Source organism: Streptomyces sp. NPDC025638, from assembly GCF_055558775.1.
Genome location: NZ_JBVHLX010000001.1, coordinates 348,520 through 462,093, shown reverse-complemented (window position 1 = coordinate 462,093; position 113,574 = coordinate 348,520). Strand labels below are relative to the sequence as shown.

The following is a 113,574-nucleotide window of genomic DNA, read 5'->3' as shown; positions in this document are numbered from 1 at the left end:
CGACTGCACGTGCGGGGACGTGTAGCGGCCGGTGCGCAGCTCGAAGGCGCCGAGAAGGGCCTCGATCATGCGGGCCGTGGACGTCTTGCCGTTCGTCCCGGTGATGTGGATCGAGGGGTACGACCGCTGCGGATCCCCCAGCACGTCCATGAGCGCGGCGATGCGACTGACGGACGGCTCCAGCTTGGTCTCGCCCCAGCGGGTGGCGAGCTCGGCCTCGACCTCGCGCAGGGCCTTGTCGACCTCCGGGTCCTCGGGCCTCGCGGGTACGTCCGCCTGCGCCGGCCCGCCCTGCGTGCGCAGGGTGCGGCTGCCGGCCTCGATCACCGCGAGGTCGGGGTCGCGGTCGGTCTCCGCCGCGATCATCTCGTCGAAGGAGTCGAGGGGGTCGGGCTGGTCGTTGGTGCCGGGCGCTTCGCTCACGACACCAGTCTACGGAGCGGCATGGACAGACATGGGCGAAGGCCCCCGGTGCCGTGTGGCTCCGGGGGCCTTCAGTGCCGTACGGGCGGTTACGCCGGGGGCAGCTTGTCCAGCTGGGCCTGGATCCGCGTGATGTCCTCGTCGGCCTTGGCGAGCCGCGTGCGGATCTTGTCCACGACCTGGTCCGGGGCCTTCGCGAGGAACGCCTCGTTGCCGAGCTTGGCCGTGGCCTGGGCCTTCTCCTTCTCGGCGGCGGCCAGATCCTTGGCGAGGCGCTTGCGCTCCGCGGCCACGTCGATCGTGCCGGAGAGGTCGAGGGCGACCTCCGCGCCGGCGACCGGCAGGGTGGCCGTGGCCGTGAAGGACTCGCCCTCCGGCTGGAGCCGCAGCAGCTGGCGGATGGCCGCCTCGTGCGGGGCGAGGGCCGTGCCGTCCAGGGTGAGGCGGGCCGGGACGCGCTGGCCGGGCTGCAGGCCCTGGTCGGCGCGGAAGCGGCGGACCTCGGTGATGACGGACTGGAGGGTCTCGATCTCGCGCTCGGCGTCCGCGTCACGGAAGCCGCTGTCGGCCGGCCATTCGGCGATGACGACCGACTCGCCACCGGTGAGGGTGGTCCACAGCGTCTCCGTGACGAACGGGACGACCGGGTGGAGGAGCCGGAGGGTGACGTCGAGGACCTCGCCCAGGACGCGCTTGGAGACCTCGGCGGCCTCGCCGCCCGCCTGGAACGTCGTCTTGGACAGCTCGACGTACCAGTCGAAGACCTCGTCCCACGCGAAGTGGAAGAGGGCGTCGGAGAGCTTCGCGAACTGGAAGTCCTCGTAGAACGCGTCGACTTCGGCGACGACGGAGTTGAGGCGGGAGAGGATCCAGCGGTCGGTGGCGGACATCTTCGCCGGGTCCGGCAGCGGCCCGTCCACCGTCGCGCCGTTCATCAGCGCGAAGCGGGTGGCGTTCCAGATCTTGTTGGCGAAGTTGCGGGAGCCCTGGACCCAGTCCTCGCCGATCGGGACGTCGACGCCCGGGTTGGCGCCGCGCGCGAGGGTGAAGCGGAGCGCGTCGGAGCCGTACTTGTCCATCCAGTCCAGCGGGTTGACCGCGTTGCCGAAGGACTTCGACATCTTCTTGCCGAACTGGTCGCGGACCATGCCGTGCAGGGCGATGGTGTGGAACGGCGGGGTGCCGTCCATCGCGTACAGGCCGAACATCATCATCCGGGCGACCCAGAAGAAGAGGATGTCGTAGCCGGTGACCAGGACGGAGTTCGGGTAGAACTTCGCGAGCGACTCGGTCTGCTCGGGCCAGCCGAGGGTGGAGAAGGGCCACAGGCCGGAGGAGAACCAGGTGTCGAGGACGTCGGTGTCCTGACGCCAGCCCTCGCCGCTCGGCGGCTCCTCGTCGGGGCCGACGCAGACGACTTCCCCGTCCGGGCCGTACCAGACGGGAATCCGATGCCCCCACCACAACTGCCGTGAGATGCACCAGTCGTGGAGGTTGTCGACCCAGTCGAAGTAGCGCTTCTCCATCTCCTGCGGATGGATCTTGACCTTGCCGTCGCGGACCGCGTCGCCGGCGGCCTTGGCGAGCGGGCCGACCTTGACCCACCACTGCATGGAGAGCCTGGGCTCGATGGTGGTCTTGCAGCGCGAGCAGTGGCCGACGGAGTGGACGTACGGCCGCTTCTCGGCGACGATCCGGCCCTCGGCGCGCAGCGCAGCGACGATCGCCGAGCGGGCCTCCAGGCGGTCCAGGCCCTGGAAGGGGCCGTGGGCGGTGATGACGGCGTGCTCGTCCATGATCGTGATGGACGGCAGACCGTGCCGCTGGCCGATCTCGAAGTCGTTCGGGTCGTGGGCCGGAGTGACCTTGACGGCGCCGGTGCCGAACTCGGGGTCGACGTGCGTGTCGGCGACGACCGGGATGGAGCGGTCGGTCAGCGGGAGCTTGATGAGCGTGCCGACGAGATGCCTGTAGCGCTCGTCGTCGGGGTGAACGGCGACTGCGGTGTCACCGAGCATGGTCTCGGCGCGGGTGGTGGCGACGACGATGGTGTCGTCCCCGTCGCCGTACTTCATGGAGACGAGTTCGCCGTCGTCGTCCTGGTACTCGACCTCGATGTCCGAGATGGCCGTCAGACAGCGGGGGCACCAGTTGATGATGCGCTCGGCGCGGTAGATCAGCTCGTCGTCGTAGAGCCGCTTGAAGATGGTCTGGACGGCCTGGGACAGCCCCTCGTCCATGGTGAAGCGCTCGCGGGACCAGGCGACGCCGTCGCCGAGGCGCCGCATCTGTCCGCTGATCTGCCCGCCGGACTCGGCCTTCCACTGCCAGACGCGCTCGACGAAGGCGTCCCGCCCGAGGTCGTGCCGGGACTTTCCTTCCTTGCCGAGTTCACGCTCGACGACGTTCTGCGTGGCGATGCCGGCGTGGTCCATGCCGGGCTGCCACAGCGTCTCGTAACCCTGCATGCGCTTGCGTCGCGTCAGGGCATCGATGAGCGTGTGCTCGAAGGCGTGCCCGAGGTGCAGGCTGCCGGTGACGTTCGGCGGGGGGATGACGATGGTGTACGCGGGCTTGTCGCTCTTCGCGTCCGCCTCGAAGTAACCCCGCTCTACCCAGCGCTCGTACAGCGGCCCCTCTACATCGGCCGGCGCGTACTGGGTCGGCAGTTCGGTGTCGGGCGCTGGTGGCTGCTGCTGAGCGTTCTCGGTCACGGGGGTCAGTTTAGAGGTGTCACGACCCAGTCCCGAAACGCGTTTGTTCTGTAACGGTGCGCCCCCCGGTGCGGTGGGCTTCCTGTGCCTGCGCCAGGATGTCAGGAACACATAAGCATCTGGAGGGGAACCCAGAAATGAGTCACAACCAGCCGGGCCCGTACGGCGGGCAGCCCCAGCAGCCCGGACCGTACGGCCAGCCGGGCCCCTACGGCCAGCAGCCGCAGGCTCCCCAGCCCGGCTACGGCTACCCTCAGCAGGCCCCTCCGCCCCAGCCCGGCTACGGCTACCCCCAGCAGGGCGCACCCCAGCAGCCGAACCCGTACGGCCAGCCCGGCTACGCCGTCCCCCAGCCCCCGGCCCCGGGCGGCGGCAAGAAGAAGACGGGCCTGATCATCGGTGCGGTGGCCGTGGTGGCGGCCGTTGCGGTGGGTGTGTTCTTCGTGGTCGGCAAGGGAAGCTCGAGCAGTGGCTCCGACATTGCCGACGACGGCCCGCACAAGCTGACGACGCCGGCCGAGGTCATCAACGGGACGTACAAGAAGTCGGACAGCGCCGGCTCGGGCGACATGACCGACTCCGACGTCAAGGACTTCGAGAAGTGGGGCGTGAAGAACGCCAAGGACGTCAAGGCCGGCTACCAGAGCGGCACGGGTCTGTCCGCGAAGTCGCTCTCCTTCGGCGGGGTGTACGGGACCATCGACAACCCCGAGGCCGTCGTGGACGCCATGTTCGCCAAGGTCAAGTCGGAGTCCGAGAAGGACAAGAGCGCCGGGGACAGCAAGCTGATCGGCAGCCCCGAGGAGCAGCACCCGGCGGGCTTCTCGAACGGCATCATGAAGTGCCAGGTGGCCGAGATCGACAACTCCGACTCGACCTCCGCCAGCGCACCGAAGACCGTGAAGCTGCCCATGTGCATCTGGGCCGACCACAGCACCGTCGGCTACGTCTCGGCGTTCAGCTTCGCGGCCCTGGCCTCGGGCGACGGCGGTTCGGTCGCCGACACGGCGGACCTCGCGGCGAAGCTGCGCAACGACGTGCGCGTCAAGATCTGACCACTCGGACACCGTCCGAACGAAGGGGCACGACCGCTTGCCGCGGTCGTGCCCCTTCGGCATCAGTTGCCGGCGCGCATGCAGGCCTCGATCGCATGCTCCGGCCTGACGTGGATGACCACGAGGTTGTTGGTACACAAAGGCCGCCCCGAAAGGTGCTCGCCCAGCTTGCATGCCGACTTCACCTTGGGACCTATCCGGTAGATCCCGAGATTGCCCAGATAGTTGACGCAACTGCTCTGATTGGCGCTCGCCGGTGTCGCCGCCACCACCGGTACGACTCCCGCCGCGACGACCACGCTTGCCGCAGCCAGGAGCCGCTTCGACTTCAGCCGTTTCATGTGGATCCCTCCCGTTTTCCAGCGTCGATCACACGAACTGGCGATCGATTTGGTCGAGTCCACTCGATCACAGAACAGGTCACGCGCCACAGGCGTGAGGTGAACCTGGCGTGATGACACCGATGCGTGGCGTGAACATGAGTGACGCCCGGCACCTTGCAAGTGCCGGGCATCCGTTGGAGCTTGGGGCTGTCGCTACGCCGTCTTCTGTTCGCCCTGGCCGCGGCCGCGGGCGTCGCGTGGGATCAGGGTCGGGTTCACGTTCGAGTGGACGACGTCTGCCGTGATGACGACTCGGGCCACGTCCTTTCGGGACGGGACCTCGTACATCACCGACATCAGGACCTCCTCCATGATGGCGCGCAGACCGCGCGCGCCGGTCTGGCGGAGGATGGCCTGGTCGGCGATGGCCTCCAGGGCCTCGCGCTCGAAGTCCAGTTCCACGCCGTCGAGTTCGAAGAGGCGCTGGTACTGCTTCACCAGGGCGTTGCGGGGCTCCACCAGGATCTTGAGCAGGGCCTCGCGGTCGAGGTTGTGGACCGAGGTGATCACCGGCAGACGGCCGATGAACTCGGGGATCATGCCGAACTTGACCAGGTCCTCCGGCATGACGTCCTCGAAGACGTCCTTGGACGCCAGCTCACGCTTCGAGCGGATCGTCGCGCCGAAGCCGATGCCCTTCGCGCCGGCCCGTGCCTCGATGATCTTTTCCAGTCCGGCGAACGCGCCGCCCACGATGAACAGCACGTTCGTCGTGTCGATCTGGATGAACTCCTGGTGCGGGTGCTTACGGCCGCCCTGCGGCGGGACCGAGGCCGTGGTGCCTTCGAGGATCTTGAGGAGGGCCTGCTGCACACCCTCGCCCGACACGTCGCGAGTGATGGAAGGGTTTTCACTCTTCCTCGCGACCTTGTCGATCTCGTCGATGTAGATGATCCCCGTCTCGGCCTTCTTGACGTCGTAGTCCGCGGCCTGGATCAACTTCAGGAGGATGTTCTCGACGTCCTCGCCGACATAACCCGCCTCCGTCAGCGCCGTCGCGTCCGCGATCGCGAACGGGACGTTCAGCATGCGCGCCAGGGTCTGTGCGAGGAGCGTCTTGCCGGAGCCCGTGGGGCCCAGCAGGAGAATGTTCGACTTCGCCAACTCGATGGCGTCGTCGCGGCCTTGGGCGCCGCCGTTCTCCCCCGCCTGAACCCGCTTGTAGTGGTTGTACACCGCGACTGAGAGAGCCTTCTTGGCGGCCTCTTGGCCGACTACATAGCCCTCCAGGAACTCGTAGATCTCGCGGGGCTTGGGGAGTTCCTCCCACCGCACCTCGCTCGTCTCGGCGAGCTCCTCCTCGATGATCTCGTTGCAGAGATCGATGCACTCGTCGCAGATGTACACACCGGGCCCTGCGATGAGCTTCTTGACCTGCTTCTGGCTCTTGCCGCAGAACGAGCACTTGAGCAGATCGCCGCCGTCACCGATGCGTGCCACGGTGTGCTTCCCCTTCGCCTGGGAGACGCCTGGACGCTTTCGAATCCAGCGGCTCCTGGTGCTGCCTTATGTCCGACGGTACCTTGCCGGGCCCCCCGTTCGGGCCCCCCTTGGCACGGTTCACTTTGACGTGCACCGCGCCAAGGGCGACAGAGTGCGGGTCCTCCGCGTCAGCGGACGTTCTCGTTGTTCATCTTCCGGGTGGAGATGATCTGGTCGACGATGCCGTACTCGAGCGCTTCCTCGGCGGTGAGGATCTTGTCGCGCTCGATGTCCTCGCGGACCTTCTCGATCGGCCGGTTGGTGTGCTTGGCGAGCATCTCCTCCAGCTGCGACCGCATCCGGGTGAACTCGTTGGCGATGATCTCCAGGTCGGAGAGCTGCCCGCGGCCGGTGCTGCCGGCCGGCTGGTGGATGAGGACGCGGGAGTTCGGCAGCGCCATGCGCTTGCCGGGCGTACCGGCGGCGAGCAGGATGGCCGCGGCGGACGCCGCCTGGCCCATGCACACCGTCTGGATGTCGGGCTTCACGAACTGCATCGTGTCGTAGATCGCCGTGAGGGCGGTCATGTCGCCACCCGGGCTGTTGATGTAGATCGAGATGTCCCGGTCGGGGTCCATCGACTCCAGGCACAGCAGCTGCGCCATGACGTCGTTGGCGGAGGCGTCGTCGATCTGGACGCCGAGGAAGATGACGCGCTCCTCGAAGAGCTTCGCGTACGGGTCGTACTCGCGGATGCCCTGGGAGGTGCGCTCGACGAAGCGCGGAATGACATAGCGGCTCTCGGGCCGCGGCCCGTCGTAGCGGCCGCTGGCGGCGCCGGGGAAGTTGCTCATGTGCGTGTTCACCGTCCTGGTGGCGTTCTGGGGGCTGGAGTACTCGGCGGAGCGTGCGGGGCCGGGCCGGTCAGGCACCGGTGCCGCCGCCTCCCGGAACACCGGAGGCATGCGTGATGATCTCGTCAATGAGACCGTACTCCTTGGCCTCTTCCGGGGTGAACCAGCGGTCGCGGTCGCCGTCGCGGACGATCGTCTCGACGGTCTGGCCGGAGTGCCGCGCGGTCAGCTCGGACATGCGCTTCTTGGTGCGCATCAGGTACTCGGCCTGGATCTTGATGTCCGAGACCGTGCCGCCGAGGCCCGCGGAGCCCTGGTGCATCATGATGTCCGCGTGCGGCAGCGCGAAGCGCTTGCCCGCGGCACCGCCGGTGAGCAGGAACTGGCCCATCGAGGCCGCCATGCCCATGGCGATCGTGACCACGTCGTTCGGGATGTACTGCATGGTGTCGTAGATCGCCATGCCGGCCGTCACCGAGCCACCGGGGCTGTTGATGTAGAGGTAGACGTCCTTGCTCGGGTCCGCGGCGAGGAGCAGCAGCTGCGCGGTGATCTTGTTGGCGATGTCATCGTCGACCTGCTGGCCGAGGAAGATGATCCGCTCGCCGAGCAGCCGGTTGTAGACCTGGTCGCCGAGGCCACCACCGATGGAAGGTTCGCCGGCGGCGGAGGGCATCAGATTCGTCACGTATCCACCTGCTCGTCTTACGACGGCGCCGGGCCGTCTCACGTAGTCCTGCCGGGGCTTGGCGGGGACTCCAGTCCCCTTGCCCTCGTACTTATGGACCCTAACGCTCAGGCCCCTCCGGGGAATCCCGGAGATGAGGGTGTTCGCCGGGGGCGTAGCGCCGTCGGGGAAGCGGCGCCCTTCCGGGTGCGGGTACGTTGTGGCTGGTGGCGCAGTTCTGCGCGCCCCTGACGTCCGTACGCGCGCCCGGTACGGCAACGGGCCCCAGGGATGGTCCCCAGGGCCCGTCGTACGTCGTCAGAAGCTCCGCGGGGCTCAGCCCTCGGCCTTCTCCTCGTCCGCGGTCTCGGCGGCGCCCTCGACGGCCTCGACCGTCTCCGTGGCCGCCTCGACCTCGTCCTCGTCGTCCAGGTCGACGATCTCGCCGTTGGTGTCCTTCACCGTGGCGGCCTCGACCACGACGGCCAGGGCCTTGCCGCGGGCGACCTCGCCGACGAGGAGCGGCACCTGGCCGCCCTCGACGACGGCCTGGGCGAACTGGTCGGGGGACATGCCGGAGGAGGCCGCACGCCGCATGAGGTGCTCGGTGAGCTCCTCCTGGTTGACGTTGAGCTTCTCCGACTTGACCAGCTCGTCGAGGACGAACTGGGTCTTGATGCCCTTGACCGCGGCCTCACGGGTCTCGGTCTCGAACTCCTCGGCGGTCTTGCCCTGGATCTCCAGGTACTTGTCGAGGGTGAGGCCCATCTGCCCGAGCTGGTGGTGCTCCAGGTTGTGCTTTCGGGTGTTGATCTCGTCCTCGAGCAGCTTCTCGGGGACCGGGACCTCGACCAGTTCGAGCAGCTTCTCCAGGACGCGCTCCTGGGCCTGCGTGGCCTGGTCGTACTGCTTCATGTTCTCGAGGCGCTTGCGGCTGTCGGCCTTCAGCTCGTCGAGGGTGTCGAACTCGGAGGCGAGCTGCGCGAACTCGTCGTCCAGCTCGGGCAGTTCGCGGGCGGCGACCTGGGTGACCTTGACGGTGACCTCGGCCTCCTTGCCGGCCGCCGAGCCGCCCTTGAGCTCGGAGGTGAAGGTGGCCTCGCCACCGGCCTCCAGGCCCTTCACGGCGTCGTCGATGCCGTCGAGCAGCTCGCCGGAGCCGATGGTGTACGAGACACCCTCGGCCACACCGTCCTCGAGGACCTCGCCCTCGACCTTGGCCTGCAGGTCGATCGTGACGACGTCGCCGTCCTCGGCGGCACGCTCGACCGGGGAGGTGGAGGCGAAGCGCTCACGGAGCTGCTCGACCGACTTCTCGATGTCCTCGTCCGTCACCTCGACGGCGTCGACCTCGACCTCGATGCCGGAGTAGTCCGGGATCTCCAGGGCCGGGCGGATGTCGACCTCGGCGGTGAAGTTCAGCGTCTCGCCGTCCTTCAGCTCGGTGATGTCGACCTCGGGCTGGCCCAGCGGGCTGAGCTCGGCCTCGTTGACCGCCTCGGTGTAGAACTTCGGCAGCGCGTCGTTGACGGCCTCCTCCAGCACGGCGCCACGGCCGAACCGCTGGTCGATGACGCGGGCCGGGATCTTGCCCTTGCGGAAGCCCTTCACCGTGACCTGCTGGTTGATCTTCTTGTACGCCGCGTCGAGGCTGTCCTTGAGCTCCTCGAAGGGCACCTCGACAGTGAGCCGAACCCGGGTCGGGTTCAGGGTCTCCACGGCGCTCTTCACGGTTCGGTCTCCTTGTGGCTGACTTCTTGGGGTTCGCCGGAGCCAGACAGGTCCGGCGGATTTAGCCGCCCGGAGGAGTTCGTAGGCCGAGTGGGCCGGGACACACGGGCGCGCAGCTTGCATAGTAACCGCAGCGGCCGAACGCCCCAAAAGGCGATCATCGGGCGTGGCCGACGAATGATCTCGGCCGGTGGTCGGGGTGGCGGGATTTGAACCCACGGCCTTCCGCTCCCAAAGCGGACGCGCTACCAAGCTGCGCCACACCCCGTCTGGTGCGACACGTAGGGTACATGCCCGCAGACAGTCCGGCCGCCGCTTTTGCGGAGCGCGCGGGCGCACGGTGGCGCGGCGCGCAATGGGTGTGCGGCGAGCGCATGCAACCCGCTACGATGCCTCCTGTGCCGCGGTCGACGACCTGCGGCGCGTCCCGTGCGGGCGTAGCTCAATGGTAGAGCCCTAGTCTTCCAAACTAGCTACGCGGGTTCGATTCCCGTCGCCCGCTCTGTACGACTCGGGGCCAGGCCGGAGGACGATTCCTCCGCCTGGCCCTGATCATTTCCGGGGGCTGCGTACATACCGCGACGTCTGTACGTAACGTACAGATCCGCGCTCGCCCGGAAGCCTCATCAGAAGCTGATCGAGTTGATCGTCTCGGCTATCGAGTTGAGGAACCGCTGGATCGACGGAGCCATGCCGGTCGAGGCGAGGAAGAAGCCGAACAGGATCGCGACGATGGCGGGGCCGGCCTTGATGCTCCCCCCTCGGATCAGCACCACAAGGATGATCGCCAACAGCAGCACCACGGACAGTGAAATGGCCACACTGATCACACCCTCGGTCGGTCCGCTCTCCCGGCCCGGAGGTACATCCCCGCACCCCCGCCAGAACCATCGTGCCACCAACCCGGCCACCGTATGCGGCGCGTGACGCATCGTCGGACGGCCGCCCGCAACGGGGCGACTCGGCGCACGACAATTCGGGAACCGGCCCACGCCCGGAACACAGGGAATTGAGGGCTTCGTTTCACTGTCCACACATCTCGTTCGCAGCTAATTCGAATTGTTGGCCGAAGGACCGTGTTATGCCCCAATTAGTCAGCATGAATCGGGACATCAAGGGTGAACGGCAGCCTGCGGTGTGCTGACCATCACGTGGACAGACGCGTCGACTTCTGTGAATCCGGGGCACCCGAAGCCCCATATCAAGGAAACACACTGGGGGTTTTACGAAATCCCACAGACGACGCTAGGGTGCCTCAGATGTTTGACGCCGCCTCGTCCCCCGGCCACCACCGAAGGCCGCTCCCACCGGCACAGTCGCCGGTGAACGGAGTGCCGAGTCCGCGCACCCCGATGAGTACGCAGAAGCGGGACGAACCGGGCAAACAGCGCGATGCGTTCTTCGACAACGCCAAATACCTGGCGATCGTGCTCGTCGCGATCGGTCACTCCTGGGAACCGCTGAAGGGCGACAGCCGCATCCTGGAGGGCGTGTACACCGTCGTGTACGCGTTCCACATGCCGGCGTTCATCATCATCTCCGGCTTCTTCTCGCGCAGTTTCGACATGCGCCCGGACCGGCTGAAACGGCTCATCACCGGCGTCGCCGTGCCGTACATCGTCTTCGAGACCGCCTATCCGCTCTTCAAGCGGTTCGTCGACCACGCCCCCGACCAGGAGATCAGCCTTCTCGATCCCTGGTATCTGACCTGGTTCCTGTGCGCGCTGTTCATCTGGCGGCTGACCACGCCCATCTGGAAGCTGGTCCGATGGCCGCTCCCGCTGGCGATCGGCCTCGCCATGCTGGCCTCGGTCACCCCGAGCATCGGTGACGATCTGGACCTCCAGCGCGTCCTGCAGTTCCTGCCGTACTTCGTGCTGGGCCTGTGCATGAAGCCGCACCACTTCCAGCTGGTGCGCCGCCGCTGGGTGCGCATCGCGTCGGTGCCGGTCTTCGCGGCCGCGCTGGCGGTCGGCTGGTGGAGCGTGCCGCGGATGAACACCGCGTGGCTCTACCACCGCCAGTCCGCCCAGGAGTTCGGCGCGCCCTGGTGGTGCGGCCCGCTCATGGTCCTGGCGCTGTTCGGCTGCTCGCTGGTGCTCACCGCCTGCTTCTTCGCCTGGGTGCCGCGCCGGAAGATGTGGTTCACCGCGCTGGGCGCCGGCACCCTGTACGGCTATCTGCTGCACGGCTTCGTGATCAAGTTCGCCGACTACCGGGGCTGGTTCGACCACCCCTCGCTGCACCACCCGCTCGGCGAGATCCTGGTCAGCGTCCTGGCGGCGGCCGTCGTCACCGTGCTGTGCACCAGGCCCGTGCAGCGCGTCTTCCGGTTCGCCATGGAGCCGAAGATGGAGTGGGCGTTCAAGCGGGACGCGGCCGAACTGGCCCGTGAACGGCAGAAGGCGGAAGGCGCCCGCGAGAAGGTCAGCGCGTAGCCGACCCGTCCGGCCCGTCGTCCGTCAGACCGAGAAGTGCCCGCATCCGCGCGTACTTCTCGGTCAGTCGTTTCCGGACGGGTTCGGCGAGGACCGCGAGCCGCTCCGGGTCCGCGTTGTGGGCCAGATCGGCCTCCTTCACCAGCAGCGCGCCGGGCGTCCGAAGAATGCGCTCGGCGTACGCCTCCGGCTCCTCCCCCGCCCGCTTGGTGACGGCGAGCACGATGTCCTTGGTGCGCCGGCTCAGCGCGGCCCCGCTCAGCCACTCGCGCGACAGCGCGTCGTCCTCGACGGAGTCGTGCAGCCAGCCCGCCGCGATCTGCTCGTCGTCCCCGCCCCGGGCGCGCACGCCCTCCGCGACGGCCTTCAGGTGTTCCGCGTACGGCCGCCCCGCCTTGTCCGTCTGCCCCTCGTGGGCGGCGCGGGCGACGGCCTCGACCTCGGTCAGGGTGAGCATGCGATGCGTTTCGGTCACTTCCCCAGTGTCCCCCGTGCCGACGGCCGTTGTACGGCCCTCGTCCGACCGCGCGCGGGTCAGCGGACCGCCGCGGCCGCGGCGTCCCGGCAGATCAGCAGCAGCGCCCGGTCGTCGTTGACGTCCTTGGCCACCGCCTCGATGAGGTGCCAGGCGGCGCCGTGGAAGCCTCCGGCGACATACCGGTCGGCCTCCCCCGTCAGCCGGTCTATGCCCTCGACGATGTCCCGGTCGGAGGTTTCCACCAGACCGTCCGTGAACAGCATCAACACGTCCCCGGGACGGAGCGACCCCTTCACGGGGTCGAATTGGGCGCCGTCGTACACACCGAGCAGCGGCCCTTCGGCGCCCTTCTCCTCCCAGCGACCGCTGCCGGCGCTCAGCTGCAGCCCCGGCGGATGTCCCGCCGAGAACAGCTCGTAGTCCCCGGAGTCGAGGTCCAGGACCAGATGGATCGAGGTGGCGAACCCCTCGTCCCAGTCCTGGCGCAGGAGATAGCCGTTGGCCGCGGGAAGGAACGCGTGCGGCGGCAGCGAACCCAGCAGACCCCCGAACGCCCCCGACAGCAGCAGCGCCCGCGACGCCGCGTCCATGCCCTTGCCGGACACGTCCGTGAGGACGACCTCCATCGTGCGGCCGTTGTTCGTACGGGCCGCGACCACGAAGTCGCCCGAGAAGGACTGGCCGCCCGCCGGCCGCAGCGCCATCTCCCGGTGCCAGCCGTGCGGCAGCTTCGGCAGCTTGCTCTGCACCCGGATCCGCTCGCGCAGGTCGAACAGCATCGTGCCGCCGCGCCGCCAGGGCACCCCCACCCGGCTGCGGAACTGGGCCGTGAGCAGCCCGAAGAAGCCACAGGCGGCGACCACCAGGACCACGCCGGGGGTGACCCGGGACGGCCCCTCCGTGTACGGCCCCAGCTGCACCGACTCCACGATCAGCGCCGTCGCCGCCGCCGCGTACAGCCCGAGCAGACTCGCCGGACGCAGCAGCAGCCCGCCCGCGACGATCGGCAGCACCAGCGTGGCCGGTGAACACCACACCGAGTTGGCGAGCGTCATGGACGCGAGGACCGGGATCGTCAGCAGCAGTCCGAAGAGCGCGATCCAGTCCGAGCCGTCACCGCGGAAGTAGTCCACGGCACTTCTGCGCACACCGACCCGGGCCCGGTGCCACTGCATCCTCCACCGGGCCGTCAGCGTCTCGGCCTTCGCGCGCCGCTCTCCTCCTGCTGCCATTAGTCCGGGACCCTATCCAGCGGACCAGCCGCTTGGCACGCGAGGTCCGACTTATCCCTCGTCCGAGGCTCAACTTCACAGAAGCCCGTCACACGGCCGCCCGGGAGAAATTCACTCGCTCGTCCCGCAATGCCCTGGTACGCATGGTTCATGGGCACTGACCTCGCGAGCGACCGCACGACCGAACTGCGCGTACTGCGCCGGGAAGACCTCGGCCTCTGGTACGACCACTTGATCCGCGCCTTCGGTGCGGTCCCCGAGTCGGCCGAGGAGCGGGAGCTGTGGATCTCACTCATCGAGCCGGACCGGTACATCGGCGCCTGGGACGGGGACGAGCTGGTCGGCACGGCGGGGGCCTTCGCCTTCCGGCTCACCGTGCCGGGCGGCGCCCCGGTGCCGGCCGCGGGCGTCACGATGGTGAGTGTGGCCGCCACGCACCGGCGGCGCGGTGTGCTGACCTCGATGATGCGACGGCAGCTGGACGATGTGCGGGCATGGGGCTGGCCGCTCGCGGTCCTGACGGCGTCCGAGCCGGTCATCTATGGACGATTCGGGTACGGCGCCGCGACGTATCACGTGAACGCCGAGATCGACACGGACCGGGTACGGCTGTCGGTGCCGCCCGGTACCGACGCCGTACGACTGCGGTACGCCGCACCGGCCGATGTGCTCGACGTGTGCGAGGCGCTCTACGCCCGGCGCGTGCCGCTGCGGCCGGCCATGGTGGAGCGGCTGCCCGGCTGGGACCGGGTCGGACTGCTCGACCCGGAGAGCGAGCGGCACGGGGCGTCGCCGCTGCTGTGCGTACTGGCGGAGCGGGACGGGGAGACCGTGGGCTTCGCGCGCTTCCGGATCAAGCCCGACTGGGAACCGGCCGGCCCCAAGGGCACGGTGGTACTGGAGGACCTGGAGGCGCTGGACGCGGCCGCGCACGCCGCGCTGTGGCGGTTCCTGTTCGGCATCGACCTGACCTCGACGATCGACGCGCGGCGGCGGCCGGTGGACGAGCCGTGGCAGTACCTGGTGTCCGACATCCGGCGGTGCCGGGTGCTGGTGCGCGACTCGCTGTACGTGCGGCTCGTGGACGTCGGCGCGGCGCTGGAGGCGCGGACCTACCAGGCTCCGGTCGATGTGGTGTTCGAGGTCGAGGACGCCTTCTGCCCCTGGAACAGCGGGCGTTGGCGGCTCTGTGGGGACATGAAGGGGGCGTCCTGCGAACGCACCGAGGAGGCGGCCGACCTCGCCCTGTCCGTACGGGAGTTGGGGGCCGCGTACCTCGGCGGTGTCTCGCTGCTGTCGCTGGCCGGGGCCGGACGGGTGCGGGAGCTGCGGCAGGGTGCGCTGGCGGAGGCGTCGACGGCCTTCGGCTCGGCGGTGGCGCCCTGGCTGCCGCACGGGTTCTGACGACCGGTCGCCGTCTCCCGGCGGCCGGTCCGGGTCTTCCGGCGGCCGGTCAGCGCTTCTGGCAGGCCGGGCACCAGAAGAGGTTGCGGGCGGCGAGGCCCGCGGTGCGGATCTCGCCGCCGCAGATGTGGCAGGGCAGGTTCGCCCGGCGGTAGACGTACACCTCGCCGCCGTGGTCGTCGACGCGCGGCGGGCGGCCCATGGCCTCCGGGGTGTGTTCGGTGCGGACGGTGTCGATGCGGTTGTTGCGGACGCCCTCGCGCATGAGGTCCACGAGGTCGCCCCACATCGTGTCCCACTCGGCGGGGGTGATGTCCCGGCCCTCGCGGTACGGGTCGATGCCGTGCCGGAAGAGGACCTCGGCGCGGTAGACGTTGCCGACGCCCGCGATGACCTTCTGGTCCATGAGGAGGGCGGCGATCGTCGTACGGCTGCGACGCACCCGGGCGTAGGCGGCCGTCGGGTCGGCGTCGGTGCGCAGGGGGTCGGGGCCGAGGCGGTCGTGTATCGCCCGCTTCTCGGGGTCCGTGATCAGGGCGCAGGTGGTGGGGCCGCGGAGGTCGACGTACGCGGTCTCGTTCGCGAGGCGCAGGCGGACCGTGTCGGTGGGCGGGGGCGCCGGGGCGTCACCGAAGCTGACCTTGCCGAAGAGGCCGAGGTGGATATGGACCCAGTCGGTGTCACGGAAGCCGAGGAAGAGGTGCTTGCCGTGAGCCTCCGTCCGGGTGAGCTCCGCTCCGGTCAGCAGCTCGGCGGCGTCGGAGAACTTGCCCTGGGGGCTGGTGACTCGCGGGGCGGTGCCGAAGAAGCGCTCGGCGTAGTCCTGCGCCAGCCGGTGGATCGTGTGCCCTTCTGGCACGGGTGCCGTGTCCTTTCCTGCCGCCCGGGACTCCGCCCCGGACCCCGTCTCGGTCGCGAGAGAAGTCACCCGTGGACGGGGGGCCGAGCCCCCCGTCCGGCGTCAGTCCTGCTGCGGGTGGTGCGCCGGGACCGGCGGCAGGTCGCCCGTCGTCTCGTACTCCGAGAGCATGTCGATGCGGCGGATGTGGCGCTCGTCACCGGAGAACGGCGTGTTGAGGAAGGTCTCGACGAACTTCGTCGCCTCCTCCTGCGTGTGCATGCGCGCACCCACGGCCACGACGTTGGCGTTGTTGTGCTGACGGCCGAGGGAGGCCGTCTCCTCGCTCCAAGCGAGCGCGGCCCGCACGCCCTTGACCTTGTTCGCGGCGATCTGCTCGCCGTTGCCCGAACCGCCGATCACGATGCCGAGGGCGTCGGCGTCCGCGGCCGTCTTCTCCGCGGCACGCAGACAGAAGGGCGGGTAGTCGTCCTGGGCGTCGTAGATGTGGGGGCCGCAGTCGACGGGGTCGTGACCCGCCGCCTTGAGCCACTCGACGAGGTGGTTCTTGAGTTCGAAGCCCGCATGGTCCGAGCCGAGATACACGCGCATGGGACGAGTGTGACACGGCGGTTGCGGGCCGGCAGCTCCGGGTGCCGACCAGGAGAAATGTGAGTCTCACCATAGAACCTCAAGGAAACCTCAAGTAACAATCTGGATTCGAAGGTTCCCGAATTCGTTCGCCTCGGATTCACTGGACCGGCTCGTACACCGCTCGTACGGGTAAGCCCAACAGGCGCAAAGGAATTCCGCCCATGACCCCTGGTTCCGGACTTCAGGCAGGACTCAAGAACCGGCATCTGTCGATGATCGCCATCGGCGGTGTGATCGGCGCCGGTCTCTTCGTCGGCTCCAGCTCGGGAATTGCCACCGCAGGCCCCGGCATCCTCCTGTCGTACGCCCTCGTCGGCACGCTCGTCGTCCTCGTGATGCGCATGCTCGGCGAGATGTCCGCCGCAAATCCGACCTCCGGCTCGTTCTCCGCGCACGCCGACCGTGCCCTCGGCCGCTGGGCCGGGTTCTCCATCGGCTGGCTCTACTGGTTCTTCTGGGTGGTGGTGCTGGCCGTGGAGGCCACCGCCGGCGCCAAGATCCTCGAAGGGTGGGTCCCCGCCGTCCCGCAGTGGGGCTGGGCCCTGATCGTGATGGTCGTGCTCACCGCGACCAACCTCGTCTCCGTCGGTTCCTACGGTGAGTTCGAGTTCTGGTTCGCCGGGATCAAGGTCGTGGCGATCGGCGCCTTCATCGTGATCGGCGGGCTGGCCGTCTTCGGCGTGCTGCCCGGCGTGCACAGCGACAAGGCCGGCCTCGGCAACCTCACCGACCACGGCGGCTTCCTGCCGAACGGTCCCGGCACGATCCTCACCGGCGTCCTGCTCGTCGTCTTCTCCTTCATGGGCAGCGAGATCGCCACCCTGGCCGCCGGCGAGTCGGAGAACCCGCAGCGCGCCGTCACCAAGTCGACGAACAGCATCATCTGGCGTATCGGCGTCTTCTACCTCGGCTCGATCCTCGTGGTCGTCTCCCTGCTGCCGTGGAACGACCCGGCCATCAAGGAGAAGGGCTCGTACGTCGCCGCCCTCGACTCCCTCGGCATCGCGCACGCCGGCGAGATCATGAACTTCATCGTGCTGACCTCGGTGCTGTCCTGCCTCAACTCCGGCCTGTACACGGCCTCCCGCATGGCGTTCTCGCTGGGCCGGCGCGGTGACGCGCCGAAGGCGTTCGCGAAGACCACCTCCCGTGGTGTGCCGATGGCGGCGATCATCGCCTCCGTGGTCTTCGGCTTCGTGGCCGTGTTCTTCAACTACAAGTTCCCGGACTCGGTCTTCCTCTTCCTGGTCAACTCCAGTGGCGCGGTGGCCCTGTTCGTGTGGCTGGTCATCTGCTTCTCGCAGCTGCGGATGCGGAAGATCATCCAGCGCGAGGCGCCGGAGAAGCTCGTCGTGAAGATGTGGCTGTACCCGTACCTGACCTGGGCGACGGCCGCGCTGATCGTGTTCGTCCTCGCCTACATGCTGACCGACACCGAGGGTGAGAGCAGCGGACGTACGACCGTGCTGCTGTCGCTGATGGTCGCGGCGGTCGTGATCGTCATCGCCGTGGTGAAGCAGAAGGTCGTCGGGGACCGGTCGACGGTGGCCCTGGAGTCCGACGACAAGACCGACAAGGTGCCCGTCGGCTGACGCGGGCGACCCCGTCGCCGTTGCCGAGGGGAGGGAGCCCGCCGGGTTCCCTCCCCTCGGGCGTTCCCGCCCGCGTTCACAGCACCGTGAAGCTCTCCTTGACCTTGTCGTACGTCTTCAGGGCCTGGGGCTCGTTGTCCGGCTGGTACCAGGTGTTGATCTGGTACGACTTCCCCTCCACGTCGAAGCCGAGCAGTTGGGCGTGCCAGTGGTCGCCCTTGAGCGTGAAGGTGTACTCCCAGACGACCGCCGGGTGACCCTGGAAGGTGGTCTCCTCCAGCCGGATCTTGACGTAGTCCTGGCCCTGGCGGGCGTTCTGCTCCGAGGTGCGCCAGGTGTCCATCAGATTGCCGCGGGCGAGCGACGACTTGCCGACGAGCTCCTGGCGGCCGTCCGGGGAGGTGTAGTGGACCTCGGAACCGGTCTTCACATCCCGCCGCCAGCCCTCGGGCGTCGCCCAGGCGAACCCCCCGGCCTCCCGGTGCGCGCCCGGCGGCAGGCTCTGCGGCCGGGCGGTGCCCTCGACGGTGGGCGACGGGGTACTCGTACTCGTGGTGCCGCTGCTGTCGCTGCTGACGGAAGAGGCCGGAGAGGAGCCGGCGTGCGTGTCGTCCCGCCGTCCGCCGGACGACGTGGCGAGCAGGACCGCGACCACGGCGGCGACGGCGACCAGGCCGACGGCGGCGAGGGTGCCGGTGCGGTGCCGGGGTGACGGGGTGACGGGGTCCGGGGGTTCGCCGCGCGGCATGCCGACGGTGCGGGGGCCGCGCGGGCCCGGCGGCCCGTGGCCGGTGCTGCGCTGGGTCTCCGCCTGGGCGCGGGTGAGGGAGACGCCCTGCCAGGAGTGAGCGCCGGGTGCCGGTCCCGTGGAGTTGCTGGAGGGCGTCTCGGAACGGGCTTCGGAGCGCAGTTCGGAGGCGGCTTCGGGGGGTGTGGACGGGGTTTCGCGGGGTGCGGGTGGGGTTTCAGGGGGTGCGGGAGGTGTTTCGGGCGGTGCGGCGGGGGGCGAGGCGGCGGCCTGCGGCACCGCGTCGCGCACCGGCTCGGGCTCTGCGCGGGGGTCGGGGAGCGGCGGGTACTCCGGCCCGCGTACGTGCTCGGCCTCCTCGGCATCACGCCCGGCACGCCCACGAGGCAGCTCCACGAACGCCGGTGTGGGCCGCTCCCCGGGTGCCCGGGGGAACTCCGGAGTGTCCCCGGCCCGGCTCACCGGTCCTGGCAGCCCTGTCCGTTCTGCTTCGCTCACAGAACCCGTCGGAACCGCCGCACGCGCGCCGGCGCCCCCGCCCGACGCGTCGATGCCGTCCCCGGCCCCCTCCGGCTCTTCTTCCCCTTGAGTCGGCGTCGGGGGTGGATACGCGACCGGCCACAGGGCGTCCTCCACCTCGGGAAGGCCCGCCCTGACCGTCGGTTCCTTCTCCAGGAGTGCCGCCAGGACGTCCCGCAACGGGCCCGCCACGGTGGGGAGTACGGGCTCCTCGTACAGCACCGCGTGCAGCGTCGCGAGGGTCGTGTCGCGGGAGAACGGGGAGCGGCCGCCCAGCGCCGCGCACAGGGTGGCGCCCAGGGACCAGATGTCGGACGGCGGTCCCTGCGGCTGTCCCGACACCCGCTCGGGGGCCATGTAGTCGGGGGAGCCGACGAGCATGCCGACCATGGTGAGTGCCTTGGCGTCCTGGATGGCCGCGATGCCGAAGTCCGTGAGCACCACACGCCCGCCGCTCCGCTCGACGAGGACGTTCCCGGGCTTGATGTCCCGGTGCAGCACTCCCCCGGCATGCACCTGCCGCAGCGCCGCCACCAGCCCCAGCCCGATCCGCGCCGTCTCGGGCGGAGCCAGCGGGCCCTCCTGCGCCAGGATCTGTTCCAGCGAGCGTCCGGCGACCAGTTCCATGACGATCCACAGGCGTTCGCCCTCGTCGACGACGTCGTACACGCGCACGACATTGGGGTGGTCGATCCGGGCCGTCGCCCTGGCCTCGCGCAGCGTGCGCTCACGGCGGGTGCGTGTGTCCTCCGCGTCCAGCCCGTCTATGCGCATTTCCTTGACCGCGACCTGCCGGTCGAGCATTTCGTCGGCGGCCCGCCACACACGCCCCATTCCCCCCTGGCCGATGCTTTCGACCAGCCGGTACCGCCCCGTCACCAGTAACCCTGGAACACCAACACTTCGCGCATTCCCCGGCAATACACCCACCCCCCGGCCGACCGTACCAACCGAAACACAATGGTCACACTTCGTTCCGTACCAGCATAGTGCGGAGAAATCTTGTGGTACCTCTTCAAGTACTGCGAATTCAGGCGCAGTCCAGGGGGTTGCAAGGGGGACGAACATGAGTTCTCGTCGTTTGACGGTCGTCGCGGGATCGCTGGTCACGGCATCTTTCTCGGCCGTGATGATCCTTCCGTTCACGGCCGCCGCCGATGACCAGGGATCGGGAAGCAGCAAGGGGGGAAAGGCGGTTGACGAGGCACCGGCGGGCGTGAAGCTGAGCACGCTGCTGCCCGAGAAGATCTCGGTCGACAACAGTTCGCAAAAGACGGCGATTGCCGCCACCGTCAAGAATGACGGAAGCAAGGACAGCGGTGACATCAGGCTTTTGGTGGTCGGTTTCGACGGCCTGAAGGTGACAGATGTTCAGGGCTGTGACGCCATCGCCAAAAAGGATCTGCCCGCGGGTTCGAACAGCGGTTTCAGTTGTCCGGTCGGCAATCTCGCGGCGGGCAAGTCCAAGTCGTATGACGTGGAGGCGACTTACGATCTGGGCAAGACGGGCAAGATCTGTCTGCCCGTCCAGACCACCGACGGGAAGAAGACCTTCTGGCAGCAGGGTCCGGTGCCCTTCGGTACGACGAACCCGTCGCCGAACGCCCCGGCCACCCCGCTGCTGCTCGGCACCGACAACAAGCCGGTGGCACCGGGCGGCGACCAGTTGCCCAAGACCGGCGTGGGCCGTGACGTCCTGCCGCTCGGCGCGGCGGGCGCGGCGCTGATCGCGGCGGGCGCGGCAGGGCTGTGGTGGTCGCAGCGGCTGCCGCGGGCCGCTCGGCAGCGGGGCTGACGCGAACGGCCGCATTGCCCGACGGAGTCTGTCGGGCAATGCGGCCGTGCCACGCAAGTAAGAGGAACTTCGCCCTACTGACTCACCGCTTGTCGGCGAACTTCCAGGCCGTGGGCAGCAGGCCCATCGCCAGGGCGGCCTTCAGGGCGTCGCCGATGAGGAACGGGGTCAGGCCGTTCGCGATCGCAGTGGAGGCGGGCATGTCGGCGGCGTAGGCCAGGTAGGGGACGCCTACGGCGTAGATGATGGCCTCGCCGAGCAGCATCGTGCCCGCCATGCGCGGTACGGAGCGGTCGGCGCCGCGGCGGGCCAGGGCTCCGACGACGGTGGAGGCGAGGATCATGCCGAGGATGTAGCCGAAGGAGACGGCGCCCGCACCGGAGGTGCCGCTGGCGAACCACGGCACGCCTACGACACCCGCGAGCGCGTACAGCGCGAGGGAGAGGAAGCCGCGTCCGGCGCCGAGGGACGTACCGACGAGCAGGGCGGCGAAGGTCTGGCCGGTCACCGGCACCGGGGAGCCTGGCACCGGGACGGAGATCTGGGCCGCGAGGCCGGTGAGCGCGGCGCCGCCGACCACGAGGGCGACATCGCGCACGCGGGACGCGGGCAGAAGGTCGGCGAGGACTGCGCCGGGTCGGGCAGCGGCGGCGGTGGCGGTGCTCATGGGGACTCCGCGGGTGTGGGCACGTTGGGACACCGTGACGCTATCCCGCCGCAACGGAGTCGATCACCGTCAGCGCTCGACAAAGGGGGGAACGAAGGCTTGGTGGGCTCCCCACAAATGGTGCCGGACACACCTGGTTCGACGTGATACCGATCACTGAGGTGGGGACGGCCGGCTCACATCGCAAGCCGTGGGCCGGATTGTGGGCTCCCACCAAAAGAATCCTACTGCTCTGGTCGGATTCACCTTTCCTGCCCTACTCTTCCAGCCATGGTTGCCCAGGCCCGGAACTTCACGTCGCGTCGCTATGTCGACCTGCGACGCCAGGGCACGGCCACCTGTCGCCGTCCGGTCTGAGGCGCGGTTGCGACGCGCCTCGACTTCCGAGACGTGTCGGCCCCGTTCCCGAGGACGGTCAACCATGCCCCGTGCCACGGCACTCCTTCTCCCCTCCCCCGTACCCCGAGCCGCCGACAGCGACCGGCGGCGCACCAGCGCCAGCGTCGTGCTGCGGTCCGTGCTGGAGCACGGACCGGTGGCCCGCAGCACCATCGCCCGGCTGACCGGGCTGTCCCCCGCGTCCGTGACGGACTACTGCGCCCGGTTCGCCGAGCTCGGCTTCATCCGTGAGGCGGCCGCGCCCCGGCGGTCGGGTGGGGTGGGCCGACCACATGTTCCCGTCGACCTGGACGACTCGCGGTTCGTGGTCGGCGCGGTGCATGTGGCCGTGCCGTACACCACGGTCGCGCTGCTCGATCTGCGCGGACGGGTGCTCGCGCAACGGGAGTTGACGCACGAGCGCACCGATCCCGGGTGGGTGCTGGCCAGGGCCGCGGACGGTCTCGCGGCGCTGCTCGCCGGGGCGCCGGACAGCCGGCCGCTCGGGGTCGGGGTGGCCGCCGGGGGCTGGGTGGACCGCGACGGCGGGACGATCGTCGAGCACGCGCTGCTGGGCTGGCGTGACGTGCCGGTGCGGGAGGTGCTCGGCGCGCGCACCGGGCTGCCCGTCCATGTCGACGGACACGCGCGGGCGCTGGTCAACGGCGAGCGGCTGTTCGGGCGGGCGAGGGGCAGCGGGAGCGTGCTGCACCTGTTCGTCGGCAACGTGGTCGACGCGGCGTTCGCCACCAACGACGAGGTGCACCACGGGCCCCGTTCCCAGGCGGGCGCGATCGCCCATCTCCCCGTGCCGGGCGGCACCGAGCCGTGCGACTGCGGGCGGACCGGCTGCCTCCAGGCGGAGCTCGGCGAGCGGACGTTGTGCCGGCGGGCCCGGGAGGCCGGGGTCGTCGACTCGGCCGACGCGATGCGGGTGATCGCCGCGGCGGCGGCCGGTGACGAGACGGCCGTACGGCTGCTGGTGGAGCGGGCACGGAGGACCGGGCGGGCGGTGGGACTGCTGCTGGACGTGCTGAATCCGGAGACGGTCGTGGTGACCGAGGCCGGCGTCATGCACCGTGAGGACTGCCTGACGGCATTGCGGGAAGCGGTGGGCGGCGAACGCGCCGGCACCGTCGTACCGACCGGTTTTCCGGATTCCGTGCTTGCCGTGGCGGGTGGTTCGGTGGTTCTGGACGTGCTGTACCGGGATCCGCTGAACGCTTCACCTCAGGCTATTTAATTCAGAAACTCGGAATGTTGACAGGGATCGCCGATAACCGGGAACATCCTGCTCATGAGCTGTCGCACCCTTTGTTGCTGACGCGTTGACGCGCCCGGAGCGCGTATCTCTCACCAGACGCGTCGTGAATGCGTCTTCCCCGTTCCTTCCTCACGTCTCCCCTGCGTGAATTCCCCTTCCCCGGCCTTCCGCTGTCCGGAATTCCGCATGCCTTCCTGCCCTATGAACTCAAGGGGTTCTCCCATGTCTTCCGTGCCCGCCTCCGGCTTCGACCGCCGTCTCTTTCTCACCTCTTTGCTCGGCGTCACCGCCGCTGCCGCCGGCCTGAGCGGTTGCGCGGGCAGCAGTGCCGCGGCCGACTCCGAGGGCGCCTCCTCCGCCCCGCTCGCCGGCCGGGTCCCGGCGGGCACCAGCCTGAAGATCGCCTCGTATCTGGGCACCCAGCAGCTGCAGTTCAAGCTGGCGAGGCTGCCCGCGCTGCCGTTCACGGTGTCGAGCTGGGTGAACATCGGGGCCGGTCCGGATGTCATCAACGCCTTCCGCGCCAAGTCTCTGGACCTCGCCAACAACGCGGGCATCCCGCCGATCCAGGCGCATTTCCAGGGCTACGACGCGAAGATCGTCGCGATCGGCATCACCCGCAAGCCCAACTACCTCTTCGCCACCAGGCCCGGCAGCGACATCCGCACGGTGACGGACTTCAGGGGCAAGAAGCTGGCCTTCTCGCAGGGGCAGGCCCAGGGGGTGGTGCTGCTGCGGGCGCTGAAGCAGGCGGGACTGAAGGACGACGACGTGCGGCTGGTCCCGCTGACCAGCAACCAGTTCCTCACCGCCCTGCAGTCCGGGCAGGTCGACATCGCCCCGCTCGCCAACAGCCAGGCCCCGGCGTATCTGAAGCAGTACGGGCCGAAGGGCGCCCGGACCATCACCACCGACGTGGTCGACCTGCTCAATCTGCTGTGGGCGCCGCAGTCGGTGCTGAACGACCCCGCGAAGGCGGCCGCGATCGCCGCGTACATCCCGCAGTGGGCCAAGGGCCAGGTGTGGCAGTACGAGAACCCGGACGTGTGGAACGAGGAGTTCTACGTCAAGACGCAGAACCTGACCCTCGACCAGGCAAAGTCGATCAGCGCGCTCGCCAACAAGCCGCTTTTCCCGCCGAGTTGGGACGAAGCGATCAAGTGGGAGCAGGAGACCGCGGATCTGCTCGCGGAGGGCGGCTTCGTGAAGAAGTTCGATGTCTCCTCGCTCTTCGACCACCGTTTCGAGCGCATCGCGGCCAAGGCCGTACCGGCGGAGTACCGGAGGTGACGGCCATGACCACCACCGTGAGCACCCCGGCCGCCGTCGCCGACGAGGACGAGACCCACCGGGTCCGCAGGCGCCGTCGGCTCTCCCCCGGCAGGCGTCTGCCGACGGCCCGACTCGCCGGTCCCGTCCTGGTCGTCGTCCTGTGGGCCGTCGCCTCCGCCGCCGGACAGCTCGACCCCGGAGCGATCCCGGCGCCCTGGACGGTCGTGCGGACCGCCGGTCGGCTGTGGGCCGACGGCACCCTGCCCACCGATGTCCTCACCTCGCTGGAACGCGCCGCGTACGGCTTCCTGATCGGCCTCACCGCCGGGGTCGTCCTCGCGCTGGCCTCGGGGCTCAGCCGGGTCGGGGAGGCGCTGATCGACGGGACCGTGCAGCTCAACCGGGCGATCCCGACCCTGGGTCTGATCCCGCTGTTCATCCTGTGGCTGGGCATCGGCGAGACCTTCAAGATCGCCATTATCGCGATCGTCGTCTACATCCCCATCTATCTGAACACGCATGCCGCGCTGTCCGGCATCGACAGCCGGTACGTGGAACTGGCGGAGGTGCAGGGGCTGTCGAAGTTCCGGTTCGTCCGGCAGATCGTCGTCCCCGGCGCGCTGCCCGGGTTCTTCGTGGGACTCCGGCTCGGCGTGACCGGCTCCTGGCTGGGTCTGGTGGTCCTGGAGCAGATCAACGCCACCAGCGGCCTCGGCTATCTGATGTTCCAGGCCCAGAACTACGGCCAGAGCGATGTCATCCTCGTCGGCCTGCTGATCTACGGCGTCTTCGGCCTGGTCTCCGACAGCGTGGTCCGGCTGATCGAACGGAGGGTGCTGGCATGGCGCCGCACACTGAGCAGCTGACCCGGCCGGCGGTACGACTGCGCGGTCTGACCCGCTCGTTCGAGGGGCGTACGGTCCTCGACGGCATCGATCTCGACCTGCCCGCCGGGCAGTTCACGGCCCTGCTCGGGCACAGCGGCTCGGGCAAGTCCACCCTGCTGCGGGCCGTCGCCGGCCTCGATCACGGGGTGGCGGGCGGCGGGCGGCTCAGCGCCCCGGAGCGGGTGTCGGTGGTCTTCCAGGACTCCCGGCTGCTGCCCTGGCGCCGGGTCCTGGACAACGTCCTGCTCGGTCTGGACGGCAAGGACGCCGAGGAGCGCGGCCGGGCCGCCCTGGCGGAGGTCGGCCTGAAGGGCCGCGAACGGGCCTGGCCGGGCGAGCTGTCCGGCGGCGAGGCACAGCGCGCCGCACTGGCCCGCTCGCTGGTCCGGGAGCCCGAACTCCTGCTCGCCGACGAGCCGTTCGGTGCCCTGGACGCGCTCACCCGCATCAAGATGCACAACCTGCTGCGCGCGCTGTGGGTGCGCCACCGTCCCTCGGTGCTGCTCGTCACCCACGACGTGGACGAGGCGATCGTGCTCGCCGACCGGGTCCTCGTCCTCGACCGGGGCCGCATCGGCCTCGACCTGACCATCGACCGACCCCACCCCCGCTCCTACCGCGAACCGGTACTGGGCGAATACCGCGAGCGGCTCCTGGCCGCGCTCGGTGTCACGGAGGACCACGCATGACCCGCACGCTCCACCTCAACGCGTTCCTGATGAACACCGGGCACCACGAAGCCTCCTGGCGGCTCCCGGAGAGCGACCCGTACGCCCACGTCGACCTCGCCCACTACGTCGGCCTGGCCCGGACCGCGGAACGCGGCACCTTCGACTCGCTGTTCCTGGCCGACGGACCGCACCTGTGGGGCAGGGTGGCCCATCGCCCGGCCGGCGCCCTGGAACCGCTCACCCTGCTCACCGCGCTGGCGACGGCCACCGAGCACATCGGTCTGATCGCCACCGCCTCCACCTCCTACAACTCCCCCTACAACCTGGCCCGCAGGTTCGCCTCGCTGGACATCGTCAGCGGTGGCCGGGCGGGCTGGAACATCGTCACCACCGCCGGTGCCGAGGCCGCCCGCAACTTCGGTCTGGACGCCGAGCCCACGCACGCCGAGCGGTACGCCCGCGCCGCCGAGTTCCTCGACGTGGCCCTGAAGCTGTGGGACAGCTGGGAGGACGACGCGATCGTCGCCGACAAGGCGTCCGGTGTCTGGGGCGACGACTCGAAGATCCATCCGCCCCGGCACCGGGGGACGTACTTCAGCGTCGAGGGCGCCCTCAACGTGCCGCGCAGTCCGCAGGGTTATCCGCTTCTCGTGCAGGCGGGGTCGAGCGAGGACGGCAGGGCGTTCGCGGCGCGGTACGCGGAGGCGGTGTTCACCGCCCAGCAGACCATCGAGGACGCGCGGGCCTTCTACGCCGACCTCAAGTCCCGTACGGCGGCGGCAGGCCGGGACCCCGAGCACATCAAGGTGCTGCCCGGCATCGTCCCGGTGGTCGGCTCGACGGAGGCCGAGGCACGGGCGGGCGAACAGCTCCTGGAGGACCACATCGTGCACGGGCACGGCGTGGCCAATCTGGAGCGGCTGCTGCAACTGAGCCCCGGAACACTGGAGCTGGACGCGCAGCTGCCCGCCGATCTGCCCTCCGAGGACGCCGTCGAGGGCGCCAAGAGCCGCTACACGCTCGTGGTCGAGCTGGCCCGGCGCGAGCGGCTCACGGTCCGCCGGCTGATCGGGCGGCTGGGCGGCGGGCGCGGGCATCTGACCTTCGCCGGGACGCCCGAGCAGGTCGCCGACGCCATCGAGACCTGGTTCACCCAGGGCGCCGCCGACGGCTTCAACATCATGCCCGCGGTCCTGCCCTCCGGCCTGGAGACCTTCGTCGACCACGTCGTCCCGATCCTGCGCACCCGCGGGCTGCTGCGCACGGACTACGGCCCCCGCCACACCCTCCGGGAGAGATACGGCCTCCCCCGCCCCGCCAACCAGCACACCTCCACCGCCCTCCTCGTCTGAAAGGACCCCCAGCCATGTCCATCGAGATCCGCAAGATCACCGCGAAGATCGGCGCCCAGGTCTCGGGCGTCGACCTCTCCGCGCCGCTCGGCCAGGAGACCGTCGCCGCCCTGCGCGAAGCGCTCAACGTCCACAAGGCCCTGGTCTTCGACGACGTGCACCTCGACGACGAGGGCCAGCAGGCCTTCGCCCGCCACTTCGGCGACCTGACCACCGCACACCCGACGGTGGGGGCCGTGGACGGCGCCCCGAACGTGCTGCCGGTGGACAGCGAGCGGGGCCGGGCCAACCACTGGCACACCGACGTCACCTTCGTCCTCAACCCGCCGCAGGCCAGCACCCTGCGCAGCATCACCGTCCCGCCGTACGGCGGCGAGACCCTGATCGCCAGCTCGGCCGCCGCCTACCGCGACCTGCCCGAGCCGCTGCGCCGGCTGGCCGACACCCTGTGGGCGGAGCACACCAACGACTACGACTACGCCGTGCCGGACGAAGAGGTCGACGAGGAGAAGGCCGCCCAGCGCGCCCAGTTCACGTCGATCACGTACCGCACCGCCCACCCGGTGGTCCGCGTCCACCCTCTGACCGGCGAGCGCGGGCTGTTCATCGGCGGGTTCGCGCAGCGCATCGTCGGCCTGTCGACGGGCGAGTCCCGCAAGATCCTCGATCTGCTCCAGCCGTACGTCACCCGCCCGGAGAACGTCCTGCGCTGGCGCTGGTCGGAGCACCAGCTGGTGCTGTTCGACAACCGCATCACCCAGCACTACGCCATCGACAACTACGACGGACAACCGCGCCGACTGCACCGGGTGACCGTCGCCGGTGACGTCCCGGTCGGCATCGAGGGCAAGGAGAGCTACTCGATCGAGGGCGACGCCTCGCACTACACACCCGTAGCCGCGTAACCACGGTCTCACCCTGCGTAAGGTGGGTGTCCGCATACTGGGCGGCCTGTCCGTGTGAGCGGACGGGCCGCCCAGACTGTGGGCGTTTTTGCCCACCCTCAGGACTGGACGAGCCGCGCACATGCCCAGCAGCACCACCACCGAGACGCCACCGCAGCAGCAGGACGGCGTCTCCCTCTCCCACGGTCTCAAGCAGCGCCACCTGTCGATGATCGCCCTCGGCGGTGTGATCGGCGCGGGCCTGTTCGTCGGCTCCGGCGCGGGCATCGCCGCGGCCGGACCGTCCATCGTGATCGCCTTCGCTCTCTCCGGCCTCCTGGTGATGCTGGTGATGCGGATGCTCGGCGAGATGTCCGCCGCCTACCCGTCCTCGGGTTCCTTCTCCGCGCACGCCGAGCGGGCGATGGGCCCCTGGGCCGGCTTCACGGCGGGCTGGTCCTTCTGGGTCCTGCTGTGCACGGCCGTCGGCCTGGAGGGCATCGCCGCCGCGAAGATCGTCACCGGCTGGCTGCCGGGCACCCCGCAGTGGGCCTGGGTCGCCCTGTTCATGCTGGTGTTCTGCGGGGCGAACCTGGCCGCGGTGAAGAACTTCGGCGAGTTCGAGTTCTGGTTCGCAGCGCTGAAGGTCGGCGCGATCAGCCTGTTCCTGGTCCTGGGCGGGCTGGCCATCGCCGGCGTGCTCCCCGGCACGGACGCCCCGGGCACCTCCCACCTGACCGACTTCTTCCCGCACGGCGGCGAGGGTCTGGTCATCGGTCTGCTCGCCTCCGTCTTCGCCTACGGCGGACTGGAGACGGTCACGATCGCGGCCGCCGAGTCCGAGAACCCGGTCAAGGGCGTGGCGGGCGCGGTCCGTACGGCGATGTGGCGCATCGCGCTGTTCTACGTCGGCTCCATGGCGGTCGTGGTCACGCTGCTCCCGTGGGACTCGAAGGACATCGCGAACCCGGACAAGGGCCCGTACGTCGCCGCCCTGGACCATCTCGGCATTCCCGGCGCCGGCCAGGTGATGAAGGTCGTCGTGCTGGTCGCTCTGCTCTCCGCGATGAACGCCAACATCTACGGCTCCTCGCGCATCGCCTACTCGCTGGTGGAGCGCGGTCAGGGTCCCAAGGTCCTGGCGAAGGCCTCCGGCGGGGTGCCGCGCGTCGCCGTCCTCACCTCCTGCGTCTTCGGCTTCGTGTGCGTGCTGCTCAGCTACTGGCGGCCGGACGACGTCTTCCCCTGGCTGCTGAACATGATCGGCGCGGTCATCCTGGTCGTCTGGATCTTCATCGCGGTCTCCCAGCTGCTGCTGCGCCGCCGCGTGGAGCGCGAGGCCCCGGAGAAGCTGGTCGTGCGGATGTGGGCGTTCCCGGTGCTGACCTGGGTGGCGCTGGCGGGCATGGTGGCGATCTTCGTCCTGATGGCCCGTGAGCCCGGCACGCGCGTGCAGCTGTACTCGACCGGCGGAATGACGCTGGTCCTGGCGGTCGTGGGCTACGTGTGGCAGAAGGTACGCGCCAGGGCCTGACGTTCGCGTCCGTTCGCCACTCACCCGAAAGACCCCCGCGGCGCACCCGCGGGGGTCTTTTTGTTGCTAGCGTGCAGTTGCAAGCTCTTTGCAATAAGAGGTTCGGAGGGGACCACCGCCCATGCCCGTCTACACGCTTCCTGAACTCCCGTACGACTACTCCGCGCTCGCCCCCGTGATCAGCCCCGAGATCATCGAGCTGCACCACGACAAGCACCACGCGGCCTATGTGAAGGGCGCCAACGACACGTTGGAGCAGCTCGCCGAGGCACGGGACAAGGAGCGGTGGGGCTCGGTCAACGGCCTGGAGAAGAACCTGGCCTTCCATCTCTCCGGCCACATCCTGCACTCGATCTACTGGCACAACATGACCGGCGAAGGCGGCGGCGAGCCCCTCGCGCGGGACGGCGTGGGCGAGCTGGCGGACGCGATCACGGAGTCGTTCGGCTCCTTCGCCGGCTTCAAGGCCCAGCTGTCCAGGGCGGCGGCCACCACGCAGGGCTCGGGCTGGGGTGTCCTCGCGTACGAGCCGCTCAGCGGGCGGCTGATCGTCGAGCAGGTCTACGACCACCAGGGCAACGTCGGCCAGGGCTCGACCCCGATCCTGGTTTTCGACGCCTGGGAGCACGCGTTCTACCTCCAGTACCGCAGCCAGAAGGCGGACTTCGTCGAGGCGATGTGGCAGGTGGTGAACTGGCAGGACGTGGCCCGGCGGTACGCGGCCGCGCGGTCCCGCGCCGACGTCCTGCTCCTGGCACCCTGAGACGCCCTGCCTCGTGATCGTCTTCTCACCCTTCACGTAAGGCAGGCGGGTGAAGGGACCGGCCCCGCGAGGACGTGACTCGCGGGGCCGGTCCTGTTCAGCGGGCCGGTCCTGTGCAGGTGGCCGGTCCCGGTCAGGGGCAGGGGACGTTGAGCGACAGCAGGGCCGTGGACTGCCCGTCGACGCGGATCTCGCTGACCGCCGCGTTGCGCAGCTGCGGGAAGACCCGGCGGTATCCGGCCAGGGGAATGCCCAGCAGCGAGCACAGCACCAGCCGCAGCAGGGTGTTGTGGGCGACGACCAGGACACGCCCGCCGGGGTGGGCGGCGGCGATACGGCGCAGGGCCGCGGTGCCCCGGGCCGCGGCGGAGCTGGGGTCCTCGGCGCCGGGGAAGGGGTGGGCCACCGGATCGGTGCGGAAGGCCTCCGCGGCGTCCGGGTCCTCGGCGGCGAACTCGGCGAGGGTACGACCCTCCAGCACCCCGAAGTCGCACTCCCGCAGGTCGGGTTCGCGCCGCGCGGTGAGTCCCAGGGCACGGCAGGCGGGCTCGGCGGTGACGATCGCCCGGGAGACGGTCGAGGTCCAGATCGCGTCGACCGGGTGCGCGGCGGCCCACCGGCCCAGCCGCTCGGCCTGTTCCCGCCCGGTGTCGGTGAGGGCTACGTCGCTCACCCCCGCGTAGCGGTTCTCGGCGTGCCAGACGGTCTGGCCATGACGGGCGAGGAGGAGGGTGGCGCTCATGACTGTGCAGTATCCGCATCGATGCGGCCCCGCGCATGCGCCGCGACCGGTGCGGGCAGCCAGCCCCTCGACTCCAGTGCGTCCAGAAGGCGGGCGTAGGGCTCGGTGAAGCGGACCGTGCGGTCGGGGCGGGGTTCGACGACGGTACGGATGCGGACCATGCGGTCCGTGGCGTCCGCGAGGGTGCGGGCCGCGCCGGTGCCATGGGCGGCCAACGCGGCCATCCCCAGGGCCGGTTCGGTCTGTTCGGGCACGCGGGCCGGGCGGCCCAGGACGTCGGCGCGCAACTGGTTCCAGTAGGCGCTGCGGGCGGCTCCGCCGGTGAAGGCGAGGGGGCCGTCGAGCGGGGCGCCGAGGCGGTGCAGACAGTCCAGGCAGAGGCGTTCGGTCAGGGCCACGCCCTGGAGGAGGGCGGCCCAGTGGTCGGCGTCCGACACGGGTTCGCCCAGCAGGAGCGCGGTGGCGTCGGGGGCCCGGAAGGGAAAGCGTTCGCCCCGTGACACCAGGGGGTACGCGAGCGCGCCCGACGGCTCGAAGGCGGCGGCCGCGGCATCCAGCGCAGCCGGGTCGGCGTCCGGGAAGCGGGCGGTCAGGGCTCCGGCGCCGACGCTGGACGCGCCCCCGGGCAGCCAGCTCCCGTCCGGTGCACGGTGGTTGTAGACCACGCCCGCCTCGTCGCGGACGGGCACCGAGGAGGCGCCCTTCAGGACGAGCGTCGTGCCGAGCACCGAGTTCCAGGCACCCTCGCTCAGCGCGCCCGACGCGATCTGTGCGGCGCAGCCGTCGGTCATGCCGGCGATGACGGGGGTGCCGGCCGGGATGCCGGTGGCCTCGGCGGCGGACGGACAGACCTCGCCGAGCCGGGTGCCGGGCCGGACGACCTCGGGGAGCGCGTCCGCCGGCACACCGGTGCCGTCCGGCCAGACGTCGCGCTCGACGTCGTACGCCGTCTTGAGCGCATGGCTGGAATCGGTGGGGACCGTATGCCCGACCAGTCGTGCGTTGATCACGTCCGGCTGATGGGTGATCCGCCCGAAGCCCTGGGCGGCGAGCAGCCACAGCGCCTTCGGCAGCGCCCAGGTGTCCTGCACCGCGAGCCCCGCCGCCCTCAGCCGCGCCGCCTCCGCCCCGGCCCGCCCGTCGTCGTACATCAGCCCGGCGCCGAGCGGCCGTCCCGCCGCATCCGTCAGCAGCACGGTCCCCGAGGTCCCGCACACCGCGACCCCGCCCACCCGGTGCCCGCTCCGCAACGCGCCCCGGGAGGCGACGCACACCCCGGCCCACCACTCCCCGGGATCCTGCTCGTGCCGCACCCCCTCGCGCCGCCCGTGCAGCACGGCCGAGCCGCTGCCCAGGACCCTGCCGTCGGCGGTGACGAGCAGTGCGCGGACGCCCTGTGTCCCCAGGTCGATCCCCAGCCATGCCGCGCCCTCGGACCCCATCCGGACCTCCCACATATCGCGATGCGAGCTGTGAACTTCCCACTCTGCACCGATATTTCGTCCTGAACGAGGGATTGACACCCATCCGCGGCCGTTACACGCTCTGTCAGCGAGTCGACTCGATGTGTTAACCCGGCGGGCCCACGGCCCTGGACGACGGATCGGGAAGAGCGCGCGATGAGCAGCAGCAGTGCACAGCGTCAGGGGCGCGCGGCCCGGCAGGCCGCCATGGCCGAACTCGTACTGGCCGACGGCTCGGCGACCGCGGCCGAACTCGCCGGGCGTTTCGGGGTGAGCCTGATGACCGTCCACCGCGATCTCGACGAACTCGAACGGCAGGGCATCGTACGGAAGTTCCGGGGCGGGGTGACCGCCCAGCCGTCCGGGGTGTTCGAGTCGAACGTGCAGTACCGGCTGAAGACGATGCGGGCGCAGAAGGCCGCCGTCGCCGAGCACGCGCTGCGGTCGATAGAGCCCGGCATGGCGATCCTCCTCGACGACTCCACCTCCACCCTGGAGCTCGCGCGCAGGCTCCGGCTCGGCGAGATCACCCCGCTCACGGTCGTCACCAACTTCCTGGAGGCGATCAATCTGCTCCGCGATCGGCGGGGCATCCATCTGATGGCCCTGGGCGGCGACTACGACCCGCTGCACTGCTCCTTCCTCGGGGTGTCCTGCGTGGAGGCGCTGCAGCAGCTGCGGGTGGACGTGTGCTTCGCGTCGACGTCGGCCGTGCACGGCGGCTACGCCTACCACCAGGAGCAGCACACCGTCTCGGTGAAGCGGGCGATGCTCGACTCGGCCGCCCGCAATGTCCTGCTGGTCGACCACACCAAGCTGGGCCGGGTCGCCCTGCACCGGGTGGCTCCCCTCTCCCGCTTCGATCTGCTCCTGGTCGACGACGAGGCATCACCGGAGGCGCTGCGTGACCTGGACGAGCACAAGGTCCGTTACGAGGTGTGCGAGACGAACCCGAAGGAGGGCGATGACGGCACCGGAGTTGCGTGAGCTGTGCAAGACCTACCGGGCGGAGAACCTGGCGGCCGGGTCCACCCATGTCTTCGACGCCGAGACGGGAGACTTTCTGCGATGACCTTCGGAACCAGCGTGCGTGTCGTGGCCGCCGGCGACCACTTCGTCCTCCCCTCGCTGATCAGGGAGGCGGTTCTTCGCGAACACCCTTGTGAGGTACGGGAACTGACCCTCGGCTGGCCGCTGGAACCCTTCGGCCCGGTGGCCGAGGTGACGGAGGCGAGCGACGCCGAGGACGAGCTGATCGACGTGCTCGCGGGCGCTCGGGTGCTGGTCACCCAGATGGGCCCGGTGACGCAGCGCGTCCTGGGCGCCTGCCCGGAGCTGCGGCTGGTCGTCGTGTGCCGGGGCGGCCCGGTCAACGTCAACCTGGACGCGGCGAAGCGGCACGACGTACGGGTGTGCTTCGCGCCCGGCCGCAATGCCGCCGCCACCGCCGAGTTCACCGTCGGCCTGCTGCTGGCGGCCCTGCGCCGCATCCCGCAGGCGCACGGGCTCCTCGCCGGGAAGGGCAGCTGGGGCGGGGCCGCCTACTACACCTATGAGCACAGCGGCCTGGAGCTGGAGGACCTGCCGGTCGGCCTGATCGGGTACGGCGCGGTGGGCAGTCGCGTCGCCCGGGCGCTGTGCGCGTTCGGGGCGCGGGTGATGGTGTACGACCCGTATGTGCGCGGTGAGATCCACGGCCTGCGCGTCGCCTCCCTCGACGAACTCCTGCGCCGCTCCCGGGTGCTCACCCTGCACGCCCGGCTCACGCCGGAGACACGCGGTCTGATCGGCGCCCGTGAGCTGGCGCTGCTGCCGCCGGGCGCGGTGCTGGTGAACGCGGCCCGCGGTCCGCTGCTGGACGAGGACGCGCTGTGCGACGCGCTGGAGGCGGGCCGGCTGTCGGCGGCGGCCCTGGACACCTACGCCCATGAGCCGCTGCCGTCCGGCTCACGGCTGGTCGCCCTCGCCGAACGGGTGGTCCTCACCCCGCACCTGGGCGGGGCCAGCCGCGCGGTGGCGGAGAAAGCCGCGCGGATCGCGGCCGCGGAGGTGGGGCGCTGGGTGCGCGGCGAGCCGTTGGCGCACTGTCTGACCTGAGCACCTCACAGCTGAGGAGAGTGGCATGTTCGTCGGAATCGATGTGGGCACGTCCTTGGTGAAGGCGGCCGCGTTCGACGGCTCCGGACGTGAACTGGCCGTCGAGGCACGGCCGGTGGGGCTCGATCTGCACGAGGGCTCGGTCGAGCAGGACATGGAGGAGGTGTACGCGGCGGTCGTCGCGGTGCTGGACGGTCTGACGGCGCGGGTGCCGGAGCCGGTGGAGCTGGCGGGGCTCACCGGGCAGGGCGACGGGGTGTGGCTGGTCGACGGCGAGGGGCGCCCGGTGCGGGCCGCGGCGTCCTGGATGGACGGCCGGGCGCACGAACTGCTGGACCAGTGGCTGGCGGACGGCACCTTCGAGACGGTGTTCCGGCGGACCGGCAGCGCCATGTTCCCGGGCTGCCCCGGCCCGCTGCTGGCCTGGTTCGACCGCTACGAGCCGAAGTCCCTGGACGCGGCGGCCGCGGCCGTCTACTGCAAGGACATGGTCTTCCAGCGGCTGACGGGCGGGGCACGGGCCACGACGGATGTGTCGGACGCCTCGATGCCGTTCCTGGACCCGCGCACCCGGTCGTACGACAACCGGGTCGTCGAGCTCCTGGGCCTGCCCCACCGCCGGGGCCTGCTGCCCGCGATCAGCGATCCGGTGGCGACGGCACGGGCGCGCGGCACGGGCCTGCCCGCCGGCACCCGGCTGGCGAACGGCCCGTACGATCTGCCCGCCTGCGCGCTGGGCGCCGGAGTCACCGCCCCCGGCGACGGCCTGCTGATCGTCGGCACCTGCCTGGCCGCCCTGGTGGCCACCACCGAGCTGGATCTGTCCGGCGAGCCGGCCGGTCTGTACATCTCCACCGACCGCCCCGGGCACTGGCTGCGCGCCATGCCCGCGATGGTCGGCACGGCGGCCCTGGACTGGGTGCTGTCCACGACGCGCGTCCGGCACGACGAGGTGGACGCCCTGCTGGCCGACACCCCGCCCGGCGCCCACGGCGTCCGCGTGCTCCCGTACTTCGCGCCGTCCGGCGAGCGTGCCCCCTTCGTCGACCCCGCTCTGCGCGCCGAACTCACCGGGGTCTCCCTGGAGTCGACGCCCGCCGATCTGATCCGCGCGACCTGCGAGGGCATCGGCTACGCGGCCCGGCACTGTCTGGAGGCGGCGGGTCTGACGGGCACGCTCGCGGTGTGCGGCGGGGGCACCCGCAGTCCCGCCTGGATGCGGCTGCTCGCGGATGTGCTGGGCCGTCCGCTGCGGGTGGTGGAGGGCGAGGTGGGCGCCCGGGGCGCGGTCCTCGCGGCGGCTCAGCGGTACGGGATCACCCTCGACACCGCCGTCTGGACCGGCCCGACGGCGGTCGTCGCACCGGACCCGGGGCGGACCGCGTACTACGCGAAGGGGTACGAGGAGCACCTGGCACGGCTGGCCCGGTCGCGCGCCCCACGGGCGTAGGGCGCGCACCCGGCCGGGCCGGCGTGCGGATCAGAGGTTGCTGAAGTCGGGGCCCTTGGTGCGGGTCCGCTTGATCTCGTAGAAGCCGGGGACGGAGGCGACCGCGAGGGTGCCGTCCCAGAGGCGGGCCGCCTCCTCGCCCTTGGGGGCGGGCGTGACGACCGGGCCGAAGAAGGCGATCTCCTCGCCGGCGGGGCCGGGGACGGAGATGACCGGGGTGCCGACCTCCTGGCCGACCTTGTCGATGCCCTCCTTGTGGGAGGCGCGCAGCTCGGCGTCGAACTCGAAGTCCTCCTGCTCGGCGTAGTCGATCAGGTCGGCGGGCAGGCCCACGTCCGCGAGCGCGCCGGCGATGGCCTCGATCGTCGCGCCCTCGCCCTTGTTGTGGATGCGGGTGCCGAGCGCGGTGTAGAGGGGTCCGAGGACGTCGGCGCCGTGCTTCTGCCAGGCCGCGGTCACCACGCGCACCGGCTTCCAGGCCTGTACGGCGAGCATCTCGCGGTACGACTCGGGCAGCTCGTCCAGCCTGTTCTCGTTGAGTACGCCCAGGCTCATGATGTGCCAACGGACCTCGATGTCCCGGACCTTCTCCACCTCCAGCACCCAGCGGGAGGTCATCCACGCCCACGGGCAGAGCGGGTCGAACCAGAAGTCGACGGGGGTCTTACCGGCGGTCGTCACGGTTGCGGACATGCTTCTCCTCGGAATGCGGACTCTTGAACAGGCAACATTCGCCTTCCGCGCCCCATTCCCTGGTGCCCCGGGTCAGGGGCGCATGGCAGGATCGGTCCTGTCCCGCCTGCCCGAGACCCGCCCGATACTTGTCCGAAAAGTCCAAATTCCCAGAGGGAGTGCCGCCTGTGCCCGGTGAGAACCTGTCCCGCGACGAGGCCCGGGAGCGGGCCGCCCTGCTGTCGGTCGAGGGGTACGAGGTGTCCCTCGACCTGCGCTCCGCCGTCGGCGAAGGGGACGGCGACCCGCGCACGTTCCGCTCGGTCACCACGATCCGCTTCCGCTGCAACGAGCCGGGCGCGTCGAGCTTCGCGGACCTGATCGCGCCGAGCGTGACCGCCGTCTCGCTGAACGGCAAGGACCTCGACCCGAGCGAGGTCTTCGACGGCTCCCGGGTCGCCCTGGAGGACCTGGCCGCCGAGAACGAACTGATCGTCGACGCCCGCTGCGCGTACTCGCGCACCGGCGAGGGCATGCACCGCTTCGTCGACCCCGAGGACGGCGAGGTCTACCTCTACACCCAGTACGAGCCGGCCGACGCCCGCCGTGTCTTCGCGAACTTCGAGCAGCCGGACCTCAAGGCCCCGTTCCGCTTCGAGGTGCGGGCGCCGCAGGGCTGGACGGTGTGGTCCAACGGCGCGGGCGAACTCGCCGACGGGGTCTGGCGGTTCGCGGAGACGAAGCCGATCTCGACCTACATCACCTGCGTGGTGGCGGGCCCGTACCACTATGTGACCGACTCCTACGAGCGGGTCTTCGAGGACGGCACGCGTCTGGAGATCCCGCTCGGCGCCATGTGCCGCAAGGGCCTCGCGCCCTACTTCGAGGCCGACGACGTCTTCCTGATCACCAAGCAGGGCCTGGACTTCTTCCACGACCACTTCGACTACCCATACCCGTTCGGGAAGTACGACCAGGCCTTCGTGCCCGAGTACAACCTGGGCGCGATGGAGAACCCGGGTCTGGTGACCTTCCGCGAGGAGTACATCTTCCGCGGGAAGGTGACCCAGGCCTCGTACGAGGCACGGGCCAACGTCATCCTGCACGAGATGGCGCACATGTGGTTCGGCGACCTGGTCACCATGGAGTGGTGGGACGACCTGTGGCTCAAGGAGTCCTTCGCGGACTTCATGGGCACCTTCGCGAACGTAGGCGCGACCCGGTTCACCAACGCCTGGGTCACCTTCGCGAACCGCCGCAAGGCCTGGGCGTACCGCGCGGACCAGCTGCCCTCCACGCACCCGATCACCGCGGACATCCGCGACCTGCAGGACGCCAAGCTGAACTTCGACGGCATCACCTACGCCAAGGGCGCGAGTGTGCTGAAGCAGCTGGTGGCGTACGTCGGCCAGGACGCGTTCCTGGAGGGCGCACGGCGCTACTTCAAGCGGAACGCGTACGGCAACACGCGTCTGGGCGACCTGCTGTCGGCGCTGGAGGAGACGAGCGGCCGGGACATGGCGGCCTGGGCCCGCTCCTGGCTCCAGACGGCCGGGGTCAACTCGCTGACCCCGCAGGTGCTGCTGGACGCCGAGGGCCGGGTGACCGAGCTCGCGGTGCTCCAGGAGGCTCCGGAATCACACCCCGAGCTGCGTCCGCACCGGGTCGCGGTGGGGCTGTACCGCCGCACGCCCGAGGGCGCGCTGGAGCGGTATGCGCGCGTCGAGGCGGACGTCGAGGGTGCGCGCACGGTCGTGCCGGGACTGGCGGGCGCCGAGGCCCCGGAACTGGTCCTGGTCAACGACGACGACCTCACGTACTGCAAGATCCGGCTGGACGAGACCTCGCTCTCGGCCCTGCGCGACCACCTGGGAGCGGTGACCGATCCGCTGGCCCGGGCGCTGTGCTGGTCGGCGCTGTGGAACATGACGCGGGACGCGCTGCTGCCGGCCCGGGACTTCGTGGACCTGGTGCTCCGGCACGCGGCCAGCGAGTCGGACATCGGCGTGCTGCAGATGCTGCACGCGTGGGCGAACTCGGCGCTGGTGCACTACGCGGCGCCCGAGTGGCGGGCCACGGGCGAGCGCCTGCTGGCCGACGGGGCGCTCGCGGAGCTGCGGGACGCCGGGCCGGGCAGTGAGCATCAGCTGGCCTGGGCGCGGTTCTTCGCGACGGTGGCGTCGGGCGAGGCCGATCTCCAGCTGCTCCGGGGCCTGCTGGAGGGCAAGGACAAGATCGACGGGCTGGAGGTGGACCAGGAGCTGCGCTGGTCGTTCCTGGAGCCGCTCGCGGCCCATGGCGTCGCGGACGAGTCGGTCCTGGCCGCCGAGTTGGCCCGGGACGACACCGCCTCCGGCAAGCGTCACCAGGTCCGCTGCCTCGCCGCCCGTCCCTCGGCCGCGGTGAAGGCGCAGGCGTGGGCGCAGGTGGTGGAGTCGGACGCGCTGTCCAACGCGCTGGTCGAGGCGACGATCGCGGGCTTCGTGCAGCCGTCGCAACGGGAGCTGACGGCGCCGTACACGCAGAAGTACTTCGCCGCGATCGAGCGGGTGTGGACGGAGCGGTCGATCCAGATCGGCATGGACGTGGTCCGTGGCCTGTTCCCGTCCTTCCAGGACTCGCCGGAGACGCTGGACGCGACGGACGCATGGCTGGAGTCCCACCAGGACGCGGCTCCGGCGCTGCGCCGGCTGGTGGTCGAGGCGAGGGACGACCTCGCTCGGGCGCTGCGTGGACAGGCGTGCGACGCGGCGACCTCTGGCCAAAGCCCGGCCCGTCCGTGACCGTTACGGAATTCAGGCAATAGCAACCGTAACCCCTGGTCCACACCCGAACGGACCAGGGGTTTTCCGGGCCTATTCGGCACCCGAACACGCGTCCTTTAGTGCCGCCTTGTCCGTATTCATCGACGGGCGTGTAACAGCGGTTAAGGGGCGGACGGGGCGCGGGAATCTCGACGGCATGACGCACAACACCCCGCTCTCCCCCCGCCCCGTACGCCGCCTCTCCGAGGTGAGCCGCCGGGTGATGTCCACGGCCCGTCTGCGCGCCCACGGCATCTCGACGGCCGAACTCAACGAGCAGTGCCGCCCCGGCGGCCCCTGGCGGCAGATCCTCCCCGGCATCGTCCTGCTCCACCCCGGTCCGCCCACGAGCGAGGAGCGCCTGCACGCGGCACTGCTGTACGCGGCGCGCGAGTCGGCGGCGGGGATGCCGGGTGTGCCGTCCCAGCCGAGCGCGGACGAACCGCACCGCCCGGTGTACAAGGAGGCGGTGATCACGGGCCTGGCGGCCCTGGCCCTCTACGGCTTCGCCTCCGCTCCCCCGCTCACCTCGCTGGACCGCATCGACGTGCTGGTCCCGCGGCTGCGCCGGCTGCGCACGACGGGCTGCGTCCGCATCCTGCGCACCCCGGCCCTGCCCACCCCCCGCCAGGTCACCGGGCTCCCGGTCGCTCCGGTGGCGCGCGCCCTGGCCGACGCGGTGGCGGAACTGACCGAGGGGGGTGCCGTACGCCGGCTGCTGACCGAGGCGGTACGCGCCGGGCACTGCGAACCGGCCGCGGTGGTACGGGAGTTGACCCAGGCGAAGCTGCTGAGCCGGCCGCACGTGGTGGACGCGGTGGACTCGCTCGTGGCCGAGGGCAGGGCGATGGCGGAGGAGCGCCTGTACCGGATGGTGCGCGAGCACGGCCTGCCCGACCCGGTCTGGAACGTGGACCTGAGGCTCCCGGGCGGCCCCCACCTCGGCGGCCTGGACGCGTACTGGCCGGAACAGGCGGTCGCGGTGGAACTGGACACCCGGGCCCCGCGCCAGGACGACGACGCCCTGTGGTCGGAGTACGCCCGCAAGCGCGAGCACCTGGAGCGCCTGGGCATCACGGTCGTCCACCTCACCCCCAGGAAGCTCAGGCACTCCCTGGAACAGCAGGCGGCGGTGGTGCGCACGGCCCTGATGGCCTCGAACGACCGCGAGCCGGCCGCGTATGTCCTGGTACTGCCCCGATAGGGACGGACCGGGGCAACAGGAGGGGAGAGGAGGGGCCGCCGGCCGACCGCCGGGGCCCCTCCTCGTCGTACGCGGACCTGTGGCGGTCCCGGCCCGTAGTGTGACTGTGGTGACCGACGAACCCGTGATACTGCGCCCCGTCCGCGAGGACGACCTGCCGATGCTGGAGCGGTTCCTGACGGACCCCGAGGCCACCGGCCCCTTCCAGTGGTACGGCTGGTCGGACCCGGGGCGCTTCAGACGCCGCTGGGACGAGAACGGCCTGTTGGGGGACGACGGCGGCCAGTTGATGGTGGCGACCGACACCGACCGGCTCGGATTCGTGGCCTGGCGGAAGGTCGTCACCGGGCCCGCCTCGTACTGCTGGAACATGGGGATCCAGCTGGCGCCGCACGCCTGCGGCCGCGGAGTCGGCACCCGGGCGCAACGGCTCCTGGCCCGCTATCTGTTCGCGCACACTCCCGTGGTCAGGATCGAGGCGGACACCGAGGCGGAGAACATCGCCGAGCAGCGCGCGCTGGAGAAGGCCGGCTTCACCCGGGAGGGCGTGCTCCGCAGCATCGTCTTCCGCGACGGGCAGTGGCGCGACGGCGTCTCCTACAGCGTGCTGCGCGACGACGTCAGCCTCGCCTGAACCGTCCCCTCTAAACCCCGACATCGCCATCCGCAACGCCAAGAAGCCCAACGGCCCCGCCCTCCTGCTCCCCGCCGAGGCGTGGCAGGCATTCATCGCGCACGTCACCGACATATGAGGCGTGAACGCGGTCGATCAGCGCAGCGTACGCCGCGATCATCCGCGTACGGCTGAACCGCTCACGGCTGCGGGCCAGGATCGGCGCGAAGGCGGCACGCCCGGCGATCGCGCCGGTCCAGGCCAGAGCGATGGCGCCCGGGTCCGGAGGCGTGACGAAGCCGTGCCCGGCGACGATGGACGCGCTGTCGCCGACATCCGTCGTGACCGGCACCGCGCCGCACATCATGCCCTCGATGAGGCAGAGCGGGGCCGCCTCCCCGGAGATGGAGGTGAGGGCGACGACATCGGCGCCGGCGTAGACGGCTTCCATGTCGCGCCGTACCCCGAGCAGGTGCACGCGCTCGCGGAGCGCCTGCTCGTCGGGCCCGAAGGCGACGGCGATGTCCGCCCACAGGGCCGGGTTGTCCTCGGTCATCCCGGCGCCGCACATCACCACGTGTCCGCCGCCCTCGCGGGCCAGCCACTCGCGCGCGGCGCGCAGGAAGAGGGGAACGTTCTTCATGGTGGCGTACCGGGCGGCGAAGACGACCACGGGCGCGGAGGCCGGGATCCCGAGTGAGGCGCGGAACGCGACCCGCACCGCGGGATCGGGCCGGAACCGCAGCAGATCGACCCCATTCGGAATCACGTGCAGCAGGTCGGCCGGAATCCCGGCGGCCTGGTACGCGTCGCGGGTGGACTCGGCGCAGCACACGCACGCGACGACCGTGCCGTCGGCGATGGCGGCCCTGAGCTCGTCCAGGGCCGGGCCCTGGTTCTCGGGGTCGGACCGGTGCAGAGAGACGACCACTGGCCGTCGCGGCAGCCCGGCCTGGTTCAGCAGGGCGAGCGGCTGCTCCTTGAGGGAGAGGATCACATCGGCCCCGGCCATGGCGCGGGCTGTTTCGGCCAGCTCGGGTCCGCTGAAAACAGACGCCGCGACGGAGCCGTCGACCAGCCCCGCGCTGCGCCCCAGGGACGTGACGTCGATGCCACCCGCCGTGAGCGAGCGGTAACAGGTGTCGTCCTCCATCCGCTGCCGGGTGGCCTCGCGGTGCACCTCGCCATGGATGCTCAGCACCCGATGACGCTGCTGGCCGCCCTCGGCCAGCCCCAGCACCACATCACTGTGAACGATCCGGGCTCCGCCGGAGAAGAATCCCTCGTAGACCGAGAGCACACGCAGTCCGTGCCTCGCGCGCACACGACCACCCGCCTTGCACAAAATCGAGCCATCCCCGTCAACAGCGGGTTAGCCGATATAAGGCGGTACGGACATTTCACACAGATGAACACAAGGTCTCACGTCGAAGTCCGATCGGATGACCTTGAGTGACTGATTCCAGGGGAATCACCTGCCGCAGAACTCGCCCTCCACCACCGCGTCACTGTCCCCCGCCCAGTCGCCGTTGAAGTTGAACGCCAGCGCGTGGCGGCCGTCGGCCGTGGTTGTCGCGGAGGATGTGGAGCCGTGGATTCCGCCGTCGTGGCCCCAGACGTGGACTCCGCAGGAGAGGGTGCGGTCCATGAGGCCGAGGCCGTAGCCGGTGTTCGGGGCGCCCTCGATCTTCACCGTGGTCTTCATCTCCTTCAGCTGCTCCGGCGGGAGGAGGTCGCCGCGCAGGAGGGCACGGTAGAAGCGGTCGAGATCGGCGGAGTCAGAGATCATCTCGCCCGCGGACGACGCCAGGGAGGGGTTCAGCTTCGTGACGTCGTACGTCGGGCCCGTGGCCGTCTGCGCGAGCTTGGAGTAGGCGCGGCTGCTGGGGTGCGGGACCGTGGCCCGGGTGCCGGGCAGGGAGGTCGCCCTCAGGTGCAGCTGGCCGATGATGCGGTGGGTGATCTCGTGGGCGTACGAGTGGCCCGTGACGCTCTTGATCACCATTCCGGCGAGTATGTAGTTGGTGTTGGAGTAGTTCCAGGAGGTGCCCGGCGCGAAGTCCGGCTTGTGCTTCATCGCGACCGCGACGAGCTGGGCCGGGGTGAGTGTGTCGTAGCGGTGCCGGAGGAAGCCTTCCGCCAGGAAGTAGGTGCGGCCGAAGTCTTCGTCCGCCGTGTAGTTGTAGATGCCGCTGGTGTGATTGAGGAGTTGGCGGATCGTGATCCGGCTGCCGTCGTGGCCGTGGCCGTGCACCACGCCCGGCAGCCACTTCTCCACCGTGTCGTCCAGGGACAGCCGTCCCTCCGCCTCCAGTTGGAGGAGGACCGTCGCCACGAACGTCTTGGTGATGCTGCCGACGCGGTAGCGGTCGTCCGCCGAACGCGCGGCGCCCGTGCGGAGGTCGCCGACGCCGGCCGTGGCGGACCAGATGCCGTGGGCGTCCTTGGCGGTCGCGGTGACGCCGGGCACCCCCGCCTGGACCGCCGCCTCGACGGCCCGGCGGGTGGCGGAGTGCCCGGCGCCGGCTCCGGCGGGGCCGGCGGCCAGGGCCGGTCCCGCCAGCGCGGCCGACAGGACCAGGGTCGTGGCGCCCACCAGTGTCGTACGTACGGACATGTCTTCCCCCAACTTCGCCGTCGAGCTCGGTCGGGGGGAGGGACCCGCGGAGATCGGCGCGGGTTGCCTGCCGGAGAGCCGGTTGAGTGACTTTCAGCCCTTCTTCAGCACCAGTTCCGTGTTCCGGTCGTTCGCGTCGCCCGCGAGGGTCTTGCTGGCGCCGGGGGCGTTGAAGGACAGCTCGCGGTAGAGGGCGGCCAGGCCCGTCTGGCTGAGGTCGGCGAAGTTCGTCCGGTGGGGGGCGGCCGACTCGATGAGCGTGGTGAAGATCGACAGCGTGCCGTCCTTGTTGTCGACCAGCTCGATCACCCGGGCGAGCTGCGGATAGTCGACGTGCGAGGCGGTGGAGATCTCCCAGAAGGAACGGCCGCCGGACGCGGCGTGCGGGGTGACCACGTTCTTGTGGATGTGACCGTTCACCCAGGCCAGCACGTTGGCGTGGCTGCTGAGGAGGGACACGACCTCGGCTCCGTTGTGCCGGCGCTCACCGGGGTGGGCCGGGTCCGGGCGGGTGTTGGTCATCGTCTTGCTGGTGTGGTGGCTGAAGACGACGGCGTACGAGTCCTTGTTGTCCCGCAGCGTCCTGTCCAGCCACTTCAGCTGGGCCGTGCCGATGGAGCCCTCGTAGTGGCCGCCGGCGTCGGTGGTGTCGAGGCTGATGCCGATCACGTCGTCGGCGATGCGGAAGGTGTAGTACTGCGTGCCCGCGTCCAGGTTGGCGGAGGAATAGCCGTGGCCGACCGGTCCGATGCCCTGGTGGGACGGGTCCAGATGGGCCTTCAGATAGTCGGCGGAGGTGTACGGGGCGCGCTTCTCGTCCGCGGTGACCGAGCGCATGGACCGCGCGTGGGCCTTGAGGAAGTCCCGGTAGCCGACGCCCTTGGGGTCCTTGGCGTTCTTGATGGCGTTCTTGATGGCGTCCTGGAGCTTCTTGGCGTCGGCAGCGGACACGTTCATCAGCTTCTTGCCGCCGATGGCCGCCTCGGCGAGGTAGGGGTCGCCGTGGGAGCCGTAGCAGCCGAGGGGCAGCGCGTCGTGGTTGCCGACGGTGGAGTACCAGGGCAGGTTGAGGCCGGGGCTGCGGACCTCCCGGACGGCGGCCGCCAAGAAGCCCTTGAGGTGCGGGAATCCAAGCGCCTTGTCGCCGTCGCGGAGTGTGGAGTCCGGCTGCCAGTACAGCTTGAGACCGCTGTTCTGGACGCCCTCGTAGTGCCGCGCGTCACCGGAGTCGGGGGTGATGCGGCCGCCGCTCATGACCTTCATGAACCACTCCAGTTCGGAGTGGGCGTTGTTGTCGGTGTTGTCGCCGGTGGTCATGACGAAGTGCAGCGGGGAGCCGGTGACCGGGGCGCCCCGCAGCGCGTTGACCCGCTCGACGAGCGAGACGGCGCCCTGCACGGTCAGCACCTCCTGCGGGCGCCAGGCGTGCGGGTCCGTGGAGCGCAGGAACTCCAGGCGCAGCGGGTGCTGGACGTCCATCAGGTGCAGATCGGTGAACTGCACGAAGGCGGCGAGGGGCGTACGGCGGCCCGCGCGGCCGGACTTGGGGGCGGCGAGCTCACCGCGCACGACGCGCTTCCAGCCGGCGCCGTCACCCAGGCGGCGGTATCCGGAGCCGGTGCGGGGTGCGGCGACCGTGGCGAGGGTGGTGCCCTTGGTGTAGGGGGCGAGGGGGGCCGCCGCGGCCATGGGGGTCCCCCCGGTCGAGCGAAGCCGAGACTGGGGGAGGGAGGAGGCGACCGGTGCCTCGGACGTGGTGGCGGCCTGGCTGTCGGTGGGGCGCAGGGCGTAGCCGATGCCCGCGGAGACGGACACCGCTCCGGCGGCGGCGAGGACGGTACGGCGGTTGACCCCCAGCGCGGAGGTGGCGACAGAGCGTATGCGCGACATGGCGCGATCTCCCCGAGTACGAACGCGTCGGCTGTGGTCGCGGGCGATCGCTGTCGCGAACATCCCGCTCACTTTGGATCGTTGGCAGCGGGGATGACCTGCGCGTGAACGCGACGGCAACGGGCAGCGCCGATCTCCGTACGTGGATCACGCCGTACGGGGGCGGTCATGGAGTGGATTTCGGGTGGCCCGGGGGCGGTCACTCAGTGTTCATCTCACGGGGTAGGGGACGGACCCCGGACCCACGGCGGGCGAAGCCTCTTCCCACCCCCCGTCAGACGGATTCCACCCGCCCCTGCGCCGGTCGCTCGCGCCACAGCCGCAGGGCGATGTCGACCAGGCGCACCCGGGTGAGTCCGGGCACCGCGGACAGGTCCTGCCAGGCGGCCAGGTCGGTGGAGCCGTCGATCTCGTTGCGGAGTTCACCGCCGACGACCTCGCCCTCGTAGATGATCCGTACGCCGTGGTGGTCCGTGGCGGAGCGCAGCCCCTGGCGCCCGCGCAGGTGGCGGAGCGAATCCACGCCGAGAAGACCGGTCACCTCGATGCGGTAGCCGGTCTCCTCGGTCACCTCCCGGCGGACGGTGTCGTAGGGATCCTCACCGTGCTCCATGCCACCACCGGGCAGCACCCACTCGGGGGTGCCGTCGGGGGCCGGGGAGCGGGCAAGCAGGATCTGTCCGTCGCGGACGCACACGGCGTAGGCCGCCACCCTCAACTTCTCGCGCACGGAGGGACGTTAACGCGCCCGCCCGGAATCGGCAGGCGAGTATCCGGGGCGGGGGCGGGCCGGAGCCGACGGACGCCAACCGGTCACGTAACCTTGAGTGGTTAGCGGAGAAGGAGTGAGTGCCCGATGTCCGTCAGCCCCGACCCCCGTCCGCTCACCGGTGAGCCGCTCTCGCTCGATCTGCTCAACACGCGGTGGAACCGGGACGGCGTCACCCAGGATCTGCTCACCGGCACCGAGGGGCTGGCGGTGTGGCTGGCGAGCAATGGGCTGGCGGGCGAGTACGCCGCCGACGCGGAGGTGCTGCGTCACCTTCTTCAGGCGCGGGACGCGCTGCAGGCCGTGGTGGACGGGTCGCCCGAGGAAGGCGCGCCGCTCGTCGACGCGGTCCTCGCGCACGGCCGGATCCGGCCCACGCTCACCGCCGACGGGCCGGGCGAGCGGGCCGAGTTCAGTGATCCCGCCTGGGGACCGGCCTGGCTCGCCGCCCGCGACTATCTGGAGCTGCTCGCCACCGCCCCCGACCGGATCCGCGGCTGCGCCCATGAGTCGTGCGTCCTGCACTTCTTCGACACGTCGAGGAACGGCACTCGCCGCTGGTGCTCCATGGCCGCGTGCGGCAACCGCGCGAAGGCGTCCCGGCATTACGCCCGTTCCAAGGAAGAAAACTGATCGATTCGGGATTTAACCCCCCACATCCAATAGCGGGTTTTCCCCATACATCGATTTCGATTCGGTCAACACTCCCCAAAGTTCCGTCTCTTGGGTAAAGCTGTGCGCTCGTCCGGCACGGAAGTCTCCACCTACAAGGGATGCCGATGACCCACACCCCCGAGCGCGAACCCATACCCGGCCCGAGACGCCTGGCCCGCATTGCCGTGGCCGTCGGCGTGGTGGCCGCTCTCTCCGCGGCAGGGCCGATACCCATGGCCTTCTCCGCCGACGCACCGCCCTCGGCCGCCGACCCGGGCGTCAAGTCCGCCCACGACAAGCTCGGTTCGGACGACGCCGACCTGCTCGCCGAGGCCAAGGCCGCCGGGGACAAGAACGTCACGATGATGATCGCGACCGCCCCGGGCAAGACCGAGCAGGTCGCTCAGGAGCTGGACGCGGTCAAGGGCGGCTCGGTGGGCCGTACGTACGACAAGCTCGGCTATGTCCGCGCCACCGTCCCGACCGGCAGGGCCGACGCGGCGATCGCCGCCGCCGCGAAGCTGTCCTCGGTGCACGCCATCGACCTGCGCCAGGAGATCCAGCTCGACGACCCGGCACCGAGCGCGGACACCGCCAAGGGGGCCAAGAGCTCGGGGACCGCGGCCACTTACCCGGCGCCGGGCAAGAACACCCCGGCCGCGAACCCGTACAACCCGTCCTTCGAGACCGGCGCCGTCGACTTCGTCAAGGAGCACCCGAAGGCGGACGGCCGCGGCATCACCATCGGCATCCTGGACTCCGGCGTCGACCTCGGCCACCCGGCGCTGCAGAAGACCACCACCGGCGAGCGGAAGATCGTCGACTGGGTGACGGCGACCGACCCGATCGTCGACAGCGACCAGACCTGGCGTCCGATGGTGACGGCCGTGTCCGGACCGAGCTTCAGCTACGGCGGCAGGACCTGGACGGCGCCCGCGGGGTCGTACCAGATCAGCACGTTCAAGGAGTCGTACACCACCGGCGGTGACGCGGCGGGCGACGCCAACCGGGACGGCGACACCACCGACTCCTGGGGCGTCCTGTACGACGCGGCGGCCGGCACAGTCACCGTCGACCTGAACAACAACTACGACTTCTCCGACGACACGCCGATGAAGCCGTACAAGGACGGCTACCAGATCGGCTACTTCGGCACCGACAACCCGGCCACCGACGTGGTCGAGCGGCAGCCGTTCGTCGTGCAGATCCGCAAGGACGTCCCGATGGACCCGTACGGCGGGTCCTGGGTCGGCAAGAAGGCCGACTTCGTCAACATCGGCGTCATCGAGTCCGAGCACGGCACCCACGTCGCCGGCATCACCTCCGCCAACGGCCTGTTCGGCGGGAAGATGAACGGCGCCGCCCCCGGCGCGAAGATCGTCTCCTCCCGCGCCTGCACCTGGACCGGCGGCTGCACCAACGTCGCGCTCACCGAGGGCATGATCGACCTCGTCGCGGGCCGCGGCGTCGACATCGTCAACATGTCCATCGGCGGTCTCCCGGCGCTCAACGACGGCAACAACGCGCGCGCCGAGCTGTACACGCGCCTCATCGACACCTACGGCGTCCAACTGGTCATCTCCGCGGGCAACTCCGGCCCCGGCGCCAACACCATCGGCGACCCCGGCCTGGCCGACAAGGTCATCTCGGTCGGCGCGGGCATCTCCAAGGAGACCTGGGCCGCCAACTACGGCTCCGCCGTGGAGAAGAAGTACGCGCTGCTGCCCTTCTCCTCCCGCGGCCCGCGCGAGGACGGCGGCTTCACGCCGACGCTCGTCGCGCCCGGCGCCTCGATCAACTCCACCCAGACCTGGCTGCCCGGTGGCCCGGTCGCCGAGGCGGGCTACTCCCTGCCGGCCGGCTACTCGATGCTCCAGGGCACCTCGATGGCCTCCCCGCAGGCGACCGGCGCGAGCGCGCTGCTGCTGAGCGCCGCCAAGCAGAAGGGCATCGCCCTCAGCCCGGCCGACCTGCGCACGGCTCTCACCTCGACCGCCCACCACATCAAGGGTGCGCAGGCGTACGAGGAGGGTGCGGGCCGTATCGACATCGTCGACGCCTGGGACGCGATCCGCGACGAGGCGACCGCGCACGACTACACGGTCAAGGCGCCCGTCGACACCGCGATCGACTTCGCCCTGAAGACGCCGGGCTTCGGCACGGGCCTGTACGACCGCGAGGGCGGTCTGAAGGCGGGGCAGAAGAAGTCGTACGACGTCACCATCACCCGTACCTCCGGCCCGGACCGGGCGCTGTGGCACGAGCTGAACTTCGTGAACAACGCCGGTGACACCTTCCGGATCGTCGGCGACGACATGGTGAAGCTGCCGCTGAACCAGCCGGTGACCGTCAAGGTCCAGGCGGCTCCGCGGTCCGCGGGCATCAAGAGCGCGATCCTGGAGGTCGACGACCCGAGGACCGAGGGCGTCGACAAGCAGATCCTCACCACGGTCGTCGTGTCGACCCCGGTCGCCTACACCGTCTCCGCGTCGGGTTCGGTGCAGCGCAACAGCACCCGTTCGTACTTCCTGAACGTCCCGGCGGGCGCCAAGTCCCTGGAGGTCGCGATGAGCGGCCTGAAGGACAAGAGCCAGACGCGGTTCATCGCGATCCACCCGTACGGCGTTCCGGTCGACAACACCTCGACGCCGTTCTGCTACAACAACTACCTGGACGGCAACGGCTGCAAGCCCGACGTGCGCTCGTACGCGGACCCGCAGGCCGGCGTCTGGGAGATCGAGGTCGAGTCGCGCCGTACGTCGCCGCTGCTCGACAACCCGTACAAGCTGGACGTCACCGTCCTCGGCGCGGCCTTCGACCCGGAGACCGTGACCGTGCCCGAGGCCAAGGTCGGCAGCCCGGCCGCCGTCTCCTGGAAGGTGACCAACAAGTACGCGGCCCTGGACGGCAAGCTCGTCGGCGGCCCGCTCGGCTCCTCGAAGACGGCCCGGCCGTCGATCAAGGAGGGCGAGACCCAGACCACCACGGTGACCGTGCCCGAGGGCGCCAAGTCGCTGGACGTGGCCATCGGCGGGGTCTCCGACACGGCGGCCGACCTCGACCTGACGGTGTACGACGCGAGCGGCAAGCAGGTCGCGCAGTCCGCGGACGGCGACTCCGAGGAGGCGGTCTCCATCGCCTCGCCGGCCGCCGGCACCTACACCGTCGAGGTCGTGGGCTACTCGGTTCCGGCCGGCTCGACCGACTACGACTACCGGGACGTGTTCTTCTCCTCCACGCTCGGCTCCGTCACCGTCGACGGCTCGGCGCCGGTGAAGCTCGGCACGGGTGACTCGGCCACGGTGACCGGTCAGGTCACGGCGGCCGCGCCGGCCCCCGAGGGACGCGAGTTCTTCGGCCGGGTCCAACTGGTCGACGCGCGCGGGACGGTCGCGGGCGTGGGCAGCGTGCAGATCGAGAAGGTCACTCCGTAACACCGGTTCGGACAGAGGGGGCGGGCGTCCTGGTGGGCGCCCGCCCCTTCGTGTGCGCGGGTCATCCGCAGGCGGGAGTGCCGGTCGCGGACGGCGACGCGTCGGGGACGAGGGCGGCCCGCTCGTCGGCGATCTCCTGCTTGCCGGTCACCCACAGGTCCGGGACGGCGGCCCGGTCCGCGAAGCCGACCAGCACGTGTTCGCCCTCGCGGGGGGCCGGGTCGATCGACTCGTCCGTGAGGAAGGTGAGTTCGTCCTTGCCCTCGGCCGGCTTGTAGTAGTGGGTCACGCGCAGGGTGACCCGCCGCTGTTCGGTGCCCGGGACCCGCTCGACGGCGGTCACACGGCCCTCGACCACGAGCAGGGCGCAGGCCGTGTACATCGGCCCACGGCCCGACTTTCCGTCGGCGGCCTTGGCCGCGCTGTCGCTCGCCCCGCCCGCCATGGTGCTCCCCGTCTGGGTCAGCAGCCAGGCCATCCCGGACAGCACGGCCGCCACGGCAACCACGGCAAGGGCCCCGAAGGCGAGGTTCAGCGCCCGGGGCCGACGGGTGCGCACGGGTCGTACCGCGCTCACCGGTGCCGGCTTCGGTGCCGCCGCGGGCTCGGCCAACGCCTCGGCGAGGAGGCCCAGTTGTTCCCGGAGCAGCGCCACATCGGCCGCCGCGGCGCCGTGTTCGGCCATGAACGCGGCATCGGCGCGGGCCTCGTCCGGCAGCGGCCGGTCCATGAGGACGGCCATCAGCGCGTCCAGGCCGGAGTCGCCGCCGTCGTGTGCGCCGTATCCATCGTGTCCGCCGTATCCATCGTGTCCGTCGTATCCATCGTGTTCGGCGGTCACGTCACACCACCTCGTCCTCGTGCAGGCGGGCGCGCAGGGCCCGTACCGCCGTGTGCAGCCTGCTCTTGACCGTGCCCTCGGGAATGCCGAGCTCCTCGGCTATCCCGCGCACCGGCAGGTCGGCGTAGAAGCGCAGGACGACGACCTGGCGCTGGCTGTCGGGCAGGTCGTCCAGGCCCTGGGCCACAGCGAGGGAGAGCACGCTGGTGTCCTCGCCGGAGGGGTGGTCGCCCTGCCGGAGCGAGGCCAGCCGCTCGCCGAGCCGTTCCTGGCGGCGCTTGGCGCGGTGCCAGTCCATGGCGAGGTTGGAGGCGACGACCGCCGCCCAGGCCGAGACGTCCCGCGGCGCCTCCTCGCCCTTCGCGGCCCGCTCCAGCAGCCGAAGGCGGACCTGCTGCACCCCGTCCAGCAGGTCCGCCTGAGGCACCCCGCCCAGCGCGAGCACCGCCCGCACCCGGCGTTCCTGGGCCGCGTCCAGCGGATCGTCCCCTCCGTGATCCGCACCCTGGCCGCGGCGGGCCTTTCTGCGCAGCACAGCCACCCCTCCCCTCGCCGCGTTTCCCCTATGACGCGGGCGCGGGCCGAAACGTTCGCGGTGATTTTCCGCGATCTTCCGGACCCCGCTCCTCCACTTGATCCACTCGGCTCCGACGCATCGACTTCACGCCGCCTCCGCTGTCACCATGAACCCCATGTCGCACATCACCAAAGGCGCGAACACCCCTGTCCCCGCCCGCCCGTTGCGGGTCGCGGTCTGCCGACGGAACGTTCCCGGGACGCCGGTCGTGGACGCGTCGGCCCTGCTGCTCGACGCGGCGGGCAAGGTCCGCGGCGACGCCGACCTCGTGTTCTACAACCAGCCCGCGCACCCCTCCGGGGCGGTACGGCACACGGGGGCGGGCGAGGGCGACGGGATGCTCGCCGAGTGGCTGGAGGTGGACCTGCCGCGCGTCGAGCCGGAGATACAGCGGGTGCTGATCGCGGGCTCCTGCGACGGCGGGGTGTTCGGGCAGGTGCCCGGGCTGTATGTGCAGGCGGTGACGGCGGACGGCGCGCTGGTGGTGCACTACGCGGTGACCGACGCGTCGAGCGAGACCGCGTTCGTGCTCGGGGAGTTCTACCGGCGCAACGGGGAGTGGAAGTTCCGGGCGGTCGGACAGGGGTACGCCTCCGGGCTCGCGGGACTGGCGACGGACTTCGGCATCGCGGTGGAGGAGCCGACCCCGGCACCGGCGCCGGCACCGGCACCGGTGCCCCCGCCGCCCACTGTCCCTACGGCGCCGCCCGTCGCGGCCCGCCCCTCCCCCGCCGCCCCGCAGGACGCCGCGCCGCACTCCTTCGGCCCCGAGTTCCCGCCGTACGTCCAGCGCGGCCGCGGCAACGGCGTCGTCTCCGTGGACGCGCCCCTGCCACCGGGCCCGGTGATCGTGGAGGCCTGGCACGAGGGCGACGGCTACTTCGGGATGCACACCCTGACCCGCCGCAACAAGGACGACGAGCTCCTCTACAACAGCACCCTGCGCGACTTCCGCGGCCGCGCCTTCGTGCTGCCCCCGGCGGACCGCCCGCTGCGGTTGCGGGTGGAGGCCGACCACGACTGGACGGTGTCCGTACAGCCGCTGTCGGTGGCCCGCCGGATCGGCCATGGCCCGCTGAGCGGCTACGGGCCGGAGGTCATCGCCTACACCGGCACGGCGGCCGATCTCGACGTCGACTTCGCGGGCGACGAGGACGGCGGAGGCTACTTCGGGCTGAAGTGCCTGGAGGCCCGGTATCTCGGCAGGCCCGACGAGTACGACCTGCTGGTCAACGACACCGACCCGTTCCGCCAGACCGTGCCCCTGCCCGACGGCCCCCTGCTGCTGCTCCTGGAGGCCGACGGCCCCTGGCAGCTCACCGCCCGGACCCTGCCCGTGTTCGACGGGGCCGCCGCGCAGGCCGCCGGTGCCTGGACGGGCCGCGGCGACCGCACGGTCACCCTCGCCAACCCGGCCCCCGGACGCCCCGCGCTGCTGGAGTACTCCTTCACCGACGCCGGCACCTTCGCGTCGTACCGGGTCAAGCTGCTCGACGAGTACGACGACGAGGAGACGTTCCTGGAGGGCTCCCGGCACGGCAGGCACGGCCGCACCGTGCTCTTCCGCAAGGGCGAGCCGGAGGTGCGGCTGAAGGTGGAGGACGGCGGCGACTGGAGCCTGCGTCTGCTGCCGATCGAGCAGGTGCCGCCGCTCACCGGCGCCGCGGAGGGCCGCGGCAGCACGGTGTTCCGCTACGACGGCCCGCCCGCGCTGCTCGGTCTGCGCCGCACCACCTCCGACACGGAGCCGCTGGAGACCCGCACCCTGCAGGCCGACGGGCAGCTGCGGATCTCCGCCGACAGCGTGGGGCGGCGCCGCCCGACCGTCGGACCGGTGTGGGTCTCGGCCGCCGGGTACTGCTATGTGCACGTCTTCGCCGCGAGCGTCGACACCGCTTGGCGGATCGAGACCGCGGACACGGCCTCCGTACCGGTGCTCGGCAAGCTCGTGGAGGGCCAGGGCTATGGAGTCGTACGTCACACCGGGCCCGAGGCCGAGGTGATGGTCAAGCACGAGCCGCGCGGGATGCTGGACCTGGTGGTGCTCTGGGAACTGGACGAACGCCTGGAACCGGTGCGCCGGATCAGCACGGCTTCCGGTCTGCAGCGCGTTCCGGGAGGATTCCTCCAGATCAGGACGTCCGGCAAGTGGAGCATCGAGCTGCGCGGCTGACGTGAGACCCGTCCCATTCCTCGGGCAAAGGATTGGACACGTGGGCCGGGGTGAGACGCATCATGGAAAGGCCCCGGCCACGCAGGGGGCACCAGCAAGCCATGTGAAGGAGTCGCAGTGAGGGTCGGAATCGTCGGAGCCACCGGTCAGGTCGGCACGGTCATGCGCAGGATCCTCACGGAGCGCGACTTCCCGATGGACGAGCTGCGGCTGTTCGCCTCGGCCCGCTCGGCCGGCACGGTCCTCGACGGTGTGACGGTGGAGGACGCGGCGACCGCCGACTACACCGGCCTGGACATCGTCCTCTTCTCGGCGGGCGGCGCGACCTCCAAGGCGCTGGCCGAGAAGGTCGCCGCCCAGGGTGCCGTGGTGATCGACAACTCCTCCGCATGGCGCAAGGACCCTCAGGTGCCGCTGGTGGTCTCCGAGGTGAACCCGCACGCGATCGCCGACCGGCCCAAGGGCATCATCGCCAACCCGAACTGCACCACGATGGCCGCGATGCCGGTGCTGAAGCCGCTGCACGCCGAGGCGGGCCTGGAGGCGCTGGTCGTCGCCACCTACCAGGCGGTGTCCGGGTCCGGGCTCGCGGGTGTGGCGGAGCTGCACGGGCAGGCGCAGAAGGTGATCGCCGACGCGGACAGGCTGACCCACGACGGCGAGGCGGTCGACTTCCCGGAGCCGGGCGTCTACAAGCGTCCCATCGCCTTCAACGTGCTCCCCTTCGCAGGCAACCTCGTCGACGACGGCCTGAACGAGACCGACGAGGAGCAGAAGCTCCGCAACGAGTCCCGCAAGATCCTGGAGATCCCGGCCCTCAAGGTCTCCGGCACCTGTGTACGCGTCCCGGTCTTCTCCGGCCACTCGCTGCAGGTCAACGCCCGTTTCGCACGCCCGATCGCCCCGGAGCGGGCGGCCGAGCTGCTCGCCGACGCGCCGGGTGTCGTCCTCACCGACATCCCCACCCCCCTCCAGGCGGCCGGCAAGGACCCCTCGTACGTCGGCCGCATCCGCCGCGACGAGACCGTCGAGCACGGCCTGGCCCTGTTCATCTCCAACGACAACCTCCGCAAGGGCGCGGCCCTGAACGCCGTCCAGATCGCGGAACTGGTGGCGGCGGAGCTCACCGCGAAGTAACGCGCGGCAACCAGCACGGAAGGGGCGGCCACGATCGCGTGGCCGCCCCTTCCGCATGCCCGGGGCCCGCCCTACGGCCGCCGCACCTCGTACAGGAAGCACCCGTACTCCACGGCCCGTACGTGCACGAGCGCCACCTCGGGGTCGGCGAAGGCCTCCGTGAAGGCCCGCTCGAAGTCGCCGGGGTGCTCGACCAGCCGGCCGCCCAGGATGTGCCCGTCGTAGGAGTAGCGGCGGACGGTGCGATGGGCCTCGGCGAAGGGCGGGCCGCCGCCGTCCGGCCCCGGGCACTCCTGCGCATGGATGAAGACGGGGCCCTGCTCGTCGTAGGCGCCCGGCTCGGCGCCGGTCCGGGCCGCCCAGCGGCGCAGGGGTGCGTAGGAGACGAGGGCGATCCGCTCGCCGGGGACGCTCCGGCGCAGACAGCAGCGCAGCGGCGCACCACCCTCCTCGTCCGTCACGGGAACCGTCTCGCGTCCCGCGTCGTCAGTGGAACGCAGCTCCTTCAGGACCGGCGGGTCGATGGGTCGTGCGGTGTACGTCGTCATGTGCCCAGGCTGGCGCGATCGGGCCCCGCCGACCGGCGGGATCCGGACATCGCGTTCCGCGCGGGTCCCATGGAAGGATGGCGCAACCCACACATAACGAGGAGATGACCGCGTGCCTGGCACAAACCTGACTCGCGATGAGGCGCAGCAGCGGGCGAAGCTGCTGACCGTTGACTCGTACGAGATCGATCTCGACCTCTCCGGCGCGCAGGAGGGCGGCACCTACAGGTCCGTGACCACGGTGCGCTTCGACGTCACCGACAACGGTGCCGAATCCTTCATCGACCTGGTGGCCCCGACGGTCCACGAGGTGACCCTCAACGGCGACCCGCTCGACCCCGACCAGGTCTTCAAGGACTCGCGGATCGCCCTGCCGGGCCTCCTGGAGGGCCGCAACATCCTCCGTGTCGTCGCCGACTGCGCGTACACCAACACCGGCGAGGGCCTGCACCGCTTCGTCGACCCGGTCGACGAGCAGGCCTACCTCTACACCCAGTTCGAGGTGCCCGACGCCCGCCGGGTCTTCGCCTCCTTCGAGCAGCCGGACCTCAAGGCCACCTTCCAGTTCACGGTGAAGGCACCGACCGGCTGGACGGTCATTTCCAACTCGCCGACGCCCGAGCCCAAGGACTCGCTGCCCAACGTATGGGTCTTCGAGCCGACGCCGCGCATCTCGTCGTACATCACCGCGCTGATCGTCGGCCCGTACCACTCGGTGCACAGCGTGTACGAGAAGGACGGCAAGTCGGTCCCGCTCGGCATCTACTGCCGTCCCTCGCTCGCCGAGTTCCTCGACTCGGACGCGATCTTCGAGGTGACCCGGCAGGGCTTCGACTGGTTCCAGGAGAAGTTCGACTACGCGTACCCGTTCAAGAAGTACGACCAGCTCTTCGTGCCGGAGTTCAACGCGGGCGCGATGGAGAACGCGGGCGCGGTGACCATCCGCGACCAGTACGTCTTCCGGTCCAAGGTGACCGACGCGGCGTACGAGGTCCGCGCGGAGACGATCCTGCACGAGCTGGCCCACATGTGGTTCGGCGACCTGGTCACCATGGAGTGGTGGAACGACCTGTGGCTGAACGAGTCGTTCGCCACCTACACCTCCATCGCCTGCCAGGCCTACGCCCCCGGGTCGCGCTGGCCGCACGCGTGGACCACGTTCGCGAACTCCATGAAGACGTGGGCCTACCGGCAGGACCAGCTGCCGTCCACCCACCCGATCATGGCCGAGATCAACGACCTGGACGACGTGCTCGTCAACTTCGACGGCATCACTTACGCCAAGGGCGCGTCCGTCCTCAAACAGCTCGTCGCGTACGTCGGCATGGACGAGTTCTTCAAGGGCGTGCAGGCCTACTTCAAGGCCCACGCCTACGGCAACACCCGCCTGTCCGACCTGCTGGGCGCGCTGGAGGAGACCTCCGGGCGCGATCTGAAGACCTGGTCGAAGAAATGGCTGGAGACGGCCGGCATCAACGTCCTGCGCCCGGAGATCGAGGCGGACGCCGAGGGTGTCATCACCTCCTTCGCCATCCGCCAGGAGGCCCCGGCCCTGCCCGCCGGCGCCAAGGGCGAGCCCACGCTGCGCCCGCACCGGATCGCGGTCGGTCTGTACGAGCTCGACGGCGAGAGCGGCAAGCTGGTCCGCGCGGACCGCATCGAGCTGGACGTGGACGGCGAGCTGACCGCCGTACCGCAGCTGGCCGGCCGGCGCCGCCCGGACGTCGTCCTGCTCAACGACGACGACCTGTCGTACGCCAAGGTCCGCCTGGACGAGAAGTCCCTGGCCTTCGTGACCGAGCACCTCGGCGACTTCGAGTCCTCCCTGCCCCGCGCCCTGTGCTGGGCGTCGGCCTGGGACATGACCCGGGACGCCGAGCTCGCCACCCGCGACTACCTCAGCCTGGTCCTGTCGGGGATCGGCAAGGAGTCCGACATCGGCGTCGTGCAGTCGCTGCAGCGCCAGGTGAAGCTGGCCATCGAGCTGTACGCCGACCCGGCCGCCCGCGAGGCCCTGCTCACCCGCTGGACGGACGCCACGCTGGCCCATCTGCGCTCCGCCGCGCCGGGCAGCGACCACCAGCTGGCCTGGGCCCGGGCGTTCGCCGCGACCGCCCGTACGCCGGAGCAGCTGGACCTTCTCGAAGGTCTGCTGGACGGCACCCAGACGATCGAGGGCCTGGTCGTCGACACGGAGCTGCGCTGGGCGTTCGTGGAGCGCCTCGCGGCGGTGGGCCGCTTCGACGAGACGGAGATCGCGGGCGAGTACGAGCGCGACAGGACCGCGGCCGGTGAGCGGCACGCGGCCACCTCGCGCGCGGCCCGCCCGACGCCCGAGGCCAAGGCGGAGGCGTGGGCGTCGGTCATCGAGTCCGACAAGCTCCCGAACGCCGTGCAGGAGGCCGTGATCGGCGGCTTCGTCCAGACCGACCAGCGCGAGCTGCTGGCGCCGTACACGGAGAAGTTCTTCGAGGTCCTGAAGGACATCTGGGACTCCCGTTCGCACGAGATCGCCCAGCAGATCGTGATCGGCCTCTACCCGTCGATCCAGGTGTCCGAGGAGACCCTCGCCAAGACGGACGCCTGGCTCGCCTCGGCCGAGCCCAACGCGGCCCTGCGCCGCCTCGTCTCGGAGTCCCGCTCGGGCGTGGAGCGGGCCCTGAAGGCACAGGCGGCGGACGCGGCGGCCGCCTAGTCCGTACGGTGACGAGGGGCGCCCGGTGATCCACCGGGCGCCCCTCACTCGTGCTCAGCGCGGGACCATCCCGCCGGTGACGTTGACGAACGTGCCGGTGAGGCCTGCCGCGTGGTCGGAGGCGAGGAAGACGGCGGTGGCGGTGATCTCGGCGAGCGTCGGGTTGCGGCGGGTCATGCGCAGGCCGGCCAGATGGTCGAGGAGCCCGTCGAGGCTCACGTCGGGGTTCACGGCCTTCAGCTTCTCCTCCGAGAAGGTCTCGGGCACCCCGGCCGCCCACATCCCCACGGCGCGCACCCCGCGCGGCCCGAGTTCCAGCGCCAGGTTCCGGACGAGGGTGTCGGCCGCCGCATCCGCCGGTCCGGTGCCGCCCATCATCGGACTGCCGTGCGCGGAGCCGCTGTTGAGGGTGAGGATCACACCGGAGCCGCGCTCGGCCATCCGGCGGGCCGCGGCGCGGGCGGTGAGGAAGGCGGAGCGGGTGCCGTCGAGGACGGGGCGCAGGAAGTCGTCCACGGGCATGTCGGTGAGCGGCAGGCCCTGCACGTCGCCGCGGCTGACCAGGTTGAACGAGATGTCGACGACGCCGACGCGCTCGACGTGCGCCTCCACGGCGTCCTCGTCCAGGGCGTCGACGACGGCGGTCTCGGCGTGACCGCCCGCGGCCTCGATGTCCTTCGCCACGGCGTCCAGCGTCCCCGCGGTGCGCCCCACGAGGTGGACGCGGGCGCCCTCGGCGGCGAAGGCGCGGGCGACGGAGCCGCCGATCGATCCGCCGGCGCCGTCGGCCCGATCCCCGGCGGCGGCCTCGCCTTCGACGGCTGCCTCGACTTCGGCTTCGGCTTCGGCTTCGGCGGCGCTCTCCTGGGCCAGCCGGGCCACACGGCGCAGCCGGGCCACGGAGGCGGAGAGTTCGCTCACGCCCGCGTACAGGACGGCCGGCGGCTGCGGCACCAGCTCCCGCACACGCCGCCCGACATCGTCGATCAGCTCGCTCACCCCGGCCCGCCGCCCTGGTCCTGCCGGTCGCGGTAGGCCTTCTGCCGGCAGGCGGCCGAGCAGTACACGGAGCTACGGCCCCGGCGCTCCCCCCGCGCGGCCAGCGGCCCGCCGCAGCTCGCACAGACGTCCGTGGACACGGGCACCTCCGGGAATTTCGTCACGCCGGGACGGAGTGACGCTACCGCCGGGCGGAGGTGGCGCGCAGGCCCCGTTCCGCGATGCCGTTCCCCGCCGCCGCGCCGAGGCGCCGTATGCGTCGGCCACCGCCGTCCGCGCCGAGCTGTCCCGCGATCGTCGCCCCGAACGCCAGGACCATGCCCGCCAGTTGGACAGGTGTAAGGGCCTGGCCCAGCGCCGCCCAGCCGATGACGGCGGCGGTCAGCGGGGAGAGGGGGCCGAGGAACGTGACCTGGGCGGCGGTCAGGCGGCCCATGCCGCGGAACCAGAGCCAGTACGCCACCGCCGTGTTGGCCAGCGCGAGGTAGAGGTAGCCGCCGACGGCCCGGCCGTCCACGGCGGGCGGGGCGCCCTCGACGAGGAGGGCGAGCGGGGCGATGAGCAGACCGCCCGCGGTGAGCTGCCAGCCGGTCAGGGCGAGGGGGCCGACACCGTCGGGGCGGCCCCAGCGCTTGGTCAGGACGGTGCCGGTGGACATGGAGGCGGTGGAGGCGAGGGCCGCGAGCACGCCCACGGGGTCGAGCGCGCCGGCCGCTTTGAGCACCACCAGGCTGACGCCGAACGCAGCCGCGACGCCGGTGAGCAGGGTGCGTACGGTCGGCCGCTGCCCGAGCAGCGGCGCCGAGAGGCCGACGACGAACAGCGGCCCGACCGAACCGACGACGGCCGCCATACCGCCGGGCAGCCGGTACGCCGACAGGAAGAGAAGGGGGAAGAAGGCGCCGATGTTGAGCGCGCCGAGGACCGCGGCCTTCCACCACCAGGCACCGCGCGGCAGCACGCGGGCGAGCGCGAGGAGGAGCAGTCCCGCGGGGAGCGCCCGCATGAGGCCGGTGAACAGGGGGCGGTCGGGCGGCAGGAACTCGGTGGTGACCGCATAGGTGGTGCCCCAGGAGACGGGGGCGAGGGCGGTGAGGGCTATGAGGGCGGAGCGGTTCACGGCCATGGCGGACCCCTTCGGAGTAGGTCGACAGCAAGTAGCTTAGCTCTAAGCTACTTAGCGTCAAGCCAGTTTCTTGCATGCGACCGTAACCCGGCGGATACTCTGCGCATGCCACAGCACAGGGACCCCGTCGACGCGATCATCGACCAGTGGGCGGTCGTACGCCCCGACCTCGACACCGCCGCGATGGAGGTCTTCGGTCGGATCTTCCGGCTCTCGCGCGCGATGAGCGACCGGATGGAGAAGGCGTACTCGCGGTTCGGGATCTCACGCGGCGAGTTCGACGTCCTGGCCACCCTGCGCCGCTCCGGCGAGCCCTACACCCTCCCCCCGCGCCGGCTCTCGGCCACGCTGATGCTCACCACGGGCGGCATGACCGGACGCCTCGACAAGCTGGAGCGGGCCGGGCTGCTGCGCCGCTCCCCCGACCCGCACGACCGGCGCGGTCTCCAGGTGACGCTGACCGAGGAGGGTCTGCGGCTCATCGACGAGGCGGTCGGCGCGGGCCTCGCGGAACAGTCGGACGCGCTGTCCGCCCTGAACGACGAACAGGCCGGCCAACTGGCCGACCTGCTGCGGGAGTTGCTCGCGGGGACCGAGAAGACGCAGCCCTAGGTCCGACAGGGCCCGGGTCACCCCACGTGGGCGGCCAACGCGGCCTCCACGGCCGCCGGGTCGGGTGCGTCGGCCGCCCAGGCCACGTATCCGTCGGGGCGCACCAGCAGGGCCGTACGACGGTCGCTCGCCCAGCGCGCCACGGTCAGCCGCTCCGCGCGGTCCGGACCACCCTGTCCGCCCTCGTACACCTCCGGAGCGATCAGTACGAACCGCCCGCCACGCAGTGCCTCGTAGAGGCGGCCGCCGTCGGCGAGGGTGACGTCGGGGACGCGCGTGCCGGTGAGGCGGTGGGAGCCGCGGGGGGCCGGGTAGCGGTAGCCGATGCCGGTGATCTGGCCGACCGCCTTGTGACGGGCGGGTCCGACCGTGCCGAGGAACGCGGTGAGGGCGGCACGCAGGGCCAGGGTCCAGGGGCGCTTGGCCATGGCGAGGCGGACGATGCCGCCGCTGCTGCGGAGCACGGACCTGCCGACGGGGTGGCGCTCGGCCTGGTAGGTGTCGAGCAGCGCCGGGTCCGCGTGGTGGTTGGCGACCGCGGCCAACTTCCAGCCCAGGTTGGCCGCGTCCTGCAGACCGGTGTTCATGCCCTGGCCGCCGGCCGGGGTGTGCACATGCGCGGCGTCGCCGGCCAGGAAGACACGGCCGACCCGGTAGGCGGGCGCCTGGCGCTCGTCGCTGTGGAAGCGGGACATCCAGCGGGCGTCGTGCATCCCGAAGTCACGGCCGAGGGCGAGCCGGGTGATCTCCTTGACCTCGTCGAGGTCGAGGGGCGCGCTGTCGGCGACGTTGCGTCGGCGGTGCCAGCCGATGACACGGTAGTAGCCGTCGCCGAAGGGGGCGATGAAGGCGAAGGCGTCACCGACGGCGTTCACGGTGAGCAGGGTGTCCGGCTTCTCGGCGAGCAGGACGTCGGCGAGGACGACGGAACGGATCACCGACCTGCCGGGGAAGGGCAGTCCGATCGCGTCGCGCACGGCACTGCGCATGCCGTCGGCGCCGACGACATAGGCGGCCCGCAGGCTCTCGGCCTCACCACCGGGACCGCGGACCTCGACGGTGACGCCGTCCGCGTCCTGGACCAGCCCGGTCAGCTCGGTCTCGTAACGGAAGTCCACCCCCGCCTCCACCGCTCGCCGCTCCAGCGCCTTCTCCACCTCGTACTGCGGGAGGACCAGGAGGTGGTTGAAGCGGGAGGGGAGCGAGTCGAGGCCGATGGTGAGGCGGCCGAAGAGGCGGAGGCGGTCGAGGGGCTGCCCGACGGCCTCCAGATCGTCGGCGAGACCGCGGGCGTCGAGCTGTTCCAGGGTGCGGGCGTGCAGGACGAAGGCCCGGGAGAGGTTGCTGATCTTGTGCGGGCGCCTTTCGAGGAGCGTGACGGGAACGCCCGCGGTGGCGAGGTCGCCGGCCAGGAGGAGGCCGGTGGGGCCGGAGCCCACGATGATGACGGGGCGCGGCCGCGGGAGCGGGAGCGGGTTGCGCGTGGTGCCAGTCGTGCCGTTCATGAGGGCCTCCTGGGGTGCCAACACCTGTTGGTCAACGTCCGCTGGCCAACGCTTGTTGGTCAACGCTTGTTGGCAACACTACGACTGGAGCATGGGTGCGTCAACACTTGTTGGCCTACGCGTGTTGGCCTACGATCGTTGACATGACTGCGAGCAACACCGGCCCCGCCGGCTCCGGCCCCACTGGCTCTGGCTCTGGCTCCGGCTCCCCCGGCGGAGCGCGCCGCTCCGAGGCCACCCGCAACGCGATCCTCGCCGCCGCACGCGAGCGCTTCGCCGCCGACGGCTATGAGCGCGCCACCATCCGCGCGATCGCCAAGGACGCGCACATCGACCCGTCGATGGTGATGCGGTACTTCGGCAACAAGGACGGCCTCTTCGCGGCGGCCGTCGCGCTCGATCTGCGGCTCCCGGACCTGGCGGCGGTGCCGCGCAACGAGGTCGGCCGGGCGCTCGTGGGCCACTTCCTCGCGCTGTGGGAGGAGAACGAGGAGCTCACGGCGGTGCTGCGGGTCGGCGCCACCAATCAGGCAGGGGCCGAGCGTATGCAGGGCATCTTCCGCGACCAGTTGCTGCCGGTGGCCCGGCAGGTGTGTCCCGACCCCGAGCAGGTCCCGGCGCGGGCCGCGCTGTGCGCCTCCCAGCTGCTCGGGCTGGCGCTCACCCGCTATGTGCTGCGTCTCCCGCCGGCCGTGGCGCTGGTCCGGGAGGAGATCGTGGCGTGGCTCGCGCCCACGGTGCAGCGGTATCTCACTGCGCCCAGCCCCTGAGCGACGGGCCCGGACACGGACACGAGCACGGACGCGCCGAGGGCGCCGGCCTCACCGCGAACGTGGCGGGAGGACGGCGCCCTCGGCGTGCAGGTCGGCTTTGGCTCAGGCCTTCGCCTTGGGCTTGCTCACGCGGTACTTGGACTTGTCCAGGATCATCACCAGACCGGTGATGACGACGAACAGGACGAGCGGGGTCACGACATAGAGGCCCAGCGTCTCGATGACGCTCAGGCCCTGACCGGGGTCGTCACCGTCGTCGCGCGTGAGCGCGAGCGCGGGGGACGACATGAGCAGCATCATCAGCGTCGTACCGGCAGCCAGGGCGCCGGCGCGCAGGGCGTTCTTCTTGTCCACAGTGCCAAAGTAGCGAACGCCCGAACAGGGCGCGCGCCCGGGGTGCCCTACGCGAGCGCGCGGACCCTTCACCGCCCGTCCCGCAGCACCTCAAGGAGCGCGTGCAGCCGTGGCGAGGCGGTCAGCTCCTCCAGGGTCACCGGGCGGCCCTCGGCGTCGGCGACGGGCAGGCGCCAGTTCGGGTACTGGTTCCAGGTGCCGGGGAGGTTCTGCGGGCGGCGGTCGCCGACACCGTCCGGGAGCCAGACGCCGATCATGCGGGCGGGGGTACGCAGCAGAAAGCGGTGGACGGCCTGGATCTCCGCCTCCTCGGTGGCGGGCGAGTGGCCTCCGGCCGTGCCCTGGAGCAGGCCGAGCCGGGTGAGCAGGGCCAGCCACTCCGCGGTGTCGGCCGCGGCCGCCGCGCGTTCCTCCTCCAGCGGCCGGGTCAACAGGCCGAGGCGGTCGCGCAGTTCGACGTGTTCGCCGGTGAGGCGGGCGGCGGTGGACGGCAGGTCGTGGGTGGTGGCGGTGGCCAGGCAGTCGGCACGCCAGCGGGCGGGCGGCAGGGGCTGCCCGTCGCCCTCCCAGTCCCGTTCGAACCAGAGCACGGACGTGCCGAGCACCCCGCGCCGCTGGAGCGTCTCGCGCACTCCGGGCTCCACGGTGCCCAGGTCCTCACCGATCACCACGACCCCGGCCCGGGAGGCCTCCAGGGCGAGGAGGGCGAGCATGGCCTCGGCGTCGTAACGGACGTAGGTGCCCTCGGTCGGTGGCTGACCCTGGGGCACCCACCACAGTCGGAACAGTCCCATGACGTGGTCGATGCGCAGGGCGCCGGCGTAGCGGAACAGGGCGCGAAGGAGGCGGCGGTAGGGGGCGTGGCCGGAGGCGGCCAGGCGGTCCGGCCGCCAGGGCGGCAGGCCCCAGTCCTGGCCGCGGGCGTTGAAGGCGTCGGGCGGGGCGCCCGCCGACATCCCGGCGGCGAAGTACTCCTGCTGGGCCCAGGCGTCGGCGCCCGTGGGGTGCACGCCGACCGCGAGATCGTGCACGATCCCGACGGGCATGCCCGCTTCGCGCGCGGTGCGCTGGGCGGCGGTGAGCTGGGCGTCGGTGAGCCAGGCGAGCCAGGAGTGGAAGTCGACGCGGTCCATCAGCTCGGTGCGGGCGCGGGCGACCGCGGACGAGCGGGGGTCGCGGAGCTCGGCCGGCCAGCGGTGCCAGTCGGAGCCGTGCGCCTCGGCGAGCGCGCACCAGGTGGCGTGGTCCTCCAGCGCCTGTCCCTCCCCGGCGAGGAAGTCGGCGTAGGCGGCCTGCCGTCCGGGCCCCAGGGGCACGTCCCGCACCAGCTCCAGCGCCTCCCGCTTGAGCTCCCACACCGCGTCCCGGTCGATCAGCGCGCCCTTGTCCAGCACCGCGGCGCGCAGCCGTTCCGCCCGCTCCAGGAGCGCGTGGACCCGCTCGTGGTCGGCGACGTGCGCGAATTCGGGGACGTTCTCCACGCGAAGGTGCACCGGGTCGGGGAAGCGGCGCGAGGAGGGCCGGTAGGGCGAGGGATCTGTGGGGGGGCCGAGTACGGCCGCGTGCAACGGGTTGACCTGCACGAATCCGGCGCCGGCGGTGCGTCCGGCCCAGGCGGCCAGCTCGGCCAGGTCGCCGAGGTCGCCCATGCCCCAGGAGCGCCGGGACAGGAGGGAGTAGAGCTGGACGAGGAGTCCGTACGAGCGTCCGGGGGGCGTGGGCAGCCGGGCGGGGGCGACGATCAGATGGGTCTCGGCACTGCGTCCGTCGGGGGCGGTGGCCGTCACGCGGTGGACGCCGGCCGGGAGCGGCCCGGCGGAGGTGAGGGTCTCGCCCTGTTCGGTCTCGATGCGCAGCCGGGTGCCGGCCGGGAGCGCGGCGAGGGCGGCGGGGGCTTCGCCGGGGGCGCCTGGGTCTTCGCCCGGGGTGCCGAGGCCTTCGCCCGGGGTGCCGGTCCAGTGGACCACCGTGGGCGGCAGCAGTCGCTCGCGCAGTTCGCTCTCGCGGGCGGCGAGTGCGGAGCGGGCGGCCTCCGGGGTGCTCGCGTCCACGCCGAGCGCGGCCAGGGCGGCGACGACGGCGGTAGCGGAGGCGGCGACCCTACGGTCCGGGGACGGGCTGTAGGAGGTGGCGACGCCGTGCAGGCCGGCGAGCCGGGACAGCTCCTCGTCGAGGGACCCGGGCGCGGCCATCTACAGCCCCGGGGCGTAGCAGTCCGCGGTCGCGTCGGACTCGCTGGTCAGCGGGGCGGCGTCGGCGAGGGGCGGCTCGCTGGTGAGGGGCTCGGCGTCGGGCAGCGGAGGCTCGCTGGTCAGCGGGACCTCGGCGAAGGCGCCCTCCGCGCTGAAGACACAGAAGTGGGGGTCCTCGGGTTCGGCGGACGGCTCCGCCACGGGTTTGAACTGGGCCGGGAGCGGGATCTGAGCCGGTGCGGCCACGGGGGCCTCCTTGTCGGTACGTCGGGCACTGCGGCGTCTGCCGGATATGGGCAGGCCTACCCAGCGGGCGGGAACGCACTCTCGACAGCCGGTGGAGTCGGCCGTGGACTCGGCCATGGAGTGCGGATGAGCGCAGGACGAGCGGGGCCACTATTCACTCAGTACATGTATCCAGTGCATACTGATCTCCATGAGCACCCGGCACATCCTTCTGGGGCTGCTGGAGGCGGGGCCGAGCCATGGCTACGACCTCAAGCGACGCCACGACGAACGCTTCCCGCAGGCCCGTCCGCTGGCCTACGGGCAGGTCTACACGACCCTGCAACGCCTGGTACGCGACGGTCTCGCGGAGGTCGACGGCACCGACGCCGACGGCGGACCGGAGCGGACGCTGTACCGCTCGACGGACTCCGGTTCGCACGAACTGGCCCAGTGGGCGCGGGAGATCGCCCCGCCGGCGCCCTTCGTGGCGAACGAGATCTTCGCCAAGGTCGTCGTGTCGATCCTCGCGGGCGGCGACCCGGCCGCCTACCTCCGCTCCCAGCGCGCCGCGCACATGGAGCGGATGCGGGAACTGACGACCCTCAAGACCGCCGGCACCGCCGATCTGGCGACCGTTCTCTCGGCGGACTACGCCCTCAACCACCTCGACGCCGACCTCCGCTGGATGAACACCACGGCGGCCCGGCTGACCACTCTGACCGCGGAGGTCGACGCAGCATGAGCAACAAGGGGGAGGCCTCGGCGCCGCTTCTGGCGGCCCGGGACCTCGTCAAGGCGCACGGCAGGACGCGGGCACTGCGCGGCGCCTCGGTCGAACTGCGCTCCGGCGAGATACTGGCCGTGACCGGAGCGAGCGGCAGCGGCAAGTCCACGCTGCTGCACTGCCTGGCGGGCATCGTCCGCCCGGACCAGGGGTCGGTGGCCTACGCGGGGCTGCGCCTCGACCAGCTGCCGGAGAAGCGGCTGAGCGAGCTGCGGCGCTCCGACTTCGGCGTGGTCTTCCAGTTCGGGCAGCTGATCCCGGAGCTGACCGCCGCCGACAACGTGGCGCTGCCGCTGATGCTGGCCGGAGCAGCGCGCACTGAAGCGCGGGCGCGGGCGGGCGAGTGGCTGGAGCGGTTCGGGGTGCGCGGGCAGGAGGAGCTGCGGCCGGGTGAGATGAGCGGTGGCCAGGCGCAGCGGGTCGCGCTGGCCCGGGCGCTGGTGACGGACCCGAAGGTGGTCTTCGCGGACGAGCCGACGGGGGCGCTGGACTCGCTGGCGAGCGAGCAGGTGATGACGGCCCTGGTGCACACGGCCCGCGAGTCGGGCACTGCGGTGCTGCTGATCACGCACGACGCGCAGGTCGCGGCGTACGCGGACCGCGAGGTGCGGCTGAGCGACGGCACCGTGGCGCCGCTGGAGGTGGCCGCGTGATCGCCGCGGACGTCCGTCTCGCCTGGCAGCTGACCCGGGGGTCCGACCGGCGCGAGTGGTGGCGGCTCGCGCTCACCGCGGTGGGGGCGGCGCTCGCCACGGGGTTCGCCCTCGCGGCGGTGGCGCTGGCCTCGGTGCGCGGGTACCACCATTTCTCCTTCGCCGACGGTCTGCTGGACAACCCCGGTGAGCGCTCGGGTGTGATCGTCAGTCTGCTGCTCCTGCTGGTGCCGGTGCTGGGCTTCCTCGGTCAGTGCGCGCGGATCGGCGCCGTGCACCGGGACCGGCGGCTGGCCGGTCTGCGGCTGGCCGGGGCCACTCCTGCCCAGGTGCGCCGGATCGCCGCGCTGGAGACGGGCCCGGCCTGTCTGCTGGGCTCGGCCCTGTCCACCGCTGTCGCCGTCCCGGTGCTGCTGGGTCTGTGGGCCGGCCCGAGCGCCTTCACCTGGGCCGGGATGGCGCTGGTCGCCCTCGGTGTGCCGGTGCTGGGCGCGGCGGCCGGCGCGCTGGCGCTGCGCCGGGTGGTGGCCTCGCCCCTCGGGTGGGTGCGCAGGGTGCGGCCGAGCAGCGGGCGGGGGCCGGGGCTCCTGTTCGTGGGCGGGGTACTGGTCGTGCTGGTGTTGGCGCTGTGGGCCGTCATGAACACATCCAACAGTGATCGCGGGCAGATCCCGCTGACGGTGTTCGGGCTGGTCCTTGTGGTCGGCGCGGGCACGGTGTGGCTGGCCGGGGGCACGGCCGGACTGGTCGGACGGCTGCTGGCGGGCCGGGCCCGTTCCGCGGCCACGCTGATCGCGGCGGAACGGCTGCGCGACGACCCGTGGGCGGCGGCCCGTACGCATGCGGCGGTGCTGCTGGTCACGATCGTCGGCACGGGCTTCGTCGGCTTCCGCCGGGCGTTCCTCGCCGATCTGCACGGCATGGCGCGCGAGGGCCACCTCGGTATGCGCATGTCCTTCTACACGACGGGCGTCGACCTGGCGGGCGCGGCGATCCTCGTCGCCCTCGCGATCACCCTGTCCGGCCTCGCCGTCGGTACCGCCGAGTCCCTGGCCGACCGCCGCCGCGGCCTGGCCGCACAGGTCGCCGCCGGGGTGCCGCGGGCGGTGCTCGGCCGGGCGGTGCTCCTGGAGACCGCGCTGCCGCTGGCCCCCGCGGTCGCGCTGGCCGGCGCGGGCGGCATGGCCATCGGCATCTGGTACGGCTCACTGGCCGACGAGTACGTCACCCAGATCGTGCCGTACACCGCGCTGCTGGTCCCGGTGGGCGTGTACGCGTGCTGTCTGCTGGCGGCGGCCACCTCGCTCCCGCTGCTGCGCCGCTCGGCGCACCCCGCGCAGCTGCGCTACGCATGATCGCCGGATAGGTGTCCGGCCCCGGGGGCACAGGGGACCCCCGGGACCGGAGCACACGCGTGCCCCGGGTACGCGAAGGCCCGGGTCGTCAGGCGGAAATGCCGTCGATCCGGGCCATGGCGTCGTCCGCGCCGTACGGCTGCAAGTACGGCAGCCAGCGCGGGTCCCTATGGCCGGTGCCGATGATGCGCCAGGCCAGGCCGGTGGGTGGAGCCGGCTTGTGGCGCAGCCGCCAGCCGATCTCGAAGAGATGTCGGTCGGCCTTCACGTGGTTGCAGCGGCGGCAGGACGCAACCACGTTGTCCCAGACGTGCTTGCCCCCGCGACTGCGCGGGATGACGTGGTCGACGCTGGTTGCGACGCCACCGCAGTACATGCACCGGCCCCCGTCCCGGGCGAACAGCGCCCGACGGGTGAGAGGAACGGGCCCCCGGTAGGGAACCCGTACGAATCGCTTGAGCCGGACCACGCTGGGTGCGGGGACAGTGACGGTTGCGCTGTGCATGAAGGCGCCGGACTCCTCGAGACAGACTGCCTTGTTCTCGAGGACGAGGACGAGCGCGCGGCGGAGCGGTACGACGCCAAGGGGCTCGTACGACGCGTTGAGAACCAGGACATGCGGCACGGGTGCCTCCTTGGGCGTCGGCGGCGCGTGGCTCGCGCCGGGACGATCTGCAGCCAGTCTCCCCTCATGCCTGGTGGAAGCGCCACCATGTCCCGGTAACGGGCTGGGAGTGTTTTCGACCACACCTGCTTCATCCCCAGGATCAAGACCTGTTCAAGCGCAGGTGAGCACGGTCTCTCCTTTTCGTAAGCGGCGCTCGCGCACACAATGCCCCGTTAGTGTGGTGACTCTGCCCGTCCGGTGACCTTTCCGTGACCTTGACGACCTTGACCGCCGCGTCGGACGGGGCAGTGCAGCACCTGGAGGTACCTGCCGTGTCCTTGCCCGCCGTCCTACTGGCCGCCGGTTCGTCGCCGTCGCCGACTCCCGGAGAGTCGACGACCCCGGCGGTCCCCACGCTCCAGGACGCCCAGGAGAGCGCGACCAACGCCGCCGGCTGGGTCGAGCAGAACTGGTCGACGTGGCTCGCCATCGGACTCAGGGTCCTGCTGATCCTGGTGATCGCGGCGATCCTGAGAAAGGTCGTGCTGCGGGCCATCACCAAGCTGATCGACCGGATGAACCGGACCGTCCAGACGATGGACGGCACGGCCCTCGGCGGTCTGCTGGTCAATGTGGAGCGGCGTCGCCAGCGCTCACAGGCGATCGGCTCGGTGCTCAGGTCGGTCGCCTCGTTCGTGATCCTCGGCACGGCCGCGCTGATGATCCTGTCCACGTTCCAGATCAACCTGGCCCCGCTGCTGGCGTCCGCCGGTGTGGCGGGTGTGGCGATCGGTTTCGGTGCCCGCAACCTGGTCACCGACTTCCTCTCCGGCGTGTTCATGATCCTTGAGGACCAGTACGGCGTCGGCGACCAGATCGACGCGGGCGTCGCCTCGGGCGAGGTCGTCGAGGTAGGCCTGCGGGTGACCAAGCTGCGCGGCGCCAACGGCGAGATCTGGTACGTCCGCAACGGCGAGGTCAAGCGCATCGGCAACCTGTCCCAGGGCTGGGCGACGGCCGGCGTGGACGTGACGGTGAGGTCCTCCGAGGACCTGGACCGGGTGAAGGCCACCCTCGACGAGGTCGCCGAGAAGATGAGCAAGGAGGAGCCCTGGAACGAGCTCCTGTGGGGCCCGATCGAGGTCCTGGGTCTGGACTCCGTCCTGATCGACTCGATGGTGGTCCGTGTCTCGGCCAAGACCATGCCCGGCAAGTCGGTGACCGTCGAGCGTGAGCTCCGCTGGCGCATCAAGCGTGCCTTCGACGCGGCGCAGATCCGCATCGTGGGCGGCGCGACGGCCGTGGCGGAGGAGGAGGCCCCCGACCCGACGGCGGTGGTCGCGGCCCCGTCGGTGTTCTCCAACGCGGACTCCCCGCAGTCGATGGCGGCGACTCCGATCGCTCCGCAGCGGGCGGTACCGCCGACGAAGTAAAGGGACCGACGCGACCACCGCCAGGGTGCAGCGCGCGGCAAAGCCGACCGTCAACGGTCACCCCCACCGCCCCCGAGGTAACGAGTCTGTTGCCTCGGGGGCGGTGTCTATTGACGCCCCCTTCGTCCTGGGCTTACGTTCCTCCCACCCAATAGGAAACTTTCCTAACAGTGATCACCGGTGATCGACGGCGTACCCCGCCCGACGATCACCCGGGTGGACTTCCCGCCCAGGTCACTGGGAAGCTGGGCAGTCGGAAAGGCAGGTGTCGACCCCCATGGCAGGAACCGCCGGTACGCCGGGCACCCCGCGCGTCCTGCGCGCCATGAACGACCGCGCCGCACTGGACCTGCTGCTGGAGCACGGCCCGTTGTCGCGCACCCGGATCGGAAAGCTCACCGGCCTCTCCAAGCCGACCGCCTCCCAACTGCTGGCCCGTCTGGAGTCGGCGGGACTGGTCCGGGCCACCGGCACCAGCGAGGGCCGGCCGGGCCCCAGCGCGCAGCTGTACTCGGTCGACCCGGCCGCCGCATACGCCGCGGGGCTCGACGTCACCCCCGGCCGCATCCGCGCCGCCGTCGCCGACATCACCGGCCGCACGGTCGGCGAGTACGAACTCCCCACTCCGGGACGGCGCCCCGCCCATCCGGTCGTCCAGCAGGTCACCGACGCCCTGGACGGTGCGGTGAAGGCGGCGGGGCTGGCCCGGGGCGATGTCCACCGGCTGGTCATCGGCACACCCGGCGCCTTCGACCCCAACACCGGCCGGCTGCGCTACGCCTCCCATCTGCCCGGCTGGCACTCCCCCACGCTGCTCGACGAACTCGCCGCCGCGCTGCCGATGCCGGTGGAGTACGAGAACGACGTGAACCTCGTCGCGATAGCCGAGCAGCGGCTGGGCGCGGCCCGGGGCCACGCGGACTTCGTGCTCCTGTGGAACCAGGAGGGCCTCGGCGCCGCCCTGGTCCTCGGCGGACGGCTGCACCGCGGCTGGACCGGCGGCGCGGGCGAGGTCGGCTTCCTGCCGGTGCCGGGCACGCCCCTGGTGCGCCAGGTGACCAAGGCCAACAGCGGCGGTTACCAGGAGCTGGCCGGTTCGCAGGCCGTACCCCGGCTGGCCCGGGAACTCGGCATCGAGGACCTGCCGACGGGCCCGTACGCGGAGACCGCCGCCGAACTCGTGGCCCGGGCCGCCGATCACACCACCGGACCCCACCGCGAGCTGCTGCGGACGTACGCGACCCGGCTCGCCACCGGTCTCGCCTCGCTCGTCTCCGTCCTCGACCCCGAACTCGTCGTCCTCAGCGGCGCCGCCCTCACCGCCGGCGGCGAGGTGCTGCGCGCTCTCGTCCAGGCCGAACTGGAGGAGCTGGCGGCACCGCGTCCACGGCTCGTCGTCGGCGACGTCCGTGAACACCCCGTGCTGCGCGGCGCTCTGGAGACCGCGCTGGCGACCACCCGCGACGAGGTCTTCGACACCTCGCGCTGAGCCCCCATACCTCCCCCTCTCCTCCTCTTCTTCCCCTCTCCTTCCACCTCCTCTCTCGCCCACGCCCCGTCCCTGGGAGACCTCGCCATGCCCACAGCCATACCCAAAGTCGCCCGAAAGGCGGCTTTTGCCCTCACCGCCTCCGCCGTCCTGCTCACCACCGCCTGTACCGGCCAGTCGAGTTCGGGCGCCGACGACGACGCATCCAAGGACACCACCATCAACTTCTGGCACGCCTGGAGCGCGCCGAACGAGGTGGCCGGGATCAAGGCGCTGATCGCCGGCTTCGAGAAGGCCCACCCCAACATCCATGTGAACGTCGTCGGCAATATGACCGACGACAAGATCAACCAGGCACTGCGCACCGGCGGCGACCGGGCCCCCGACGTCATCTCCTCCTTCACCACCAACAACGTCGGCAAGTTCTGCTCGTCGGGCGCCCTGGTCGATCTGAACCCCTTCTTCAAGAAGTCGGGAATCGACCCGGAGACGACCTTCCCGAAGGCGATGAACGAGTACACCCGGTTCGACGGCAATCGCTGCTCGGTGCCGCTGCTGGGTGACGCGTACGGGCTCTACTACAACAAGACGGCGTTCGAGAAGGCGGGCATCGCCGGCCCGCCGAAGACCTGGTCCGAATTCGAGGCCGACGCCAAGAAGCTGACGATCCCCCAGGGCGACAGCTACAAGCAGCTCGGATTCATGCCGAACTACCACGGCTGGGAATCCACCACGGAGCACTACTTCGCCCAGTTCTCCCCGACGTACTTCGACAGCAGCGGAAAGTCGGACCTCGCCAAGGACCCGGCGTTCGAGGCCGGTTTCAAGCTCCAGAAGAAGCTCGTCGACGAACTCGGCGGCTTCCAGAAGCTGGAGAAGTTCCGCTCCACCCTCGGCGACGAATGGGGCGCCAAGCACCCCTTCCACACCGGCCAGGTCGCCATGCAGCTCGACGGCGAGTGGCGTCTGGGCATGGCCGAGGATGCCAAGCCGAAGTTCGAGATCGGCGTCGCGCCGCTGCCCGTACCCGACGACCAGGCGGACCAGTACGGCAAGGGCTACATCACCGGCACCATCGCGGGCATCGCCGCCACCAGCAAGAAGCAGAACGCGGCCTGGGAGCTGGTGAAGTACATGACCACCGACACGGACGCGGTGGTGGGCTTCTCCAACGCCATCCACAACGTGCCGTCCACGCTGGCCGCGCTGAAGTCGCCGAAGCTGAAGTACGACCCGCGGTTCAAGACGTTCCTGGACATCGCCGCGAACCCGAATTCGACGACGACTCCCGCCTCGATCAACGGCGGTGTGTACCTGGTGACGATCCAGCAGTTCGGATACGACTACGAGAGCGGAAAGGTCACCGATCTGAAGGCGGGGCTGAAGAAGACGGCCACGCAGATCGACACGGACATCGCCCAGGCGAAGTAATGAGCGCCATCACTCTCGCGTCGAAGCGCCGCCGGGCGGCGCTTCGCACGGCCGCCTTCATGTCGCCCTGGCTGATCGGCTTCGCGGTGTTCTTCGCGTATCCGCTGATCTCGACGGTGTATTTCTCGTTCATGCACTACGACGGTTTCAAACCGCCGACGTGGAGCGGAACGAAGAACTGGACGTATGTCTTCGAGCACTATCCCCTCTTCTGGCCCGCCCTGCGCAACACACTGTGGCTGGTCCTCGTGATGGTCACCCTCCGGGTCGTCTTCGGACTCGGCGTCGGCATGCTCATCACGAAGATCAAGACGGGTACGGGTGTCTTCCGCACGCTCTTCTACCTGCCCTACCTCGCCCCGCCGGTCGCGGCCACGATGGCCTTCGCCTTCCTGCTCAACCCCGGTACGGGACCGGTCAACTCCATCCTGGAGAAGATCGGCATCCCGGCGCCGGGCTGGTTCAACGACCCGGCCTGGTCCAAGCCGGCCCTCACGCTGCTGGCCCTGTGGGGCGTCGGCGACCTCATGGTCATCTTCATGGCCGCGCTGCTGGATGTGCCGACGGAGCAGTACGAGGCGGCGGAGCTGGACGGCGCGTCGGCCTGGCAGCGCTTCCGGTACGTCACGCTGCCGAACATCTCCCCCATCGTGATGTTCGCGGTCGTCACCGGAGTGATCCAGACGATGCAGTACTACACACAGCCACTGATCGCGGGGAAGGTCGCCTCCGGTGTGATCCAGGGCGCGGGCACGCAGTTCGAGCCCGGCTACCCGGAGAAGTCCACGCTCACCCTCCCGCAGCTCGTCTACAACCTCGGCTTCCAGCGCTTCGACTACGGCTCCGCGTGTGTCGTCGCCCTCGTCCTCTTCGCCCTGTCGATGGTGTTCACCGCGTTCCTGATGCGGCGCCGGGGCGGTCTCATCCAGGCAGGTGACTGACCATGGCCCAGGTACTGGACAAGCCGGTGGAGCTGCGGCCGGCCGTGTCGCCCGCCGAGCGCACCGCCCGCCGCAAGGCGCTCCTGGAGTGGATCGCGGTCCACTCCCTCGGGCTCGCCGCCGCCCTCTTCTTCACCCTGCCCTTCGTCTTCGTGCTCCTGACCTCGCTGATGAGCGACAGCCAGGCGCTGAGCCGGGATCTGATCCCACACACCTGGGAGTGGGGCAACTACAAAAAGGTGTTCGACACCCCGGGCTTTCTGACCTGGTGGAAGAACACCCTGATCTACGCCGGCCTGGGCACCGCCCTGACGGTCCTGTCGTCGGTCCCGGTGGCGTACGCGCTCGCCAAGTTCCGCTTCCGGGGCCGGAACCTGTCACTCATGCTGGTGATCTCGATGATGATGCTGCCACCGCAGGTGATCATCATCCCGATGTATCTGTTCTGGGCGAAGCAGCTCGATCTGTCCGGCACGCTGTGGCCGCTGATGATCCCGATGGCGTTCGGCGACGCGTTCTCCATCTTCCTGCTGCGCCAGTTCCTGATGACCATCCCCAACGAGTATCTGGACGCGGCCAGGGTGGACGGCTGCGGCGAGCTGCGGACTTTGCTGAAGGTCGTCCTGCCCATGGCGAAGCCCGGCATCGCGGCCGTCGCGCTCTTCCAGTTCTTCTACGCCTGGAACGACTACTTCGGCCCGCAGATCTACGCGTCCGAGAACCCGGGCGCCTGGACGCTGAGCTACGGCCTGGAGTCCTTCAAGGGCGCGCACCACACCGACTGGAACCTCACCATGGCCGCGACGGTGCTGGTCATGGCCCCCGTGATCCTCGTGTTCTTCTTCGCCCAGAAGGCGTTTGTCGAGGGCGTCACGCTCACCGGAGTGAAGGGCTGACCCCGTATGCCGCGCCTGCCCGGGGGGCAACCCCCGGACCCCCGGCCGATGACCGTCGTCCCCCACCTCAAGAAGCGAGGGAACCCTCAGTGAAACTCACCGTGGTCGGCGGAGGCTCGACCTACACCCCCGAACTCATCGACGGCTTCGCCCGGCTCAGGGACACCCTGCCCATCGAGGAACTGGTCCTCGTCGACCCCGCCGCCGAGCGCCTGGAGCTGGTCGGCGGGCTCGCCCGGCGCATCTTCGCCAAGCAGGGCCACAGCGGACGTATCGTCACCACCGCAGACCTGGACGCGGGCGTCGACGGCGCCGACGCCGTGCTGCTTCAGCTCCGCGTCGGCGGGCAGGCGGCCCGGCAGCAGGACGAGACCTGGCCCCTGGAGTGCGGCTGCATCGGCCAGGAGACCACCGGCGCGGGCGGCCTGGCCAAGGCGCTGCGGACGGTGCCCGTCGTCCTCGACATCGCCGAGCGGGTCCGGCGCGCCAACCCGCGCGCCTGGATCATCGACTTCACCAACCCGGTGGGCATCGTGACCCGTGCGCTGCTCCAGGCCGGGCACCGGGCGGTGGGGCTGTGCAACGTGGCGATCGGCTTCCAGCGGAAGTTCGCGGCGCTGCTCGGCGTGGCAGCGGCCGACGTCCATCTGGACCACGTCGGCCTCAACCACCTCACCTGGGAGACAGGTGTACGGCTCGGCGGTCCCGAGGGCGAGAACGTCCTGCCGAAGCTGCTGGCCGAGCACGGCGACGCCGTCGCCGACGACCTGCGGCTGCCCCGCCCGCTCCTGGACCGGCTCGGCGTGGTCCCCTCGTACTACCTGCGCTACTACTACGCGCACGACGCGGTGGTGCGGGAGCTGCGCACCAAGCCCTCCCGGGCGGCGGAAGTGGCCGCCATGGAACGCGAACTGCTGCGGATGTACGGCGATCCGGCCCTGGACGAGAAGCCGGAACTGCTCGCCAAGCGGGGCGGCGCCTACTACTCGGAGGCCGCCGTGGACCTGGCCGCGTCGCTGCTGGGCGGCGCCGGCAGCACGTACCAGGTGGTGAACGCGTACAACGGGGGCACGCTGCCCTTCCTGCCGGACGACGCGGTGATCGAGGTGCAGGCGGCGGTCGGCCCGAAGGGGCCCGTCCCGCTGCCGGTGCCCGCGGTGGATCCGCTGTTCGCCGGCCTGGTGGCGAACGTGACGGCGTACGAGGAGCTGGCCCTGGAGGCGGCGCTGCGCGGCGGCCGGGACCGGGTCTTCAAGGCGCTGCTGTCCCATCCGCTGATCGGCCAGTACGAGTACGCCGAAGCCCTGACCGACCGACTCGTCGCGCACAACCGGGAGCACCTCGCGTGGGCCTGACCGCAAGTGTCCTCGCCATCGACGCGGGCAACAGCAAGACCGACGTCGCAGTGCTGGCGAGGGACGGGGAAGTCCTGGCCACGGCACGCGGCGGCGGGTTCCGGCCGCCCGCGGTGGGGGTGGAGACGGCGGTGGACGAACTGGCCGCGGCCATCGCGCGGGCCTACGCCGACGCCGGGGTCACCGCCGTCTCCCATGTCTCCGCCTGTCTGGCGAACGCCGATCTGCCCGTGGAGGAGGAACAGCTGGCGACCGCGCTGCACGCGCGCGGGTGGGGCGCGTCGGTGGAGGTCCGCAACGACACGTTCGCGATCCTGCGGGCGGGCGTGACCGAGCCGCGCGGTGTGGCGGTGGTCTGCGGCGCGGGCATCAACTGCGTCGGCATGCGCCCCGACGGACGCACCGCCCGTTTCCCGGCCCTCGGCCGTATCTCCGGTGACTGGGGCGGCGGCTGGGGGCTGGCCGAGGAGGCGCTGTGGCACGCGGCCCGCGCGGAGGACGGGCGCGGGGGCCCGACGGAACTGACCCGGACCCTTCCGGCCCACTTCGGGCTCGACTCGATGTACGCGCTCATCGAGGCCCTGCACCTGGAGCACGTCGCGCACGCCCGGCGCCACGAGTTGACGCCGGTGCTGTTCGAGACGGCCGCGCGCGGTGACGCCGTGGCGCGCTCGGTCGTCGCCCGCCTGGCCGAGGAGGTGGTGACCATGGCCACCGTCGCCCTGACCCGGCTCCAGCTGCTGGACGAGGAGACGCCCGTGCTGCTGGGCGGGGGTGTCCTCACCGCCGGCCATCCCCAACTCGACGACGGCATCCGGGACCTGCTGTCGGCGCGGGCGCCGAAGGCGATGGCGCGTGTGGTGACGGCGAGCCCGGTGCTGGGGGCGGCGCTGCTGGGGCTCGACCGGGTGGGCGCGGACGCGGAGGCACAGGAGCGGGCGCGGGCCCACTGGGAGTCCTGAGCGGGGCGGCCCGCACGAGGGAACCGAACAGATTCGCGCAGCGTATTCATGGGCAGGGGGTGGTGCGGACAGCGCACCGCGCCGCAAGTCGACCGGACTGCGATCCGATCAAGATCCAGTGAAGGCCGGTGCGGAATGTCAGTCCGGGCAGCGATACTGGCGGCGAACGATGACCATGGGGGAGGTCAACAGTGACACACCCGCCGACAAGCAGCACGGCACCACCAGGACCGGGGTCCGGCATGCCCACCGTGCCGGCCGTCCCGCCCCAGCCCCGACCCCCCGCGCCCGCGGGCCGGCCGGGGCAGCCGCGTCGTACGGCGTTCGCCGAGGGCGCCGAGCGGCTGCGCGCCGCGACGACCACCGAACCCGGCCGGCTGCGCATCATCGGTGCCGTACTGGCCCTCCTGGTCGTCGCGTTCGGCGCGGTCACCGCCTGGCAGACGACCGACCGCGCGGCCGCCGCCGACGACGTGCTGCACAGCAGCCAGCCGCTCAGCTCGGACGCGGCCGACATCTACCGCTCCCTGGCGGACGCCAACACGGCCGCCTCCAGCGGCTTCCTGGCGGGCGGCCAGGAGACGGCCGCCTCCCGCGACCGGTACGAGAAGGACATCAGCACGGCCGCCGCCAAGCTGGTCACGGCGGCCGCGGCCTCCGACCCGGGCTCGCCCTCCGAGGCCGCGATATCCAAGCTCAACAAGCTCCTCCCGGAGTACAAGGGGCTGGTCGAGCGGGCCCGCACCTACAACCGGCAGGGCTATCCGGTCGGCGGCGCCTATCTGCGCTACGCCAACGACAAGATGCAGAACGAGATGCTCCCGGCGGCGGAGGACCTCTACAAGAAGGAGAACGACAAGCTCCGGTCCGACTACGGGAACGCCACCCCCTACCCGTGGGCGGCGATCGCCCTCGGCGTTCTCGTCCTGGCCGCGCTCGCCTGGGCCCAGCACCGCAACTACCGGCGCACCAACCGGGTGCTGAACCACGGCCTGGTCGGCGCCACGGCCTTCGCGACGGTGGTCCTGCTGTGGCTGGTCGTCGGCCACAGCATCGCCCGCGCGGGGCTGAACGACTCCTACGACCACGGCGTGCGCTCGCTGAACGTGCTGCACGACGCCCGCATCGCCTCCCTCAAGGCCCGCGGCAACGAGAACCTGAGCCTGGTGGCCCGCGGCGCCGAGACGATCACGGTCGGCGAGACGACGTACGACGCGTTCTACTACGACTTCGACAAGGACATGAAGGCCCTGGGCAAGGGTCTGACGGCGGCGGAGCGGCTGGCCGACGACCAGGCGGGCAGCAAGCCGGTCAAGGCGGCCGAGGGCAATATGACGGTGTGGAAGCAACGCCACGCGTCGGCCCGTACCGAGGACGAGAACGGCAACTACCAGCAGGCGCTGGACAAGGTGATCGGCGCCAAGGGCGCCACCGGCGAATGCTTCGACAGTGTCGACGACAACCTGAAGACCGCGATCGCGCACGAGCAGGCCGAGTTCGGGCAGTCGGCCGGTGACGGCCGGGACGCGATGACCGGACTGCCCATCGGTGCGGCCGTGCTGGCCGTCCTGGGCGCGGCGGGCGCACTGCTCGGCATCGGGCGCAGGCTTTCGGAGTACCGGTGAAAGGGGGCGTGACGATGAACGCACGCAAGGGCTTTTTTCGCCGTGTGCGGGCCTCCCTGCGCGGCTGGGGCGGAGTGGGCGCGATGGCGGTCGTCTGCGCCGTGGCGCTGGCGTTCGCCCTGCTGCTGCCGCTGACTCAGACGCACGGCGACGGGGACGGCGCCGCGGGCCTCGGCGGCCAGGGCGTGGCCAACGGCAGCCAGGCGCGGGCGGACGGCTGCAAGGACTCGGAGGCCCAGAAGCAGACGCTGTCCCCGTCCGGCGCGGACGGCCCGACGATCGACGCGATCAAGGCCCGCACGGGCGCGAAGCGGAAGCTGATCGTCGGCGTCGACCAGAACAGCTACCACTGGGGCTACCGCAACCCGAACAACAAGGACGCGGAGCTGGAAGGCTTCGACATCGACCTGGTCCACCGGATCGCCCAGGACATCCTCGGCGACCCGACCGCGGTCCAGTTCAAGGCGATCCCGACCAGCCAGCGCATCCCGGCGATCCAGGACGGCCGGGTCGACATGGTCGTCCGCACGATGACCATCAACTGCGACCGGCTGGACCAGGTCGCGTTCTCCGCCCCGTACTTCAAGACGGGCCAGACGGTCCTGGCGCCCAAGTCCTCGTCCATCACGGGCTACGACAAGTCGCTGGCGGGCAAGAAGATCTGCACGGCGTCGGGGTCCACGGCGTTCGCCAAGCTGGACGCGGACCGCAAGGCCGGCAAGCCGGTCTCCTCGGCCGACATCGACCACAACGTCCCCAACCAGCTCGACTGCCTGGTGCGGCTGCAGCTGGGCGAGGTCGACGCCGTGGTCACCGACGGCGCGCTGGCCGCGAGCCAGGCCGCCCAGGACCCGACGGTCGCCCTGAAGGGTTCCGCCTTCACCACCGAGTACTACGGCGTGGCGATGAAGAAGGATGCCGACGATCTGGTACGCCGGGTCAATCAGATCCTGGTGGGCTACCGCGCCAACGGCTGGCAGGCGTCGTACGACAAGTGGCTGTCGGCGACACTGGGGGAGGACGCGACGCCGTCGAAGCCGCCCGCGCCGGAATATCTGCGCAAGAGCTGACCGGGCGTCACCCGGGCGATCTCCGGGCAGACCTCCGGGAAGACCTCCGGTCGAACGGATCGCGAACACACAGCCGACACAGACCCCACACAGCAGCGAGAGGTGATCGATGGGCGTCACGGACCCCGCCGGGCCGGTGATGGACCGGGACGAGGTGGACCGTGCGCTGGCGCGGCTCGGCGCGGAGCACGAGGCGATCGAGAGCTCGCTGCTCGCCCTGCAGGACCACGCGGGCCGCAGACTCCTCGAAGGCGCCGAGCTCACCGGCACGACCAAGGAGCGCTGGACGGCCGCGGAGGCGTCGATCACCCTGCTGTGGGCGTACTTCGACGCGTACACGGCCGCGCTGCGCAGCGCCCGGGAGATCCGCGCCCGGCGCCGCTGGTCCAGCCGCGAGGACCTGCTGGAGCTGACCGAACTGCTGCGCGGCGAGTCCGTCACGGTCGCGGGCAGCGCCACGGCGACGGCGAACGCGCCGACGCTGCTGTCCGCGGCGGGCCGGCTCAGCCAGCAGTTCACGCTGGCGGCGCTCGTGGAGCGGATGAACGAGCTGTACGCGAGCTCGCTGGACATGGTCGTGGCCGCCGACGCGGTGTGGTCGGCGCTGCCCGCCCGCATCGATTTACTCGCCGCGGAGCTCCAGCGCACCCGCAAACTCGCGCACTCCGTCGGTGTGCGCCCCGGCGAGCACCCGTCCGGCGACGACCTGGAGCGGATCACGCGCACGCTGACGAAGCTGCGCGAGGAGGTCGTCTCCGATCCGCTCGCCTTCTGGGTGCCGACACCGGGCAGTTCGGCTCCGGGCGGCGGCCGTCCGGACACGACGGTGTACGACCGTGAGGCGCGGGCCCTGGAGGAGGTACGCCGGGAGATCGACGCCGTGCTGACGGTCCGGCAGGACGCCGAGCAGCGCCTGGTGAAGCTGCGGGACGTGCTCTCCCGCGCGGACCGCACGCTCGCCGAGGCGCGCACCGCGCGCGGCGAGGTCCTCGCGAAGATCGCCGCCACGGAGGTGCCGGTCGTCAGCGGGCCGCCGACCGTGCTGCAGGAGCAGCTGGCGGCCGCCGCCGAGTACCGCAGACAGGCCCAGTGGCACCGTCTGTCGCCGCTCCTGGAGTCCCTGGAGCAGAAGGCGGAGGACGAACTGCTGCGCGCCCGCGAGTCGTTGACCGCGGTCACCGCGCCGCTGGCGGTCCGCGCCGAGCTGCGCGGCCGTCTGGACGCGTACAAGGCCAAGATCGCCCGGCACGGACTCGCGGAGGATCCGTTCCTCGTCGAGCGGTACGACGCGGCGCGCCGCATGCTGTGGAGCGCGCCGTGCGACCTGCGCGTGGCCGAACAGGCCGTACTGCGTTATCAGCAGGCGGCGGCCGAACTGCTGGGCGCCCCGCGGGTGCCGGGGCAGGGCGGGCCTCAGGACCGGAGGGGGGAGTAGCCAGCCATGAGTCAGGCAGGGCAGACATGTCAGCGGCCCGGCTGTGAGGGGTCGTACGAGGACGTGGGCGGCGGTGAGTTGTACTGCGACACGTGCGGTCTGGCTCCCGTCGTCTCCGCATTGGGGTCTCCCCTGCTCGAGCGAAGCCGAGAGCTTGGGGAAGGGATGGTCGGTTCGCCGCCCACCGGGATCAGCGGCAGCGGCAAGGACTCGGCGGGCAGCGGCGGTTCGCGTGCCAGTGCCCGCAGTTCGCGTACGTCGTCGCAGTCGTCGAAGTCGCGGCGTTCGGTGTCGGGGCGGCTGTCGCGCTCGGTGTCGGGCAAGTCCACCGGCCGCTCGGTGTCGGTGCGCAGCTCCGGCTCCGCCTCCGGCTCGTCCGGGCGTTCCCGGCTGGGCGCCGGGTTGGTGACGGTGCCCCAGGTGCCGCGGCCCGACCCGCGCGCGATGGTGCTGGAGAACCCGGAGGTGCCCGAGCGCAAGCGGTTCTGCTCGCGCTCGGACTGCGGGGCGCCGGTGGGGCGGGCGCGGGGTGAGCGCGAGGGCCGTACGGAGGGCTTCTGCACCAAGTGCGGCAACCCCTACTCGTTCGTGCCGAAGCTGAAGTCCGGCGACATCGTGCACGGCCAGTACGAGGTCGTGGGCTGTCTGGCGCACGGCGGTCTGGGCTGGATCTACCTCGCGGTGGACCGGGCGGTCTCCGACCGCTGGGTGGTGCTCAAGGGCCTGCTGGACACCGGTGACCAGGACGCGATGGCGGCGGCGATCTCCGAGCGGCGCTTCCTCGCGGAGATCGAGCACGCCAACATCGTGCGGATCTACAACTTCGTGGAACACCTCGACCAGCGCACCGGCTCGCTCGACGGCTACATCGTCATGGAGTACGTCGGCGGCAAGTCGCTGAAGGAGATCGCCAACGCGCGCCGCACGCCGGACGGCAGACGGGATCCGCTGTCGGTGGAGCAGGCGTGCGCGTACGGCATCGAGGCCCTGGAGGCGCTCGGCCATCTGCACAGCCGCAATCTGCTCTACTGCGACTTCAAGGTCGACAACGCGATCCAGACCGAGGACCAGCTCAAGCTGATCGACATGGGCGCGGTGCGCAGGATGGACGACGACGAGTCGGCCATCTACGGCACGGTCGGCTATCAGGCGCCGGAGGTCGCGGAGGTCGGCCCGTCGGTGGCGAGCGACCTCTACACCGTCGGCCGCACGCTCGCCGTGCTGACCTTCGACTTCCAGGGCTACACGAACGTCTTCGCGGACTCTCTGCCGGACCCGGACAACATCGAGGTCTTCCGCCAGTACGAGTCCTTCTACCGGCTGCTGGTCCGCGCCACCGACCCCGACCCGGCGCGCCGGTTCGCCTCCGCCCAGGAGATGTCCGAGCAGCTGACGGGTGTGCTGCGGGAGGTCGTGTCGCTGCAGACGGGGCGGGCGCGGCCCGCGCTGTCGACACTGCTCGGGCCCGAGCTCAAGGTCACCGACACGGAGTTGTTCCCGAAGCCGGCCGGGGACGTGTCGCGGCTGGGGGCGAGAGAGGTCCCGTCCGGAAAGCGGAGAGCCTCCGGACAGCAGGGGGCCTTTGCCGCGCCCGCTCCGGCGTCCCCGAACGGCGCGACCGGACTCGTCAAGCCGGTCGCCACGCCCGCCGCCGCCCTGGCGCTGCCCGTTCCGCTGGTGGACCCCTCGGACCCCAACGCCGGTTTCCTGGCGGGCCTGATGGCCTCCGCGTCGGGTGAGCTGCTCGGCGCGCTGGCCGCGGCTCCGCAGCAGACCGTCGAGACGCGGCTGCGGCAGATCCGTGCCCGGCTGGAGAACGACGACTCCGAGGCCGCGCTGATGTCCCTGGCGAAGCTGGAGGACGAACAGCCCGACGACTGGCGGGTGGTGTGGTACCGGGGCGTGACCTCGCTGGTCACCGGTGACTTCGAGGCGGCCGCGCTCGCCTTCGACGCGGTCTACGACGCCTTCCCCGGCGAGCCCGCCCCCAAGCTGGCGCTCGGCCTGTGCGCGGAGGTGCTCGGCCAGCTGGACAACGCCGCGGAGTACTACCGGCTGGTGTGGTCGACCGACCCGAGCTATGTGAGCGCGGCGTTCGGCCTGGCCCGCGTGCAGCTCGCGGCGGGCGACCGGCGCAGCGCCGTACGGACGCTGGAGTCGGTCCCGGAGTCCTCGATCCACTACACGGCCGCGCGGGTGGCCGCCGTACGGGCGCGGCTTCGGCAGCGCACGGCGACGGCCGGGGACGCGCCGTTCCTGGAGGACCTGACGGCCGCCGCCAGGCAGGTCGAGGCCCTGGACGCATACGGTCTGGACCCGGCACGGCGCGAGCAGTTGTCGGCGGAGGTGCTCGGCAGCGCGCTCGACTGGATACTCTCCGGTGGCCAGGGCGCACAGCCTCCCGCCGACGGGCGGGTGCTGCTCGGCAGCGGCCTGGACGAGCGGGGCCTCCGCTTCGGTCTGGAGCGCTCGTACCGCACGCTGGCCCGGCTCGCGCCCGGCGGCGAGGAGAGGATCGACCTGGTGGAACGGGCCAACCGTTACCGCCCCCGGACGTGGGTGTAGTTGATGTCGCAGATGCCCCAGCAGGCCGCACCGTCGAAGTGCCCGAACTGCGCGGAGCCGCTTGAGTCGGGTGACCGTTTCTGCGGTGCGTGCGGGTACGACCTGTCGGTGGTGCCCACGCCGCCGCAGGACCACCCGACGCTCACCATGAACGGCGCCGGCGCGTCCGCGGACGGTATGCCCTGGCCCGTCGCGCCCGAGCCGTCCGGCTCCGACACACCGGCGGCGGTGCATCTGCCGACGGACCTCCCGGGGACCGACTCGGGGGGCTCGCCGCTGTCGCCCGCGTCGGGCTCTCCCGTGTCCCCGGCCTCGGGCGTACGGTTCGACCGGCCGCCGGAGCCCGAGGAGTACCCGCTGCAGGCACCGGACCCGCGGGTGGCCGCCGACCTCGCCGCCGACGGGGAGAGCAAGGTGTGCGTGGCCTGCCGGGCGGGCCGGGTCGACAGCGACGGCTACTGCGAGAACTGCGGGCACGCGCAGCCGCGCGAACGCGACCACATGGAGCAGGAGTCCGGCCCGGTCGCCGCGGTCAGCGACCGCGGGCTGCGCCACCACCGCAACGAGGACGCCTTCGCCATCGGCCACACCGCGCTGCCCGACGGCATGCCCGCGTCCGTGGCGATCGTCTGCGACGGCGTGTCCTCGGCGACCCGTCCCGACGACGCCTCGCTCGCCGCGTCGCAGGCGGCCGGCGAGTCGCTGCTGGCCGCCCTGCCGCGCGGTACGCATCCGCAGCAGGCGATGCACGAGGCGATCGTCGCGGCCTCGCACGCGGTCAACGCGCTGGCCGACGAGCCCGCGACGGCCCGTGAGCACGCCCCGCACCAGAACGCCCCGGCCTGCACGATCGTCGGCGCGGTGGTCACCTCCGGTCTGCTGGTCGTCGGCTGGGTCGGCGACAGCCGCGCCTACTGGGTGCCGGTGGACCGCAGTTCGCCCCCGGCCCGGCTCACCGAGGACGACTCCTGGGCCGCGCAGATGGTCGCCGCGGGCCTGATGAGCGAGGCGGAGGCGTACGCCGACGAGCGCGCCCACGCGATCACCGGCTGGCTCGGCGCGGACGCCTATGAACTGGAGCCGCACACCGCCGCATTCAAGCCGGACCGGCCGGGTGTGGTGGTGGTCTGCACCGACGGCCTGTGGAACTACGCGGAGGCGGCGGAGGAGATGTCCGAGGCCATCCCGTCGGACGCCGCCACCCGCCCGCTGCACAGCGCCCGGGTCCTGGTCGGGCACGCGCTGGACGGCGGGGGCCACGACAACGTAACAGTGGCCGTCGTCCCGTTCCCCGCGCCGCCGCAGGGGGCAGGATCGGCCTGAGGCCGCATACGGAGCCAACAGTCACATACGGGGAACCCTGAGCGGACCGGAGGGGACCGGTCCGCATACAGTCGTCACCCACGCAACTGGTGGGGTCAGAGGGGGATTCAGAGCACTCATGGCCAATTTCTCGAAATCGAACGCGCCGCAGTTCTCGATGGACGTGTACCAGAACGAGTACCTGCCGGAGGGCGGCCGCGAGGTCAACGCGATCGTCACCGTGACGGCGACGGGCGGCGGCACCATCGGGAGCGCGGTCGGCGCGCCGCATCTGTACTCGGCCGGGCAGGGTCCTTCCGCGGCCGTGGCGATCATGGTCGACTGCTCGGGCTCGATGGACTACCCGCCGACCAAGATGCGCAACGCCCGCGACGCCACGGCCGCCGCGATCGACACCCTGCGCGACGGCGTGCACTTCGCGGTGATCGGCGGCACGCACGTCGCCAAGGAGGTCTACCCCGGCAACGGACGGCTCGCCGTCGCCGACGCCACCACCCGCGACCAGGCCAAGCAGGCGCTGCGCAAGCTCAGCGCCGGCGGCGGTACGGCCATCGGCACCTGGCTGCGGCTCGCCGACCGTCTGCTGTCCTCGGCGGACGTCGCCATCCGGCACGGCATCCTGCTCACCGACGGCCGCAACGAGCACGAGTCGCCCGAGGACCTGCGCGCCGCGCTCGACTCCTGCGCCGGACGCTTCACCTGTGACGCCCGGGGCGTGGGCACCGACTGGGAAGTGAAAGAAGTCACAGGAATCGCCTCCGCCCTGCTCGGCACCGCCGACATCGTCGCCGACCCGACGGGCCTCGCCGCCGACTTCACGCAGATGATGGAGACGGCGATGGGCAAGGAGGTCGCGGACGTCGCCCTGCGGGTGTGGACGCCGGTCGGCACGGCCATCAAGTTCGTCAAGCAAGTGGCGCCGACGGTGGTGGAGTTGACGGACCGTCGCACGGAGGCGGGCCCGCGCGCCGGGGACTACCCGACCGGCTCCTGGGGAGACGAGTCCCGTGACTACCACATCTGCGTCGAGGTCCCCACGGCCGGTCTCGGCCAGGAGATGCTGGCCGCCCGGGTCTCCCTGGTCGTGCCGCAGCCCGACGGAACCGTGCAGAACCTCGGCGCCCAGGGCCTGGTGAGGGCCGTATGGACCGACGACATGGTCGCGTCCACCTCGATCAACCCCCAGGTCGCCCACTACACCGGCCAGGCCGAACTGGCACAGGCCATCCAGCAGGGGCTGGATCTTCGCAAAGCGGGCGATATGGACGGAGCAACGGCCAAACTTGGCCGGGCCGTTCAGCTCGCGAGCGCCTCCGGGAACGCCGATACTGCGAAACTGCTTGCGAAGGTGGTGGACGTGGTGGATGCCGCGACGGGTACTGTGCGACTGAAGGCGAAGGTCGCGGAGGCCGACGAGATGACCCTCGAGACCCGGTCCACAAAGACTGTTCGTGTAAAGAAGTGACCTAGAGCGAGCTCAGGAAGATCCTGACAGAGAGGGGGAAGCGCCGACATGCCGACCTGCCCGAACGGACACCAGTCGGGTTCCGACGACTGGTGCGAGGTCTGCGGTCACCGCATGGCCGGTGCCGTACCTCCGCCTCCCCCGCCGCCGCCGGCCGGCGGCGGATACGGCTTCCCGCCACCGCCTCCGGGCGGCCCCGGCGGACGCCCCGCCGGCCGACCGAACCTGTCCGCCGTGCCGGACCTGGAACCGGAGCTCTGCCCGCAGTGCCGTACGCCCCGCGAGGGCGGCGCGCCGTTCTGCGAGGAGTGCCGGTGGAACTTCCTCACCAACACGGCCACCTCGTACACCCCGGCCGCCCCTCCGCGCCCTGCCGGGCCCGGCCAGGGGGCGCCGCGTTTCCAGCCGCCGCCCGGCCAGTCCTACGGCGGTGGTGACTCGTACGAGTACCAGGGCTCGCGCCCCTCGCAGATGAACCGTCCCGCGGAGCCGATCCCGCAGTTCGGCAGCGAGCCGTCCGGGCCGACGCCGTTCGGCGGCGAGCGCGGCCAGGGCGGTCCGCCGCCCTTCGGCGAGCGCGGCCCCGGCGGCCCCGGCCCCTCGGCGTTCGGCGGCGGGCAGGGTCCCTCCGGCCGCCCGGACTTCGGCGGGGGCCAGGCTCCCGGCGGTCCGCCGCCCTTCGGCCGTGAGCCCTCCGGTCCGTCTGGTCCTCCCGGGCCGCCCGGTGCCCCCGGCGCCTTCGGCGGCGACCCCTCGCGGCCGGTTCCGCCGCCCCCGGGTCCCGGTGCCACGGCGGGTGGCCCTCCGCAGGCCTTCCAGCAGCCCGGCCCGCCCGCGCCCCCGGCCTTCCCGCAGGAGACCGGCCGTCCGCCGGCCGGCGGTCCGTCCTTCGGCGGCGGTGACGACGACTGGGTCATCTCCCCGCCGTCCACCGGCCCCTCCGGCCAGGGCGGTGGCTACGGCTACCCGCAGCCCGGCGCCACCCAGGCCCCGTCCGGCCCCGCCTTCGGGCAGGTGCCGCAGGGGCCGGTCACCTGGACGGCGACCATCGGCCCGGACCGCGACTACTTCATGGCGATGATGCAGCGCTCGGGGCCGGAGGCCACGGGTCTCAACCTGCCCGCGTACTCGCCCGAGCAGCAGCGCACGCTCACCGGCAACCAGGTCACCATCGGCCGCCGCCGCCACTCGACCGGAGACACCCCCGACATCGACCTGGCGGTGCCGCCGGAGGACCCGGGCGTCTCGCACCAGCACGCGGTCCTGGTCCAGCAGCCGGACGGCACCTGGGCGGTCGTCGACCAGAACTCGACGAACGGTACGACGGTCAACGGCTCGGAGGAGCCGATCCAGCCCTTCGTGCCGGTACCGCTGCAGGACGGCGACCGGGTGCACGTGGGCGCCTGGACGACGATCACGATCCGGCGCGGCTGAGGGTGCCGGTCAGCCCGGGAGGGGCCAGGCGTACGGTCCCTCCGGGTCGTCCAGCCATGCCCACGCGCGCTCGGCGCCGACCGTGATGCCGTAGCGCTCGCGCTCCGGCATGCCCTCGTGGTCCCAGAGCACGTACGCCTCCCGCGGCTCCAGGGCGCCCCGGGTCAGGGCCAGCAGGAAGCGGAACAGCTCGTGTCCCCGGGCCCGGCGCGGCACTCCGGCCAGGGGCGGCGGCTCCGCTTCGGACCGGTGCTCGCCGCGCAGCGGCACGAAGTAGGCGGGCGTGTGCAGGAAGCGGCCCTCGGCGTGCCCGCCGTCCCGCACGGCCAGCGCGATCAGACCGGTGGACAGCGGTGCCAGGATCCGGGCGCCGGGGCCGCACTGGGCGAGCCAGGCGCGCGGGACCGTCGGCAGGGTGCAGGTCGCGATGATCCGGTCGAAGGGGGCGCGCCCGGGGACTCCGCGCGCTCCGTCGCCGGTGACCACCACCGGGTGGTACCCCGCCGCCGCCAGGTGCTGCCGGGCCGACTCGGTGATCTCCGGATCCAGGTCGACGGTGGTGACGAGGTCGTCGTCGCCGAGCCGGTGGGCGAGCAGGGCCGCGTTGTAGCCGGTGCCCGTGCCGATCTCCAGGACCCGGTCGCCGTCCCGCACCCGCAGCGCGACCAGCATGTCCGCCATCAGCGAGGGCTGGCTGCTGGACGTGACCAGCTCGCCGTCTCGCACCCGCGTGGCCAGCGGGCTGTCCGCGTAGGCACCGCGCACCCAGCGCTCGCGCTCCCCCGGATCGGGACTCTCGCTCCAGCAGCGCTCGTAGCCGCCCAGGACGCCGATGTAGTAGTACGGCACGAAGAGGTGCCGCGGCACCTGCTCGAAGGCCTCCCGCCACACCGGGTCCTCGTCCCAGGCGCCGCTCGCGTCGATCTCCCGCACCAGCGCCGCCCGCGCCGAGGCGGCGATGTCGTCCAGGTCCCTGCCGGGAGCATGCGCGCCCATGGGTCCACTGTGCGGCGCCGGACGACGGGAGGCGAGCACGGGCGGATGTCCGCCGGTCCTACGCCTTGAGTCCTGGGTCACCCGGTCTGAGACCATGTACGGGTGAACGAGATTCGGCGCGGCGCACTTCCGGAGCAGACCTTCTACGAGCAGGTCGGCGGCGAGGAGACCTTCCGCCGGCTGGTCCACCGGTTCTACGAGGAGGTGGCCGAGGACCCGTTCCTGCGGCCGATGTACCCGGAGGAGGACCTGGGCCCGGCCGAGGAACGGCTGACCCTCTTCCTGATGCAGTACTGGGGCGGCCCGACGACCTACAGCGACAACCGCGGCCACCCCCGCCTGCGCATGCGCCACGCCCCCTTCACGGTCGACCGGGCCGCGCACGACGCCTGGCTGAAGCACATGAGGGTGGCCGTCGAGGAGCTCGGCCTGTCCGAGGAGCACGAGCGGACGCTGTGGAACTACCTGACGTACGCGGCGGCCTCGATGGTGAACACCCCGGAGTGAGCACGGCGGTGCTCCCCGCCCTGATGAGCGTCGGATTCCGGTCGTAGGACGCCGGAATCCGGTCACGATCCGGTCAAGTCCGGTTCTCAAGCGCTTACCCCCGGGCGGTCCCCTCTGTCAGCATCGCCGGAAGGTCTGGAAGTCCGGACAACACGGGGGCAGGGTGACGGGGTTCGTCCTTTTACGCGCACGGGCACACCGCCTGCTGCTCGCCGCCGCGCTGCTCACTGTCCTGCTGACCACGGCGGTCCTGGCGACCCTCACCGCGTACTCGGACGCGATCGGCGACGCCGCCCTGCGCCACTCCCTGAACGGCTCCCGCAACGCCGCCGACACCGCGCTGATCGTCAAGGCCGAGGTGCCCGCCGCTCAGCGCCCGGCCGCCGACGCCACCGTGCTCAAGGGGGCGCGGCGGACCTTCGACGGACTGCCGGTGACCGTACGGACCCTGGTCCGGTCCGGGCCGTACGCCCTGCCCCGCACCCTGCAACCCCCGGCGGACCGCTCGGGCGACCCGGACCTCACCTACTTCGCGGCACTGGACCGCAGCCAGGTGCGGCTGGTCTCGGGGCGGCTCCCGCGGCCCGCCTCGGACGGCGTCGAGGTGGCCCTGCCCCGAACCACCGCCCAGCGGCTCGGACTTGAGGCGGGCGCCCGGCTCACCCTCTCCGACCGGCTCGGCGGCCGCGCGGTACGGATCCGGGTGACCGGGCTGTACCGCCCCGCCACCGTCACCGCGCCCTACTGGCAGCTCGACGACCTGCTCGGCCGCGGCATCAAGAAGTCCGGCTTCACGACGTACGGCCCCCTGCTCGCCGCCCCCTCCGTCCTCGCCGACGGGACGGTGAGCGCCGGGCCGTCCGCGTGGCTGGCGTCGGCCGACTTCACCCCGCTGACGACCGGGCGGATCGGCGCGCTGCGCGAGGCGGCCAGGCACGGCAGTGCCGCGCTGCGCAAGCCGTCCGGGCTGAGCGGTGTGACGGCCTCGGCCACCTCCCTGCCCGATGTCCTGGACCGCATCGACCGCGCACTGCTCGTCTCCCGCTCCACCCTCCTGATCGTCGCCCTCCAGCTCGCCCTGCTCGCCGGCTACGCCCTGCTCCTCGTGGCCCGGCTGCTGAGCGTCGAACGCGCGGGCGAGATGCGGCTGCTGCGGGCGCGCGGCGCCTCCCGGGCCCGGGTCACGGCGCTCGCCGCCGGGGAGGCGCTGCTGCTCGCGGTGCCCGCTGCCGTGTGCGCGCCGCTGCTCGCCGGTCCGTTGGCCCACCTGCTGGCCGGGCGGGGCGCGCTGGCCCGGATCGGGCTGCACCTGGACGCGCCGTCGGGCGGACGGGGCGGGGTGTGGCTGGTGGCGGCGGGCGTGGCGCTGGGGTGCGCGCTGGCGGTGACGGTGCCCGCCCTGGCCGGTGACCGGAACGGCTCCCCGGCGGACCCGGCCCGGCCGCGCCCCTCCCGCGGCTCCTCGGCGCGCCGGGCCCGGGGCGCGTCCACCGGCCGGTTCCGCGTGGGCCGGGGCCGGGTGACGGCCGGCGTCCGGCAACGGTCCGGCGGGGCGCTGCCCGCTCCGGTGCGCGCCGGTGCCGACGTCGGGCTGCTGGCGGTGGCCGGGGTGGCGTACTGGCAGCTGAACCGGCAGACCTCCGGTGCCGTCGGCGCCGACCGGTCCGGGACGCTCGGCATCGATCCGCTGCTGGTCGCGGCGCCCGCGCTGGCGCTGCTCGCCGGGACGGTGCTGACGCTGCGGCTGCTGCCGCCGGTGGCCCGGCTCGCGGAGCGGCGGGCGGCGGCCGGGCGGGGGCTGCCGGTGGCGCTGGCGGGGTGGCAGTTCAGCCGCCGCCCGATGCGCGGCGCGGGGCCGGTGCTGCTGCTCGTCCTTGCCGTCGCGCTCGGCATGCTGGCGATCGGGCAGGGCGCCTCCTGGGACCGCTCGCAGAACGACCGGGCGGACTTCCGGGCGGGCGTGCCGGTGCGGGTCCAGGCCGCCGGGGACGCCGGACTCGGCCGCACCGAGACGTTCGCCGGCCTCCCCCACGTACGCGAGGCCGCCCCCGCCGCACGGACCGCGCAGCCCCTGTCCGGCGACCGCACGGCGACCGTGCTCGCCCTGGACACGGCGCACATGGCGGACGCGGTACTGATGCGCCGGGACCTGGCCTCCGGACCGGTGCCGCCGATGCCGGCCGCGCCGGCGCCGAAGGGATCCCCGGCCGGGACCCGAGTGCCCGCGGGCACGACCCGGCTGCGGCTCGCGGCGGGCATCCACAGCTCCACCGGGCCCGGCACGGCGGTCGAGGTGACGGCGACCCTGGAGGACCGCTCCGGAATCCCGTACGACCTCTCGCTCGGCCAGTTGCCCGCCGACGGCCGCACCCACGCCCTGGTCCTCGACCTCACCTCCTCCCCCGGCCCCTCGACGCTCACCGGACTGCGGCTCGACATGCCCCAGCCCGGCGACCGGGCCGAGCGACACCGCCTCGCCGTCTCGGAGTTGACCGCCACGGACGCGGCCGGAACGGTACGGCGGCTGTCCCTCCCCGGCTCCTGGACCGCGACCACGCAGACCAGCGGCGACGTCTACGCCAACGCGGCCACCAGCCCCACCCGGCCGCGGGTGCGTTCTACCGCGCCGCTGACCGTCGACTACGGCACGGGATACCTCCCGGACAAGGACATGTGGACCGTGTCCTCCGTGACGGTCCGGCTGCGGGTGGCACAGCCCCGGGCGCCCGAGGTCACCGCCGTCGCCACCGACCGTTTCCTCGCCTCGTCGGGCGCCCGCACCGGGCAGCGCGTGGACGTGACGTTCGGCGGCGAGAGCCTGCCGGTGCGGATCGTACGGAGTGTGCGGGCCCTGCCCACCACGGCCGACCCGGCGAACTCCGGGGAGCAGGACGGCGGGGCCCTGCTGGTCGATCTGCGGTCGGTCAACCGGGCGCTTCAGGCGCGGTACGGCCAGAGCGTCACGCCCACCGAGTGGTGGCTGGCCACCGCGCCGGGCGACGCTGCCGCGGTGGCCGCGGCCGTGCGGGCGATGCCGGACGTCGATCCCGGGCAGGTCGTGGTGCGCGACGAGATCGCCGCCGAGTTGCGTGACGATCCCTTCGGCGCGGGCCCCGAGGCCGCGTTCGCCGCGGCGGCCGTGGTGGCGGCGGCACTCGCCGCGGTCGGCTTCGCGGTGAGCGCGGCCGGATCGCTGCGGGAGCGGGGCGCCGAGTTCGCGGTGCTGCGTGCACTGGGCACCTCCCGCCGCCGGCTGGCCCGGATGATCGCCGCCGAACAGGGCGTCCTGCTGGTGCTGGCCCTGGTGGTGGGCGTCGCCCTGGGCACCGTGCTGACCCGGGCCGTACTCCCGCTGATCGTGCTGACCTCCCGGGCGACCCGGCCCGTACCGGAGCTGCTGGTCGAACTCCCGCCCGCCCGGGTGGCGTTGCTGCTGGCGGCGGTGGCAGCCGCCCCGCTACTCGTCACGGCGGCACTCGCGCTGCGGCGGGCGGATCCGGCGAACGCACTGCGCGACCAGGGAGGTGAGTGAGGTGAACCCCGTGACCGTCTCCTTGGTACGCACCCGGCTGCGGGCCGCACCACTCGCCGCGGTCGCCCTGGCCGTACTCGTGGCACTGACCGCCTGTCTGGCCGCCGCGTTCCCGCGCGCGGTCGACCGGTACGAGGACGCGGGCCTGCTGCGGGCCGTACGGCAGGCCCGGCCCGACCGCACCACCGTGCAGGTGACCGCCACGCAGCCCGATCTCGCCCTGCCGCCCAAGCAGCGGGCCCACGAGCTGCGTCCCGGCACCCTGCGCTCGCAGTACGAGCAGATCCTCACGACCGTCCCACGGCCGCTCAGCGTCGACCTGGCCCAGTCGTCGTACGGCGTGATCACCGCCCGCGCCCCGGCGGTGCCGGACGCCTGGATACCCCGGCCCTCCGGGCTCCCCGCGCATGTGTCCCTCGTCGCCCAGAGCGGCCTCGCCGAGCATGCACGGGTGCGCGAGGGGCGGCTGCCGCGCGTCTTTGGCACGGTGGACGAGACGACCACCGAGGTGGAGGCCGCCGTCTCCGCCGCCACGGCCAAGAGCCTGCACATCAAGGTGGGTTCGGTCATCCACGTGCCGGGCGTGGTCCGCGCCCCGCTCAAGGTACGGGTCACCGGCATCCTCGGCCCGCGCTCCCCGGCCGGCGCCTACTGGTCCACCCGCCCCCTGCTGCGCACCCCGTCCCTGGTGAGCCTGCCCGCGCCCGGCCCGGACCCCCAGAAGTTCTGGCTCGGCGCCCTGCTGCTGCACCCGGATGCGGCCCCCGCCCTCCTGGGCACGAACGGCGCCCCCATGCGCTCCTGGCTGCTGGCCCCCCGTCTGGACGGCCTCCACGCCCACGACCTGGGCCGCCTGAAGTCCGCCGTGGCCGCCCTGGAGTCCGGCCCCGGCCTGCGCCGGGCCCGCGACCTCACCGATGCGAGCGGTGACGTGAGCACCGAGCTCGACGACGTCCTCACCTCCTTCTCCCGGCTGCGCTCGGGCGTCGGGCCGCTGGTCGCCGTGGCCGCCTTCGGCACCGGGACGGTCGCCGCGGTCGTCCTCGTCATGGCGGGCGGTCTCGCCGCCGACCGGCGCCGCAGCGAGCTGGCCCTGCTGCGTGCCCGGGGCGCCTCCCTGCGCGGGCTGGCCGGGCGGCTGTGCGCCGAGACGGCCGTGGTCGCCGTACCCGCGGGCGCCCTCGGCCTGGCGGCCGCGCTGCTCGCCGTCCCCGAGGGCCGCACCTCCTACGCCGTCGCCGCCGCCGTCGCGGTCACCCTCACCGCCTGCGCCGCGCTCCCGCTGCGCGCGGCACTCGCCCACCGGTCCGTACGGGTCACCGGTCCGCGCGAGGACGTGGCGACCGTACGTCCCTCCCGGCGCCGCCGGGTCGCCGAGCTGACGCTGCTCGTCCTGGCGGCAGGGGCCGTGGCGGCGCTGCGGAGGCGAGGGACCTCGGGATCGTCCTCGGACGGCTCCTCGGGCGATCAACTGGTGTCGGTGGCACCGGTGCTGGTCGGGGTGATCGCGGCCCTGGTGCTGGTCCGGCTGTATCCGCTGCTGCTGCGGCTGGCGCGGCCCGCCGGGCGACTGCGCGGGGTGGTGGGCCATCTGTCCCTGGCCCGCGCGGGCCGTACCTCCGTCTCGGCGGTGCTGCCCCTGCTGGCACTGCTGACCGCGCTCACCACGGCCGCGTTCGGCGGCTCGGTCCTGGCGGGCGTGGCCGAGGCCCGCGACCGGGCGGCGCTGCTGTCGGTCGGCGCCGACGCCCGTGTGGACGCCGAGGCGCCCCTGCCCCCGGGGCTCGCCGACCGGGTCCGGGGCCTGCCGGGGGTGGCCGGGGTCGCCGCGGTGAGCATCGCGTACCAGGCGAAGCCGCGGGACGAGCAGGTCTCGGTGCCGTTGGTCGGCGTGGAACCGGGCGCGTACGGGGCCCTGGCGCGGCGGACGGGTCTTGGTGCCTTCCGGGAGGGGCAGTTGAGGCGCCCGGGGAACGGGGACTCGAGCGCGGGCCCTCTGCCCGCCCTTGCCTCGCCGTCCATGGCACAGGCCTACGGCACCCGTCGCCCCTTCCCGGTGCGGCTGGAGGACGGCAGCTCGGTCACCGTCCGGATCACGGGCGTACGGTCCCGGACCCCCGCCTTGACCGGAACGGACTTCCTGATCGTGGACCGCGCCGGGCTGAGCTCCACGGCCGCCCGCCCGACGGCGCTGCTGCTGACCGGCGAGCACCTGGACGCCGGGGCGCTGCGCAGGGCGGCGGGCGCCTCGGGCTCGGTCCATGTGCGGGCACAGGAGCGGGCACGGTTCACCGACTCGCCGCTGCAGTCCGGTGCCGAGCGGGTGTACACGACGGCGGTGGTGGCCGGCGCCGGGTACGCCGTCCTGGCCCTGCTCCTCGCCCTGCTGCGTACCGCCCCCGAACGCGCCGCCCTCCTGGCCCGCCTGCGAACGATGGGCCTCACCCGGTCCCAGGGCCGCCGCCTCCTCGTCCTGGAGTCCCTCCCCCAGGCCCTCCTCGCCGCGGCCGGCGGCGCCCTGACCGGCTGGGCCGCCATCCGTCTCCTCGCTCCCGGTGTCGACCTGACCACCATCGCCCTGGCCTCGGCCCGGACGCCGGTCGGCCAGGCCGAACTGCACACCGACGCCCTGTCGCTGTCGGTGCCGGCGATCACCGTCGTGGTGGTGGCGGTGGGGGCCGCCGGGGTGCAGGCCTGGTGGACCGGACGGCGGGGATCGGTGGCAGAGCTGAGAGCAGGGGATGCGCGATGAACCGAGGGGCCAGTCCGACCGTCCAGGAGAATCGATGACGACCAACCCCACCCTTGCCGATCTCGCCGACCGGGCCGCCGAGGCCCGCAACCGCCCGGCCTACGGCCATGACGCCCTGATCACCTGCGACCGTCTCGTCCGGATCTTCTCCACCGCCGGCGTGGAGGTGCAGGCGCTCCAGGGCCTGGATCTCCTGGTCCGCGAAGGAGAGTTGATGGCCCTGGTCGGTGCCTCCGGCAGCGGCAAGTCCACGCTCATGAACATCCTCGCGGGACTCGACACCCCCACGGCCGGGTCGGCCAAGGTCGCGGGCCGGGATCTGCTCGCCATGACCCCCAAGGACCGGCTGGCCTACCGTCGCGAGGCCGTCGGCTTCGTCTGGCAGCAGACCTCCCGCAATCTGCTCCCCTATCTGACCGCGGCCCAGAACGTCGCCCTCCCGCTCCAGCTGTCCGGCACCCGCACACCCCGCCGTGCCCGGTCCGAACGCGCCCTGGCGCTCCTGGAGCTGCTGGGGGTCGCCGACTGCCGCGACCGCCGCCCGCGCGAGATGTCCGGCGGGCAGCAGCAGCGCGTCGCCATCGCCGTGGCCCTTTCCGGCTCCCCCGCGGTGCTGCTGGCCGACGAGCCGACGGGTGAGCTGGACTCCCACACGGCCGCGCAGATCTTCGACGCCTTCCGCAGGGCGAACGAGCAACTGGGCACCACCGTCGTGATCGTCACCCATGACCAGGCGGTGGCCGGAGAGGTCCGCCGCACGGTCGCCATCCGCGACGGCCGCACCTCCACGGAGGTCCTGCGCCGCAGCGAGGTCGACGCCACGACCGGCCACGAGACGGTGGTCGCCCGCGAGTACGCCATGCTCGACCGCGCCGGTCGCCTCCAGTTGCCCGCCGAGTACACCCGGGCCCTCGGCATGCGCGACCGCGTCGCCCTGGAGCTGGAACCGGACCACATCGGAGTGTGGCCGGACGACAGCGAATGATCACCGGCCGGAGCGGAGGGCGGTGAGCGCCGCTCAGCGGACGCTGACGTCCAGCGCGCCGAGTCCCGCCCTGCGCACGGCGATCGAACCGTAGGGCGTGCGCAGCCTCAGCCACGCGCTGGAGGAGAGGAGCGCCAGTGACGGCTCGCCGGTCGGGTGCGCGGTGCCCGGCGGGGTGGGCGTTCGCAGGAATCCCAGCGACTGGGCCGCGTGCACGGCCCGTACCGGCAGAGGGGTCTCGCCGACCGTGCGGGACCAGATCTCCCGTCCGACCCGGTCGAGTTCGGCGCGCGTACGCCGCTCCGGCGCCAACTCCTGTGTACGGGACCGGAATTCGGCGACCGCCGCACCGACCATGGCACGCAGGGCCTCCGGTGCCGGCAGCCCGGGCTCGGCGCGCCAGCCGCCGCGCGGCGGAAGGACTCCCGCCCACGGCGGCCCGGTCACCGCGGCCGGGACGGCGGCCGTGGCCGCCGACTCGTCCACGGACTCCAGGAACTCACCGGCGGACACGGTCACGTCGAGCGTGGCGTCGAGCCCGTTCTCGTACGGCTTCGCCAGCCGCACCGCGCGGATCGCCAGCACCTCGAAGGACGGCGGCCGCCCGAACACGGCGAGCGTCTTCCCCGCCGCCTGGAGGCGTACCGCCGCTCCACGGTCGTAGTGGAGCAGCCGGGAGAGGAAAGCCGCGAGGTCCGCCGCTTCCCCCTCGTCGGCGAGGTGGAGCACCGTCATGCGGCGACGGCCTCCTCCTCGCTGTCGGCGGCCTTGTCGTCCGTGTACTCCTGGAGGAACTCCCGCTCCTCCGCGGTGATCCGGCGCGGCCTCTGCGCCTGGAAGTCGAACGGCACGATCACCGTGGACGCCCGGACGTACACCAGGTCGTCGTCCTTCACCTCGTAGGTGAGGGTGAAGGACGCCGCCCTGATCTCCGTGACCCACAGCTCGATGACCACCGGCGCGTGCCGGTGGACGAGCTGCCGCTTGTAGTCGATCTCGTGGCGCGCCACCACGGACCCCTGCTTGAAGTCCTTCTCCGGGCGGAACAGGAAGTCGATACGGGCTTCCTCCAGATAGCGAAGGAACACCACGTTGTTGACGTGGCCGTACGCGTCCATGTCCGCCCAGCGCAGCGGGCAGTGGTAGATGTGCCGCAAGGTCAGCCCCGGGTCAGCTTCTTGTAGGTGGCGCGGTGCGGACGTGCGGCGTCCGGTCCGAGCCGCTCGATCTTGTTCTTCTCGTACGACTCGAAGTTGCCCTCGAACCAGAACCACCGGGACTCGCCCTCGTAGGCGAGGATGTGCGTGGCGACGCGGTCGAGGAACCACCGGTCGTGGGATACGACCACGGCGCAGCCCGGGAATTCGAGCAGGGCGTTCTCGAGGCTCGACAGGGTCTCGACGTCGAGGTCGTTGGTCGGCTCGTCGAGGAGCAGCAGGTTGCCGCCCTGCTTCAGGGTGAGCGCCAGGTTGAGACGGTTGCGCTCACCGCCGGAGAGGATGCCGGCCGGCTTCTGCTGGTCCGGGCCCTTGAAGCCGAAGGCGGAGACATAGGCGCGCGAGGGCATCTCGACCTGGCCGACGTTGATGTAGTCGAGTCCGTCGGACACGACCTCCCACAGCGTCTTCTTGGGGTCGATGTTGGAGCGGCCCTGGTCGACGTAGGAGATCTTGACGGTCTCGCCGACCTTGATGTCGCCGGCGTCCGGCGTCTCCAGGCCCTGGATCATCTTGAACAGCGTGGTCTTGCCGGCGCCGTTCGGGCCGATCACGCCGACGATGCCGTTGCGCGGCAGGGTGAAGGACAGGCCGTCGACGAGGATCTTCTCGCCGAAGCCCTTGTGGAGGTCGTTCACCTCGACCACGACGTTGCCCAGACGCGGGCCCGGCGGGATCTGGATCTCCTCGAAGTCCAGCTTCCGCATCTTGTCCGCCTCGGCCGCCATCTCCTCGTACCGCGCGAGGCGGGCCTTGGACTTGGCCTGGCGGCCCTTGGCGTTGGAGCGCACCCACTCCAGCTCTTCCTTGAGGCGCTTCTGCCGCTTGGCGTCCTTCTGGCCCTCGACCTTGAGACGGGTCGACTTGGTCTCCAGGTACGTGGAGTAGTTGCCCTCGTACGGGTAGGCGCGGCCGCGGTCGAGTTCGAGGATCCACTCGGCGACGTTGTCCAGGAAGTACCGGTCGTGGGTGATCGCCACAACGGTGCCCGCGTACTTGGCGAGGTGCTGCTCCAGCCAGTTCACCGACTCGGCGTCGAGGTGGTTGGTGGGCTCGTCGAGGAGCAGCAGGTCGGGCTGCTCCAGCAGGAGCTTGCACAGGGCGACGCGGCGGCGCTCACCACCGGAGAGGTTGGTGACGGCCCAGTCGCCGGGCGGGCAGCCCAGGGCGTCCATGGCCTGCTCCAGCTGGGCGTCGAGGTCCCAGGCGTTGGCGTGGTCGAGCTCCTCCTGGAGCTTGCCCATCTCGTCGAGCAGCGCGTCCGAGTAGTCGGTCGCCATGAGCTCGGCGATCTCGTTGAACCGGTCGAGCTTGCCCTTGATCTCGGCGACACCCTCCTGGACGTTCTCCAGGACGGTCTTCTCCTCGTTCAGCGGGGGCTCCTGGAGCAGGATGCCGACGCTGTAGCCGGGCGAGAGGTAGGCGTCACCGTTGGACGGCTGCTCCAGACCAGCCATGATCTTCAGCACGGTCGACTTACCGGCACCGTTCGGACCGACGACGCCGATCTTGGCACCCGGCAGGAAGTTCAGGGTGACATCGTCGAGAATCACCTTGTCGCCGTGCGCTTTGCGCGCCTTGCGCATGGTGTAAATGAACTCAGCCAAGAGAAACCGTCCGGCAGCTTGAAATCTGGCAGTGGGCAGATACACCCCATCTTGCCGCATGGCCGGGCACCGATGAAAACCGGCTGGTGACCGTCGGTCGTCGGGGTGGGGGGGCAGGCCCGGCGCCGTGCGGGGGCGGGCCGGGGTCGTTTGTTCGGGGAGTCACCTCTTGGCCACTCACTGTTGAGTTCTCAAGGTGCTGTCATGCTCGTGCGGTGCCGCTGGTGCCGTATCGCTCGTGCCGCACGGCTCAGTCCCCCGCCGGTGTCTCCCGCTTGCGGAGCAGGACGAGGGCCGCGCCGCCGATCACGACGAGGGCGATGGCCACGCCGGCTATCACGGGGGTGGCGCTGGTGCCGCCGGTGGCGGCGAGGTTGGTGCCGCCGGAGGTGCCGCCCACCGAGGCCGGGCTCGGCTCGCTGAGCGTCTGGGTGGACTCGCCGCCCGCGCTGCCCTGGGTCTTGCAGTCGAGGACGCCGCTGAAGCGCTGCGCGAAGCCGTTCGGCCCGGTGATCGTGAAGTCGTAGGCCTGGTCCTCCTGCAGCGGGATGGTCACGGTGCGTGAGGTGCCCGCCGGGATGGAGTACTCGGTGCCCATCAGCTCGAAGGTGAAGGGCTTGTCGCCCTTGTTGGCCGCGCTGATGTCCACGCCGCCCACGGCGCAGTTCTTCCGGGCCGACAGCGCGGGTATCGCGCCCTTCTCCGCCCAGGTCGCACTGGCCGTGGCGGAGACCGTCGACTCGCTGGAGCCGGCCAGGATCTGGGTCTGGCTGCGGCTCTCGGAGGCGAAGGCGCGGCCGACCGGCACGGTGGTCGACGCCTGCACGGTCAGCTCGGCCGTGCCGTCGGCGGCATTCTCGGGGATGTCGAAGAACAGCCGGCTGCCGTCCTGCGCCGAGGTGATGACCTTGCCGGTGCCGTCGACGATCCGGACACCACTGGTGGCCGCGTTCGCCGGTGGCGTCACCGTCACCGCGCGTGCGTTGGTGTGGACGGTGACCGGTCCGACCCGGCCACCGGGGCGGCCGGAGACGGCGGGCGGGTCGAGGGTCAGCGAGGCCTTCGGCTCGGCCAGGTCGCGTGCGCTCTTCTCGAGGTAGTCGGCGAGCTTCTCGGCCTGCGGGTCGACGGCGTCGACGTGCGCTCCGTCCGAGTAGCGCCAGATGGCCACCTGGGTGCCGGCCGCGGCGTCCTGTTCGGTGAGGCCGGTGACACCTGCCCGCCCGGCGAGTGCCGCCAGGTCGTTGACCTGCGGGTAGGAGTTCTGCAGGATCCAGCGGATCTTGCCGGCGGCCTTGTTGGTGCCCAGCGAGGTGCTGCTCCAGGGCGTCTCCTGGTACTTGGCGTCCTTCTGCGTGGGGTTGTGGATGTCGACGCAGTACGTCTGCAGGGTGCCGCCGCCCTCCACCGACATCTCGAACAGGCCCGCGGCCACCTTGAGGTCGCTGCCGTCCTCGTGGACGACGGCCTCGCCGTACGTCTTCAGTCCCTCGATGGTGGCGGTCGCCCCGCCCTGGTTCTGCGGGGTCCCCTGCGCGGCGGACGCGCCGGCCCCGGCCAGCACGCCGGCGGCCACGAGCGCGGACACCAGCGTCGCGGCGGCGAGGCGGGCCGCACCTCGTCCGCGCGCGGACGGCGCGGACGTACCGCAGAGCCCAGAGAACGCAAGATGCACGGAATTCCCCTTCGAGCAGGACCCTTTGACGTGGGGGGTGCGGTCCTACCAGCAGAATCAGCAGCCCCGAGAGCTACGCCCGGCATCCTAAGGATCAGGCACACCAGCCTTGCCGGTCCTATGGTCGGATGACCGATCCGAATCGGAATCGTTATCGCGATGACGGTCTGTGAGCAGGGCTTATCGACAAATCCACCGGGTCGTTCGGAGCGCATTCGCCGATAAGCCGCAGTTCGGTCAACCGGTCGATGTGGCTGACATCACGTCACCGCGGCGGTCTCCACGTGCTGTTGTGTCTGGATGTCCCCCGACTTCCCCGCCGGTGTCTCCCAGTTGGGCTCGGGTCGCGGCGGCGCCGACGCTGCCTCGGGTTTGGCCGCGCGGCGGAAGAGCGCGGTGCCGCGCGCCAGGTCATGGCCGATCGCCACCGCGTCGATGTCCGCCGAGGCCCAGTTCGGCTGCCCCTCGCGTGTCTCCGTGCGCACCTTCAGCCTGCCCTGGACGACGACGGGTTCACCCACGTTCAGCGAGGCCGCCGCGTTGACCGCGAGCTGGCGGTTGGCCCACACCGTGAAGAAGTTGGTGTGCCCGTCCGTCCAGACGCTCTTCTCGCGGTCCCAGTAACGCGACGTCACCGCCATCCGGAAGCGCGCCGACGGCCCCGAGGGCAACTCCCGGTACACCGGCTGCGTCGCCACGTTGCCCACCACACAGAGCACCGTCTCGTTCATCGTGAATCCCTCCCTCGCCCGGGTCTTTGACGCCGGGCCGGCATGCGTACGGGCCCGTCCCGTACGGCTGCGTCTGCTGCGGCGACCGCTTTCGACCTCCGTCGCGATCGCCGCAGAGCCAGACTGCCTCCGTCGGGCCGGGCCCGCTGAGCGCTGTGGACCACCGGCCTCCTGTGGAAAACCTCGCCACCCCGACGGGTGATCCACATCCCGCGAACTCACCCCACGGCGGTTCCGGCCCTGGTCACCCGCACGTACTGCTCGCGTACCTCCCGGTACCGCAGCAGCTCCGCGGCCAGTGGATCGAGCACCCTGGCCCGGCCGCAGCCCGCGGCCGCCTCCCGCAATCGCCGCTCCGCCTCCTGGCCGTACCGCCGTGCCGGCCCGCGCGCCCCCATCCGGCAGCTCCACTCCACGAGCGGCCCACCGACGATGCCCGCCAGCATCAGCAGCACCGGCACCGCGAGGTTCGGCGCCAAGAGCCCGGCGATCTGGCCCACCAGCCACAGCCCGCCGACGACCTGAAGGATCGTCATGGACGCCTGGGCCAGCACGGCCGCCGGCCACCAGCCCGGTCGCGGCGGTCGCCCCGGCGGAAGCCCGGCCCGCGCCGCCAGGTCGTCCAGCGCCTCGGGCAGGCCCTGGGACCCCCGTACCGCCGCCTCGCGCACCGCCTGCGCCCAGGGAGCCGGCAGCCCGGCCGAGGCCCGTTCGGAGACCGTACGGACCGCCTGCTCGACGCGCTGGCGTGCCGTCGCCTCCTCGTCCGCCTGCGTACGCGGGGTCAGATGCCCGGTGGAAAACTCGCCGCGGCCCTGGTACCAGCGCCACAACCGGAGCCAGGGCGTTCCGCAGGCCCGGTTGGCGTTGCGCAGCCAGGCACGTTCGGCGGCTTCGCCCGCGGCGGTGGCGCCGACGGCCTCGGCGAGCCGGGCGGAGAACTCGTCCCGCGCCTCCTCGCTCAGCCCCGTGCGACGCCCGGTGGCGTAGACGGGCAGCAGCCGGTCCGCGGCCGAGTCCAGATCGGCCGCAATACGACGGGCCGCGACCCGACGCTGCGACACGAACTGGCCGAGCACCTCCCGCAGTTCGCCGACGCCGTCCCCGGTGAGCGCGGACAGCGCGAGCACGGTCGCGCCCGGTTCGCCGTGCTCCCCCAGGGCGATCCCGTCCTCGTCGAGCAGCCGCCGCAGGTCGCAGAGGACCTGATCGGTGGCCTCGCCGGGCAGCCGGTCGATCTGGTTGAGGGCGATGATCATGACCTCGGAGTGGCCCGCCATGGGCCGCAGATAGCGCTCGTGGAGCATGGCGTCGGCGTACTTCTCCGGGTCGACCACCCAGATGACGGCGTCGACGAGCTTCAGGATGCGGTCCACCTGCTCGCGGTGCTGTACGGCCGCCGAGTCGTGGTCGGGCAGGTCGACCAGGACGAGCCCGCGCAGCTGTGCCTCCGCCTCCGGGCTCTGTACCGGGCGCCGGCGCAGTCGTCCGGGGATGCCCAGGCGGTCGATGAGGCTCGCCGCGCCGTCGCTCCAGCTGCAGGTGATGGGAGCGGCGGTGGTCGGCCGCCGTACTCCCGTCTCCGAAATGGCCACGCCCGCGAGCGCGTTGAACAGCTGCGACTTGCCGCTGCCGGTGGCGCCCGCGATCGCGACGACGGTGTGCTCTCCGGAGAGCTTGCGGCGCGCGGTCGCCTCGTCGAGGACCCGGCCGGCCTCGGCGAGAGTCCGGCTGTCGAGGCGGGTGCGGGAGAGGCCGACCAGTTCGCGCAGGGCGTCGAGGCGGGAGCGGAGCGGGCCGTCGTACGCCAGAGAGGTCACCGGCTGTGTGCCGGGGTGACGGGTCTCGACGAGGGACGCCGGTTCAGTGGCGCCCTCGTTGACCCGCCGTGCGATGAGGCCGTCGTCCCAGACTTCGGGGGCGGTGTCGGTGCCCGCTGCCGCGGAGGTGCCCTCTTCGCAGAGGGCGTTGTCGCGTTCCTCGGTCCTGTTGTTGGTGGTGTTCTTGGCGTTCTTAGTGACGTTGGTGTTGTTGGTGCTGTTGGTGCTGTTGGTGCTGTTGGTGGCCATGGCGGCTTCGGCGTCCTCGGTGCTCGATGCCGCGTCACCGGTGTGACCGGCGTGCTCGATGCGATCCGTGTGCTCTGTGTGCCCCGTGTGCCCCCTGCGTTCAGGGTGTTCCGGGTGGTCCGTGTGGTCCTGGTCAGTGATGGCGGTCACCGGTCACCTCTCCTTCTGCAGTACGGACAGCGCGGCGATGAGTTCGGCCTGGTGTTCGGCGTGGACGTCGAGGGCGTCCAGCGGGGCGAGGCGGCGCTCGCGTTCGGTGTACATGACCCGGTCCAAGTGTTCGTTGAGCAGCCGTCCGGCGCGTTCGCGCAGCCGCATCGCGCCGTGGACACCGATCCGCTCGGCGAGTCCCTCGCCCGCGGTGCGAGCCCGGTGTGCGCCCAGCAGCGCCGTGGCGGCGAGGGCGGCGACGATCTCGGCGTCGGGTGCGAGACTCCGTTCGATCTTGCGTACTTCGTCCTCGGCGTACTCCTCGAGTTCGCGCCGCCAGCGCCGTACGGCCAGGCCGATGCGGTGCTCGGCGTTCTCCAGGGACGGGTCCCGCTCCGCGAGCCCGGGCGCGCTCGCGGCCGGCTCCCGCCGCCAGGACTGGTCGACCCGCTCGTCGGCGGCGGTGACGGCACACAGCAGCAGCGCCGCCAGGCTCTCCAGCAGGGCGTCGAGCAGTTCGCTCGCGGTGCAGTCGAGGGGAAAGGCGCGCCAGCGCTTCAGGGCGCCCCCGGCGAGTACGGCACCGGACTGCAACCGCCCCCGCACGCGCGTGTGCTCGCTGTCGTAGGCCGCCTCGACCGCGGAGGTGAGGCGCAGCGCGGCCGCGTACTGGGCGGCGGTGGCGCTGGCCAGCTCGGGCAGCCGGGCCTTCAGCGACTCCAGGACCCCGTACGCCGTACGCGCCAGGGCGTGCTGCCGGGCGCCGGGATCCTGTGCCATGTGGACGAGCCAGGTCCGCAGCGGGGCCACGGCGCTGGCCGGCAACAGTCCGCCGCCCCAGACCGATTCGGGCAGCTCAGGCACGGTGAACCGGGGTACGTGGCCGAGGCCGGCCTTGGTGAGCAGGGCGCCGTACTGGCGGGAGACCTCGGCGACGACCTGGTGCGGCACCCGGTCGAGGACGGTCACCAAGGTGACGTCGTACTCCTTGGCCGTGCGCAGCAGATGCCAGGGCACGGCGTCGGCGTAACGGGCGGCCGTGGTCACCATGACCCAGATGTCGGCGGCGCAGATCAGCTCGGCGGCGAGGACGCGGTTCTCGGCGACGAGGGAGTCGACGTCGGGCGCGTCGAGCAGGGCGAGCCCGCGCGGGAGGCTCTCCGCGGTCTCGATCCGCAGCACGCGCGCGGGGTCCTCACCCGGGAGGAGCGGGTCGTCCCCCGGTTCCTGCTGGGGCACCCACACGCGCGTGAGGTCGGGCAGCACCCGCATGCCGCTGAACCAGTGATGGTCCTCCGGATGGCACACCAGTACAGGTGTCCGGGTCGTCGGCCGCAGCACGCCCGCTTCGCTGACCCGCCGCCCCACGAGGGAGTTGACGAGGGTCGACTTGCCGGCCCCCGTGGATCCCCCGACAACGGCCAGCAATGGCGCTTCAGGTTCTCTCAATCGGGGCACCAAATAGTCGTCGAGCTGTGCGAGCAGTTCGTCGCGGTTGGCACGCGCGCGTGGGGCCCCCGCCAGAGGCAGCGGGAAGCGTGCGGCGGCGACACGGTCGCGCAGGGCGGAGAGTGTGTCGAGCAGCTGAGGCCGTACGTCCAAGGTCACCACATGCGAAGAATGCCCAATTTTGGGGGAATTCTGAAGCATATAGACATGTCTGCGCGCCGACGGGACACATCGGACGGAAGGGATGACTGGGACGCGGGCACAGTCCAGGCATAACGAGTGCACAACACCCAGTGCGCGAGACGCCAAAAGCGGTGCACGATTCGTACCTGCCTGCGATTATCAGGACCGCTTCACCGAACCTCCACATTGAGCCACGGAGGCGAAGCAACAGGGACATGGATCCAGGAGCTCTATCCTTGTCCCCGGCAACGTCACGGATCAGCCCACACCCGGGCAGCACGTACGAGGCCACCACACCGGCCCCCGTAGCTCAGTGGATAGAGCAGGCGCCTTCTAAGCGCTTGGCCGCAGGTTCGAGTCCTGCCGGGGGCGCCGAGTCTCCGCCCTCCCCCGGGAGGGCGTTTTTGCTGTTCAGGGTAGGTTTTCACACGGTACGACGAAGCCGCGCGAGCACACGAGCCGACGTGCACGGAGTGCGGTGCGGACTCGAACACTGTTTAAGTCCGTCGGCTACGCTGACTCCATGCCGCGGGAAACGTTGAATCGCGATCAAATCGTCGAAGCCGCGATCGAGCTCCTCGACGACGAGGGGGTCGAGGGTCTGAGCATGCGGCGCCTCGGCAAGCGGCTGAATTCGGCCGCGACGGCCATGTACTGGCACGTCGGCAGCAAGGAGAACCTGGTGGTGCTCGCCGCCGACCGGGTCTGGGGCGAGATCGAGCTGCTCGACCCCGTCCGGACCGGCTGGCGGACCGCCGCACGCGCGCTGGTCCAGGACACGTACGCAATGGTCCAGCGTCACCCCTGGTTGGTCGCGGCGATCAGCACGTACTTCGTGCACGGCCCCGGCATGGCCCGCTTCCAGAACCACTCGTACGCCGTCTACGAGGCGGCCGGGTTCAAGGGACGCGACCTCGACTGGGCCGTGAACACCGCCTTCACCTTCGTCGCGGGCACCGCCCTGCTCGACGCCACCCACGTCGCCGCGGCCAAGGCCAAGGCCTCCGACCCCGGGGACCGGGCGGACGAGATCGCCGCCCAGTACCCCCGGCTGTGCGAGCGCACGGCAGTGCTGAGCGGGGCCGACGCCGCCGAACTGCTCAGCCAGAGCTTCGCCTTCGGCCTCGACACCATCCTCGACGGCCTGGAGGCCCGGCTGCGCGGCGAGGGCAGCGCGGCCGGGGTTTCTTCGACCGCCGGCACCTCCAACGCCGTACCGGGCTTGCTCCCCTGACTGCCCCCAGGGCCCGCCGAGTACAGTCGCCGACGAGGAGGGCGAGACGACGTGCGACTTCGCTGTGCGGTGCTGGACGACTTCCAGGGTGTGGCCACCGGGTCGGCCGACTGGTCGGTGATCAAGCAAAAGGTGGAGGTCGTCGCGCTGCGCGAGCACATCGCCGATGAGGACGGCCTCGCGGCGGCGCTCGCCGACTTCGACATCGTGGTCACCCTGCGCGAGCGCGTACCGTTCCCGGGTTCGCTCATCGCCCGGCTGCCCCGGCTGCGGCTGCTCGTCGCCTCCGGGATGCGCAACAGCGTCATCGACTATGCCGCCGCCGAGGCGCACGGCGTCACCGTGTGCGGCACCACGAGTTCCTCGACCCCACCGGTCGAACTGACCTGGGCGCTGCTGCTCGGGCTCGCCCGCGGCATCGTGGAGGAGAGCAACTCGCTTCGCTCCGGCGGCCCTTGGCAGTCCACCGTCGGTGCCGACCTGCACGGTCGGCGGCTCGGTCTGCTCGGGCTCGGCAAGATCGGCAGCAAGGTGGCACAGATCGGGCTCGCCTTCGGCATGCAGGTCAGCGCCTGGAGCCGGAACCTCACCAAGGAGCGCGCCGACGAGGTGGGCGTGGACCTGGCCCCCTCGCTGGCGGACCTCCTGGCCACCAGCGACTTCGTCTCCGTCCATCTGGCCCTCGGCGACCGCACCCGCGGTCTGCTCGGTCCGGCCGAACTCGCCCTGCTGAAGCCGACCGCCTACCTGGTCAACACCTCCCGCGCGGCGATCGTCGACCAGGACGCGCTGCTGGCCGTGCTCCACGGGGGCCGTATCGCCGGCGCCGCCGTCGATGTCTTCGACATCGAGCCGCTGCCCGCCGACCACCCGATGCGCACCGCGCCCCGTCTCCTGGCCACTCCCCACCTCGGCTATGTCTCGCGGGACAACTACGCCGCCTACTACGGCCAGGCGGTCGAGAACATCCGCGCGTACCTGGCGGGTTCACCGGTACGACGACTGCCCTGAGGCGGCATCAGCTCGTCCAGAAGTCCCACCAGCGGGTGAGGATCAGCATGCCGACGATGCCGATGTGCAGCACCGGCAGCACCCAGGTGAACTCGGCGAGGAAGGCCTTCAACGCATCGGGGGCGGGCAAGAAGCCGTTGAGCACGTTGAAGGACGTCACGTACCAGAACATGATGATCGTCGCGATCCAGGCCAGACAGCACCACAGGCACAGCGCGTTGATCCGGTACAGCGACTCGAACTGCAGCCACGACACGAACCCGATGCCGAACAGGCACCCGGCCGCGAAGGTCAGCCAGTACCAGCCGGGGAACACGGCCCCGGCCAGCAGGCTCATGCCGACACAGATCACGATGCCGTAGGCCACCAGGCCCAGCATCGGGTTGGGGAAGCCGAAGGCCGCGGCCTGAGCGCTCTTCATCACGCTGCCGCAGGACACCACCGGGTTCAGGCTGCACCCCGGGACGAAGGCCGGGTTCTCCAGCAGTTTGAACTTGTCGAGGGTGATGATCCAGGAGGCCAGGAGCCCGGCCGCCCCCGTGAGCACCAGCATCAGCGCGAAGGCGCGGCCGGTGCCCGCCGTCCGCCGCATCAGCCGCGCAGGCTGCGGGCCGGCAGGAGGACGTGCGCGGCGGCGTTCAGGGTCTCCTCGGCGCCGGCGAACGCGATCAGCGCCTCCGGGGCGACCGGCTCACCGGGACGGGCCCCGGGCCACGGGCGGGTGGTGAACACCAGGTGGGCGTGGCCGCGTCCGGCGACCGCCGCGAGCCACTCCGGCGGCGCGGCGCACTGGGCCCTGAACTGCGGCGTGGTGAGCACGGCCTGACCGGCCTCGACGAGCAGGGTCACCGGCAGGCCGGGCTTGTCGGCGGCGTCGACCAGGTCCCCGCCGGCCCGCAGGCCGTTGAGCGCCAGCAGCCGCTCGATCGCCGCCGCGGTCGCCGCCGGGCCGCCCTGCGCGTCACCGAGGGAGTAGACCAGCAGGTACGGCATGTCGGTTCCGTCGGGGCCCGGGCCGCTCCATGGGAGTACGACGAGGGTGCCGACGTCGGCGACGCGGAAGGAGCGCGTTGCGCTTGAGGTTGAGGTCACCGCGCGACCATATCCATGGGCCGGCGGGCGGCCGGACGCGTCATCACCCGACCGGCGGATACCGCTGGGGGCCTCCACACGAACGAGGGACGCCTCTTGACGTCCCTCGCCGTCGCTCAAGCGTCCCTCGTCGTCTCTCAAACGTCCCCCGCCGTTCCCCGCCGTTCCCCGTCGTCCCTCGACGCCCCTCGAACGCCCGACGTGCGGGTCAGCTCTGCAGCGGCAGACCGCCCAGCAGCGGGCTGTGCTGGTTGACGGCACCGGTCACGCCCTTCACCGCGTTGAGCACAGAGCCCTTGTTCTCGCTGTCGAGGGCGTCCGACTGATGCTGCAGCGGCATCACGTCGTTCAGCTCCAGAGGACCCTTGGTGAGCGTGTTCACGCCGCCGTTGAGGCTGGTGGGCGTGAGGTCGGCGGTGCTGTGGGCGAACGCGGGCGCCGCGGCGCCGGCGAGGGCCAGGGAACCGGCAACGACAGCGGCAGCCTTCAGGGACTTCATCGTGTTCCTTTCTCGGCGACTCACGTCACCTCGGGTGAGTCCGACGCCGTGTGCAACGAGTTCCGGCCGGGGCGGAAACCCCGTGCGCGGAAGACATACGAAATCTCCGCCGGAGTACGGCCGTCAGCGCCCCGGTGCAGGCAGACGCAAGCCGGCCGCCCTCCCGCGGGGAAACCGCGGACGGACGGCCGGCCGAAGGGGTGTGCTGCGACGTCAGCCGTTGGTGCAGGCGTTGCCGAACGACGGGTTCAGCAGGGCGACCACGTCAACGGTGTTGCCGCAGACGTTGACCGGCACGTGGACCGGAACCTGGATGACGTTGCCCGACAGCACTCCCGGCGAGTTGCTGGCGGTGCCTTGCGCGCCACTGTCGGCAGCGGCGATACCGGCACCGCCGGCAACGGCAGCGGCAGCGGCGGTGGTCAGAACCAGGCCCTTCGCGATACGCGACATGGAGAGGTGCTCCTTGGGGTCGAGACAAACATCCGGACGGGGATGCCCGGCGTTGTGTCAACGCGTGGCTCTCCCGCGAGTTGTGCCCCCAAAGGGGTGATCCGAGAAGTGAGTCACCATCTTCACGAATCAGACACAGACGCCTGATTTATCTGGGATTAGTACGGATAGCGGCCGGAGTTGTGGGACAACGCCCGCCACACGAACCCGTGCTCCACCTGCGCATGACAAGCAAGCACAAACGCAGCACAAACGCAGCACAAACGCCGCACGCACGGCGGCGGCCCGTCACGGCCGACACGCACGTGCGCGAGGGACCGGCGCCGAAGCGCGCGCTGAAAAACACGGGTGCCGGGCGATGGCTGCCCGGCACCCGGAGAACTACCGACGGGACGTGGCTCGGCCTCGCCGGTACAGGATCGTCCCGCCCATGACCAACGCCAGGCTGGCGGCGGAGGCCGCAAGCGTGGCCTCCGTACCGGTGCGCGCCAGTTGGGGCGGCGCTGCCTGGTCGTCACTGCCGGGGGTGGTGAGGGGCGTCGCCGCCGGCGTGGCGGTACGCGGTGGCGTGACGGTACGCGGCGGGGTCACCGGCGTCGTCGTACGCGGCGGAGTCACGGTCGGCGTGCCCGGGGGCGTCACCGGCGGGGTCACGGGAGGCGTGACCGGCGGCGTGACCGGCGGCGTCACGGGCGGCGTGGTCGTGCCCGGCGGGGTGACCGGCGGCGTCGTCGTACCCGGCGGGGTCACGGGCGGCGTCGTCGTACCCGGCGGGGTGACCGGCGGCCTCGTCGTACCCGGCGGGGTGACCGGCGGTCTCGCCGTACCCGGCGGGGTCACCGGCGTATTGGTCCTGCCCGGCGGAGTGGCGGTGTTGGCACAGCCGTTTCCGAAGACGGGGTTGAGTACGCCGATCACGTTCGCGGAGTTGCCGCACACGTTCACCGGTACGTCCACCGGCACCTGCGCGGTGTTGCCGGAGCCCACGCCGGGCGAGTCCGTCGAGGTGCCGGACGCCGACGCGCCGGTGGTGGCGCTGCCGGAGCCCGACGTGTTCGCACACGAGTTGCCGAATGCCGGGTTCAACAGGCTGGCGACATCAACGGAGTTGCCGCACGCGTTCACCGGCACATGCACCGGCGCCTGGACGGTGTTGCCGGACGCGACTCCGGGCGAGTTCGCCGTGGAGCCGGTGGCCGACGCACCGGTGGTGCCGGCGGTACCGGAGCCCGAGGTGTTCGCGCACGAATTGCCGAACGCCGGGTTCAACGCTCCGACGACGTCAACGGAGTTGCCGCACGCGTTCACCGGCACATGCACCGGTACCTGGACGGTGTTGCCGGACGCGACTCCGGGCGAGTCCTTGGCGGACCCGTTCGCACCCGTGTCGGCCAGCGCGACGCCGCCGCACAGGGACACGATGCTCGTCGCGGCGGCAGCCGCGACCATTCCCTTACTCAGGGTCTGTCGCAATCTCGTTGATCTTCCTGCTTGAAGAATTGGGAGACCGGCCTCGGAGCGAGTGAACCCAAGGATCGAGGGATCGAAAGATCGAGGGATCGAACGGTCCAAGGCCGGCCGTAACGCGGCCGGGTGGCCGGCGCGTTGCGTTACGTCGTCACTGGTTGCTGCAGGCGTTGCCCGACGCCGGGTTCAGCAGACCGACGACGTTCAGCGAGTTGCCGCACACGTTGACCGGGATGTGCACGGGGACCTGGATGACGTTGCCGGACAGGACGCCCGGGCTCCCGGTGGCCGAGCCGGAGGCGCCGGAGTCGGCGAACGCCGGGACGGCCGCGCCGAGAGCCAGGACGATACCGG

95 protein-coding genes, 3 tRNA genes and 1 pseudogene (2 of these 99 cut by a window edge) are annotated in these 113,574 nt (G+C 71.3%); 52 read left to right on the top strand and 47 right to left on the bottom strand.

The window, feature by feature from the left end; genetic code table 11:
* Window positions 1–366: the 5' portion of a bifunctional tetrahydrofolate synthase/dihydrofolate synthase gene (folC, locus tag ACZ4EG_RS02075; protein ID WP_467789463.1), read on the bottom strand. The gene continues 1,092 nt to the left of window position 1, outside the view; the window shows 366 of its 1,458 coding nt (coding positions 1–366); it begins with the start codon at window positions 364–366; the stop codon falls past the left edge of the window.
* Window positions 367–512: 146 nt separating this feature from the next.
* On the bottom strand, window positions 513–3,137 hold the full coding sequence (locus ACZ4EG_RS02070; RefSeq protein ID WP_467789206.1) for a valine--tRNA ligase: 2,625 nt from the start codon (window positions 3,135–3,137) through the stop codon (window positions 513–515).
* Between the two features lie 137 nt (window positions 3,138–3,274).
* Here ACZ4EG_RS02070 and ACZ4EG_RS02065 point away from each other — a divergent pair, with 137 nt between their 5' ends.
* Window positions 3,275–4,192 (top strand): hypothetical protein, encoded by a 918-nt coding sequence (locus tag ACZ4EG_RS02065; RefSeq protein ID WP_467789205.1) that lies wholly within the window; start codon window positions 3,275–3,277, stop codon window positions 4,190–4,192.
* 62 nt (window positions 4,193–4,254) lie between these two features.
* Here the strand turns inward: ACZ4EG_RS02065 and ACZ4EG_RS02060 are convergent, their stop codons facing one another.
* From ACZ4EG_RS02060 to ACZ4EG_RS02035, 6 genes are all read right to left on the bottom strand, one after another.
* Window positions 4,255–4,533 carry a hypothetical protein gene (locus tag ACZ4EG_RS02060; RefSeq protein ID WP_467789204.1) on the bottom strand — a complete coding sequence of 93 codons (279 nt, stop codon included), beginning with the start codon at window positions 4,531–4,533 and terminating at the stop codon, window positions 4,255–4,257.
* Between the two features lie 195 nt (window positions 4,534–4,728).
* Window positions 4,729–6,015 carry an ATP-dependent Clp protease ATP-binding subunit ClpX gene (gene clpX, locus ACZ4EG_RS02055; RefSeq protein WP_363295170.1) on the bottom strand — a complete coding sequence of 429 codons (1,287 nt, stop codon included), beginning with the start codon at window positions 6,013–6,015 and terminating at the stop codon, window positions 4,729–4,731.
* 170 nt (window positions 6,016–6,185) lie between these two features.
* Entirely contained in the window at window positions 6,186–6,851 is a 666-nt protein-coding gene (locus tag ACZ4EG_RS02050; RefSeq protein WP_453552753.1) for an ATP-dependent Clp protease proteolytic subunit, read from the bottom strand.
* A gap of 70 nt (window positions 6,852–6,921) precedes the next feature.
* The gene (locus tag ACZ4EG_RS02045; RefSeq protein WP_453552755.1) at window positions 6,922–7,527 is read right to left on the bottom strand and encodes an ATP-dependent Clp protease proteolytic subunit; all 606 of its coding nucleotides are present in this window, start codon (window positions 7,525–7,527) and stop codon (window positions 6,922–6,924) included.
* A gap of 327 nt (window positions 7,528–7,854) precedes the next feature.
* Complete coding sequence (tig, locus tag ACZ4EG_RS02040) at window positions 7,855–9,249, bottom strand: trigger factor (protein WP_467789203.1); 1,395 nt, start codon at window positions 9,247–9,249, stop codon at window positions 7,855–7,857.
* 191 nt (window positions 9,250–9,440) lie between these two features.
* A tRNA-Pro gene (locus ACZ4EG_RS02035) sits at window positions 9,441–9,517 on the bottom strand.
* Window positions 9,518–9,680: 163 nt separating this feature from the next.
* Here ACZ4EG_RS02035 and ACZ4EG_RS02030 point away from each other — a divergent pair.
* Window positions 9,681–9,751, top strand: a tRNA-Gly gene (locus ACZ4EG_RS02030).
* Between the two features lie 124 nt (window positions 9,752–9,875).
* On the opposite strand, the gene ACZ4EG_RS02025 is transcribed toward ACZ4EG_RS02030, so the two are convergent.
* Window positions 9,876–10,070, bottom strand: coding sequence for a hypothetical protein (locus ACZ4EG_RS02025; RefSeq protein WP_363295173.1), 195 nt, complete (start codon window positions 10,068–10,070; stop codon window positions 9,876–9,878).
* 531 nt (window positions 10,071–10,601) lie between these two features.
* On the opposite strand from ACZ4EG_RS02025, the gene ACZ4EG_RS02020 reads away from it, so the two are divergent.
* Window positions 10,602–11,687 carry an acyltransferase family protein gene (locus tag ACZ4EG_RS02020; RefSeq protein WP_467789202.1) on the top strand — a complete coding sequence of 362 codons (1,086 nt, stop codon included), beginning with the start codon at window positions 10,602–10,604 and terminating at the stop codon, window positions 11,685–11,687.
* Here ACZ4EG_RS02020 and ACZ4EG_RS02015 read toward each other — a convergent pair.
* Window positions 11,677–12,144, bottom strand: a complete 468-nt coding sequence (locus tag ACZ4EG_RS02015; protein ID WP_467789462.1) for an HD domain-containing protein — start codon at window positions 12,142–12,144, stop codon at window positions 11,677–11,679. The genes ACZ4EG_RS02020 and ACZ4EG_RS02015 overlap by 11 nt on opposite strands.
* A gap of 77 nt (window positions 12,145–12,221) precedes the next feature.
* Window positions 12,222–13,397 carry a PP2C family protein-serine/threonine phosphatase gene (locus tag ACZ4EG_RS02010; RefSeq protein ID WP_453552380.1) on the bottom strand — a complete coding sequence of 392 codons (1,176 nt, stop codon included), beginning with the start codon at window positions 13,395–13,397 and terminating at the stop codon, window positions 12,222–12,224.
* 150 nt (window positions 13,398–13,547) lie between these two features.
* Here ACZ4EG_RS02010 and ACZ4EG_RS02005 point away from each other — a divergent pair, with 150 nt between their 5' ends.
* Entirely contained in the window at window positions 13,548–14,801 is a 1,254-nt protein-coding gene (locus ACZ4EG_RS02005; RefSeq protein ID WP_453552382.1) for a GNAT family N-acetyltransferase, read from the top strand.
* Window positions 14,802–14,850: 49 nt separating this feature from the next.
* On the opposite strand, the gene ACZ4EG_RS02000 is transcribed toward ACZ4EG_RS02005, so the two are convergent.
* Both ACZ4EG_RS02000 and ACZ4EG_RS01995 read right to left on the bottom strand, forming a co-directional pair.
* On the bottom strand, window positions 14,851–15,660 hold the full coding sequence (locus tag ACZ4EG_RS02000; RefSeq protein WP_467789201.1) for an Fpg/Nei family DNA glycosylase: 810 nt from the start codon (window positions 15,658–15,660) through the stop codon (window positions 14,851–14,853).
* Window positions 15,661–15,762: 102 nt separating this feature from the next.
* On the bottom strand, window positions 15,763–16,251 hold the full coding sequence (locus tag ACZ4EG_RS01995; RefSeq protein ID WP_453552386.1) for a ribose-5-phosphate isomerase: 489 nt from the start codon (window positions 16,249–16,251) through the stop codon (window positions 15,763–15,765).
* Between the two features lie 203 nt (window positions 16,252–16,454).
* Here ACZ4EG_RS01995 and ACZ4EG_RS01990 point away from each other — a divergent pair, with 203 nt between their 5' ends.
* Entirely contained in the window at window positions 16,455–17,885 is a 1,431-nt protein-coding gene (locus ACZ4EG_RS01990; RefSeq protein WP_453552388.1) for an amino acid permease, read from the top strand.
* A gap of 76 nt (window positions 17,886–17,961) precedes the next feature.
* Here ACZ4EG_RS01990 and ACZ4EG_RS01985 read toward each other — a convergent pair whose 3' ends face one another.
* On the bottom strand, window positions 17,962–19,986 hold the full coding sequence (locus ACZ4EG_RS01985; protein ID WP_467789200.1) for a serine/threonine-protein kinase: 2,025 nt from the start codon (window positions 19,984–19,986) through the stop codon (window positions 17,962–17,964).
* 232 nt (window positions 19,987–20,218) lie between these two features.
* On the opposite strand from ACZ4EG_RS01985, the gene ACZ4EG_RS01980 reads away from it, so the two are divergent.
* Window positions 20,219–20,947, top strand: a complete 729-nt coding sequence (locus ACZ4EG_RS01980) for an LPXTG cell wall anchor domain-containing protein (protein WP_467789199.1) — start codon at window positions 20,219–20,221, stop codon at window positions 20,945–20,947.
* 82 nt (window positions 20,948–21,029) lie between these two features.
* Here the strand turns inward: ACZ4EG_RS01980 and ACZ4EG_RS01975 are convergent, their stop codons facing one another.
* Window positions 21,030–21,614 carry a biotin transporter BioY gene (locus ACZ4EG_RS01975; RefSeq protein ID WP_467789198.1) on the bottom strand — a complete coding sequence of 195 codons (585 nt, stop codon included), beginning with the start codon at window positions 21,612–21,614 and terminating at the stop codon, window positions 21,030–21,032.
* Window positions 21,615–22,035: 421 nt separating this feature from the next.
* Between ACZ4EG_RS01975 and ACZ4EG_RS01970 the strand changes: the two genes are divergently transcribed.
* The 8 genes from ACZ4EG_RS01970 (at window position 22,036) to ACZ4EG_RS01935 (ending at window position 30,619) form a co-directional block, all read left to right on the top strand.
* A complete protein-coding gene (locus ACZ4EG_RS01970; RefSeq protein WP_467789197.1) occupies window positions 22,036–23,235 on the top strand; it encodes an ROK family protein in 1,200 nt (399 codons plus the stop codon).
* A gap of 243 nt (window positions 23,236–23,478) precedes the next feature.
* Window positions 23,479–24,546, top strand: a complete 1,068-nt coding sequence (locus ACZ4EG_RS01965; RefSeq protein ID WP_467789196.1) for an ABC transporter substrate-binding protein — start codon at window positions 23,479–23,481, stop codon at window positions 24,544–24,546.
* Between the two features lie 5 nt (window positions 24,547–24,551).
* Window positions 24,552–25,394 (top strand): ABC transporter permease, encoded by an 843-nt coding sequence (locus tag ACZ4EG_RS01960; RefSeq protein WP_467789195.1) that lies wholly within the window; start codon window positions 24,552–24,554, stop codon window positions 25,392–25,394.
* On the top strand, window positions 25,370–26,104 hold the full coding sequence (locus tag ACZ4EG_RS01955; RefSeq protein WP_453552400.1) for an ABC transporter ATP-binding protein: 735 nt from the start codon (window positions 25,370–25,372) through the stop codon (window positions 26,102–26,104). Before ACZ4EG_RS01960 ends, ACZ4EG_RS01955 begins: the two co-directional genes overlap by 25 nt.
* Window positions 26,101–27,438, top strand: a complete 1,338-nt coding sequence (locus ACZ4EG_RS01950) for an LLM class flavin-dependent oxidoreductase (protein WP_467789194.1) — start codon at window positions 26,101–26,103, stop codon at window positions 27,436–27,438. The genes ACZ4EG_RS01955 and ACZ4EG_RS01950 overlap by 4 nt, the downstream gene beginning before the upstream one ends.
* Window positions 27,439–27,452: 14 nt before the next feature.
* Complete coding sequence (locus tag ACZ4EG_RS01945) at window positions 27,453–28,343, top strand: TauD/TfdA dioxygenase family protein (protein WP_467789193.1); 891 nt, start codon at window positions 27,453–27,455, stop codon at window positions 28,341–28,343.
* A gap of 121 nt (window positions 28,344–28,464) precedes the next feature.
* Window positions 28,465–29,856 carry an amino acid permease gene (locus ACZ4EG_RS01940; RefSeq protein WP_467789192.1) on the top strand — a complete coding sequence of 464 codons (1,392 nt, stop codon included), beginning with the start codon at window positions 28,465–28,467 and terminating at the stop codon, window positions 29,854–29,856.
* A 121-nt stretch (window positions 29,857–29,977) separates the two neighbouring features.
* Window positions 29,978–30,619: a superoxide dismutase gene (locus ACZ4EG_RS01935; protein WP_467789191.1), complete on the top strand. Its 642-nt coding sequence runs from the start codon at window positions 29,978–29,980 to the stop codon at window positions 30,617–30,619.
* Window positions 30,620–30,752: 133 nt separating this feature from the next.
* Here ACZ4EG_RS01935 and ACZ4EG_RS01930 read toward each other — a convergent pair whose 3' ends face one another.
* Window positions 30,753–31,361: a histidine phosphatase family protein gene (locus ACZ4EG_RS01930; RefSeq protein WP_467789190.1), complete on the bottom strand. Its 609-nt coding sequence runs from the start codon at window positions 31,359–31,361 to the stop codon at window positions 30,753–30,755.
* Window positions 31,358–32,803, bottom strand: a complete 1,446-nt coding sequence (locus ACZ4EG_RS01925) for an FGGY-family carbohydrate kinase (RefSeq protein ID WP_467789189.1) — start codon at window positions 32,801–32,803, stop codon at window positions 31,358–31,360. Before ACZ4EG_RS01925 ends, ACZ4EG_RS01930 begins: the two co-directional genes overlap by 4 nt.
* A gap of 177 nt (window positions 32,804–32,980) precedes the next feature.
* Between ACZ4EG_RS01925 and ACZ4EG_RS01920 the strand changes: the two genes are divergently transcribed.
* The 3 genes from ACZ4EG_RS01920 (at window position 32,981) to ACZ4EG_RS01910 (ending at window position 36,371) form a co-directional block, all read left to right on the top strand.
* Window positions 32,981–33,811 carry a DeoR/GlpR family DNA-binding transcription regulator gene (locus ACZ4EG_RS01920; protein WP_467789188.1) on the top strand — a complete coding sequence of 277 codons (831 nt, stop codon included), beginning with the start codon at window positions 32,981–32,983 and terminating at the stop codon, window positions 33,809–33,811.
* 81 nt (window positions 33,812–33,892) lie between these two features.
* On the top strand, window positions 33,893–34,921 hold the full coding sequence (locus tag ACZ4EG_RS01915) for a 2-hydroxyacid dehydrogenase (RefSeq protein WP_453552416.1): 1,029 nt from the start codon (window positions 33,893–33,895) through the stop codon (window positions 34,919–34,921).
* 25 nt (window positions 34,922–34,946) lie between these two features.
* Window positions 34,947–36,371 (top strand): FGGY family carbohydrate kinase, encoded by a 1,425-nt coding sequence (locus ACZ4EG_RS01910; protein WP_467789187.1) that lies wholly within the window; start codon window positions 34,947–34,949, stop codon window positions 36,369–36,371.
* A 30-nt stretch (window positions 36,372–36,401) separates the two neighbouring features.
* Here the strand turns inward: ACZ4EG_RS01910 and ACZ4EG_RS01905 are convergent, their stop codons facing one another.
* On the bottom strand, window positions 36,402–37,064 hold the full coding sequence (locus ACZ4EG_RS01905; protein WP_453552420.1) for a mycothiol-dependent nitroreductase Rv2466c family protein: 663 nt from the start codon (window positions 37,062–37,064) through the stop codon (window positions 36,402–36,404).
* A 167-nt stretch (window positions 37,065–37,231) separates the two neighbouring features.
* Here ACZ4EG_RS01905 and pepN (ACZ4EG_RS01900) point away from each other — a divergent pair, with 167 nt between their 5' ends.
* The 4 genes and pseudogenes from pepN (ACZ4EG_RS01900) to ACZ4EG_RS01885 all read left to right on the top strand — a co-directional run bounded on the left by pepN (ACZ4EG_RS01900) (window position 37,232) and on the right by ACZ4EG_RS01885 (window position 41,803).
* A complete protein-coding gene (pepN, locus tag ACZ4EG_RS01900) occupies window positions 37,232–39,826 on the top strand; it encodes an aminopeptidase N (RefSeq protein WP_467789186.1) in 2,595 nt (864 codons plus the stop codon).
* 178 nt (window positions 39,827–40,004) lie between these two features.
* Window positions 40,005–41,051, top strand: a complete 1,047-nt coding sequence (locus ACZ4EG_RS01895; protein ID WP_467789185.1) for a hypothetical protein — start codon at window positions 40,005–40,007, stop codon at window positions 41,049–41,051.
* Window positions 41,029–41,577: pseudogene (locus tag ACZ4EG_RS01890) on the top strand (GNAT family N-acetyltransferase); the annotation flags it as partial. The gene ACZ4EG_RS01895 and the pseudogene ACZ4EG_RS01890, both read left to right, overlap by 23 nt.
* Complete coding sequence (locus ACZ4EG_RS01885; protein ID WP_467789461.1) at window positions 41,495–41,803, top strand: DUF397 domain-containing protein; 309 nt, start codon at window positions 41,495–41,497, stop codon at window positions 41,801–41,803. The pseudogene ACZ4EG_RS01890 and the gene ACZ4EG_RS01885, both read left to right, overlap by 83 nt.
* Here the strand turns inward: ACZ4EG_RS01885 and ACZ4EG_RS01880 are convergent.
* From ACZ4EG_RS01880 to ACZ4EG_RS01865, 4 genes are all read right to left on the bottom strand, one after another.
* Window positions 41,696–42,964, bottom strand: coding sequence for a glycosyltransferase (locus ACZ4EG_RS01880; RefSeq protein WP_467789460.1), 1,269 nt, complete (start codon window positions 42,962–42,964; stop codon window positions 41,696–41,698). The genes ACZ4EG_RS01885 and ACZ4EG_RS01880 overlap by 108 nt on opposite strands.
* A 171-nt stretch (window positions 42,965–43,135) precedes the next feature.
* Window positions 43,136–44,281, bottom strand: coding sequence for a serine hydrolase domain-containing protein (locus tag ACZ4EG_RS01875; protein ID WP_467789184.1), 1,146 nt, complete (start codon window positions 44,279–44,281; stop codon window positions 43,136–43,138).
* A 93-nt stretch (window positions 44,282–44,374) separates the two neighbouring features.
* Window positions 44,375–46,171, bottom strand: a complete 1,797-nt coding sequence (locus ACZ4EG_RS01870) for a TIGR03767 family metallophosphoesterase (RefSeq protein WP_467789183.1) — start codon at window positions 46,169–46,171, stop codon at window positions 44,375–44,377.
* A gap of 274 nt (window positions 46,172–46,445) precedes the next feature.
* Entirely contained in the window at window positions 46,446–46,901 is a 456-nt protein-coding gene (locus tag ACZ4EG_RS01865; protein WP_453552430.1) for an NUDIX hydrolase, read from the bottom strand.
* Window positions 46,902–47,027: 126 nt separating this feature from the next.
* On the opposite strand from ACZ4EG_RS01865, the gene ACZ4EG_RS01860 reads away from it, so the two are divergent.
* A complete protein-coding gene (locus ACZ4EG_RS01860) occupies window positions 47,028–47,573 on the top strand; it encodes a CGNR zinc finger domain-containing protein (RefSeq protein WP_467789182.1) in 546 nt (181 codons plus the stop codon).
* Between the two features lie 146 nt (window positions 47,574–47,719).
* Window positions 47,720–51,028 carry a S8 family serine peptidase gene (locus ACZ4EG_RS01855; protein WP_467789181.1) on the top strand — a complete coding sequence of 1,103 codons (3,309 nt, stop codon included), beginning with the start codon at window positions 47,720–47,722 and terminating at the stop codon, window positions 51,026–51,028.
* Window positions 51,029–51,089: 61 nt separating this feature from the next.
* Here the strand turns inward: ACZ4EG_RS01855 and ACZ4EG_RS01850 are convergent, their stop codons facing one another.
* Together ACZ4EG_RS01850 and ACZ4EG_RS01845 are read right to left on the bottom strand one after the other, a co-directional pair.
* Entirely contained in the window at window positions 51,090–51,869 is a 780-nt protein-coding gene (locus ACZ4EG_RS01850; RefSeq protein WP_467789180.1) for a hypothetical protein, read from the bottom strand.
* 1 nt (window position 51,870) lies between these two features.
* Window positions 51,871–52,410 (bottom strand): sigma-70 family RNA polymerase sigma factor, encoded by a 540-nt coding sequence (locus ACZ4EG_RS01845; RefSeq protein ID WP_263208820.1) that lies wholly within the window; start codon window positions 52,408–52,410, stop codon window positions 51,871–51,873.
* Between the two features lie 151 nt (window positions 52,411–52,561).
* Here ACZ4EG_RS01845 and ACZ4EG_RS01840 point away from each other — a divergent pair, with 151 nt between their 5' ends.
* Together ACZ4EG_RS01840 and ACZ4EG_RS01835 are read left to right on the top strand one after the other, a co-directional pair.
* Window positions 52,562–54,619, top strand: coding sequence for a TerD family protein (locus ACZ4EG_RS01840; RefSeq protein WP_467789179.1), 2,058 nt, complete (start codon window positions 52,562–52,564; stop codon window positions 54,617–54,619).
* Between the two features lie 117 nt (window positions 54,620–54,736).
* Window positions 54,737–55,756, top strand: a complete 1,020-nt coding sequence (locus tag ACZ4EG_RS01835) for an aspartate-semialdehyde dehydrogenase (protein WP_467789178.1) — start codon at window positions 54,737–54,739, stop codon at window positions 55,754–55,756.
* A gap of 71 nt (window positions 55,757–55,827) precedes the next feature.
* Here ACZ4EG_RS01835 and ACZ4EG_RS01830 read toward each other — a convergent pair whose 3' ends face one another.
* Window positions 55,828–56,304, bottom strand: coding sequence for a DUF1203 domain-containing protein (locus ACZ4EG_RS01830; protein ID WP_467789177.1), 477 nt, complete (start codon window positions 56,302–56,304; stop codon window positions 55,828–55,830).
* Between the two features lie 112 nt (window positions 56,305–56,416).
* On the opposite strand from ACZ4EG_RS01830, the gene pepN (ACZ4EG_RS01825) reads away from it, so the two are divergent.
* On the top strand, window positions 56,417–58,999 hold the full coding sequence (gene pepN, locus ACZ4EG_RS01825) for an aminopeptidase N (protein WP_467789176.1): 2,583 nt from the start codon (window positions 56,417–56,419) through the stop codon (window positions 58,997–58,999).
* A gap of 54 nt (window positions 59,000–59,053) precedes the next feature.
* Here pepN (ACZ4EG_RS01825) and ACZ4EG_RS01820 read toward each other — a convergent pair whose 3' ends face one another.
* From ACZ4EG_RS01820 to ACZ4EG_RS01810, 3 genes are read right to left on the bottom strand one after another with little or no spacing between them, the layout of a single operon-like run.
* Complete coding sequence (locus ACZ4EG_RS01820; protein ID WP_467789175.1) at window positions 59,054–59,998, bottom strand: SDR family NAD(P)-dependent oxidoreductase; 945 nt, start codon at window positions 59,996–59,998, stop codon at window positions 59,054–59,056.
* Complete coding sequence (locus tag ACZ4EG_RS01815; RefSeq protein ID WP_467789174.1) at window positions 59,995–60,162, bottom strand: hypothetical protein; 168 nt, start codon at window positions 60,160–60,162, stop codon at window positions 59,995–59,997. Before ACZ4EG_RS01815 ends, ACZ4EG_RS01820 begins: the two co-directional genes overlap by 4 nt.
* Window positions 60,163–60,179: 17 nt before the next feature.
* A complete protein-coding gene (locus ACZ4EG_RS01810) occupies window positions 60,180–61,124 on the bottom strand; it encodes an EamA family transporter (RefSeq protein ID WP_467789173.1) in 945 nt (314 codons plus the stop codon).
* 105 nt (window positions 61,125–61,229) lie between these two features.
* On the opposite strand from ACZ4EG_RS01810, the gene ACZ4EG_RS01805 reads away from it, so the two are divergent.
* Window positions 61,230–61,736 carry a MarR family winged helix-turn-helix transcriptional regulator gene (locus ACZ4EG_RS01805; protein ID WP_453552450.1) on the top strand — a complete coding sequence of 169 codons (507 nt, stop codon included), beginning with the start codon at window positions 61,230–61,232 and terminating at the stop codon, window positions 61,734–61,736.
* Between the two features lie 17 nt (window positions 61,737–61,753).
* Here ACZ4EG_RS01805 and ACZ4EG_RS01800 read toward each other — a convergent pair whose 3' ends face one another.
* Window positions 61,754–63,241 (bottom strand): FAD-dependent monooxygenase, encoded by a 1,488-nt coding sequence (locus ACZ4EG_RS01800; RefSeq protein ID WP_467789172.1) that lies wholly within the window; start codon window positions 63,239–63,241, stop codon window positions 61,754–61,756.
* A 143-nt stretch (window positions 63,242–63,384) separates the two neighbouring features.
* Here ACZ4EG_RS01800 and ACZ4EG_RS01795 point away from each other — a divergent pair, with 143 nt between their 5' ends.
* The gene (locus tag ACZ4EG_RS01795; RefSeq protein ID WP_467789171.1) at window positions 63,385–64,011 is read left to right on the top strand and encodes a TetR/AcrR family transcriptional regulator; all 627 of its coding nucleotides are present in this window, start codon (window positions 63,385–63,387) and stop codon (window positions 64,009–64,011) included.
* Window positions 64,012–64,116: 105 nt separating this feature from the next.
* Here the strand turns inward: ACZ4EG_RS01795 and ACZ4EG_RS01790 are convergent, their stop codons facing one another.
* The 3 genes from ACZ4EG_RS01790 to ACZ4EG_RS01780 form a co-directional block, all read right to left on the bottom strand.
* The gene (locus ACZ4EG_RS01790) at window positions 64,117–64,368 is read right to left on the bottom strand and encodes a hypothetical protein (RefSeq protein WP_453552456.1); all 252 of its coding nucleotides are present in this window, start codon (window positions 64,366–64,368) and stop codon (window positions 64,117–64,119) included.
* 68 nt (window positions 64,369–64,436) lie between these two features.
* Window positions 64,437–66,560: a 4-alpha-glucanotransferase gene (gene malQ, locus ACZ4EG_RS01785; RefSeq protein ID WP_467789170.1), complete on the bottom strand. Its 2,124-nt coding sequence runs from the start codon at window positions 66,558–66,560 to the stop codon at window positions 64,437–64,439.
* Window positions 66,561–66,806 carry a hypothetical protein gene (locus ACZ4EG_RS01780; RefSeq protein ID WP_467789169.1) on the bottom strand — a complete coding sequence of 82 codons (246 nt, stop codon included), beginning with the start codon at window positions 66,804–66,806 and terminating at the stop codon, window positions 66,561–66,563.
* 190 nt (window positions 66,807–66,996) lie between these two features.
* Here ACZ4EG_RS01780 and ACZ4EG_RS01775 point away from each other — a divergent pair, with 190 nt between their 5' ends.
* From ACZ4EG_RS01775 to ACZ4EG_RS01765, 3 genes are read left to right on the top strand one after another with little or no spacing between them, the layout of a single operon-like run.
* Window positions 66,997–67,530 carry a PadR family transcriptional regulator gene (locus ACZ4EG_RS01775; protein ID WP_453552460.1) on the top strand — a complete coding sequence of 178 codons (534 nt, stop codon included), beginning with the start codon at window positions 66,997–66,999 and terminating at the stop codon, window positions 67,528–67,530.
* A complete protein-coding gene (locus tag ACZ4EG_RS01770; protein ID WP_453552462.1) occupies window positions 67,527–68,225 on the top strand; it encodes an ABC transporter ATP-binding protein in 699 nt (232 codons plus the stop codon). Before ACZ4EG_RS01775 ends, ACZ4EG_RS01770 begins: the two co-directional genes overlap by 4 nt.
* Window positions 68,225–69,580: an ABC transporter permease gene (locus ACZ4EG_RS01765; protein ID WP_467789459.1), complete on the top strand. Its 1,356-nt coding sequence runs from the start codon at window positions 68,225–68,227 to the stop codon at window positions 69,578–69,580. The genes ACZ4EG_RS01770 and ACZ4EG_RS01765 overlap by 1 nt, the downstream gene beginning before the upstream one ends.
* A gap of 88 nt (window positions 69,581–69,668) precedes the next feature.
* Here the strand turns inward: ACZ4EG_RS01765 and ACZ4EG_RS01760 are convergent, their stop codons facing one another.
* Complete coding sequence (locus ACZ4EG_RS01760; protein ID WP_186280906.1) at window positions 69,669–70,205, bottom strand: HNH endonuclease; 537 nt, start codon at window positions 70,203–70,205, stop codon at window positions 69,669–69,671.
* A 314-nt stretch (window positions 70,206–70,519) separates the two neighbouring features.
* On the opposite strand from ACZ4EG_RS01760, the gene ACZ4EG_RS01755 reads away from it, so the two are divergent.
* The 14 genes from ACZ4EG_RS01755 (at window position 70,520) to ACZ4EG_RS01690 (ending at window position 89,611) form a co-directional block, all read left to right on the top strand.
* Window positions 70,520–71,620 carry a mechanosensitive ion channel family protein gene (locus ACZ4EG_RS01755; protein ID WP_453552464.1) on the top strand — a complete coding sequence of 367 codons (1,101 nt, stop codon included), beginning with the start codon at window positions 70,520–70,522 and terminating at the stop codon, window positions 71,618–71,620.
* Between the two features lie 277 nt (window positions 71,621–71,897).
* Window positions 71,898–73,109, top strand: a complete 1,212-nt coding sequence (locus ACZ4EG_RS01750) for an ROK family transcriptional regulator (protein ID WP_453552466.1) — start codon at window positions 71,898–71,900, stop codon at window positions 73,107–73,109.
* A gap of 87 nt (window positions 73,110–73,196) precedes the next feature.
* Entirely contained in the window at window positions 73,197–74,540 is a 1,344-nt protein-coding gene (locus ACZ4EG_RS01745) for an ABC transporter substrate-binding protein (protein WP_467789168.1), read from the top strand.
* Entirely contained in the window at window positions 74,540–75,481 is a 942-nt protein-coding gene (locus ACZ4EG_RS01740) for a carbohydrate ABC transporter permease (protein WP_390706659.1), read from the top strand. The genes ACZ4EG_RS01745 and ACZ4EG_RS01740 overlap by 1 nt, the downstream gene beginning before the upstream one ends.
* A gap of 2 nt (window positions 75,482–75,483) precedes the next feature.
* Window positions 75,484–76,377: a carbohydrate ABC transporter permease gene (locus ACZ4EG_RS01735; RefSeq protein WP_453552470.1), complete on the top strand. Its 894-nt coding sequence runs from the start codon at window positions 75,484–75,486 to the stop codon at window positions 76,375–76,377.
* Between the two features lie 89 nt (window positions 76,378–76,466).
* The gene (locus tag ACZ4EG_RS01730) at window positions 76,467–77,732 is read left to right on the top strand and encodes a 6-phospho-beta-glucosidase (RefSeq protein WP_453552472.1); all 1,266 of its coding nucleotides are present in this window, start codon (window positions 76,467–76,469) and stop codon (window positions 77,730–77,732) included.
* Window positions 77,723–78,694, top strand: coding sequence for an N-acetylglucosamine kinase (locus ACZ4EG_RS01725; protein WP_467789167.1), 972 nt, complete (start codon window positions 77,723–77,725; stop codon window positions 78,692–78,694). The genes ACZ4EG_RS01730 and ACZ4EG_RS01725 overlap by 10 nt, the downstream gene beginning before the upstream one ends.
* A gap of 242 nt (window positions 78,695–78,936) precedes the next feature.
* Complete coding sequence (locus tag ACZ4EG_RS01720) at window positions 78,937–80,319, top strand: hypothetical protein (RefSeq protein WP_467789166.1); 1,383 nt, start codon at window positions 78,937–78,939, stop codon at window positions 80,317–80,319.
* A gap of 14 nt (window positions 80,320–80,333) precedes the next feature.
* Entirely contained in the window at window positions 80,334–81,389 is a 1,056-nt protein-coding gene (locus ACZ4EG_RS01715; protein WP_453552478.1) for a glutamate ABC transporter substrate-binding protein, read from the top strand.
* 109 nt (window positions 81,390–81,498) lie between these two features.
* The gene (locus ACZ4EG_RS01710) at window positions 81,499–82,824 is read left to right on the top strand and encodes a coiled-coil domain-containing protein (RefSeq protein ID WP_453552480.1); all 1,326 of its coding nucleotides are present in this window, start codon (window positions 81,499–81,501) and stop codon (window positions 82,822–82,824) included.
* Window positions 82,825–82,830: 6 nt separating this feature from the next.
* Entirely contained in the window at window positions 82,831–85,389 is a 2,559-nt protein-coding gene (locus ACZ4EG_RS01705; RefSeq protein ID WP_467789165.1) for a serine/threonine-protein kinase, read from the top strand.
* Window positions 85,390–85,392: 3 nt separating this feature from the next.
* Window positions 85,393–86,712: a PP2C family serine/threonine-protein phosphatase gene (locus ACZ4EG_RS01700; protein WP_467789164.1), complete on the top strand. Its 1,320-nt coding sequence runs from the start codon at window positions 85,393–85,395 to the stop codon at window positions 86,710–86,712.
* Window positions 86,713–86,830: 118 nt separating this feature from the next.
* Window positions 86,831–88,177, top strand: coding sequence for a vWA domain-containing protein (locus ACZ4EG_RS01695; RefSeq protein WP_453552488.1), 1,347 nt, complete (start codon window positions 86,831–86,833; stop codon window positions 88,175–88,177).
* Window positions 88,178–88,225: 48 nt separating this feature from the next.
* The gene (locus tag ACZ4EG_RS01690) at window positions 88,226–89,611 is read left to right on the top strand and encodes an FHA domain-containing protein (RefSeq protein WP_467789163.1); all 1,386 of its coding nucleotides are present in this window, start codon (window positions 88,226–88,228) and stop codon (window positions 89,609–89,611) included.
* A gap of 9 nt (window positions 89,612–89,620) precedes the next feature.
* On the opposite strand, the gene ACZ4EG_RS01685 is transcribed toward ACZ4EG_RS01690, so the two are convergent.
* Window positions 89,621–90,607, bottom strand: coding sequence for a methyltransferase domain-containing protein (locus tag ACZ4EG_RS01685; protein ID WP_467789162.1), 987 nt, complete (start codon window positions 90,605–90,607; stop codon window positions 89,621–89,623).
* Between the two features lie 102 nt (window positions 90,608–90,709).
* Between ACZ4EG_RS01685 and ACZ4EG_RS01680 the strand changes: the two genes are divergently transcribed.
* From ACZ4EG_RS01680 to ACZ4EG_RS01665, 4 genes are all read left to right on the top strand, one after another.
* On the top strand, window positions 90,710–91,114 hold the full coding sequence (locus ACZ4EG_RS01680) for a globin (RefSeq protein WP_453552494.1): 405 nt from the start codon (window positions 90,710–90,712) through the stop codon (window positions 91,112–91,114).
* Window positions 91,115–91,277: 163 nt separating this feature from the next.
* The gene (locus ACZ4EG_RS01675; RefSeq protein ID WP_467789161.1) at window positions 91,278–94,646 is read left to right on the top strand and encodes an FtsX-like permease family protein; all 3,369 of its coding nucleotides are present in this window, start codon (window positions 91,278–91,280) and stop codon (window positions 94,644–94,646) included.
* 1 nt (window position 94,647) lies between these two features.
* Window positions 94,648–97,398, top strand: coding sequence for an ABC transporter permease (locus ACZ4EG_RS01670; protein ID WP_467789160.1), 2,751 nt, complete (start codon window positions 94,648–94,650; stop codon window positions 97,396–97,398).
* Window positions 97,399–97,432: 34 nt separating this feature from the next.
* The gene (locus tag ACZ4EG_RS01665; protein ID WP_467789159.1) at window positions 97,433–98,383 is read left to right on the top strand and encodes an ABC transporter ATP-binding protein; all 951 of its coding nucleotides are present in this window, start codon (window positions 97,433–97,435) and stop codon (window positions 98,381–98,383) included.
* A gap of 33 nt (window positions 98,384–98,416) precedes the next feature.
* On the opposite strand, the gene ACZ4EG_RS01660 is transcribed toward ACZ4EG_RS01665, so the two are convergent.
* The 7 genes from ACZ4EG_RS01660 to ACZ4EG_RS01630 form a co-directional block, all read right to left on the bottom strand.
* The gene (locus ACZ4EG_RS01660) at window positions 98,417–99,118 is read right to left on the bottom strand and encodes a DUF8010 domain-containing protein (protein ID WP_453552502.1); all 702 of its coding nucleotides are present in this window, start codon (window positions 99,116–99,118) and stop codon (window positions 98,417–98,419) included.
* Window positions 99,115–99,540 (bottom strand): acyl-CoA thioesterase, encoded by a 426-nt coding sequence (locus ACZ4EG_RS01655; RefSeq protein WP_390706675.1) that lies wholly within the window; start codon window positions 99,538–99,540, stop codon window positions 99,115–99,117. The genes ACZ4EG_RS01660 and ACZ4EG_RS01655 overlap by 4 nt, the downstream gene beginning before the upstream one ends.
* Before the next feature lie 2 nt (window positions 99,541–99,542).
* Complete coding sequence (gene ettA / locus ACZ4EG_RS01650) at window positions 99,543–101,207, bottom strand: energy-dependent translational throttle protein EttA (RefSeq protein ID WP_453552504.1); 1,665 nt, start codon at window positions 101,205–101,207, stop codon at window positions 99,543–99,545.
* A 250-nt stretch (window positions 101,208–101,457) separates the two neighbouring features.
* Window positions 101,458–102,882, bottom strand: coding sequence for a Cys-Gln thioester bond-forming surface protein (locus tag ACZ4EG_RS01645; protein ID WP_467789158.1), 1,425 nt, complete (start codon window positions 102,880–102,882; stop codon window positions 101,458–101,460).
* A 260-nt stretch (window positions 102,883–103,142) separates the two neighbouring features.
* Complete coding sequence (locus tag ACZ4EG_RS01640; protein ID WP_453552508.1) at window positions 103,143–103,613, bottom strand: single-stranded DNA-binding protein; 471 nt, start codon at window positions 103,611–103,613, stop codon at window positions 103,143–103,145.
* 218 nt (window positions 103,614–103,831) lie between these two features.
* A complete protein-coding gene (locus tag ACZ4EG_RS01635) occupies window positions 103,832–105,832 on the bottom strand; it encodes a YfjP family GTPase (protein ID WP_467789157.1) in 2,001 nt (666 codons plus the stop codon).
* A 3-nt stretch (window positions 105,833–105,835) separates the two neighbouring features.
* Window positions 105,836–107,443 (bottom strand): dynamin family protein, encoded by a 1,608-nt coding sequence (locus ACZ4EG_RS01630; protein WP_467789156.1) that lies wholly within the window; start codon window positions 107,441–107,443, stop codon window positions 105,836–105,838.
* A gap of 320 nt (window positions 107,444–107,763) precedes the next feature.
* Between ACZ4EG_RS01630 and ACZ4EG_RS01625 the strand changes: the two genes are divergently transcribed.
* The 3 genes from ACZ4EG_RS01625 to ACZ4EG_RS01615 all read left to right on the top strand — a co-directional run bounded on the left by ACZ4EG_RS01625 (window position 107,764) and on the right by ACZ4EG_RS01615 (window position 109,709).
* Window positions 107,764–107,836: transfer RNA gene (locus tag ACZ4EG_RS01625), tRNA-Arg, on the top strand.
* 151 nt (window positions 107,837–107,987) lie between these two features.
* A complete protein-coding gene (locus ACZ4EG_RS01620; RefSeq protein WP_467789155.1) occupies window positions 107,988–108,698 on the top strand; it encodes a TetR/AcrR family transcriptional regulator in 711 nt (236 codons plus the stop codon).
* A 51-nt stretch (window positions 108,699–108,749) separates the two neighbouring features.
* Window positions 108,750–109,709: a D-2-hydroxyacid dehydrogenase family protein gene (locus ACZ4EG_RS01615; RefSeq protein ID WP_467789154.1), complete on the top strand. Its 960-nt coding sequence runs from the start codon at window positions 108,750–108,752 to the stop codon at window positions 109,707–109,709.
* A gap of 7 nt (window positions 109,710–109,716) precedes the next feature.
* On the opposite strand, the gene ACZ4EG_RS01610 is transcribed toward ACZ4EG_RS01615, so the two are convergent.
* From ACZ4EG_RS01610 to ACZ4EG_RS01585, 6 genes are all read right to left on the bottom strand, one after another.
* A complete protein-coding gene (locus ACZ4EG_RS01610; protein ID WP_453552516.1) occupies window positions 109,717–110,301 on the bottom strand; it encodes a vitamin K epoxide reductase family protein in 585 nt (194 codons plus the stop codon).
* A complete protein-coding gene (locus ACZ4EG_RS01605) occupies window positions 110,301–110,801 on the bottom strand; it encodes a DUF5949 family protein (RefSeq protein WP_453552517.1) in 501 nt (166 codons plus the stop codon). The genes ACZ4EG_RS01610 and ACZ4EG_RS01605 overlap by 1 nt, the downstream gene beginning before the upstream one ends.
* A 208-nt stretch (window positions 110,802–111,009) precedes the next feature.
* Complete coding sequence (locus tag ACZ4EG_RS01600) at window positions 111,010–111,300, bottom strand: hypothetical protein (protein ID WP_390706685.1); 291 nt, start codon at window positions 111,298–111,300, stop codon at window positions 111,010–111,012.
* Window positions 111,301–111,513: 213 nt separating this feature from the next.
* Window positions 111,514–111,753, bottom strand: coding sequence for a chaplin (locus tag ACZ4EG_RS01595; protein ID WP_316754238.1), 240 nt, complete (start codon window positions 111,751–111,753; stop codon window positions 111,514–111,516).
* A 381-nt stretch (window positions 111,754–112,134) separates the two neighbouring features.
* Window positions 112,135–113,202, bottom strand: a complete 1,068-nt coding sequence (locus ACZ4EG_RS01590; protein ID WP_467789153.1) for a chaplin — start codon at window positions 113,200–113,202, stop codon at window positions 112,135–112,137.
* A 169-nt stretch (window positions 113,203–113,371) separates the two neighbouring features.
* Window positions 113,372–113,574 carry the 3' portion of a chaplin gene (locus ACZ4EG_RS01585; RefSeq protein ID WP_390706687.1) on the bottom strand. Its footprint extends 25 nt past the window's final position, so 203 of the gene's 228 nt are visible here — the last part of the coding sequence; its start codon lies off the right edge, out of view; it ends in the stop codon at window positions 113,372–113,374.

What these genes read in the sequence shown, in the direction of transcription:
- ACZ4EG_RS02065 (WP_467789205.1), top strand. Translation starts at nt 3,275, where the DNA reads ATGAGTCACAACCAGCCGGGCCCGTACGGCGGGCAGCCCCAGCAGCCC.
- ACZ4EG_RS02060 (WP_467789204.1), bottom strand. Translation starts at nt 4,533, where the DNA reads ATGAAACGGCTGAAGTCGAAGCGGCTCCTGGCTGCGGCAAGCGTGGTC.
- ACZ4EG_RS02050 (WP_453552753.1), bottom strand. Translation starts at nt 6,851, where the DNA reads ATGAGCAACTTCCCCGGCGCCGCCAGCGGCCGCTACGACGGGCCGCGG.
- ACZ4EG_RS02045 (WP_453552755.1), bottom strand. Translation starts at nt 7,527, where the DNA reads ATGCCCTCCGCCGCCGGCGAACCTTCCATCGGTGGTGGCCTCGGCGAC.
- ACZ4EG_RS02020 (WP_467789202.1), top strand. Translation starts at nt 10,602, where the DNA reads ATGAGTACGCAGAAGCGGGACGAACCGGGCAAACAGCGCGATGCGTTC.
- ACZ4EG_RS02015 (WP_467789462.1), bottom strand. Translation starts at nt 12,144, where the DNA reads ATGCTCACCCTGACCGAGGTCGAGGCCGTCGCCCGCGCCGCCCACGAG.
- ACZ4EG_RS02010 (WP_453552380.1), bottom strand. Translation starts at nt 13,397, where the DNA reads ATGGCAGCAGGAGGAGAGCGGCGCGCGAAGGCCGAGACGCTGACGGCC.
- ACZ4EG_RS02005 (WP_453552382.1), top strand. Translation starts at nt 13,548, where the DNA reads ATGGGCACTGACCTCGCGAGCGACCGCACGACCGAACTGCGCGTACTG.
- ACZ4EG_RS01995 (WP_453552386.1), bottom strand. Translation starts at nt 16,251, where the DNA reads ATGCGCGTGTATCTCGGCTCGGACCATGCGGGCTTCGAACTCAAGAAC.
- ACZ4EG_RS01990 (WP_453552388.1), top strand. Translation starts at nt 16,455, where the DNA reads ATGACCCCTGGTTCCGGACTTCAGGCAGGACTCAAGAACCGGCATCTG.
- ACZ4EG_RS01985 (WP_467789200.1), bottom strand. Translation starts at nt 19,986, where the DNA reads ATGGGGCGTGTGTGGCGGGCCGCCGACGAAATGCTCGACCGGCAGGTC.
- ACZ4EG_RS01980 (WP_467789199.1), top strand. Translation starts at nt 20,219, where the DNA reads ATGAGTTCTCGTCGTTTGACGGTCGTCGCGGGATCGCTGGTCACGGCA.
- ACZ4EG_RS01975 (WP_467789198.1), bottom strand. Translation starts at nt 21,614, where the DNA reads ATGAGCACCGCCACCGCCGCCGCTGCCCGACCCGGCGCAGTCCTCGCC.
- ACZ4EG_RS01970 (WP_467789197.1), top strand. Translation starts at nt 22,036, where the DNA reads ATGCCCCGTGCCACGGCACTCCTTCTCCCCTCCCCCGTACCCCGAGCC.
- ACZ4EG_RS01965 (WP_467789196.1), top strand. Translation starts at nt 23,479, where the DNA reads ATGTCTTCCGTGCCCGCCTCCGGCTTCGACCGCCGTCTCTTTCTCACC.
- ACZ4EG_RS01960 (WP_467789195.1), top strand. Translation starts at nt 24,552, where the DNA reads ATGACCACCACCGTGAGCACCCCGGCCGCCGTCGCCGACGAGGACGAG.
- ACZ4EG_RS01955 (WP_453552400.1), top strand. Translation starts at nt 25,370, where the DNA reads ATGGCGCCGCACACTGAGCAGCTGACCCGGCCGGCGGTACGACTGCGC.
- ACZ4EG_RS01950 (WP_467789194.1), top strand. Translation starts at nt 26,101, where the DNA reads ATGACCCGCACGCTCCACCTCAACGCGTTCCTGATGAACACCGGGCAC.
- ACZ4EG_RS01945 (WP_467789193.1), top strand. Translation starts at nt 27,453, where the DNA reads ATGTCCATCGAGATCCGCAAGATCACCGCGAAGATCGGCGCCCAGGTC.
- ACZ4EG_RS01940 (WP_467789192.1), top strand. Translation starts at nt 28,465, where the DNA reads ATGCCCAGCAGCACCACCACCGAGACGCCACCGCAGCAGCAGGACGGC.
- ACZ4EG_RS01935 (WP_467789191.1), top strand. Translation starts at nt 29,978, where the DNA reads ATGCCCGTCTACACGCTTCCTGAACTCCCGTACGACTACTCCGCGCTC.
- ACZ4EG_RS01930 (WP_467789190.1), bottom strand. Translation starts at nt 31,361, where the DNA reads ATGAGCGCCACCCTCCTCCTCGCCCGTCATGGCCAGACCGTCTGGCAC.
- ACZ4EG_RS01925 (WP_467789189.1), bottom strand. Translation starts at nt 32,803, where the DNA reads ATGGGGTCCGAGGGCGCGGCATGGCTGGGGATCGACCTGGGGACACAG.
- ACZ4EG_RS01920 (WP_467789188.1), top strand. Translation starts at nt 32,981, where the DNA reads ATGAGCAGCAGCAGTGCACAGCGTCAGGGGCGCGCGGCCCGGCAGGCC.
- ACZ4EG_RS01915 (WP_453552416.1), top strand. Translation starts at nt 33,893, where the DNA reads ATGACCTTCGGAACCAGCGTGCGTGTCGTGGCCGCCGGCGACCACTTC.
- ACZ4EG_RS01910 (WP_467789187.1), top strand. Translation starts at nt 34,947, where the DNA reads ATGTTCGTCGGAATCGATGTGGGCACGTCCTTGGTGAAGGCGGCCGCG.
- ACZ4EG_RS01905 (WP_453552420.1), bottom strand. Translation starts at nt 37,064, where the DNA reads ATGTCCGCAACCGTGACGACCGCCGGTAAGACCCCCGTCGACTTCTGG.
- ACZ4EG_RS01895 (WP_467789185.1), top strand. Translation starts at nt 40,005, where the DNA reads ATGACGCACAACACCCCGCTCTCCCCCCGCCCCGTACGCCGCCTCTCC.
- ACZ4EG_RS01875 (WP_467789184.1), bottom strand. Translation starts at nt 44,281, where the DNA reads ATGTCCGTACGTACGACACTGGTGGGCGCCACGACCCTGGTCCTGTCG.
- ACZ4EG_RS01870 (WP_467789183.1), bottom strand. Translation starts at nt 46,171, where the DNA reads ATGTCGCGCATACGCTCTGTCGCCACCTCCGCGCTGGGGGTCAACCGC.
- ACZ4EG_RS01860 (WP_467789182.1), top strand. Translation starts at nt 47,028, where the DNA reads ATGTCCGTCAGCCCCGACCCCCGTCCGCTCACCGGTGAGCCGCTCTCG.
- ACZ4EG_RS01855 (WP_467789181.1), top strand. Translation starts at nt 47,720, where the DNA reads ATGACCCACACCCCCGAGCGCGAACCCATACCCGGCCCGAGACGCCTG.
- ACZ4EG_RS01840 (WP_467789179.1), top strand. Translation starts at nt 52,562, where the DNA reads ATGTCGCACATCACCAAAGGCGCGAACACCCCTGTCCCCGCCCGCCCG.
- ACZ4EG_RS01830 (WP_467789177.1), bottom strand. Translation starts at nt 56,304, where the DNA reads ATGACGACGTACACCGCACGACCCATCGACCCGCCGGTCCTGAAGGAG.
- ACZ4EG_RS01810 (WP_467789173.1), bottom strand. Translation starts at nt 61,124, where the DNA reads ATGGCCGTGAACCGCTCCGCCCTCATAGCCCTCACCGCCCTCGCCCCC.
- ACZ4EG_RS01805 (WP_453552450.1), top strand. Translation starts at nt 61,230, where the DNA reads ATGCCACAGCACAGGGACCCCGTCGACGCGATCATCGACCAGTGGGCG.
- ACZ4EG_RS01800 (WP_467789172.1), bottom strand. Translation starts at nt 63,241, where the DNA reads ATGAACGGCACGACTGGCACCACGCGCAACCCGCTCCCGCTCCCGCGG.
- ACZ4EG_RS01795 (WP_467789171.1), top strand. Translation starts at nt 63,385, where the DNA reads ATGACTGCGAGCAACACCGGCCCCGCCGGCTCCGGCCCCACTGGCTCT.
- malQ (WP_467789170.1), bottom strand. Translation starts at nt 66,560, where the DNA reads ATGGCCGCGCCCGGGTCCCTCGACGAGGAGCTGTCCCGGCTCGCCGGC.
- ACZ4EG_RS01775 (WP_453552460.1), top strand. Translation starts at nt 66,997, where the DNA reads ATGAGCACCCGGCACATCCTTCTGGGGCTGCTGGAGGCGGGGCCGAGC.
- ACZ4EG_RS01770 (WP_453552462.1), top strand. Translation starts at nt 67,527, where the DNA reads ATGAGCAACAAGGGGGAGGCCTCGGCGCCGCTTCTGGCGGCCCGGGAC.
- ACZ4EG_RS01750 (WP_453552466.1), top strand. Translation starts at nt 71,898, where the DNA reads ATGGCAGGAACCGCCGGTACGCCGGGCACCCCGCGCGTCCTGCGCGCC.
- ACZ4EG_RS01745 (WP_467789168.1), top strand. Translation starts at nt 73,197, where the DNA reads ATGCCCACAGCCATACCCAAAGTCGCCCGAAAGGCGGCTTTTGCCCTC.
- ACZ4EG_RS01740 (WP_390706659.1), top strand. Translation starts at nt 74,540, where the DNA reads ATGAGCGCCATCACTCTCGCGTCGAAGCGCCGCCGGGCGGCGCTTCGC.
- ACZ4EG_RS01735 (WP_453552470.1), top strand. Translation starts at nt 75,484, where the DNA reads ATGGCCCAGGTACTGGACAAGCCGGTGGAGCTGCGGCCGGCCGTGTCG.
- ACZ4EG_RS01720 (WP_467789166.1), top strand. Translation starts at nt 78,937, where the DNA reads ATGCCCACCGTGCCGGCCGTCCCGCCCCAGCCCCGACCCCCCGCGCCC.
- ACZ4EG_RS01715 (WP_453552478.1), top strand. Translation starts at nt 80,334, where the DNA reads ATGAACGCACGCAAGGGCTTTTTTCGCCGTGTGCGGGCCTCCCTGCGC.
- ACZ4EG_RS01710 (WP_453552480.1), top strand. Translation starts at nt 81,499, where the DNA reads ATGGGCGTCACGGACCCCGCCGGGCCGGTGATGGACCGGGACGAGGTG.
- ACZ4EG_RS01705 (WP_467789165.1), top strand. Translation starts at nt 82,831, where the DNA reads ATGAGTCAGGCAGGGCAGACATGTCAGCGGCCCGGCTGTGAGGGGTCG.
- ACZ4EG_RS01700 (WP_467789164.1), top strand. Translation starts at nt 85,393, where the DNA reads ATGTCGCAGATGCCCCAGCAGGCCGCACCGTCGAAGTGCCCGAACTGC.
- ACZ4EG_RS01695 (WP_453552488.1), top strand. Translation starts at nt 86,831, where the DNA reads ATGGCCAATTTCTCGAAATCGAACGCGCCGCAGTTCTCGATGGACGTG.
- ACZ4EG_RS01690 (WP_467789163.1), top strand. Translation starts at nt 88,226, where the DNA reads ATGCCGACCTGCCCGAACGGACACCAGTCGGGTTCCGACGACTGGTGC.
- ACZ4EG_RS01685 (WP_467789162.1), bottom strand. Translation starts at nt 90,607, where the DNA reads ATGGGCGCGCATGCTCCCGGCAGGGACCTGGACGACATCGCCGCCTCG.
- ACZ4EG_RS01665 (WP_467789159.1), top strand. Translation starts at nt 97,433, where the DNA reads ATGACGACCAACCCCACCCTTGCCGATCTCGCCGACCGGGCCGCCGAG.
- ACZ4EG_RS01660 (WP_453552502.1), bottom strand. Translation starts at nt 99,118, where the DNA reads ATGACGGTGCTCCACCTCGCCGACGAGGGGGAAGCGGCGGACCTCGCG.
- ACZ4EG_RS01640 (WP_453552508.1), bottom strand. Translation starts at nt 103,613, where the DNA reads ATGAACGAGACGGTGCTCTGTGTGGTGGGCAACGTGGCGACGCAGCCG.
- ACZ4EG_RS01620 (WP_467789155.1), top strand. Translation starts at nt 107,988, where the DNA reads ATGCCGCGGGAAACGTTGAATCGCGATCAAATCGTCGAAGCCGCGATC.
- ACZ4EG_RS01610 (WP_453552516.1), bottom strand. Translation starts at nt 110,301, where the DNA reads ATGCGGCGGACGGCGGGCACCGGCCGCGCCTTCGCGCTGATGCTGGTG.
- ACZ4EG_RS01600 (WP_390706685.1), bottom strand. Translation starts at nt 111,300, where the DNA reads ATGAAGTCCCTGAAGGCTGCCGCTGTCGTTGCCGGTTCCCTGGCCCTC.
- ACZ4EG_RS01595 (WP_316754238.1), bottom strand. Translation starts at nt 111,753, where the DNA reads ATGTCGCGTATCGCGAAGGGCCTGGTTCTGACCACCGCCGCTGCCGCT.
- ACZ4EG_RS01590 (WP_467789153.1), bottom strand. Translation starts at nt 113,202, where the DNA reads ATGGTCGCGGCTGCCGCCGCGACGAGCATCGTGTCCCTGTGCGGCGGC.